Consider the following 108,221-nt stretch of genomic DNA (forward strand, 5'->3'; position numbering starts at 1 on the left):
GGAACAACAGACTGCTGAAGATGTTCATGATCGTCGCTCCACTTGAGTGGATTGAACGATACGGGCAGCATGAGGACGTAAAAAGCGACATTTCCGCAAGCTTGACTTGAACAGGATTCAAGCCTCATGTCCCGCCCACCCCTCCATGCCCTGCAGGGTTTCGTGGCTGCCGCGCGCCTGGGCAACCTGTCACGCGCCGCGGCGTCGATGAACCTGACCGTCAGCGCGCTCAGCCATCAAATGCGGCAGCTCGAAGAGCGCCTCGGACAGCCGCTGCTGGTCCGCCAGGCGCGCGGGGTCGCACTGACCCTGGAGGGCCAGCGCCTGCTCGATCGGGTCGGGCCGCACCTGGATGCAATCAACGAGGTGTTCCAGCGCTACGCCGCGCGCGCCGAACATGTGCTGACGATCAGCGCCGTACCGTCGATGGCCTCCGCATGGCTGGTGCCACGGCTGGGTCATTTCGTCGCCGCACACCCGCAGATCGAGATCAACCTGCAGTCCAGCGAACGCCTTGTCGATTTCGATCGGCAGCTGCAGTTCGACGCGGCCTTGCGCGTAGGCGGCGGGCAATGGGCCGGGCTGGTGGTCGAGCGGCTGTTCGATGAGTGGCTGGTGCCGATGGCCAGCCCGGCGCTGATCGCGCGGATGGGCGGCATCGACCGTGCTCCACTGGCGCAGTGGCCGCTGCTGGGCGATCCGGATGGCGCATGGGCCGCGTGGTTTGCCCTGATCGGGCAGAGCCCCCCTTCGCGGTTCGTGGCGGTGCTCGACGATTCGGAAGCGCATCACCGTGCAGCGCTCGATGGTGTCGGTGTGGCCCTGGGCCGGCTGACGCGCGCGCGCCTGCTGCTGGATTCCGGCCAGCTGGTCGCGTTGTCGGAGCAGCGGCTGAAAACGGCCTGGCCGCACTGGCTGGTGTATCCGCAGCGCTCGGCGCGCCACCGTGGATTCCTCGCCTTCCGTGAGTGGTTGCATGCGCAGGCCAGCGAGCATGCGCGGCACATGGAGACGCAGGGCTGATCCGGCCTGGCGCACGCAGCCACCTGTCGCGTGCTGCGGGCCACTGCTGCGTCATCGCACCAGGGTGACCGCCTGTCCGGAACGTGCGAAAGCGTCCTCGAGCAAGGGCCCTGCCCTGATCGCCTCGACCTCGTCGAACAGGGCCCGCAGGGCGGCAGCGGGGCGCGCCGCAGGTGCGGCCACGGCCTGCTGGATCGCAGTGAAGCGGTCGGCGAGCACGCGGTGTCCCGGATGCTGCAGTGCCCAGGCCTGCAGTGGCTGGCGCACGCCAGCGGCGGCATCCAGGCGCCGCGCGTCAAACAGATCGATGGCCGTCGCCGACGTGTCGGCACGCTCGATCGTGGCGTGCCGCAGTTCCCGGCTCAGGAACAGATCGTAGGCGGCACCGCGGCCAACGGCGATACGCAGCCCATCGCGATCCAGATCTGCCACCTGCCGCGCGGGACTGTCCTCGCGCACCAGGTAGGTTCCTTCGATCTCCACATACGGTGCACTGAAGGCGATGCGGTCGGCACGTGCCGGATCGATGGCGAGAAAAGCCAGGTCCCATGCGTCGTCGGCTGCCGCCGCGACCACCGATGCGGCCGCATCGTGACAGGTGAATCGCGCCTGCACGCCCATCCGCTGCGCCAGCGCGGTGGCCAGCTCCACCGAGGGGCCGCGCGGCGATCGTGCGTCGCCCTGCGCAAGGACCGGATTGCCCAGATTGATGGCGACGCGCAGATGGCCCAGTGGCGCCAGTGCACTTCGGTGATCGGCCAGGGTCATGCAGCGCTCCGCGAAGGGGGGCAGGCCAGCATGCCCGCAACGATGCGCACGGAATGTCAGGGCGGCGCCATCCTGCGACGATGCACCCCATCGCGCATGTCGAGATTCCGGCCAGCGACCTGGCTCGCGCCATCGCCTTCTACCTGCAACTGCATGATGCCGGCCACTGGCGGGCGGCCGAGATCTGCGACAGCGAGGGCAACCGTATTGCGCTGCAGGCGCCGGTGACGTTGTAACCCGGGCACCGTACCGCGCGGTGCTACCGTGATGCGGCGTGCGAGCGCTGCAGCCAATCGGTGATCGCCGGGTCGAGCCGCGCATCGTCCGGCACGCGCAGGCCGAATGCCGACTGCAGGACGTCGCGCACGTCGGCGGCATCGCGCAGCGGACGCTTGAGCGGCGCCTGCCCGGGGCGGTACTCGGTGTAGTTGCCACTGCCGATGGTGCGCCGCCAGTCCGGGCCGGCCAGTGACGCGCGCAGCTGGCCGGGGAAGCCCGAATCCGGGTGCGTGCACACGTACCAGTTGGCCACCACGTTGTCGATCGGCGCTGGCGGCCGCAGGTCGAAGCGGTACAGCGCCCGCCATGCGTCGCCCGCCTGGGCGGACAGCACGAAATCGTCCCCGCCCGGCAGCTGCTGCAGCTGGAAAGACTCATGCGGCGTGGTTTGCGGCGCCGTTTCGTGCAGCCGCAGTGGCACCGTCGGCGTCAGGCCACCGAAGCCGGCATCGACCAGCCAGTCCTCTCCCTCCACGTGCACGCGCAGCAGCAGGTGGGTACGCGCCGTCGGGGCATCGTCCTGTGCTGCCAGCAGCACGCGCGCGCTCAGCGGCTGTGCGTCGAAGCCCACTGTCTGCAGGAGCGCCAGCAGGCCGCCGTTGAGTTCAAAGCAGTAGCCGCCGCGCTGCTGGTCGAGCAGCTTGTGCTGCACGCTGTCGAGATCGATCGGTACCGCGTCGCGCAGCAGGCTGCTGAGGGTTTCAAAGGGGAGCAGGGCGTTGTGGCGCTGCACCAGCAGGGTCAGTCCGGCAAGGTCCAGCGACGGCGGAGCATCCAGTTGCAGGCGCTGCAGATAACGGGGGACGTCGAGCGGGGTCATGGCGAGGGCGGCCGGTTGGAAGAATCACACTGTGCAACCGCAACCGGGGTTGAGGTCAAGCGCGGGCGCTGTGTCACGTCTCCGTCGCCTGGGGCCGGTACAAAGAGCGCAACCGGCACGGTGCGTGCCACGGCTTCGGCAATGTGCCTAAAGTTGCCGCCGGTCAGGCCGATACAGGTGCGTCCTTCCGCCTGGAGTCTGTGATGTCGGCCGTCGTCCCCCTTCGGTCCCTGCGCACCCGTCTCATCGCGATGCGCTCGGCGCTTCCACGCCTGCTGGTCTGGCTGCAGCCGCATCGGCTCAGCGTGGCCAACAAACTCAAGGCCACCCTGCTGGTCTGCGGCGCGGGCCTGGTGGCGATCGCCGCCGTCCATGCCTGGACCGGCCATGCCAGCAGCCAGGCCGCGCGCAGCCAGGCCAGTTACCAGCGTGGCAGCGATCTGGCCGCACGCCTGGCGACGCGGGTGGCGGAGGCGCGTCGCCTGCAGACCCAGTATGCACGCAGTTTCGACGATGCCGACCGCAGCCAGCTGCAGGCGGCCCAGCAGGCACTGCAGGTCGATCTGAAGGCGCTCAGGGCGATGCCGATGGATGCCGGTCGCCGCAAGGCATTGCAGGCGCTCACCGAGGCCGCCGAGGGATTCTCGCAGGGAGTGGCCGCGCTGTTCGAACGTGTGGATGAGATGGGGCGGGGTGATGCCGGCCTGGCTGCACAACTGCAGCAGGCCGCCGATGCCCTGCAGCAGCGGGTGGATGGCCTGGACCGGCCGGCACTGGCGCTGCACCTGCAGAAGATGCGGCGCCAGGAAGCGCTGCTGCTGCTCGATGGCGATTCGACTCATGCCGACCGTGCAAGCGAAGAGAAGCTGCCGTTCGATCTGGCGCTGGCGGGGCTGCCGCCCGACGTGCAGGAGGCGCTCCGCACCGGCATGGACGCCTATCAGTCGGCACTGCTCGGCTATACCGCTGCCCGCGTCGGCCTTGACGTGGAGACGCAATCGCTGATGGAGACGGCTGCCGGCGTGGCGCCCGCGCTCGCCGCCTTCCAGCAGGCACAGGTGAATGCGCTGGCCCTGGCGCAGGCGCGGCAGCAGGCCGGTGCACGCACCATGAGCGTGCTGTTCGCCCTCACCCTGCTGCTGGTGGCCGGCGTGCTGATCACCAGCCTGCTGCTGGTGCTGCGCGCGGTGCGCAGGCCGATCCAGGACACCCTGCGGTTCGCCAGCGACATCGCCGATGACCGGCTCGATACCACGTTGCGCGTGCACAACGCCAACGACGAGATCGGCCAGCTGGCACAGCGCCTGGTGGACATGCAGCAGCGGCTGCGTGCGCGCATCGAGACCGAGCGTGCGATGGCCTGTGGCAACACGCGCGTACGCCAGGCCCTGGACTGCGCGCAGACCGGGCTGATGGTGGTCGATGCCGAAGGCCAGGTGGCCTACGCCAATCCTGCGTTGCGGCACGTGCTGGGCCTGCAGGCCGACGCGCTGGTCGGCACTGACGCGCGGGACCTGCATCCGGCCCTGGCCGGCCTGGTCGACGCGCGCCACCGCCAGGAGCGGGAAATCAGTCATGCCGGTGTGCGCTATCAGTTGATCGCCAATGCCATCGTCGATGACGACCAGTTCCTGGGCGTGGCGCTGGAGTGGCGCAGCCGTGCGCTGGAAACGCTGCTGGAGACCGAGGTGGCGGCACTGGTCGACGCTGCCGCGCAGGGTGACCTGCACGGGCGCATTTCGCTGCAGGGCAAGCACGGTTTCGTGCATACGTTGTCCACCAGCATCAACCGCCTGCTGTCCACCTTTGAAACCAACCTGGGGGACCTGCAGGCACTGCTGGCGGCGTTGGCCCGAGGAGATCTCAGCGTACGCATGGAAGGCCAGCTGCAGGGCGTGTTCGCGCGTATGCGCGACGACGCCAATGCAACCGTCGCGCAGCTGGGCCGCATCGTCACCCGCATCCAGCGCGCCGCTGCCAGCCTGGACAGCGGTGTCGGTGAAATCGTTGCTGGCCATCACGACCTCTCGCAGCGTACCGAGCAGCAGGCGGCCAATCTGGAAGAGACCGCAGCCTCGATGCATGAGCTGACCGACACCGTCGGCCGCAACGCCGACGCCGCCGGACGTGCCGACGCGCTGGTGCAGGGGGCTGCAGCGGTTGCACAGCGGGGTGGGATGGCCGTCGGTCAGGTGGTGGAGACCATGCAGGGCATCAGTGAAGCATCGCGCCGCATCGGGGACATCACCCAGTTGATCGACGGCATCGCGTTCCAGACCAACATCCTTGCGCTCAACGCCGCCGTGGAGGCCGCGCGTGCTGGAGAGCAGGGCCGCAGTTTCGCGGTGGTCGCGGCGGAAGTGCGTCTGCTCGCGCAGCGCAGTGCCGAGGCAGCCAGGCAGATCAAGGCGCTGATCGAGGATTCCGTGGCACGCGTCGGCCAGGGCAGCGTGCAGGCCGCGCAGGCGGGCACCACCATGGACGAGATCGTCGGCAGCGTGCAGCAGCTGGCGGACCTTCTCGCCGGCATCCGCAGCGCCTCGCAGGATCAGCACGCGGGCATCGCCCAGGTGAACCACGCCATCGTGCAGATGGAGGCCAGTACCCAGCGCAACGCCAGCCTGGTGGAAGAAGCCGGCTCGTCGACCGCGCAGATGCAGGCGCAGGTGCGCGCGCTGGCCGAAGCCGTGTCCGCGTTCCGCCTGCAGCCGGACGGTCAGGCCCGCGCGGCGGCGTGATCACGTCCGCCGCCGGGTCCAGCCCGGCGGCGCGGCTCAATACACGTCGCGCCGGTAGCGGCCGCTCTCGAGCAGCGTTTCCACCACCTCGTCACCGAGCGCGCCCCGCAGTACCTGATCCACGCCCTCGGCCATGCCCTGCAGCGAGCCGCAGACATGGATCACGGCGCCACGCTGCATCCATTCCCGCAGTTCATCGCAGGCCGCCCGCAGGCGGTCCTGCACGTAACCGCCTGCTGCGTCGCGCGAGAACGCCAGGTCGACCCGGGCCAGATGGCCCTGCGCCTGCCATGCGCTCACCTCATCGGCGAACAGGAAGTCATGCGCGCGCTGGCGCTCGCCGAACAGCAGCCAGTGGCCGTGCTCGCCTGCGTGTGCCGCCTCGCGTAGCAGGCCGCGCAGGCCGGCGATGCCGGTGCCGTTGCCGATCAGCACCATGGGTGCGCCCGGCACGCGATGGAAGCCGGGGTTGCGGTGCACGCGCGCGGCGATGTGCGCGCCTGCCGGCGCATGCAGCGACAGCCAGCCCGACCCCAGCCCCGGGCGCCCGGTGTCGTCGTGCACCAGGCGCACGACCAGTTCCACCACGCGATCGGCCGGGCAGGAAGCGATCGAATATTCGCGGCCCGGCAGTACGGGCAGGGCCTTCAGCCAGCGTCCGGCATCCTGCACCTGCAGCGCACTGGCCACGTCCGGCAGTTCGCGTTCGCTGGCCAGGCACTGCAGGGTCTGCGTGCCGCCTTCGATCAGCAGCGGTTGCAGCGGGTCCAGTCCATGCGCCAGCAGTACCGCACGGGCATGCGCGGCGCTGTGCCGCGGCGCGATGTGCAGGATGTCGCCGGCCTGCCACTGCACGTCATCCGGCGCGGCCAGCCGGATCCGCCAGATCGGACCACCGACGCTGCCCGGGTTCAGCTGCTGGCGATCCAGCAGCTGCCAGTCGTGCATGCGGGTGGCCGCCGGCAGCACGCTGTCGTCGGCAGCAATGCCGGTCAACAGGCCGAGCTGCTGCTGCCACTGGCGCAATGCCGCGACCGATGCAGCGTCCACGTCGATGCGGTCGAACATCGCGCGGGCACCGTTGCCCAGCAGCCACGCATCGAACTGGCGGCCGAAGGCGCAGTAGTGCGGGTACTGGCGGTCGCCCAGCGCGAGCATGCCGAACTGCAGTGTGGCCAGGTCCAGGGATCGGCCCAGCAGCTGGCGCGAGGCACGTCGTGCCGAATCCGGCGGTTCGCCGTCACCAAAGGTACTGAGCACGAACAGCGCGTGGCTCGCCGCCTGAAGGCGGTGCGCGTCGGTCCTTGCCAGCGGCAATACCTGCACCGCCTGTCCGCTGGCCTGCAGCTGCGCTGCCGCGCGCCATGCCAGCTGCTCGGCCAGGCCGCTCTGGCTGGCATGCACCATCAGCCATGCGGCGCCGTTGGCTGCGGCCGCCGGCAGCGGCTGGCGCAGCGCACGTGCGGCGCGCTGGCTGCGGCGACGGTCGAGATAGAGCAGCCAGCCGGTGATGAAGAACAGGCTCATGCCCAGGCTGCTGAGCATCACGATGATGCGCCCGGGAATCCCGAAGTAGCTGCCCGAGTGCAGCGCGAACACGCTGGTAGCCAGCTGACCGCCAGCGCCCTGGCGCGCGTAGGGACGCGCGTCCAGAATCGCACCGCTGGCAGGGTCGAGCTGCAGCAGATCGTGCGCGCGGTCATGATGGCCGCCGCGCAATGCTGGATCGCCCGCCATGGTCCGCACATTCAGTGCCTGGCCGGGCTTCTCGGGCAGCCGCAGGTCGATGTAACCGGTGCGCACCCCGGCCTGCGCGTACAGCGTCGTTTCCACGCGGCGCAGGTCGAGCACGGCGCCGGCATCGATCACCTGCTTGGCCGGTGGCGCCACGCCGAGCAGGGCATTGGCCGCGCTGCGATACCAGTCGAACGACCACCACAGGCCGGTCAGGGCACTCATCAGGTAGATCAGCAGCACCCAGGTGCCGGCCACCGAATGCAGGCTCCACAGGAAGCCGCGGCCGCTGCGCTTCCATTCCACGGCCAGCCAGCTTCGCCAGTGCCACCAGCGGCGGGGCCAGCGCAGGTAGAGCCCGGACAGCGTGAAGAACAGCAGGGCGATCGCGCAGCTGCCGGTGATCCATTTTCCGCGCTCGCCCGCGGCGAGGTGGCGGTGCAGGTCTTCGACGAAGTCGAAGAAGGCCTGCCCGCGCAGGGCGCTGAAGCGCTCGCCGCTGTATGGGTCGAAGTACACCCAGTGCGCTTTGCCGCCGGCGAAACGGGCCACCGATGGGCGCTGGCCGCTGGCATCCACGCGCAGCCGCTGCAACGGCCGTTTGCTGTCGGCCTGCAGCATCGGCACCAGCTCGCTCAGGGGCAGCGGCTGCTGGCCTTCGGCGTGATGTTCGGCGATGGCGGCGAAGCCGGGGTTGGCGGCGCGCAGCAGTTCATCTTCAAAAGACAGGGCTGCGCCGCTCAGGCCCATGATGGCCAGAACGGTGCCGGCCGTGATGCCCAGCAGCCAGTGCAGTTGGAACAGGACGTTCTTGAACATCGGGGGATGAAAGCCAGGAGGGCTGCCGCCCGCATCCTGCGCAACAGCAAATGAGAATTAGTCGCGTAATTCTCGGGGGCGCCCTGCCTGCGGTCAAGCCGGTGGGGGGGCGCCAGCGACGGGGCCTTCCATGGCCACCGTTGCGCGCACTTGCACCTGCGTCAGAACTTCCAGCCCACCCGCGTGTAATAGAAACCGCCGTTGAATCCGTAGGGCGAATGCACCGGATACTGCGCACCGGCCACGCCCCCCCAGGGGTTGCTGGCCGGCACACGGTCGAACAGGTTCTGCGCGCCCACGCTGACGTACAGGCCCGAATCGAACTTCCAGCCCACTTCCGCATCCACGATCAACGCGCTGCCCCCGTAGATCGGCAGGCCGCCGTCCTCGGCGGAGATCACGCCGCTGTCCAGGTGATCCTCGTACCAGCTGCTGTAATAGTTAAACCGGAGATTGGCGTGGAAGATCTGCCGCTGGTGATTGATGCTGAAGTAGCCTTTGGTCCTGGGCAGCGATTTCTCCAGCTTGTACACGCGCGCTTCGTCGATGAAGTCGGTGTCGTAGCGGTCCACCTTCGTGCGGTTCCAGTTGGCCGCCAGCGAGTAGGTGGTGACCCCGCCGAAGTGGTTGCTCTTGAAGCTGGTCACCAGGTCCACGCCGGTGGTGGTGGTATCGAAGGCGTTGCCGAAGTAGGTTACCTGCGAGATGGACGCGGCTTCCGCATTGCCGCCGGCCACCAGCGCCGCACGCTCCTCCGGAGTGACTGCAAAGCTGGTGCTCAGGGCAATGCGGTCTTCCACCTTGATCTGATAGCCGTCCAGGGTGACCAGCCAGTCACCTTCGGTCCACACCGCACCCAATGACACATTCCTGGACTCTTCCGGAGTAAGCGGCTGCGCGCCCTTGAGCTGGGCAATCGGATTGGTCGGCGGCAGGGTGGCGATGTCTTCCAGTGCGGTACCGCCGAACACGGTGCTGATCTGGCTGATGTTGGCCTGGCCGGGAGTCGGCGCACGGAAGCCAGTGTTGTAAGCGCCGCGCAGAGCGAAGTGCTCGTTGAAGTCGAAGCGCGCGGTGAGCTTGCCGGTGGTGGTGCTGCCGAACGAATCGTAGTCCTCGTAGCGCAGCGCACCGGCCAGCAGCAGCCGCTCGGTGAGCTGTGCTTCCAGGTCGGCGTAGGCGGCCCAGTTGCGACGATCAAAGGTGCCGGCGGTGCGCGTGCTGAATCCGTTGAACCCGTTGGAGCCCAGCGCGAAGCCCTGCTCGGTCAGCGGCCCGATGGCCGTGGATGGGCCGTCACCGGGGCTGATCCTGAAGCTCTCCTCGCGCCATTCGGCACCCATCGCCAGGCGCAGCGGCTGGCTGCTGAAGCTGACCGGGATGTCCCGGCTGACGTCCACGTTGAGGTTCTTTTCGGTCTGGGTATTGCCACCCGGGCGGAAGAACAGCCCGGCCGGCTGGTCGGGACCGAGCGAGGCGTTGACGGTGTTGTAGATGGTGAACTCGATGTCGTTGCGCCCCCAGGAGCCGCTCACGTCCCAGTACCACTCACCCCAGGTGCCTTTGGCGCCGGCGAACACCGAGGCGTCTTCCAGTTTGCCGCCGAAGCGTGGGGTGAAGCCGCCGGGCAGGCTGGACAGGAAGGTAAAGCAGTTGGCGGGCAGGGCAGCCACCGCGCCGCTCACGGTGCCGTACGGCAGCAGGTTGCCGGCGCCATCGCGCAGGGCGATGGTGGGGCAGGCGCCCACGCCGGTCAGGTTGCCCACCAGCAATGTCTGGCCGCCATCGTTGGAGTAGACGCCCGAACGTGCGGTGGGGTCGCGGTAGTAGAACCCGCCATCCACTTCACGCTTGGCGTAATTGCCGAACAGGTAGAACTCCACGTTCTCGGTGTCGTAACCGAGGTTGGCGACCAGCTTGAGGTCGTCGTCCACCTTCGGCGATCCCCAGATCTGCGCAGGATCTTTCACCCCGGGGTAGCCTGCCGCTGCGACCGCGGCGGCATCGTCGCGCTGCACACTGCGCGAGGTGTCGTCGGCGTTGCGCCATTCGGCCGTAAGGGTGGCGAAGCCGTGCTCGGCGAGCGGCAGGCCGATCTGCGCCGAGTACTGGGTGGTGAGCCCGTCGCCCTCGTAGTACTGGCCGGCGAACACCTCGGCGGTGCCGCCTTCGCGCAGCTTCTTCAGGCTGAAGTTGAGCACGCCGGCAATGGCGTCCGAGCCGTATTGTGCCGCTGCGCCGTCGCGCAGCACGTCCACCTGTTCCAGCGCCAGCGAGGGGAACACGGACAGGTCCGGTCCCTGTGCGCCGTCGGACAGTCCGTGGCCGAGGAACGTGATCACCGCCGAGCGGTGGAAACGCTTGCCGTTGACCAGCAGCAGGGTGTTGTCCGGCGGCAGGCCACGCAGGTTGGCCGGACGCACCAGGCTGGCCGCATCGTCGATGGGAATCGTGCTGACGTTGAAGGAAGGCACGAGCACTTTGAGCTGGTCGAGGGCGTCGGTCGCGCCCTGGTTGCGGAACTCTTCACCGCTGATGATGTCGATCGGCACCGCCGACGAGGACACCGTGCGCGGTTTGGTGCGGCTGCCCAGTACCGAAACGGTATCCAGGGTGGTGGCCGCGTCGGGCGTCGTCGATGTGCCGCTGTCCTGCGCCCGAGCAACGGGGCTGGTGGACAGCAGCGCGGTGGCGAGGGCCACCATTACTGCGGATGCCAATGGCGTGATTGCGTCTGGAGCCTGAACACTTCTGCGAATTCCGTGTTTCATGCATGCACCCTGCAGTCGATTTGAGTGGTTTGTCGGTCAGTCGTTCATCCTGTTGGTTCTCCTTGCAGCCAGGGCCCTGGTCGCTAAACGCAGAATTAACAGAACGTAAACCGTACTGCAACGAATCTTTCGTTTTAAGGCGCCAAGACGCGGAATGGATCGCAAAAACAGCCTTATATGGTTGCTCAAGGCATGTACTATGTGCCCAAGGCAACCATCAGGAACGTCCCCGTGTCTGCGCTCACTTCCGATCCCGTCGCACAGGTCCGCGCCTTCAACCGCTTCTACACCCGCAGGATCGCGGTGCTCGAGGAGCGTTTGCTGCACAGCGACTTCACCCTCACCGAGGCGCGGGTGCTGTTCGAACTGGCGGCGGGCCAGGGCATCACGGCTGCGCAGCTGGGCCATCGGCTGGACCTCAACGCGGGCTACCTCAGCCGGCTGCTGAGCGGGCTGCAGGCGCGCGGTCTGGTTCAACGCGAACCGTCGGTGATGGATGCGCGCGCGAACCGGCTGGTGTTGACCGAGGCGGGCCGCGCCGCCTTCGCACAGCTGGATGCAGCGTCCAGCGAAAGCGTCGCTGCCATGCTGGGAGATATCAGCGAAGCAGGATGCCAGCGCCTTCTTGAGGCGATGGCGCACATCCAGGCACTGCTGGGAGGTGCATCGTCGGATTGCGTGCTGCGCGATCCCCGCCCCGGCGACATGGGCTGGGTGATCCAGAAGCACGGCGCGCTGTATGCACGCGAATTCGGATGGAACGCGGAGTTTGAAGCGCTGGTGGCCGACATCGTCACCCGCTACCTGCGCGAACACGACCCGCAGACCGAGCGCTGCTGGATCGCTGAACTGGACGGCACCCCGGTGGGGTCGGTGTTCGTGGTCCGGCACGACGCGCACAATGCCAAGCTGCGGCTGCTGCATGTCGATGCCAGCGCGCGCAGGCGGGGCATCGGGCAGCGACTGGTGGACGAGGCGATGAGCTTCGCGCGCGCGGTGGGCTACAAGCGCATGGTGCTGTGGACCAATGCCGCGCTCATCGACGCCCGCGGCCTGTACGAACGGGCCGGCTTCGAACTGATGACCGAGCAGCACGAGCAGCTGTTCGGCCAGCCACAGGTGTCCCAGCTCTGGGCGCGCTCACTGGTCTGACCGGGATCAGGACGCGTGGATGCCGGCCGCGGCCAGGCTTACAACCGGACCCACGTCTGCACTTCGCCGGCGGCAAACGGCCCCAGCTTCTGCTTCACGATGCGGCCCTGTGCATCCACCAGCACGCTGTAAGGCAGCAGCCCCTGGGCATTGCCCAGCTGCACGCTGGCATCGCGCGGACCGGGCGTCTCCAGCACGATCGGGTAGTCCACCGGCACCCGCTGCAGGAAGCGCTGCACATCTTCGGGTGTATCCAGCGCCAGCCCCAGCACCTGCACGCCGTCAGGTTGCTGCGCCTGCGCGAAGCGCGACAGTTCCGGCATTTCCTCGACGCAGGGCCCGCACCAGCTGGCCCAGACATTGATGAGCAGCGGCCGGCCGGCAAAACGCTGGCGCAGATCGAGCGGCTGTCCCTGCAGGTCCGGCAGCACCAGTGCGGGCAGGGCATCGCCTGCCTGCAGCACGGGCAGCGGTGCTGCAGGTGGCTGCACGTCTGGATCGCCAGCGTCCGCCGCCGGCACCGGCGTCAGCCGATGGCCGGCCCACAGGCCCAGGCCGGCAGCCAGCACCGCGGTCCACAGCAGCGCTGGCCGTTGCCACCTCATCGTGCGGTGCGCAGCAGCGCTTCTTCGACCACGGCCTGGGTAAGCAGGGTCGGCAGCACCGTCGGCGGTGCGCCGGGGCCGTACACCACGTAAAGCGGAACGCCCACGGCCTTGTGCTCATCGAGGAAAGCGGTGATCTGCGGGTCCACGTTGGTGTAGTCGCCGCGCATGTACACCGCGTTGGTGCGCCTGAGCAGCTCCCTGAACTCCGGTCGCGACAGCACGGCGCGCTCGTTCGCCTTGCAGCTCACGCACCAGTCGGCGGTCATGTTGACGAACACCACGCGGTTGTCGGCACGCAGGCGGTCGAGCAGCTGCGGCGAATACTCCACGACGTTCTCGCTGGTGGCCTGTGCCGCACGTGCCGGTGGCTTCAGCTGGGTCACGCCCCACACCGGTACCAGCGCGGCGATTGCCAGCAGCACGCCCAGCAGGCCGGCGGCGCGCTGGCTGCGCCAGCGGCTGCGCTCGAACAACCACAGGCCCAGGGCCAGCAGCAGCAGTCCGCCCAGCGCCAGCGCCATGCCGTCCACGCCACGCTGCTTGCCCAGCACCCACAGCAGCCACAGTGCGGTGGCATACATCGGGAACGCCAGCACGTGCTTGAGCGTTTCCATCCACGGGCCGGGCTTGGGCAGGCGCCGCGCGAGCGCCGGCACGAAGCCGATCAGCAGGAACGGCAGGGCCAGGCCCAGGCCCAGGAACAGGAACACGGCCATCGCCTGTACGGGCGTGGCAACGAAGGCATAGGCGACCGCGCCTCCCATGAACGGACCGACGCACGCGCTGCCGACCACGCAGGCCAGCGCACCGGTGAAGAAATCGCCGGCCGGACCGCTGCGACGGGCGAGTGACTGGCCGAGGTTGCCCAGGCCACCGCCGAGGGTGAACACGCCGGACAGGCTCAGGCCAACCGCAAACATGATGTAGGCCAGTGCCGCGACCACGCCTGGGTGCTGCAGCTGGAAACCGATGCCCACCGCATTGCCAAGCATGCGCAGGCCGACCATCAGCGCGCCGATCACCGCGAAGGCGACCAGTACGCCCAGCGTGTACCACATGGCGTGGCTGCGGGCGCGCTCGGCGCTCTCACCGCTCTGTGCCAGGCCCAGCACTTTCAGCGACAGGATCGGCAGCACGCAGGGCATCAGGTTCAGTACGAGGCCACCGGCCAGTGCCAGCAGCAGCACCCACAGGAACGAACGGTCCGGATCCGGGGTCGTGGCCGGCGGGCGGGTACGCAGCGCGTTGTCGCCCCGCGCATCGGCGGCGAACCCTGCCTGCGCGCCGGCCACATCGGCACGCGCCGGTTCGCTGTTCGGCACGGTCGGCAGCAGGCGCAACGGGGTGCCGTTGGCCGCCTCGCGCGGTGCGGCGCTGCCCGCCGGCAGCGGTCGGATCATTTCGCTGCGTGGCGCAGGCTGGCCGGCGTGGGCGCTGATCTTTCCCGCGGGGATCGACAGCTTCACCCGGCGGGTCATCGGCGGGTAGCAGATGCCATCGGTCTGGCAACCCTGGAAGGTCACCACCAGTGTGCTGTCCACCGCGTCGGTCACCGTGCGGCGTAGCGGCAGCGGCACTTCGACCTGGTTGAAGTACACCGACACATCGCCGAAGTGCTCGTCGCGATGCGACTGCGCGGCGGGCCAGCGCGGCGTATCTGCCAGCACACCGGCACTGCCTTCCAGCTTCAGTGAAGTGCGATCGCGATACAGGTAGTAGCCCGGCGCGGGACTGAAGCGCAGCAGCAGGGTGTTGCCATCGCTGGCGATCGCGTCGAAGCCGAAGGCCTGTTCGGAGGGCAGCGGAAGCGCCTGGCTGTTGCTGCTGCCGGGCAGGCGCAGGCCACCACCGCTGCCGGCCCCGGCAAGCGGAGTGTTGAACGCGCTCACGCCGGTGACCCGCGCGGTTGGCAGGGCGGCTGCGGCGCCACCGCCACCACCGGGCAGTGTCACCTGGACCACGCGCTTCTGCGGCGGGTAGCAGACACCGGCATCGGCGCAGCCCTGGTAGCGCACTTCCAGGCTGAGGGTGCCGGCCGCATCCGTCGGGGCGCCCGGCAGCGAAACCTGCAGGCGTTCGCGGTAGGTCTCGACCTCGCCGAAGAAATCGTCGTGGTGCTTGGTGCCGCTGGGCATCTGCAGCGCACCGGCATTGAAGGCCGGGTCGGCCTTGACGCTGGTGCGGTGGCGATAGAGGTAGTACCCCGGCGCGATCTTGAACTGCAGCTGGATCTGGTTCCGCTCCGGCGCACTGGCGGTCAGCGCGAACGCCTGGTCCACCGGCAGCAGATCTTTCTCGTCCAGGGCGAATGCAGGCAGGGCCAGCGAGAGCAGGGCGCACAGCGCGGCGGCACGGGCAAACAGATTCATCAAGCGGTGTCCTCCCGGGTCTGCGCCCGGATCCAATCCAGATAGGCCGGCAGTCCGGCCCGGGCTTCGACCGCGATGCACTCGGGGAGTTCATACGGATGCAGTTCGACGATCCGTGCCATCGCTGCCTCCACGCGGCTGGCCGTAGTCTTCACCAGCAGCTGCAGCTCGGCATCGGTAGTGACCTCGCCCTGCCAGCGGTAGGTCGACTGCGCCCCTTCCAGGCGCGTCACGCAGGCGGCCAGGCGCTCGCCGACCAGCGCATGCGCGATGCGCTCGGCACTGGCCCGGTCCGGGCAGGTGGTCAACAGCAGCAGGACGGGATCGACGGTCGGCATGACCGTCGAGTATAGGGCCGCCGCCGGATCAAGGTCCGGCGGCGGCGATGGACCGCTGCGTTGCGCGGTCAGTTGGCCAGCTGGCAGGTCGCCGGCTTGGCCGAGGTGAACAACGCCGGCGTCGCCCACTCGGGGTGGTCGATGAACGGGTTGCGGTTGCCCTGGAAGCTGTAGATCACGTCGTTGCGCGCGCGCTCGGCGTCGTCCGGCGGATCGGACAGATGCCAGTCGATCAGGGTCGAGAGCAGGCCCATGTAGGCCGGCGAACTGCTGGTCCTGACGATCCGGCTGCGGTCGTCGGTCAGCTCCAGGTCCGGCTCGGACTGGCCTGTGGCTGCATCCTTGCCGCCCTCGTAGCGGATCGCCATGTACATCACCGCGCGCGCCATGTCGCCCTTGCGATGGCCCCACACCTCGAAGGTGCCGGTGTTGCCGTCCGGCGTGCGCACCCAGTTGGAATTGCCCGGGTAGCCGCCGCTGCCGCCGCCATGGCCGTTGTTGGCCTCGGTGGCGCGCTCGCCACAGTTGGCATCGCACTTGCCGAACGGCTTGTTGCCGCGGTCGGCATTCCACTGCGCATCGGTCAGGTACAGCATGTGGGTGTCGGTGTAGGGCGCGTAGGGCAGGCCCTTGTCGCCGGTGGTGCTGGCAAAGCCCAGCGAGTTCGGCCAGGTGTGCTCGCGGTTGTAGGTCAGGCCGCTGCCCGTGCCAGCGCGATCGCTGACCTTGGCGTAGCTGCGGTTGCGATAGGCATCGAGGATGCGGTTGGGATTGTTCGGATCCTCGTCGGCGATCTCCAGGATGGTCCAGGTGCTGGTGCCCGACCCGCTGTACGGATAGGCGGTGTGGCCCTTGATGGTCGCGTGCAGCGAGCAGCGCAGCTGGCTCGGGCTGGAGGTGTTGACCCTGGAGTAGTAGCCCGCCGGTACGCCGGGATTGCCCGGATCGGGGTTGCCCGTGGCGCTGGCCACGGTGAAGGCGATGCGGCTGTCGGCAGCCGGATGCGCGCCCTGCAGGTCGGTGATGCGCGCGGCGCGGATGTCGAAGCGGCAGGCCTCACCGGCCACCAGCGCGGTGTTGGTGGACAGCTTCACGCTCCTGCCGCTGGCCGGGTGGGTCAGCGGTACGCTGCCGGAGGCGCCGCAGCTCAGCGCGAAGGCGCCGCTGGCCAGGTTCACCGTCTCGCTGAACACCACTTCCAGATCGGCCGCGGCCGGGAACGTGCTGCTGCCCTGGGCGGGGGTGGTGGTGGACACCGATGGCGGCGTATTGGGACCGGGCGTACCCCCACCGCTGAAGGTCTGGCCGTTGTTGCAGCTGCCGAAGGTCTGCGTCGCCGATTCGGCCCAGGTGAAGTGGGCGTACTGGCTGCCGCTGCCCGTCAGCTGCAGTGAGGTGCCAGGGGCCGTGCTGTTGGTCTCGGCCACCGGAATGTTCTGGCTGGTCATGCCTGCGGCAGGACCGCCGGAGGCAGTGATCGTGCCCTCATAGCTGAGGAACTGGACCACCTTGCCGCTGGCGTCGACCAGCGCGATGCCGTCGTTGGGACCGTTCTGGATGCCGTTGGTCGGATAGCTGACCACGGCCAGGGTGGCGCTGCCGCACCCGGCGGCGCTGCCGGCAGGGACGGCCGTGTTGGCGTACACCGAAGCGGCCGACGGCGTGCTGCCGTTGTAGAGATACAGCCGATAGCCGGACAGATCCTCGCCGGCGGTGGCCACGACCTCGATCGCCTCGCCGACGTCACCGGCTGCGGTGCTGTCGTCGTAATGCAGTTCGTTGATGAAGACCTCGGCCTGGGCCGGCGCGGTGGCCAGGGCCAGCACGCAGGCGGTGGCGAGCGGGGACAGCAATCGCATCGACGACTCCTTGTGATTGGGAATGCGCGGCCGAGCCTAAGGCCGATCCAGTGACACTTTGTCGTAAATGAACGTCAGATATCTGACAGTGCGACGTTGGTCACCTAATTCGGGGCCACCCCACCGCACTGCCGCAGCGTCCGGCGCGGAAACTTTTTTCGCGACGCCCCTTGAAAGCCTCCCGGGGGGCTCCATCTCTGCCGTGCTCCCGACCTTGTCGGGTTTCTTCACGTGCGGTTCTGGCACTCGCCTGGTGCGAGTGCTAACATCGCCGGACTTTTTTAGACCAATCAATCACTTAAGAGGTCTCCTATGAGCATCAAGCCGCTGCACGACCGCGTTGTGGTCAAGCCGATCGAAGCCGACGAAATCTCCGCCGGTGGCATCGTCATCCCCGACTCGGCCAAGGAAAAGTCCACCAAGGGTGAAGTCGTGGCCGTCGGCCCCGGCAAGCCGCTGGACAACGGCAGCGTGCGCGCGCCGTCGCTGAAGGTCGGTGACAAGGTCATCTACGGCCAGTACGCCGGCAGCTCGTACAAGAGCGAAGGCGTCGAGTACAAGGTCCTGCGCGAAGACGACGTGCTCGCCGTCATCGGCTGAGCCCCGCCGCGACCTGTTTCAACCTGATCCCCACATCCCAGCCGCCGGGCACGGCCCGGCGCGACCAATGAGGTAATTGCAATGGCTGCCAAGGATATCCGTTTCGGTGAAGACGCCCGTTCGCGCATGGTGCGCGGCGTCAACGTTCTCGCCAATGCCGTCAAGGCCACCCTCGGCCCGAAGGGCCGCAATGTCGTGCTCGAGAAGAGCTTCGGCGCCCCGACCATCACCAAGGACGGCGTCTCCGTCGCCAAGGAAATCGAACTGGCTGACAAGTTCGAGAACATGGGCGCGCAGATGGTGAAGGAAGTTGCTTCGCGCACCAACGACGACGCCGGCGACGGCACCACCACCGCCACCGTGCTGGCCCAGGCCCTGATCCGCGAAGGCGCCAAGGCCGTTGCTGCCGGCATGAACCCGATGGACCTCAAGCGCGGTATCGACAAGGCCGTCGTGGCTGCCGTCACCGAGCTGAAGAACATCTCCAAGCCGACCGCTGACGACAAGGCGATCGCCCAGGTCGGCACCATCTCGGCCAACTCGGACGAGTCGATCGGCCAGATCATCGCTGACGCGATGAAGGAAGTCGGCAAGGAAGGCGTGATCACCGTTGAAGAAGGCTCGGGCCTGGACAACGAGCTGGACGTGGTCAAGGGCATGCAGTTCGACCGCGGCTACCTGTCCCCGTACTTCATCAACAACCAGCAGTCGCAGACCGCTGACCTGGATGACCCGTTCATCCTGCTGCACGACAAGAAGATCTCCAACGTCCGTGACCTGCTGCCGGTGCTGGAAGGCGTCGCCAAGGCCGGCAAGCCGCTGCTGATCGTGGCCGAGGAAGTCGAAGGCGAAGCGCTGGCGACCCTGGTGGTCAACACCATCCGTGGCATCGTCAAGGTTGTGGCCGTGAAGGCCCCGGGCTTCGGCGATCGTCGCAAGGCGATGCTGGAAGACATGGCCGTGCTGACCGGCGGCACCGTGATCTCCGAAGAAGTGGGCCTGTCGCTGGAGAAGGCCACCATCAAGGACCTGGGCCGCGCCAAGAAGGTGCAGGTCTCCAAGGAGAACACCACCATCATCGACGGCGTGGGCGACAAGGCTGCGGTCGAATCGCGCGTTGCGCAGATCAAGACCCAGATCCAGGACACCTCCTCGGATTACGACCGCGAGAAGCTGCAGGAACGCGTGGCCAAGCTGGCCGGCGGCGTTGCCGTGATCAAGGTGGGTGCGTCCACCGAAATCGAAATGAAGGAAAAGAAGGATCGCGTCGACGACGCCCTGCACGCTACCCGTGCAGCCGTTGAAGAAGGCGTGGTTCCGGGCGGCGGCGTTGCACTGGTCCGTGCGGTCACCGCGCTGGCCGGCCTGAAGGGCGCCAACGAAGACCAGAACCACGGCATCCAGATCGCCCTGCGCGCGATGGAAGCCCCGCTGCGCGAGATCGTCGCCAACGCCGGCGAAGAGCCGTCCGTCATCGTCAACAAGGTCAAGGAAGGCAGCGGCAGCTTCGGCTACAACGCCGCCACCGGTGAGTTCGGCGACATGCTGCAGTTCGGCATCCTGGACCCGACCAAGGTGACCCGTTCGGCGCTGCAGAACGCGGCCTCGATCGCTGGCCTGATGATCACCACCGAAGCCATGGTTGCCGAAGCTCCGAAGAAGGACGAGCCGGCCCTGGGCGGCGCCGGTGGCATGGGCGGCATGGGTGGCATGGGCGGCATGGACTTCTAAGGTCTGCGTTGTTCCCGATGAAGTGAAAAACCCCGCCGCAAGGCGGGGTTTTTTTGTGGGCGTTGGCTTGTCTCATAAGCCCCTGTTCGCAGAGACCTGGTGGTCGTATGATGCAGTAGGCTCCCGGGGCTAGCAGCTTGGCCCCTACTCGGGGGATTTCGGAGTGCTGACGGCATGAAAGCTTTCAAAAGCGAAAACGCCAAGCAATTGTTGAGTGACCCCAAGCGATCGGCGCAGTTGCGCGATTTGTTGGTTAAGGGGGCTGAACTGGATGATTTTTTGTCCGGCTCCAGACTTGTACATGAGGGTGCAGGTGTTCGGGCGTCGCGCGAAGTGCAGAAGTCGTTGACTCATGCTTTGCAGGCCAACCGGGCGAATATCGCAGAGATCCAGCGGCAACTGCAGCAGTTGCAGGCGGAATTAGAGAAGTTGAGATCAAGGGCCGAGGCACGGACATCAAAAGCATCCTCCTCATCTCAGTCAGCGTCTCGTCGTGAGCCAGATGTGTCAGAACTTGATCGCATCGGTGAGCGCCTTCAGGCGGTCCGGAACGTCTTGAACAAGTAGATCGTCGCATTTCAGGAAACACGACGGGGCACTCAAGGATGAATGTAGCGCTACCCGCGTTGATCGTTTTCTTTCTTCTTGTCCCTGGGTTCATTGCTAGATCCCAAGTCCAGAAGATCGAGAGTGAAGTTCTCGATTACTCCCCTTTCGGTGCAGTTGTCGCCCAAGCGCTGGTTTGGGCTTTCCTGCTTCACGCCCTCTGGCTCACAGGCATGCATTTGTGGACAAGCCGGGAGTTTGCACCCGAGCATCTACTCGGAATGATGTCAGCCAGCTCGAGCCTGCAGTCTGATTCTGTACGTTCCGTCGCTGGTCAATGGAAGGAAATCGCTCTTTACTTTGGATCCATGGTTGCGTTTGCCTACATTGGACCAATGGTTGTCAGGACAATCATCGTGAGGTGCAAGCTGGATCGAGAAGGACGCTGGTGTTCCTCTCTCTGTAGATTCAATCGTGCGCCTTGGTACTATCTCCTTACTGGAGCGGATCTTCGCGATGATCAGAAGGCTGATGCCATCATGATCAGTGCGGTGGTGAGTGTTGGCGGAACTGCCCACCTGTACGTGGGTTACCTGGAAAAATGGCACGTCGATAGGGACGGAAAGCTCGATCGTCTGGTGATAAGTAAAACGATGCGACGCGCGTTCTCTTCGGACAAGCCTGCTGAAGGTGAAGCCGATGCGATGGGAAGGTTCTATCGTGTAGACGGGGATTTTTTCGTCCTGCGTTATGACCAGATATCCACACTGAACGTGTCTTACCGCGAGCTCCCGGCCCCGGCAGAACTCGATCTGCTGACTCTCTCCACTCAGATTGAAGAGATTGAAAGGATGGTTGGCGAAGACGACTCGGCAGTTGTACGCAACTAGCGCACGAATGCCTTCGTAGCCCCGTATTCCCATTCCCACGGCACCCCCGTCTCGCCCAGCACGAAGCGCACCAGTGCCGGAAAGGTCGCTTCGGCGCGCACATCGTTGCCCAGGATCACTACGCAGCGTTGGCCTTGTTCGACGCACACCAGCGTGTTGCCCACCGCATCGTCATGTCCGCCCTTGTAGAAGCCTGCGCCCTGTGGACCGGTGAATGTCACCACGCCCAGTCCCGCAGCCAGGTTTCTGCGCCGCTGCGCCACCGGCAGTTCCGGCTGCAGCGTCGGGAACTGGCTGGCGGTGGTGATCGGCAGCTGCGGCCGCACCAGCTCCCGGCGCATCGATGCCGACAGCCCCTGGCCACTGACATAGCCGGCCGCGAAATTGCCCATGTCGGCGATGGTCGTGTCCATCGAACCGGCGGCACGCACGCGGCTGCGTTCATCGTGCGGTTCCGTCGTGCCTTCGGCGGTCCAGCCGTCGGCCAGATTCGTGGCGAAATCCTCGCGCCACATCATGCTGGTGCGGGGCATGCCGAAGCGGTCGAATACGCGCTGCTGCATGAGCGTACCCACGTCCTGGCCCAGCCCGCGCTCCAGCACGAACTGCAGCAGGATCAGGCCTTCGCCGGAATAGCCATAGCGGCTGCCCGGATCGAAGTGGAATTTCAGTTTTCCGTCCGGCTCCAGGAATGCAAAGTTGGCAAAGCCGCTGGTATGGTTGAGCAGCAGGCGCGGGGTCAGCCGGCGCCAACGTTCGTCGCCGGCCAGCACGGTGTAATCGGCGTACTTCTTCGGCTCGGCCGGATAGTCCGGTAGCGGTCTGTCCAGCGCGCTGGCGATGCTGGCATCCAGATCGATCACCTTGTCCTGTGCAAGCTGCGCGATCAGGTGGCCGAAGGCCATCTTGGTCAGCGATGCCGCATACATCACCGTGTCGGTCTGCAGCGGTTCGCCGGCAGCGTTGCGCTCGCCATAGGCGGCGACGTGCACGACCTTGCCACCGTCGACGACGGCCACTGCCATCCCGCGGGCGTGGGCGACCTGCATCAGGCGCTTGGCTTCGGCATCGATCCGGGCCGGGGAGGGCACGGGAGGGGGAGCGGCCATTACGGCGGCGGGGAACAGCGTCAGCAACAGCAGGACGGCACGGCGCATGCGTGGAACTCCTGGCGGGACGTGGCGCGATGCTACCGCAGCTTCGGCTGCTTACAGCCCCCAGCGCGGGGAGCGCGCCCGGCCGGGCTCGGCGGCAGGCCCTGTAGGTGTTGCGTTCCATCCCGTCATGAATATGATTAGGCACCTAAACATGTTGTAAATCACCGTGCTTGAGGCAAAACATGGCGCCCTTCTGGATGAGGCCCGGCGACGTGGCCAAGCCAATGTCGCCCTGCTGCATCTGTGCTTCCAGCTGCTGTCGCTGTCCTCGGCGATCGATCGCGACTGCGCCAGCCGGCTGGCACCGCACGGGCTCAGTGAAGGTCGCTTCATCGTGCTGTTCCTGCTGCACGGTGCCGGCGGCACACTGTCGCCGCATGCGCTGGCCGAACGTGCAGGCGTGACCCGCGCCACCATCAGCGGCCTGCTCGATGGCCTGCAGCGCGAAGGGTTGCTGCAGCGGCGCAGCGATGCCGCCGATGGCCGTCGCCTCCAGATCGTGCTGACCGTGCAGGGCAAGCGCTTGGCCGAAGACCTCTTCAATCAGCACACGCAGTGGATCGCGGGCCTGTTCAACGGCCTGGACACTGCCGAGCAGGTGCAGCTCTCACAGCTGCTGGCCAAGGTGTGGCAGCACACCGGCGGCGGACGGAAGGACCCGCAGTGAGCGCAGCGATCAGCCCGGCGCGAAAGCATCAACTGGATACCGGGACAGCCGCCAGCACGCATCTGGCGGAATGTCTGGCCGTGGATTTCGCGGTGTTGCTGCAGACCGTTGCGGTGCTGCCGGAGACTGCCATTCAATGCATGCGCGATGCCGCCAGCAAAGGCATTACCCAGCGCATGGTTCTGGCGGCAACGCTGTTGCGTGAGGCCAGGCAGGGTGATCCTGCACAATGGCAGTCGCATGCATCCGACACCGTGCGCGGCTGGGCCTGCTACCTGATCGGTGGCGATGCCACCGCCTCCCTGCCGGTGAAGCTGGAGAAGATGCGCCCGTTGGCAGATGATCCGCATTTCGGCGTGCGCGAATGGGCGTGGCTGGCGCTGCGCACCGACATCGTTGCCGGGCCACTGCTGGCGCTTGAATGCCTGCAGCCGTGGACGCAGGAACCGTCCGCCCATCTGCGCCGGTTTGCCTGTGAAGCACTGCGTCCCCGTGGCGTCTGGGCGGCGCACATCGCTCTTTTCAAGCAGCATCCCGAACACGCGCATTCGCTGCTGGAGGCACTGGCTGATGATCCCGAACGCTATGTGCAGGATTCCGTCGGCAACTGGCTCAACGATGCCGGGAAGACCCAGCCGCAGTGGCTGCGTGACCTGTGCACACGCTGGCAACGCGAGCGCGACAGCCCTGCCAACGCCTACATCCGCAGGCGCGCACTGCGTTCACTGTGATCCGGCGGGTGCCGGCCCATGACCGGGCCATCGGGCCCGGTCACATTGCGCGGACGCGGCTAGTGGGGCTGCAGGCGTTCGGCCGCATGCGTGGCCAGCCCCAGGGATGCCAGCATCAACCCTTCCATCACCCGGTCGCTCACGTGATGTTCGGGCGCGGCATTCTGGCGGCAGCGTTCGGCGGCCAGCAGCACCTCCTGCACGATGCGCAGGCCGGCCAGTGCGCCATCGGCATCGGCCAGCATCATGCGCCGGCCGTTCGCTGGATGGCGTTCGGGCCAGGGTTGGCCATCGGCGGCCGCACCGCTGCCGATGCGTTGCAGGTGGGCGACCAGACTGTTGGGATCGATCGGCGCCTGATCGGCATTGGCCGGATCGGGGTGGGCACCCGGGAAGGGAACGTGTGGTGTTTTCATGGCGTGTGCTCCGTACAGGACAGACGACACCGCCACCGGAAGAGGTGGCGGACGGTACGTGGCGGCAAAGACCGGGTCACTGATCCGGCGGGCGCAAGCGCCCCCCCGCACCGCCCGCCATGGAACGCGGACGGATTGCCAGCCGGCGCCGCCCAAGGCGACGCCGGCTGACAAACGCGAACTTCAGTGACACACGGGCTTTGCCGACCCGGCCACCCTTTTCCGGTGGCAAACCATCTTGAGCACATGTCCGCGTGGGATGCCAAGGCAGTACGCGACACGTCATGGAGACGGAGGAGGTATCGCATATGCCGTTGCCCGTATAACCGCGCATTGAGCGCCTGCAGGCCCCTTCCGGGCCGAAGGGTGGGAAGCCTGGAAGGAAGATCTCAACGCGGTGGCACCATCGGTCCAGTCGCGACACGATCGATCCGTACACCGGCACATGCGCCGGTCATCCGGACGCGGTAAACAGTGCATTGCCCACGTCTACCCACAGGGAAGTCGATCATGCAGAGCACGCTCCAGGTCACGCTGTTCGGCCCTCCCGGCGACACCCCGGCGTTGCAGTTGCCGGATGTGGACGGGCCCTCGGTGGCGATACCGGAATCGACACTGCGGCGGCTGGTCTCCGATCTCTACACGGCGCGGTCCCTGCTCAACCCCGAGCAGTTGGAGGAGGCGAGGCGGGAGCTGGATCAGGTGCTGGAGCGCTGGGCCGATATCCACGAGGGCCTGCTGCTGGACGTGGAAGTGCATGGCAGCCGCTAGATCGTCGTGCTGCTGAACCGCTTCCCCAGTTGCGGATGAAACATTTTGTGCTGCGCAGAAGCTGTGCTATCAATACATCCCATGAACGCAGCCGCTACCCGCTTTTACTGGTATTACTTTCCGAAGCCACTGGCGGAGGAAGGACTGCGCTCACCCTGAAGAAAGCTTCAGACGCATTCCCGAAAGCCGCCAGCGAACCTGGCGGCTTTTTTCATGCCGCCTCGCTGGGGACCCCCTACGTACCGGAGACCTCCCCCATGCCCCCCCATACCGACGACCTGCGTATCCGCACCATCGAACCGCTCACACCGCCTGCCCAGCTGCTGGCGATGCTGCCGTGTGACGATGAAGCCTCCGACACCGTCAGTGCTTCGCGCGCGGCCCTGCACCAGATCCTGCATGGCCGCGACGATCGCCTGGCGGTCGTGGTCGGCCCGTGCTCGATCCACGATCCGAATGCGGCCATCGAGTACGCACAGCGCCTGAAGCCGCTGCGCGACGCGCTGGCCGGCGAGCTGGAGATCGTCATGCGCGTGTACTTCGAGAAGCCGCGCACCACGGTGGGCTGGAAGGGCCTGATCAACGATCCGGACCTGGACGGCAGCTTCCGGATCGACAAGGGCCTGCGCATTGCCCGCGGCCTGCTGCGCGACATCAACAAGCTGGGCCTGCCGGCCGGCGTTGAATTCCTCGACGTGATCTCGCCGCAGTACATCGCCGACCTGGTGGCATGGGGAGCGATCGGCGCACGCACCACCGAAAGCCAGGTGCACCGCGAACTGGCCTCCGGCCTGTCGTGCCCGGTGGGCTTCAAGAACGGCACCGATGGCAACGTCAAGATCGCGGCCGATGCGGTCGGCGCGGCCTCCAACCCGCATCACTTCCTGTCGGTGACCAAGCAGGGCGGCACCGCCATCGTTTCGACCACCGGCAACCCGGATTGCCATGTGATCCTGCGCGGCGGCAAGCAGCCGAACTACGACGCGGCCAGCGTGGCCGACGCCTGCCAGGCACTGGCCAAGGCCAGGCTGCCGACGCGGCTGATGATCGATGCCAGCCATGCCAACAGCCTGAAAAACCCGGAAAACCAGCCGAAGGTGATCGAAGACATCGCCGTTCAGCTGGAGGACGGCGAACAGCGCATCGTGGGCGTGATGATCGAGAGCCATCTGGTGGGAGGCCGGCAGGAACTGGTGGAAGGCCAGCCGCTGGTCTACGGACAGAGCATCACCGATGGCTGCATCGACTGGGACACCACCGTGACGGTGCTGGAGCGACTGGCTGCGGCCGTGCGCGCCCGTCGCGAAGTGACGGTGTCAGAAGCCGCCTGAGCGCGGCATGTGTGTGGATGGCGGCCTGCGCCTGCGGGGGTGCGGCCGCGATCAGGGCCGGTCGGAGTTGGAGACCGGCCCGTCCGCACCGGCGATGCGCCTGGCGCTGCGCATGAGCGACAGCGCCAGGTCCATCGCCGGGGTGGTGCAGGGCACGAAGGGGAGCGCCGGGCCACGCCCGGCGAACACGCCATCGTTCAATGCACTTCGTCGTGATACACGAACTTCGGCATTTCCCAGCGGTAATGGATCGCCAGCAGGCGCAGGGCGAAGCCGCCCGCCAGGCAGCACAGGATGGCCGTGGCATCGGACACGTTCCAGTGCAGCAGCAGCAGATAGGCGGCGCCGGTCAGCAGCGCGATGATCGCGTACAGCTCCTTCTGGAAGATCAGGGGCACTTCGTTGCACAGAATGTCGCGCAGCACGCCGCCGAACGCGCCGGTCAGCATGCCGGCGATCAGCACGATCGGCGTGGCATGACCGGCCTCGCGTGCGATCGAGCAACCGATCAGGGTGAAGGCGATCAGGCCCAGGCCGTCGAGCACCAGGAAGGTGCGGCGGAAGTGGTGCATCCAGCGTGCGACCCAGGTGGCGATCAGCGCCGCGCACACGGTGAAGCCGAGGTACTCGGGATGTTTGACCCAGCCCAGCGGATAGTGGCCAAGCAGGATGTCGCGCAGTGAACCACCGCCAAGCGCGGTAACGCAGGCGATCATGACCACGCCGAACAGATCCATGCGGCGGCGTCCCGCGGACAGTGCGCCGGTCATGGCTTCGGCGGAAATGGCGATCAGGTAGATGATGGACAGCAACATGGAACAGGCTCCGGACGCGGTGGGGCCGGCCATGCGCGGACGCCGCCATTGCCTGCGCAATGAAGGGATGACGATGACCGGTGCCGCTCCCGCTGTCCTTTTGCCTGAGAGTTCAGCGGCGTAGGCCGCGTGCCCCTTCGGCGGATCGTACCGGGCATGCCCGGTGACCTCTCTCCAGCTCGGCGAGTCGAATGCATGGTTGGTGGGATTCCAGCCCACCGGCCTGAGCGATCATGGGAGCCTGCGCCTTCGGCGGGCGCCAGCGCGGCGCCTCTCTCCTGCATTCGCGGGCAGTATATCCGCTGCGGTGCAGCACGGCATAATCCCGGCATGGCCCCGTCCCACCGCCCGTGGTTCCTGTACCTGCTCGAATGCCGCGATGGCAGCTACTACGCTGGCATCAGCACCGACGTGGACGCGCGTTTCGCCGCCCATCGCGCCGGTACGGGGGCGCGCTACACCCGGGCCCGCCCGCCGCTGCGCATCCTGGCCGTGCGCGAGTACCCGGACCGCTCCGCCGCCTCGCGCGCCGAATGGCAGCTCAAACAGCTGCCGCGCGAGCGCAAGCTGGCGTGGTTGCAGGCATTGGATTCCGCATCTTTGTAGCGCCGTGCCCAGGCACGGCGCATCGCAGTCAGTCGCGACGCGACGTGGGGTCAGATCCCTTTCCGCAGGAAGGGGATCCGACCCCGTTGCAGACCTGCGCTACCGTTTCGGCCGGCGGTCATCCTGGTCATCGCCGAAGATGATGCGTGCGCTGCGCTGGTAGCTCCAATACGCCACCGCCCAGTTCAGCAGCACCACGATGCGGTTGCGGAAGCCGATCAGGAAGAACACGTGCGCGGCCAGCCAGAACCACCAGGCCAGCACGCCCGACAGCTGCAGGCGCCCCAGGTGCACGATGGCGGCCATGCGGCCGATGGTGGCCAGGTTGCCGTAGTCCGCGTACTTGAAGGGCCCGGGCTCCGGCCTGCCGTGCAGGCGTGCACGGATGACCTCGGCCACGTACTTGCCCATCTGCTTGGCCGCGGGCGCCACGCCGGGCACGGGCTTGCCGTTGGCCTGGTTCACCGCGGCCAGATCGCCGGCCACGAACAGTTCCGGATGCCCGGGCAGGGTCAGGTCCGGCTGCACCTGCACGCGCCCGGCACGGTCCAGCGGCACGTCCAGCGTGCGCGCCAGTGGCGAGGCGGCCACGCCGGCCGCCCACACCACGGTGCGCGCCGGCACGAACTGGTCACCCAGCGTGAAGCCCTGGCTGTCGATGTTGCTCACCGGCGTTCCGGTCAGCACTTCCACACCCAGCTTTTCCAGCTGCCGGCGCGCCTTCAGCGAGAGCACTTCCGGGAACGAGGACAGCACGCGTGGACCGGCTTCCACCAGGCGCACCTTGGCGCTGGCCGGATCGATGTGGCGGAATTCATTGCGCAGCGTATGGCGTGCAATCTCGGCCAGGGTGCCCGCCAGTTCGACGCCGGTCGGGCCGCCGCCGACGACGGCAAAGCTGAGCCACGCCGCCTTCCTGGCCGGGTCCGGTTCGGCTTCGGCGCGCTCGAACGCCAGCAGCAGCTTGCGGCGCAGGGCAATGGCATCGTCGAGGGTCTTCAGGCCGGGCGCATCATCGGCCCACTGGTCGTTGCCGAAGTAGGCGTGAGTGGCGCCGGTAGCCAGCAGCAGGCTGTCGTAGTCCAGCGTGCTGCCGTCGGCCAGCCGCACCTGGCGGACCTGCCTGTCGATGGCCACGACCTCACCGAGCCGCACTTCCACGTTGCGCTGGTGGCCGAGGATGTGGCGCAGCGGTGCGGCGATGTCCGGCGCTGACAGGCCTGCAGTGGCGACCTGGTACAGCAGCGGCTGGAACAGGTGATGGTTGCGGCGGTCGACCAGGGTGATGCGGATGCGTTCGCGTGCCAGCGCACGGGTGGCCCAGAGGCCGGCAAAACCGCCGCCGACAACGACCAGGTGGGGAACGCGCTCACGACTCATCGACTCACTCCAGGGGGCATGGGGAACCGTCCGGCATCTTCGCACGGCGGCGGCCTGTCACGTCAGCGTGCGCGCGGATCGGCGATACTCGGATTCAGGCAACCGCCAGCGAGAGGCCCATGAGCGAACCGGAAAAGCGCATCGCCCTGTTGATCGACGCCGACAACGCGCCCGCATCGAAGATCGACGAAGTGCTGGCGGAGGTGGCCCGCTACGGCGTGGCCAATGTCCGCCGTGCCTACGGCAACTGGAAGAGCCCACGGCTGAAAGGCTGGGAGGCGGTGCTGCACGAGTACGCGATCCGGCCCATCCAGCAGTTCGCCTACAGCAAGGGCAAGAACGCCTCGGACATGGCCATGGTGATCGATGCGATGGACCTGCTGTACGCGCGCAACCTCGACGGCTTCGCCATCGTCTCCAGCGATGCTGATTTCACTCCAATGGTGATGCGTCTGTTGACCGACGGGGTGAAGGTGTATGGCTTCGGCGAAAAGAAGACGCCGGAACCCTTCGTCAATGCCTGTTCCAAATTCACCTATCTGGAAGCACTGGGCCAGGCCCATGCCAGCGTGCCGGAAGTGGAACAGGGCACGGCAGAGCCGGGTGCCATCGAGCCGGCCACCGGTGAAACGGGCAGCGGCGAGGAAGTGCGCCCGCGCAAGAGCGGCGCGGAAATGCGCAGCGATACACGTCTGGTGAAGATGCTGCGCCGCGCCGTGTCCGCAGCGGAAGGCGAGGACGGCTGGTCGCACCTGGGGCCGGTGGGCAGCCAGATCGCCAACCAGGCCTCGTTCGATCCGCGCAACTATGGCTATGGAAAGCTGAGTGATCTGCTGGCGGCGATCGGTCTGTTCGAACTGAAGAAGGATGGCAAGTCGTCCTACGTGCGCGCGCTGCCGAAGAAGAACCGGTAGCGCCGGGCCATGCCCGGCCGACGCCCCCGCGCATCATTCCGCACGCCCACATGTACACCGATCAGGCGTATCGTTGCCGCTCGCATTGCCCGCAAGGAATACCCGCATGTTGAAGATCTGGGGCCGTCGCAATTCCAGCAACGTCCGCAAGGTGCTGTGGTGTGCCGAAGAGATCGGCCTGCCCTACGAGTCCATCGAAGTGGGCGGCAGCCACGGTGGCACACAGACGCCGGAATACCTGGCGATGAACCCCAACAGCCTGGTGCCGGTGATCGAGGACCAGGGCCTGCCGCTGTGGGAGTCCAACGCCATCGTGCGCTACCTGAGCGCGCGCTACGCGCTGGGGACTCTGTACGCCGAGGATCCGATGGAACGTGCCCAGGCCGAGAAATGGATGGACTGGAGCACTTCGCGGATGGCGCCGCTGTACAGCGATCTGATCTGGGGCATCATGCGCACCGCGCCGGCAGACCGCGACGAATCGCGGATCAATGCCGCCATCGTCCGCGCCGCCGATTACCTGGCGATGGCCGACGCGACGCTGGCCACGCAGCCGTGGCTGTCGGGCGCGACATTCGCGATGGGCGACATCCCGTTGGGTTCACTGGTGTACGCCTGGTATGAACTGCCGATCCAGCGTCCGGACCTGCCCCACCTGGCCGAGTGGTACGCCCGGCTGCGTGAGCGACCCGCTTACCAGCGCGGCGTGATGTCACCGCTGACGTAAGCGGGAATCGCGCGCGGTAACGATGGCGCCGGGCCATGCCCGGCGGATTCTGCTTGCATTCAATACAGATCCGTCGGATCCACATCCAGCGACCAGCGCACCTTGCGGGCTTCCGGCAAGGCATACAGCTGCGGTACCAGCTGCGCCAGCACGCCGTGCAGAGGCGGGCGCTGTGCCGATGACAGCAGCAGCTGCGTGCGCTGGTAGCCGGCCCGGCGCGGCATCGGTGCCGGCATCGGTCCGTACGCCTCCACCAGCGCCTGTTCGCCCAGCAATCGCCGTGCAGCCAGCAGGAACGCGTTGGCGTGCTCCACCTGCTGCGCTTCGGCACGCATCAGTGCCAGATGCGCGAATGGCGGGAAGCCGGCGGCCTGCCGCTGGTTCAGTTCGGCCTGCGCGAACGGGTGGTAGCCGCCGTTGACCAGCGTCTCCAGCAGGGGATGACCCGGATGGTGGGTCTGCAGCCACACCTCGCCCGGATCGCGGGCGCGCCCGGCGCGGCCGGCGACCTGGATCAACTGCTGCGCGAGTTTCTCGCTGGCGCGGAAATCGGCCGAGAACAGGCCCTCGTCGATGCCGACCACCACCACCAGCGTGAGTCTGGGCAGATCGTGGCCCTTGGCCAGGATCTGCGTGCCGACCAGGATGCCGGCCTGGTCCCCCAGCTTGGCCAGCTGCTGTTCCAGCGCATCGCGGCGGGCGGTGGTGCCGCGGTCGATGCGCACCACCGGGTACTCGGCGAAGGCGGCGGTGAGGTGCTCCTCCAGCCGCTCGGTGCCGATTCCCTGTGGCTGCAGGGCCAGGCTGCCGCAGGCGGGGCAGGCCAGTGGCGCCGGTTGCCGCGCACCGCAGTGATGGCACTGCAGGCGACGGCCGCCGCCATGCACGGTCATCGGCGCATCACAGCGCTGGCACGGCGCCGTCCAGCCGCAGTCATGGCACAGCAGTACCGGTGCGTAACCACGCCGGTTCTTGAACACCAGCACCTGCTGGCCGCGCTGCAGGTGCTCGCCGATGCCGGCCAGCACTTCGGCCGAGAGACCGTCCTGCAGGGGACGCTTGCGCACATCGAGGATGCGCACGCGTGGCGGCCGCGCGTCGCCGGCGCGCTGCTTCAGGCGCAGGTGCAGGTAACGACCGGCATAGGCGTTGTGCAGGGTTTCCAGCGACGGTGTCGCGCTGCCCAGCAGCACCGGAACCCCCAGCGCCTTGGCACGCACCAGGGCGAAATCGCGCGCGTGGTAGCGGATGCCGTCCTGCTGCTTGTAGCTGCCGTCATGTTCCTCGTCCACGATCAGCAGGCCGGCCTGCGGCAGCGGCGTGAACACCGCCGAGCGGGTGCCGACGATCACCCGCGCTTCGCCGCGCGAGGCGGCTGCCCAGACGCGCGCGCGCTCGTTGTCATTCAATCCCGAATGCAGCGCATGCACGGCGATGCCCAGGCGGCCGCGGAAACGCGCCAGGGTCTGCGGCGTCAGTCCGATTTCGGGCACCAGCACCAGCGCCTGCCGGCCTTGGGCCAGGCAGTGGATGATCGCCTGCAGGTAGACCTCGGTCTTGCCGCTGCCGGTCACCCCATCGAGCAGGAAGGGCTGGAACCCCTCCGCGGCGTTGATTGCGGCAACGGCTTCGGCCTGGTCCGGATTGAGGGTCGGGCCGGGCAGCGGTTGCGCGTGCTGTGGCGCTATGCTCAGTGCAACGCGCTCGGCCAGTGCGCGCTTGCCGAGACTGCGCGCCGCGCTGCGCCAGTCCTCCATGCGCGCCCCCAGCACGTCCTCGTCCACGACGGCGTCGGCCAGCAGTTCCGCCAACTGCCGCGGGCGGCTGCCTGCGCGCAGCGTGCCGCGCTGCGCGTGGCCTGCGGCGGTCAGCTGCCAGCCCCAATGATGGGTGTCGGGCAGGGCTTCGCCGTGCCGCAGCGGCCCCGGCAGGGCCGTGCTCAGCACTTCGCCCAGCGGCGCGTGGGTGTATCGGGCCAGCCATTGCAGGCTCTGCCACAGTTCGCCCTGCAGCAGGGGCGCGGGGTCGCACCACGCGAGCGCCTGACGCAGGCCCTGGCCGTCGTCGGCCTGGCCGTGGCCGGCCACCACGCCGATGAGTTCGCGGTTGCCGAACGGCACCTTCACCCGGCAGCCGACCGCCACGTCCGGGGCATCGCCCTGCGGCGACAGATAGTCGAACAGGCGGGGCAGGGGGACGGGCAGGGCGACCTGCAGGGTCGGAATCGGGTCGAGCATCGGGGCAGTGTAACGGGCCGTGTGCACCCGCATGCCGCCCGGAAGGCCCACACGGGGGACGTCGCCGAATCATAAATGTCACCTAAATATCGGTGTCCATTGGAGATTCAGTCTTATCCACACGTTCTGTGGATAACACTGTGCGTTACCGGTCAACGGCTGCGCAGGACGCCGATGGCGACGGCCTCGCCCTTGGGTTGGTCAAAAAATCGCCATACTTTAAAATGCATTAAAATCAATATTTTATGTGTGAAACATTGCTGAAACAGAGTGAATTCAGCGAGATGTCGCGGTTTTGCCGGGCGCCAGCGTGGTGCTGTGCACAACCTGCAGCATGAAGTGCCCACGGACGCAAGTCCTGCCGGGCGCCGATGGCCTGCCGCTATCATGCCGGCAGACCTCTGGAGTGACCGATGACCGCTGTGCCCGCCCCTGTTTCCTCGACCGCGGCCGGTGCGCTGTCGGCGTTTCTGCGTGGCGTAGAGCGCCGCGCCCTGGTGGTGGCGGAGCTGCAATGCGGCGACCCGGCCCGGGCCGAGCAGACCCTGGTGGCGGTGATGCGCGCCTTCTCGGCCGTTGCCAGCGATCTGCCGATGGCACAGTGGCCGACCCGCTTCTGGACCCTGCTGGGGCAGCGGCAGGCACTGCGCGAGCCGGCCCCGGGTCAGTGGCCGCCGGCACTCGCCGCACTGGGCGGCATGGCACCGCTGCCACGGCTGGCCCTGCTGCTGCGGGTGGGCGGCAGCCTGGATGAGAACATCGCCACGCGGGTACTCGATCGTGATGAGGCCGGCTACCAGCAGCTGCTGGCCGATGCCTGCCCGCGTGATGCCCAGGGTCAGCCGGATGCCGTTGCCTGGCGCGGCCTGGCCGAACAGGTGCAGCAGCGCATCCGCGACCTGCCGGCGCAGCGGCTGCAGCAGCTGCAGCAGCCGGCAGCTGCCACCAGCAGCAATCCGCAGGCGCCGACGTCCAGCTGGAGGGCACCGCAGCGCGATGAACGGAGCGCTGCCAGCCCCCGGCGCCGGCGCCCCGATGCCCGACCGCGCTGGCGCGGGCCGGCGATCCTGCTGCTGACGGTGGCAGTACTGCTGGCAGCCGCTCTGGGCTGGCGCCATTGGAGCGGTCGGTCGCTGGTGAGCGATGCGCCGCTGCCGGAGGGGGTGGTTGCCGAGGCCGGCCCGGTCACGGTCGAGGCGCTGCCGCCGAGCACGGTCGCTGCCACGCCGCAGGCGGACAGCGCCCCGGCCAGCGATGACGCAGCAATGCTGGCCGACCGCGATTATCCGTTGCTGGCCGAGGCCGATCTGTATGCCTGGACGGCCGCCGGTGGTCCGCTGCCGGTGGACGAGTCGCAGACCAAGCCGAGCCGGCCAGAGCCGGCCAGCGCAGTGCTGGAAACCGCCGCCGCCGATGAATAAGTCCGTGATCACCAGCCTGCTGCTGGCCATCCCGTTGTCGCTGTCCGCAACGCCCCAGACCCTGAATGTTCCACTGCCACCCGCGCCGGCGGCCACGCCCGCGGTCCCGCCATCGGCGGCACCCACCGCGTTCGTCCAGCTCGACGCGCAGCAGCAGCGGCAGCGCCGCGCCGACTACGCCGCTTGGCGCGCGCTGCCGGAAAGCGAGCGCGAACGCATCCGTCAGGCGGCCACGCGGTTCGCCGCACTGCCGGCCGCACAGCAGGAGCGCCTGCGCTCGCAATTCCAGGCACAGGACCAGGCGTTCCGCGATGGCTGGCGGCTGGGGCCGCAACTGGGCGTGGAGTTTCCCAAGCTGCATGGGCTGTTCGGCTTCCTGCCACCGCAGCAGCGCGACAGTGCACTGGCCGTGCTGCACCAGCTCAGCCCGGCACAGCTGGCGCAGTTGGCGCTGGTGGCCCAGCGCACGCCGCCGCAGGAACGCGATGCGGTGCGCAGCGCGTTCCTCGCCGTACCTGCTGCGGAACGAGACGCCTGGCTCAAGCGCCAGGCCGGCCAGTAAGCGCGCGGTCAAACCCAGCGTTCACGCCATGTCATGGGAATGAACGCACCGCGCGCGTAAGATGACGGCCCGCAACCCGGTGCCTGTGCCCTTCGCGCGCAACCGCAGTTCGCGTTCTGCATCCCATGTCCAACGCAACCTCCACGCCGCGCTTCAGCAAGGAAGTCGGCGCCACCGGTCTGCTCGCCCTGCCGCTCGTGCTCGGGCATGTCTCCACCGGCCTGATCTCCTTCGTCGACAACGTGATTGCCGGTCATCACGCCACCTCAACCCTGGCGGCCGTGACCATCGGCACGGCCCTGCTCTGGCTGCCGATGCTGATTCCGATCGGCACGCTGATCTCGCTGACCGCCTCGGTATCACAGCTGCACGGCGCCGGCCGCGAGCGCGAGATCGGTCCGCTGTTCCGGCAGGCGTTGTGGCTGGCGCTGGGCCTGGGCCTGATCATGTTCACCTTCCTCACGGTGGTGCCGCCGCTGCTGCCCGCCTTCGGCATCGCGCCGGACATCGTGCCCGGCGCAACAGCGTTCCTGCATGCGGTGCGCTGGGGCGGGCCGGCGCTGACGCTGTACTTCTGCATGCGCTATCTCAGCGAGGGCATGCACTGGACGCTGCCGACCATGTTGATCGGCTTCGGCGGCCTGGTGGTGCTGGCGCCGATGGGCTACGTGCTGGCCAACGGCAAGCTGGGCTTCCCGGAGCTGGGTGCCGAGGGCCTGGGTATCGCCTCGGCGGTGATGATGTGGTTGCAGGCAAGCGCATTCGCCCTCTATCTGTGGCGTACCCGGCGATTCGCCCATCTGCAGCTGTTCTCGCACTTCGAGTGGCCGCGCTGGAAGGCGATCTGGGACCTGCTGCGCACCGGTCTGCCGATCGGCATCACCGTGCTGATGGAAGGTGGGTTGTTCATCGTCACCGCACTGCTGATCGGCCGCCTCGGCGCCAACGAGGCGGCAGCCCACCAGATCGCGATCAACGTGGCGCAGCTGTGCTTCATGATCCCGATGGGCGTGGCCGAGGCCACCACGGTGCGCGTGGGTCATGCAGTGGGACGGGGTGATGGCTTCGGTGTGCGTCGTGCAGCCTGGGCCGGCTACGCGATCATCATGGGTACACAGACGTTGTCCGCGCTGGTGCTGCTGTTCGGCCACGATGCCATCGTCGGGGTGTACACCAACGATCTGGCGGTGGCCGGCCTGGCCTCCACGCTGCTGCTGTACGCGGCCACCTTCCAGTTCCCGGACGGCATCCAGGTGCTGTCGGCCGGTGCTCTGCGCGGCCTGAAGGACACCCGCGTGCCGATGTTCATCGCCATGTTCGCCTACTGGGGCCTGGGCATGCCGCTCGGCGCCGGGCTCGGCCTGGGGCTGGGCATGGGCCCGCAGGGCATGTGGATCGGCCTGATCGTCGGCCTCACTGCCGCCGCCATCCTGATGGGCTGGCGCCTGCGTCGCAGCAGCCAGCGCATCGGCCAGTCCGCGCTGTCCTGACCCTCCGCCCGTCACCCCGTGACGGGCGATCCCCTGACTTGTGTCCGATGCCGCCTCACACGGCACCGGCTATGCTGTTACCACGGCAAGAAGCCATCCGGAGCGCTCCATGAATCAACCCGTGCCCCCGCTGCCCCAGGCGCGTCGCAATCCCGTCGCCAGTTTCTTCATCGGGCTGTGGGACGTCATGAATTTCACCCGCCGGTTGATCCTCAACCTGGTGTTCTTCGGCCTGCTGTTCCTGCTGCTGGTGGTGTTCGTCATCGCTGCCGGCATGGGCGCCGGCGCCAGCAAATCGCTGCAGGACCGCACGACCCTGGTGATCGCGCCGGAAGGGCGCCTGGTCGAGCAGTTCAGTGCCGATCCGGTCAGCCGCGCGCTGGCCAAGGCCGTGGGCGACAACAGCGCCGAAGAGGTCCAGCTGCGTGACCTGGTCCGGGTGATCGAATCGGCGCGCGACGACAAGAAGATCGAACGCGTGGTGCTGGAACTGGACAAGCTGCAGCCCTCCGGTTTCGCTTCGCTGCGTGAAGTCGCCGCCGCGCTGCAGAGCCTGCGCGCGTCCGGCAAGCAGCTGGTGGCCTACAGCGAAAGCATGGGCCAGTCGCAGTACCTGCTGGCTGCGCAGGCCGACGAGGTCTACCTGGATCCGATGGGATCGGTGGTGCTCGAGGGTCTGGGTCGCTACCGCCAGTACTTCCGCTCCGGCCTGCAGGACAAGCTGGGCGTGGACGTGCACCTGTTCAAGGTGGGCGAGTACAAGTCCGCGGCCGAGCCCTATGTGCTCGATGCCGCTTCGCCGGCAGCCAAGGAAGCCGACCTGTACTGGATGAACGACGTGTGGCAGCGCTATCTGGGCGACATCGCCAAGGCGCGCCGGCTGGATCCGGCGCAACTGGCCGCCGGTATCGATACGCTGCCCGAAGGCGTGGCGGCTGCCGGTGGCGATCTGGCCAAGTTCGCCCTGCAGCAGAAGCTGGTGACCGCGCTGAAGACCCGCGAGGAGTTCGAAGACCTGATGATCGAACGCGGCGTGGCCGATGAAGACGCTGAGGGCGGCTTCCGCAATGTCGATTTCGGTCGCTACATGGCCCTGCTCGACGCCCGCCGCAGTCCGGTGGATGCACGCCCGCAGGTGGCCGTGGTGGTTGCCGCGGGCGAGATCAGTGGCGGTGACCTGCCGGCCGGCCGCATCGGTGGTGAGTCCACGTCGGCGCTGCTGCGCGCTGCGCGCGACGACGAGCAGGTCAAGGCCGTGGTGCTGCGCGTGAATTCGCCGGGTGGCGAAGTGTTCGCCTCCGAGCAGATCCGCCGTGAAGTGGTGGCCCTGCAGGCCGCCGGCAAGCCGGTGGTGGTGTCGATGGGTGACCTGGCCGCGTCCGGTGGTTACTGGATCAGCATGAATGCCGATCGCATCTACGCCGATCCCTCGACCATCACCGGTTCGATCGGCATCTTCGGCATGATCCCGAACTTCAGCCGCGCGCTGGACAAGATCGGCGTGCATACCGATGGTGTCGGTACCACGCGCTTCGCCGGTGCGTTCGACGTCACCCGGCCGATGGATCCGGCGGTGGGCCAGGTCATCCAGACGGTCATCAACAAGGGCTACGCCGACTTCACCGGACGTGTCGCCGAAGCACGCAAGAAGCCGGTCGAGGCCATCGATGAGGTGGCCCGTGGCCGTGTCTGGAGTGGCGCGCAGGCGAAGGAACGTGGCTTGGTCGATGCCTTCGGTGGCCTGAAAGACGCCGTGGCCGATGCCGCCAGCCGCGCCAAGCTGGGCGGCGAAGACAAGTTCCGCGTGCGTTACATCGAAAAGGCCGCGACCCCGTTCGCGCAGTTCGTCAGTGGGTTTGCCGGCAGCCGTACCGGTGCCTGGATGCTGTCCGATTCGGGCGTGGCGCGGATGATGCTGGCGCGCACGATGCCGGAAGTGGATACCCAGCTGCGCTTCGTCGAGAACGCCGCGCGCGAGAAGGGTAACGGCGCTCCGGTAAAGACCCTGGCGTACTGCTTCTGCGGGTTCTGAGCACAGCCAGCCACGCGTAGCGTGGATCGACGGAAAACGCCCGGCCCTTGGCCGGGCGTTTTCGTTTGGCGGCGCTCCGCTGACAGCGCCATCGCGGCGATCAGCGCGCTGCGTCGGCTTCCGCGCTGCGCTCGCGCTCGGCGCCATCATCGACGGTCTTCTGCACGGCGCGCGCGCGATCGATCGGTTGCTGCGCTGCACGGGCCAGGGCTTGGGGTTCCGGCGGCCGTTCCGGGTCCGGTGCCGGTGGGCGTTGGCAGCCGGCCAGCAATACAGTCGCCGACAGCAGTACGGACAGGATCAGGATGCGCATGGTGGCTCTCCACGACGGGCGTGCGGCCAGTGTGGCACCGCCGGCAGGGGCGTGCCGTGAGCGCGTATCCTTTCTGCATCGGAACACAGCGGGCGCAGCCCGGGAGGACACATGACCCAGCAACGGTGGCGACTGGACGGGCAGACCGCACTGATCACCGGCGCCAGCGCCGGCATCGGCCTGGCCATCGCGCGTGAACTGGCCGGCTTCGGTGCCGACCTGATGATTGTCGGGCGCGACATCGACGCGCTGGAAACCGCGCGCGACGAGCTGGCCGACGCCTATCCCGACCAGCAGGTGCGCGCGCTTGCCGCCGACGTCTCCGACGACGAGGATCGCCGGCAGATCCTGGACTGGGTCGAGGACCATGCCGATGGCCTGCACGTGCTGGTCAACAATGCGGGTGGCAACATCACCCGCGCCGCCATCGACTATACCGAGGACGAGTGGCGCGGCATCTTCGAGACCAATCTGTTCTCGGCGTTTGAACTGTCGCGCTATGCGCATCCGCTGCTGGCACGTCACGCCTCGTCGGCCATCGTCAACGTCGGCAGCGTCTCCGGCCTGACCCATGTGCGCAGTGGCGTGGTGTACGGCATGAGCAAGGCGGCGATGCACCAGATGACCCGCAACCTGGCCGTGGAATGGGCCGAGGATGGCATCCGCGTGAACGCGGTGGCGCCGTGGTACATCCGCACGCGCCGCACCTCCGGGCCGTTGTCCGACCCTGACTACTACGAGGAAGTCATCGATCGCACGCCGATGCGCCGCATCGGTGAGCCGGAGGAAGTCGCCGCGGCCGTGGGCTTCCTGTGCCTGCCGGCGGCGAGTTATGTCACCGGCGAATGCATCGCCGTGGACGGCGGTTTCCTGCGCTACGGGTTCTGACCGTCACCGCGTTGGGCCCGCGCTACGCCGGCAGGTCCTCACCCCGGTACCGGGCAGTCGCTGGCCTCGAGCACGGCCTGCAGACGCTCGCGCTCGCTGCGCGCGGCGTCGAGGTTCTCCGGCGCGGCGAAGCGCTCGCGCCCCCGGGCGTCGCGCAGGCGCTGCTGCCAGCTGCCGCAGCGCTGGATCTCGGGAACCTCCTCGCAGCGGTCGCGTACCACTTCGCAGCTGGCGGCATTGGCCGGGGTGACACCGCCAAGACCCTGTACGTCGAGCAGCACGCAGTGCGGCGGCGCCGCCTCGTACTCGTGCAGGTAGCGGCTTCCTTCCTCGCTGCTGCACTGGAAGATCGGCGGCAGCGGTGCCCGTGGCGCGCTGTCGCTGCCGCTTGCCGGGTCCGTCCGCGGCGGCAGCGCTGCGCTGTCCAGAATGGTGTCGCCGCCACCAGCGGGTTCGACCATGCCCGCTTCCATGATGGTGCGCGCCTGGTCGACCCGGCGCGGCGTGTCCGCCGCTGCCGGCGACGGCACTGCCGACGGGACGAGCTCCGTCTGCTCGCCGGCGGGCGGCTCCACGCGCGGTGCCGGCGTCGCTGCTGGCGCCGGTACCCGCTGGATCTGCTGCGTGCTGCCTTCGGGGCAGGGCGTGCGCTGCAGGGTGGGAACGTCACTGCTGCCGAATGCGCAGCGGTAGATCACCATGTCCTCGGCGAGCGCGTTTGCGGGCAGCAGCGCCAGAACCAGCCAGAGTGCTTTTCTCATGCGTGCAGCCTACACGGGCAGGGGCTCAACGCCCGCAGTCGCGCGACAGGCGCGCATCGATACCGCGCTGTTCGTTGCTGATCGCGGTGCGCTCGCTCTGCAGCGCGCTGTTGTAGCGGCGGTCCAGCTCCCAGCGGCGATCGCGCAGGCGCGAACAGACTTCCTGCGGCGGCAGCGCATGGCAGGTGTCGCGGACCAGGATGTTGCCTGCCGGCACCTGCACGCCGACGCCGACCGCAGGTGGCCGGTAGATCGGCGGACCTCCGGCCGATGCGCCCGTGGCCGGGCGGGGCCCGGGATGGCCTGGTCCGAAATGGCCGCGCGGCGACCAGACCGTGGTCCACAGCGGGACCCAGCGTGGATTGCCTTCGTTGCTGTCGCTGGTGTAACGCTCGCCGTCGGCGGTAACGCATTCGTACATCGGTTGCGGAGGCTGGACGTAGACGTGCCGGACCTCGCGCTCGATCACGGCCGGCGGCGTGCTGGTTGCGGGCGCGGCGTCGCTGCGCACCACCTGCGGCGCCGGATCACGCGGCCGCTGCAGGTCGCGCACTTCCTGGCGGCCGCTGCTGCACGGCGTGTCCTGCAGTGCCACGGCGCCATTGCTGCCGACACAGCGGTAGACACGCACATCGTCGCCGGCGGTGGCGGTCAATGGCAGCAGCAGGCTCAGGCAGAGGGCGGCGCGCAGCGGGCTCATGGAGGCAGCGTGCGGGATCCGGCGGAGCGGCGCAATCCGCGCGTCCACAGGGCGGCTCAGGATCGCAGGACGTTGCCGCTGAGCGCATCGCGGATCGGCGTCGGCTGGGCCAGGCCGCCGGTCGGGCCGTCCAGGATGCCGTCCAGCAGGCGCAGCAGGCGCGGATCCAGTTCCTCGCGGCTGCGTGCCGGTGGCTCGCCGGCCAGGTTGGCGCTGGTGGAGACCAGCGGCCCGCCCCACGCGTGGCACAGTGCCGCCACCAGCGGGTGGGCGCTGATGCGCACCGCGATGCCGCTGTGTTCGCCGGTGATCCAGCCTGGCGCGCGTGATCCGGCAGGAAGAATCCAGGTGTTGGCGCCGGGCCAGCTGGCCAGCACTGCACGCTGACGCTCGTCGGGCAACGCCTGCAGGCGTACCCAGCCTTCCAGCTGCGCCAGCTCGGCGGCCACCAGGATCATGCCTTTCTCGATCGGCCGCTGCTTCAGCCGCAGCACCGTGTGCACCGCCGCTTCGTGCGACGGGTCGCATCCCAGGCCCCAGACCGCTTCGGTGGGATAGGCGATCACGCCGCCGGAGCGCAGCAGGGTGACGGCAGAATCCAGGGTGAGTTCTTTCATGGTGGCGACGGGCCCGGCATGGGCCTTCATTATCCTCCCACCGCGTGCAGATGGGGTGGACCGGCGCCATCGAGGCGGCGGCGGACCGGGTACTGCACTGCCTGCGCCCGACCCATGGCCGGGCGCTGTCCCGCATCAGGCTTTCTTGACGACCTTCTTGGCCGCTTTCTTCGCCGGTGCCTTCTTGGCGGCGGCCTTCTTTGCCGGCGCCTTTTTCGCGGCCGCCTTCTTGGCCGGTGCCTTCTTCGGCGCGGCTTCCTTCTTCACCGCTGCCTTCTTCGCCGGTGCCTTCTTGGCAGCGGCCTTTTTCGCGCCGAAGCCCTTGCGCACCGGCTTGCCGGTTTCTTCCATCAGCTGCTGCACTTCGGCCAGCGTCAGCGAGGCGGGCTCGCGGTCCTTGGGAATCTTGCCGTTCATCCTGCCGTCGCTGATGTACGGGCCGAAGCGGCCATTCAGCACCTGGATGTCACTGCCTTCGAATTCCTTGATGATCCGGTTGCGCGCGATCTCTTCCTTCTCTTCGATCAGGAAGACGGCGCGGGCCAGGTCGATGGTGTACGGGTCGTCTTCCTTCTTCAGCGAGGCATAGGTGCTGCCACGCTTGGCGAACGGGCCGAAGCGACCAATGCCGACGCTGACCGGTTCGCCCTTGTCCTCACCCAGCGCGCGCGGCATCAGGAACAGCTCCAGCGCGTCTTCCAGGGTGATGGTGTGCATCGACTGGCCCGGGCGCAGCGAAGCGAACTTCGGCTTCTCCTCGGCATCTTCGGCGGTGCTGCCGATGGCGGCGTACGGCCCGAAGCGACCCAGGCGCACGCTGACCGGCTTGCCGGTCTTCGGGTCGGTGCCAAGCTCGCGCGCACCACTGGCTTCGGCACGATCGACCGATTCCTTCTTGTCCTCGACCAGCTCCTTGAACGGCTCCCAGAAGCGTGACATCAGCGGGATCCACTCTTCCTCGCCGCGCGAGACGGCGTCCAGCTCGTCTTCAAGCCTGGCGGTGAAGTCGTAGTCCACGTACTGGGTGAAGTGGCTGGACAGGAACTTGGACACTGCACGACCGACGTCGGACGGACGGAAGCTGCGACCTTCCATCTCCACGTACTTGCGGAACAGCAGGGTCTGGATGATCGAGGCGTAGGTCGAGGGACGACCGATCCCGTACTCTTCCAGCGCCTTGACCAGTGCCGCCTCGGTGAAGCGGGGCGGCGGCTGGGTGAAGTGCTGCTCGGCCAGGATGCGTTCCAGCGGCACGCGGTCGCCGGGCTTCATCGCCGGCAGCTTGCGGCCTTCGTCCTCGTCTTCGGCGCTCTTGCTGTCCTTGCCTTCCTCGTACACGGCCAGGAAGCCGGGCACGACCACGGTGGTGCCACTGGCACGGAAGACGTGTTCGCTGCCGGCCGACAGGTCGACGCTGACGGTGTTGAGCGTGGCCGGAATCATCTGGCACGCTACCGCGCGCTTCCAGATCAGTTCGTACAGCCTGCGCTCGTCGTCGGTCAGGAACCGCGACACCTGCGCCGGCGTGCGCAGCGCCGAGGTCGGTCGCACCGCTTCGTGCGCTTCCTGGGCGTTCTTGGACTTGGTCTGGTAGGTGTTGGGCTGGTCCGGCAGCGAACCGATGCCGTAATCGCGGGCGATCACGTCGCGGATTTCCGCCAGCGCATCCTGAGACAGGTTGACCGAGTCGGTACGCATGTAGGAGATCAGGCCGACCGTGCCTTCATCGCCGATTGCCACGCCTTCGTACAGCTTCTGCGCCACCTGCATGGTCTTGCGGGTGGTGAAGCCGAGCTTGCGCGAGGCTTCCTGCTGCAGGGTGGAGGTGGTGAACGGCGGCGCCGGGCGGCGCTTGCGCTCCTTGCTGGCCACGTCGGTGACGTGCAGCGAGCCCTGCGCCGCCTGTTGGATGCGCAGGCGGGCGGCCTCGGCGGTATCGCCGTCGGTGATGGTGAACTGTTCGAACTTCTGTCCGTCCAGCTTCACCAGCTTGGCATTGAAGTGTTGCGACGGGTGCGCGCATTCGGCGGCGATGGACCAGTATTCGCGCGCGATGAAGGCTTCGATCTCTTCCTCGCGCTCGACGATCATGCGCAGTGCCGGGCTCTGCACGCGGCCGGCGGACAGGCCGCGCTGTACCTTGCGCCACAGCACCGGCGACAGGTTGAAACCGACCAGGTAATCCAGCGCACGGCGTGCCTGCTGGGCGTCCACCAGATCGCTGGCGATGGCCCGCGGCTGGTTGATCGCTTCCTTGATGGCGCGCGGGGTGATCTCGGTGAAGACCACGCGCTGCATCGGCTTGTCCTTGACCAGCCCGCGCTCCTTCAGGATCTCGGCGATGTGCCAGCTGATCGCCTCGCCTTCGCGGTCCGGGTCGGTCGCCAGCAGGATGTCATCGGCGCCCTTGGCCGCCTTGGCGATCGCATCGACGTGCTTTTCGTTCTTGTCGATCACGTCGTAGTGCATGGCGAACCCGTTGTCCGGATCGACCGCGCCTTCCTTCGGGATCAGATCGCGCACGTGCCCATACGAGGCCAGGACGGTGTAGTCCTTGCCGAGGTATTTGTTGATCGTCTTGGCCTTGGCCGGCGATTCGACGATGAGCAGGTGCTTGGGCATGGCAGCAGTGTCTGTGGGGCGAGCCGCAGGGGAGGGGCCGCTAGGGTGGAGCAAACGGCCGCATTAGTGAAGCGGCCACGGGCAAATCCATAAACTGAACGCCCGGTTGGGTGCCGGGCGTTCAGGTTTCCTTATTAGAGGAATCACGCCCGGACGCTCCATGTCAAGCGCCCAGGCGTGAGGATGGCCGGTCAGGAGGCCATCTTGGCGATGAATCCGATGGCCGCCACCATCAGGACCAGGCCGGCCAGGGCCAGCAGGGCGGTGATGACCAGGACGGCGATGGTGACCACGCCCAGCTCGCGGCGTTGCAGCTGCGGCTGGTCGGTGAAGGCCCAGCGGTCCACCACCAGGGTGTCGCACATCATGTCGTGCAGGCCCTGCTTGCGCTCGGTGAACGCGGCCATCAGGTAGCCGATGCACAGGATCAGGCCGCTCAGCACGGCGGCCCAGTAGCGTCCGAAGGCACGTCCCACGGTCAGCCGGTCACCGTTGCTGCGCACGACCTTGATGCCGACGGCCATCTTGCCCAGGGTGGCACCGCCGCGCGAGGCGTGGAACCAGGTGTAGTACACCATGGAGATCACCAGGTTGAGCAGGCCGCTGACCAGCTGGCCCATGATCTCGATGGCCGACTCGCCGCTGCCGGCGGCCCCCATGCCCGCACCCAGTGCCAGGGCGGAAATGACGCCGATGATCGTGCCGGGGATGAGCAGCACGAAGTAGTCGATCACATAGGCAGCCACGCGCTTCCAGAAGCCTGCGTACACCACTTCGCCGCCCATCACCGGCTGTGCGTGGCCGGCCATGGCTGCGGTGCCCGGCGCGCTGTAGGGCGAACTGCTGAGCGCGCCGGTGCCGGGCAGCGGCGCCGTGCCGTTGTCGATGGCCTGGTAGTCGCTGCGCAGGTCGAAGCCGCCACTGTCAGCGGCCGTGGTGGCGCTGGCCAGGGTCTGCAGGCCGAGCTCGTCGACCACCTGCCGCAGCGCGGCCCATTGCGCCATGCCCTCACGCCAGACCAGCGTATCCAGTGTCAGCTGGCCGCGCTGGAAGCGCTGGCGGATGTCCTCGACCGGCAGCGGTCCCTGGCGTTGCTGTCCTTCGGCGAAATACCACTCAGTCATTGTGTGTCCCTCCTGGGTCGTCCTTGCTTGGGGTGTAGTGCCGATGGCTCAGCCGCGGCACTGCTGCGGCAGATACTTGTCGTTGCTTTCGCCGCTGCATTCCCAGCGGCCGCTGTCGCGGTCGTATTCCAGCCACAGCAGATCGCCATCGATGGTCTTGCCGGGCGCGGCCAGCGTGGCTTCGATACCGCAATGACCGTTGTTGAAGCGGCCGATGTGGACCGCTGACAGGCCTGCGGCGGAGAAGTCCCCCGGCGCCGGGAAACCGGCATCGTTGGCACCCGGGCAGCGTCCTTCCTCGTCGGCGAAATGCTGCACCTGGTCCTTCAGTGGTTGCAGTGCGGTCAGCGACGTGGCGACCTTGGAGCGCAGGGTGTAGTCGTTGTAGGCAGGCAGCGCGATGGCCGCCAGGATCGCCACGATGGGTACCACCACCAGCAGCAGTGCCCCGCCGATGATGGCGGTCAGGGCGCAGCCGGACAGGCCCTTCTTCGGTGGCGGCAACGCGGCCGCGGGCGCACTGTGGGCATAGGGGGTTGCCGCCGGCAGTACCGGAGGCTGCGGGGCAGGGGGCTGCAGCCCGGGGTCGTCGCGGGCGGCATCGACGGCCGGCACGATCAGGCCGAGCTCATCCACCACGCTGCGCAATGGCTGCCATTGCGGCAGCCCATCGCGCCACACCAGGGTGTCCAGGCTGATCTGATTGTTGCGGAACAGCTCGACAAGCTGTTCTGCCGGCAGCGGGCCTTGCTGCCGGTTGCCTTCTGCATGGAACCACTCGCTCACGGGGCACGCTCCTGAATGCGCTATGCCCCAAGTGTAAGGTCAGTGCAGGGGTTCTGGCTCGTCCATGAACATCTGCGTTTCCATCCAGGCGTAAGCCGCCTCGGCGCCCGGCTGGTTGAACAGCACCATCAGCACGACCCATTTGAGATCGTCCAGGTCCAGTTCGTCCTGGTCCAGCGCCATTGCCCGGTCCAGCACCAGCTCGCGCTGGTCGGCATCGAGGATGCCGTGCTGCTCCAGGTACAGCAGGAAACCGCGGCATTCCACGTCCAGCTTGTCCAGCTCGGGCCCGTGATAGATGCGCACCGGGCCATCGACCCGCGCCTGGGCCACACTCGGACGCTGTGCCGCCAGGGCATCGAGCCAGTCGAATGCCTTGTTGATCTCGGTAGGGCTGAATCCGGCCTGGATCAGGCCGTTCTGGAGCGAATCGCGGTCACGGATCAGGTCCGCATCTTCGCTGAAATAGTGTTCAAACAGGTACAGCAGTACATCCAGGATGCTCTCTTTCATTGCCCCTCGGCCTGCGTCGCGCGACGCTGTGGAGGTGAAGAAACTAGGGAGTTCGACAGTAGCGGCCGTGTACGCAGACCACGATTCCCGCAAGTTCCATGGCCAGCAGCATGGAGGACACCTGCGGCGCCGTCAATCCACAGCGCGTGATCAGTGAATCCATACTGATTGGGTCAAGGTCCAGGGCCTGCCACAACCGCTGGTAGTCAGGGTCGCCGACCCAGCGTGCCGGCAGGTCGGCTGGCACTGCCTGTTCAGTGGGGGTGGCCAGCCGCGATTGCAAGGCCGGCAGCTGCTGGCGCAGGGCCGGGGCCAGCAGCTCCAGCACGTCCTCGGGCCGTTCCACCAGGGCGGCTCCCTCGCGGATCAGGCGGTGGCAGCCGGCTGCCCGCGGATTGAGCACCGAGCCGGGCACGGCGCATACCTCGCGACCGGCCTCGGCGGCCAGGCGCGCCGTGATCAGGGCGCCGGACCGGTGCGCCGCCTCGATCACCACGGTGGCCAGGGCCAGCCCGGCCACCAGCCGGTTGCGCGCCGGAAAGTGGCCGGGACGGGCAGCCGTACCGGGCAGGTACTCGCTGAGCACGGCACCCTCGGCGCCGATCCGGGCCTGCAGTGGCGCATGGTGGTCCGGATAGGCACGGTCGGGGCCCGTTCCGATGACGGCAACGGTACTGCCGCCGGCGTCCAGCACCGCAAGGTGGGCGGCCGCATCGATACCGGCCGCCAGCCCACTGGCGACCGCCAGTCCGGCTTCGGCGAAGCTGCCGGCAAAACGCGCCGCCAGTGCCCGACCGGCCGGTGTGGGTGAGCGGCTGCCAACCACCGCCACCGCCGGGCGCCAGGCCAGGCCGGGGTCGCCGGCCACGAACAGCGCCAGCGGCGGGTTGGGGACCTCCGGCAGCAGGGGCGGGAAGGCCGGGTCGGTAACGGCCAGCAGGTGATGGTGGTCGTCCTGCAGCCAGTGCAGGGCGGCTTTCGACCGCTGCGCATCGGGGCGTTCCAGTGCCGCGCACTGTTCCGGGGTGCAGCCATGGGCGCGCCAGCCGGCCACGCCCAGCGCAAGGGCCGCTTCGGCGCTGCCCGCGCCCTGCAGCAGTGCCCGCCGCGGCGCCAGCGCGCCTCCCGCCATCACCAGGCGCACCAGCGCCTCATCTGCCTGCTTGGTCATCCCCCCACTATCGACCGCAGACAACAAAGGCGCCCTAGGGCGCCTTCGCGTACGGCTGTCAGGGATGTTCCCGGCAACCCTACTTCGTGTCCGGATGCAGCGCGCTGTAGCCCACTCGTACAGGCTTCACGCCCTGCATCACCAGCGCATAGCTCACGTTGTCGAAGGTGCGGAACACCATCGCATGCGCGGCGTACTCGTCGGGCAGCGAGACCCGGCCGGCGCCGGTACTGAGCGAATCATCCATGCGCGAGGACCCCGGGTACTTCATCCGGTGCGCGACGTGGCGGCCCGGCCGCCACAGCGAGAACACGGTGCCGTTGTCCACGCCCTGCGCGCGGCCCGCCGAAATGGCGATCACATCGCGTGGCCCGCCAACGCTGAACATGTCGGTCACCGCGAGCACACGCACGTCCACGCCCTCGACGCCCGCCGCCGGCACATGCGGGACGAACTGCAGGTCGTAGGGCCTTGCCTCGACCGGCACCAGCCGGTCGCCGGCGCGGACTTCACGCCCGCCGCTGTTCTTGTCCAGCACCAGGGTGGACGCCTCGACCTTGCCGCCGGCAACCTGGGTGATGGTGCCCGTCCCGACCTGCATCAGCTCGTAGCCCAGCATCTGGTGCGCACGTCGCGTCGGCGCGTTGTAGGCCCGCCACAGGTTGCCGCTGCCGGGGGTGACCTCGCCATTGGCGGTCAGGTCCTCGGTGGGCTTGGGCACGCCATAGCGCACGGTCGGGCGGACCACGGCCCAGCGCTGCCCGACCTGGGCATCGGCCAGGCGCACGTACACGGCTTCGCCACTGCTGGCGCGCAGGCGGTCTTCTTCCAGGCCCGCCACGTAGGGCAGGTGGTCGATGCGGTCGACCACGCTCAGCTGCTTCAGGAACGGCTCGACCTGGGCCAGCGGAATGGCATCGATCGGGGCCTCCTGGCGGGGCCCGGGCTGGGCCGTCACACGGTCCAGGTAGGCCAGGCTCAGCACGTCACCCGGATAGATCAGGTGCGGATTGGCGATCTGCGGGTTGGCCTGCCAGATCTCCGGCCACAGCCAGGGCTTCTGCAGGAAACGCGCGGCGATATCCCACAGCGTGTCCCCTTTTCGGACCACATAGGTATCCGGGTGCCCGCCATTCACTTCCACGGCGGTAGCATAGGCAGCCACGGTCAGCATCGCCGCGGCGACGACCGTACGAAAACGAAGCAACATAGGTGTGAAGCCCTGATTCCCCAACAGGTCCGCGCACTATAGTCCAGAAACCGGGGCGCAAGGCAAGCGTTGCAGCTAGAATCTGCGACGTATGCCGGCGTGCCGGCCCCCTATCCGGAAACTGCCATGGCCCTCCTCCCGATTCTTGAGTTCCCCGATCCGCGCCTGCGTACCAAGGCCGCGTTGATCGACGCCGCCGAAGTGACCACGCCGGCCTTCCAGGAACTGGTCGACAACATGTTCCAGACCATGTACGACGCGCCGGGCATCGGCCTGGCCGCTACCCAGGTGGACGTGCACAAGCGCTTCATGGTCATCGATGTCAGCGAAGAGAAGAACCAGCCGCTGGTGTTCATCAACCCGGAGATCGTCGCCAAGGACGGGGGCCGGGTGTACCAGGAAGGGTGCCTGTCGGTGCCGGGCATCTTCGCCGACGTGACCCGTGCCGACACCATCACCGTGAAGTTCCTTGACCGCAATGGCCAGGAACAGCAGATGGAGGCCGGTGAAGTGCTGGCCACCTGCATCCAGCACGAGATGGATCACCTGGACGGCAAGCTGTTCATCGATTACCTGTCGCCGCTCAAGCGCGAGATGGTCCGCAAGAAGCTGGCCAAGCAGCGCAAGCACGTGGCGTGATCGCCGCTCCGGGCCGCCCGCAGGGGTGGCCCGTGCCCGCGCGCAGCGCGCGGGCTGTACGGCGCCGGCCGACGGCGCCGTTTTCTTTCCTGCACGAATCCATCCTGCAAGTGGGGTAGCCATGAGGATTGTCTTTGCCGGTACGCCGGAATTCGCGGTGTCATCGCTGCGCGCAGCGGCGCGCCACCACGAGGTCGTGGCCGTCTACACCCAGCCTGACCGTCCGTCAGGCCGTGGTCGCGGCCTGGCCCCCTCGCCGGTGAAGCTCGAGGCGGTGGCCCGCGGCATTCCGGTGTACCAGCCCGAATCGCTGAAGGACGAAGCGGCCCAGCAGCAGCTGCGTGACCTGAAGCCGGACCTGATGGTGGTGGTGGCTTACGGCCTGATCCTGCCCAAGGCCGTGCTGGCCATCCCGACCTACGGGTGCTGGAACGTGCACGCTTCGCTGCTGCCGCGCTGGCGCGGTGCGGCGCCGATCCAGCGCGCGATCCAGGCCGGTGACGAGACCACGGGCGTGTGCCTGATGCAGATGGAAGCCGGACTGGATACCGGCCCGGTGCTGCTGCACCAGGCGCTGCCGATCGCGGCCACCGATACCGGTGGCCAGCTGCACGACAAGCTGGCCGAGCTGGGTGCGCAGGTGTTGTCCGATGGCCTGGGACTGCTGCGCGCCGGCATCAAGCCGATCGCGCGGCCGCAGCCGGAGCAGGGCGTGACCTACGCACACAAGCTGGACAAGGCCGAGGCGAAGCTGGACTGGACGCAGGATGCAGCGGTGCTGGCGCGGACCGTACGCGCGTTCAACCCGTGGCCTGTCGCCGAAGCAACGCTGGCCGGCGAGCGCGTGCGCATCCATGGCGCCGTGGCGCAGGCGATGGAGCACGGCCAGGCACCGGGAACGGTACTTGCTGCCGGCCGCGAAGGCATCGACATTGCCTGCGGCCAGGGCGCGCTGCGCCTGCGCGTGCTGCAGCGCGAAGGTGGCAAGGCGATCACTGCCGCCGATTACCTCAACGCCCGTCGCGACCTGCGCGTGGGAGCGTAAGCGGTGACGAAACAGAATGACTTCTCCATCGCCAGGGCGGCGCCGGGTGCAGCCACCCGCATGCTGGCCGCACGCGTGCTGGCCCAGGTGTTCACCCGTGGCCGTTCGCTGAAGGCGGAACTGGCGTGGGCCCTGCCGAAGCTGGCCGACAGCCGTGATCGGGCGTTGCTGGAAGCGCTGTGTTTTGCCGTGCTGCGCCGTCGCAGTACCTATGACGCGGCATTGCAGGCGTGGATGCAGAAGCCGCTCTCGGCGCGCGATGCAGACCTGCGTACGCTGCTGATGGTCGGCTTCGCCCAGCTGGACGTGCTGGAACTGCCGGCGCACGCGGCCCTGTCGGCCACCGTCGACGCAGCGCGTGCGCTGGGCCGTGAGCGCCAGGCGGGCCTGGTCAATGCCATCCTGCGCCGCGCCCAGCGTGAGGGATTCCCGGAACAGCCGGCCCGCGATGCATTTCCGGCCTGGCTGGTCGAGGCCATCGAGCGCGACTGGCCGGCGCAGGCCGAGGCGATCTTCAGCGCCAGCCTGCAGCCTGCGCCGCTGTGGCTGCGCGCCAACCGCCAGCACGGTGGCCGCGAGAAAGTCCTGGCCGTGCTGGCCGAAGCCGGTATCGTCGCCGAGCCGAGTCCGCTCAGTGCGGACGCGTTGCGGCTGGCGACGCCGGTCGCTGTCAACCAGCTGCCCGGCTTCGCCGAGGGCGCGCTCTCGGTGCAAGATCTGTCCGCGCAGTGCGCGGCCGATGCGCTGGCGCCGGCCGCCGGGGCGCGGGTACTGGATGCCTGCGCCGCACCGGGCGGCAAGTCGGCGCACCTGCTGGAGCGTGATCCCAGCCTGCGCCTGCTGGCGCTGGACATCGACGCCCGTCGCCTGGCGCGTGCCCGTGACACGTACGCGCGCACGGGTGTCGGTGAGGGCGCACAGACCCTGGCGGCAGACGCCAGCGATCCTGGCGCGTGGTGGGATGGCACGCCGTTCGATGCGATCCTGCTCGATGCGCCCTGTTCGGCCACGGGCGTGATCCGCCGCCAGCCGGATGTGATGTTCCACCGCCGCGCCGAGGACATCGATGCGCTGGTCGGCGTTCAGGCCCGGCTGCTGGAGGCATGCTGGTCGATGCTGCGCCCCGGTGGCGTCCTGCTGTATGCCACGTGCTCGATCCTGCGTGCGGAGAACATCGAGCAGATCCGCGCGTTCCTGAAGTGGCACCCGGATGCGGTGGCGCAGCCGTTGGACGAGGCGTTCGGGCTGGATTGCGAAGGCATTGCACGCCAACGACTGCCCGGTGACAGCGATGCTGACGGATTCTTCTACGCGCGTCTGCTAAAAGCAGTGTGAATCCGCTGCCGTTCAAGTCCTCATGCTGAAAACCCGCGCGTCGCGAGAGACGTGGTTGTTCGTGGTGATGGCCCTGCTGGTGCTGGGGGCTGGACTCGGCCTGCGCGATCCCTGGCCGTCGGATGAGCCGCGCTTCGCGCTCGTCGCCAAGCAGATGGTGGACAGCGGTCACTGGTTGTTCCCGCATCGCGGCCTGGAGCTGTACTCGGACAAGCCGCCGATGCTGATGTGGTGGCAGGCCACGCTCTATCACCTGATCGGCGATTGGCGGCTGGCGTTCCTGCTGCCCTCGCTGATCGCCGCGCTGGGCACGTTGTGGTGCGTGGTCGATCTCGGCGATCGGCTGTGGACGCGACGCGTCGGCCTGTACGCAGGCTGGGCACTGCTGTTCGCACTGCAGTTCACCTTCCAGGCGAAGAAGGCACAGATCGATCCGCTGGTGGTGCTGTTCATCACCCTGGCCAACTACGGGCTGCTGCGCCACCTGCTGCTGGGCCCGGCATGGCGCTGGTGGTGGCTGGGCTGGTTCTTCGCCGGGATCGGCGTCATCACCAAGGGCGTGGGTGTGATCGCCCTGCTGATGCTCGTTCCGGCCGTGATCGGCTCGGCGCTGCGGTGGAACGGTGTGCGCCTGCATGCGCGCGACCTGCGCTTCTGGCTGGCGCCGCTGGCGTTCCTGCTGGCCGTGGCGCTGTGGCTGCTGCCGATGGTGCTGGCGGCGCTGGCGACCGGGCTGGACGAGTACCGCGCCTACATGGACGACATCCTGTTCCAGCAGACCGCAGGGCGTTATGCCCAGTCCTGGGACCATCACCAGCCGTGGTGGTACTTCCTGGCGATCATGCCGTCGATGTGGATTCCCGCGTTCCTGGCACTGCCGTGGGCGATTCCGGCCTGGCGCCGCCGGCTGCAGCGACGCGACGCGCGCTACCTGCTTCTGCTGGGGTGGTGGTTGCTGATCGTGCTGTTCTTCTCGATTCCCGAGGGCAAGCGCGATGTGTACATTCTCCCTGCGCTGCCGATGTTCTGCCTGGCCCTGGCGCCGCTGCTGCCCGGCCTTCTGCGCCGTCGCGACGTGCAGGCACTGCTGGGGCTGTTCACGCTGGCCCTGGCGCTCGGCACGCTGCTGGCAGGCGCACTGGCATTGCTGGGCGAGCCGGGATTTGAGTCGAGGCTGGAGCACGAACGTGGTCTGGCACCGGGCGTGATGGATGCGTTGGCCTGGGCGGCGCTGGCGATGGGCGCCTGCGGTGTGGCCAGCCTGTTGCTGTCTGGCCGTGGCCGGCGTCATCTGGCCATGGTGTCGACCCTGGCCACGGTGTGGGTGCTGTACAGCCTGGTGGGCTACCCGCTGTTGAACGATTCGGGTTCGGCGCGGGGCCTGATGCGCCATGTGGGGGAGCGCATCGGCCCGCAGGCCGAGTTGGGCCTGGTGGCCTGGAAGGAACAGAACCTGCTGATGGCCGATCGACCGGCGGCCACGTTCGGCTTCAACACCCCCTGGGATGAACAGCTGCAGGCGGCGACGCGCTGGCAGCGACTGGTGCCGGCGCGGCGCTGGCTGCTGGTGCAGGAGGACGCCCTGTTGCCGTGCGTGGACCGCGACCGGGCCGAACCGGCGGGCGTGGCCAATCGTCGCCGCTGGTGGCTGGTGCCGGCGGAGGCGGTGGTCGCGCCCTGCCAGGCCAGCGATCGCGAGCGCGAACGTGAACGGCGTTTGCAGGAACGGGGATAACGACCTGTGTCCACGCTTGTCCAGACTGCCCAACAGGCGACAAAGGCAGTAAAACAGCACACTGGGAGTGGCCGTTGTGGCCGCCCCCGTTCTTCCCGCACACCCGCAGCGAAACTTCCGACGTGCCAGCTCCACCGGACAACCTGAACCCCGCGGCCGGCGACCTGCCGGGTGCCCCCGTCGGCGGTCGGCAGCGCACGGCGCACTGGCTGGCGCAGATCGGTCTGTTCTGCCTTCCGGCGCTGGTGCTTACCGTGCCGATCAACCTGCTTCCGTATGGACTGTTGCTGCTGGCCAGCACGCTGCTGGCGCCGGAACTGCTGTGGCGCGCCCGGCACATGGGCGGGCAGCCGGTGAAGGTGCTGACCTGGCTGATGCTCGCGGTGCTGGCGCTGGGCCTGCTGTCGGTGCTGCTGTTCGAGCAGGGGCTGCGCGATGTCGACAACCGCTCGCGCTTCGTGGTGATCCCCTGGATCGCCCTGTGGGTCTGCGCGTTGCGCCCGGACCTGCGCTGGCTCTGGCGTGGCGCGCTGGCCGGGCTGCTGGTCACCTTCGCGATGTCGCTGTGGCAGGTACTGCAGGGGGCTCCGCGTGCGGAGCTGTTCACCAATGCCATCGTGCTGGCCGACATCGTGATGGTGCTGATGGTGCTGCTGGTGTTCTGCCGACCTTCGCGACGCTGGTCGCTGGTGATCGTCGGCATGGCGGCCGGCTGTGGAACCATCGTGTTGACCGGCAGCCGTGGCGTGTTCGCGGCGTTGCTGGCTCTGCTGGTGGTGCTGGCGCTGAGCCTGCGCTGGCGGACCGGCACCGCCCGCCTGTCGGTGCTGGCAGGCATGCTGGCGATTGGCGCCACCCTGCTGCTGTCGGTGCCCGAGCTGCGTCACCAGGTGCGGCTGAGCGAGCTGCACAGCGACATGCAGCGCATGGAGCAGGGCGACAGCGACTCTTCCGCCGGTGCCCGCGTGGAGCGTCTGCAGGTTGCCTGGGATACCTTCCTGGACCACCCGCTGGTCGGTGTCGGAATCGGCCACTTCGATGACGCGATGCAGCGTGTGCCGGTCTGCCGCGAGAACCCGGACGAACAGCGCTGCCACCTTGGCCATGCCCATAACGACGTAGCCGAATGGGCCGCCACCCAGGGCATGCCCGGCCTGCTGCTGCTGCTGGCGGTGTATGGCGTTCCGCTGTGGGTGTTCGTGCGCCTGCATCGGCGCAGCGGGCGCAGTACGTTCCGCGGGCCTGCCGCGGCCGGGATCATGATCGTGACCACGTACGTGCTGTGCGGGCTGACCCAGTCGATGTTCGCGCACCAGATGACGGCCAGCTTCTACGTCACCATCGTCGGCCTGCTGGCCGGGTTGTCGATCCTGGAAGGTGCCCGCCACCGCGGGGCCAACGCGGGTTGACGCCCCGCCGCCGGGCATGGCCCGGCGCTACCCCTGCACCGCCATGCCCGGCGCACGCAGGTGCACGGGAGCGGTAGCGCCGGGCCATGCCCGGCGGATCAGGGCTGCGGCGGGTCGGCCACCGCCTGACCGTTGCCGAGCATCCACAGCATGATGGTCTTCTGCCGCACGTAGTTGGCACGCACGTAGGCATAGACCAGGCCGTGCCAACCATCGCGGAAACCGCCGCGGAAAATGAATCCCCGCCAGAAGCGCCAGGCCGGTGCCAGCACCAGCTTGCCCAGGGTGGCGCGCTTGCCGCGTGCGAACTCGTGCTCGGCCATCATCCGCGCGTACTTCTCGGTCTTGGCCAGTTGCTGCTGCAGCGAGCGGTAGGGGTAGTGGATGAGGTCACCGCGCAGGGTGCCGACGCTGCCATCGACGCTGGCGGCCTCGTGGATCTCACGGGTGCCGCGCCAGCCGCCGCGGCGGCGGTCGAACAGGCGCATCACCCGGTCCGGATAGGCGTTGCCGTGGCGCAGGAAGCGGCCGAAATACTCTGAAAGGCGGGCAAAGCGGTAGCCCGCGTGGCCGCTGAATCCCCCCTCGCGGGCCTGTTCGATGGAGGCGCGCAGTTCCGGGCTGATGCGCTCGTCGGCATCCAGGCACACCACCCAGTCATGTGCTGCCTGCTCGACGCAGAACGCCTTCTGGCTGCGGAAGCCATCGAACGGCCGCTGCAGCACGCGGGCACCGGCGGCCTCGGCGATGGCCACGGTGGCGTCGCTGGAATACGAGTCCACCACGATGATCTCGTCGCAGAAGGCCAGCGAGGCCAGGCAGTCGCCGATGCGGCCGGCCTCGTTGAACGCGATAATGCACGCCGAGATGCGAGGCCGTTCGATGGGAGCGGTCGTGGAGGACATGATGGCCGGGTACCTGTTGTTTGCGACGGAGCGCTATGCGCTGCCTATTCTCGCCCCGTTGGCGCAGGCCTTGCACGCGTCCGGGCAGGAGGTGGCTGCCTGGTTCGAAGGTGGCGCCGCCGGCAGCCAGTTGCCGGGCGTGCCCGTGATCGGCCTGAAGCAGGCCCTGGCGATGCGCCCGCGCGCGGTGTACAGCGCGGCCAACTGGGTGCCGACGTTCCTGTCCGGTGCCAAGGTGCAGCTGTTCCATGGCTTCAACGTGGAGAAGCGCGACAGCGCACGTGGCCATTTCCGGGTACGCGGGATGTTCGACCTGTACTGCACCCAGGGCCCGGCCACCACCGCGCCGTTCCGCGACATCGCCGCCCTGCAGGGCCACTTCGCGGTGGCCGAGACCGGCTGGCCGAAGCTGGACCCGCTGTTCCGCGACGATGGTGGCGAAAGCGCCGCGCTGCGCGCAGCGGCGGGCGGTCGTCCGGTGATCCTGTTCGGCTCGACCTTCACCGAGCGGCTCAGCGCCGCCCCGCACCTGCATGCGCAGATCGCCGCCGACATCGCGGCCGGGGAGCGCTACTGGCTGCTGACCCTGCACCCGAAGTGCCCGCCGGAGCTGTTCGAGCGTTACCGTGCGCTGGCCGGCGCCAATGCCCGCTTCATCGAACCGGAGCAGGTCATGGCCGCACAGCGCGCCGCTGATGTGCTGGTGTCCGATACGTCTTCGATCGTTTCGGAGTTCATCGTCCAGCACAAGCCGGTGGTGACCTTCCGCAACCGCGTCCCGAAACCGCACATGATCGATTTCGACGTGCCGGCGCAGCTGCCCGTCATGCTGCAGCGCGCGCTGCACCCGGATGCCGTCCTGCAGGCGGAGATCGTGCGCTATGCCGACGCGATCCATCCGTACCGTGACGGCCGCTCCAGTGAGCGGGTGATTGCCGCAACCGAGGATTTCCTGTCCGGCGAGATGGGCGCGCTGCGCCGCAAACCCTTCGGCAGCTGGATGCGTGACCTGCAGATCCGCAGGGATCTGGGCTACTGGGGGCCATCACAGCGGTGATCGGGGGATGTAGAGCCGAGCCCACGCTCGGCTGTGGCAAGCCGAGCATGGGCTCGGCTCTACAGTAGATCCACGCCAGGCGTGGAAGGGCGGCAACGGGTCACCAGCGCAGCTTGCGGCGCGGCAGCGCGGCGGCCAGCTGCGCCATCAGCGCCCGTGCCTGTGCGTGCGGCAGGTAATGCAGCGCCAGGGCCACATCACCATGCGCGCCTGCGGTGTCCAACTGCAGGCTGGCCGTGCCCAGCAGCCTGTCCAGCGGTGAGCGCTGCAGGCGCAGGCCCTGCAGCTTGTCCAGTTCCGCCCAGCGCCACCAGCGCCTCCACCATCCGCCGCGCACCGCGACGTAGCGATCATCCAGATGCCAGCCCATGCGGCCCATCTGCCGATGGGCGACCCAAAGCGCGACCGGCAGCCAGCCCAGCACCAGCAGGCCGGGTGTTCCCCAGCGCCAGTACATCGCGGCGGCCAGCAACGGCACCAGCAGTACGCTGCCCAGGCACAACCGCCACCAGCCGCGCTGCGGCACCGGCTGCCAGTGCGCGGGCGGCCACTGCAGCTGAGGCAGCAGGCGCTGCACCAGATGATCGCAGTCGGCGGCCGGTGCCAGCGGCGCGAGTTCGCGCAGCGCCCGATCTTCCTCGCGGGTGGGGCCGCCGGCAGCGCTGTCAATCTGCAGCTGGCGCCGCCCGAACCAGCGTTGCAGGGTGCCTTCACGCAGGGTCCAGGCCTGGATGCGCCGGCGCGCCACGCTGCTGCGCGTGCGGCTGAGCAGGCCTGCCGCGACCGTCAGCCGGTGTTCCTGCTCGGTCAGGGTGAAGCCGGCATAGCGCAGCAGGGCCAGCACCACCGACAGCAGGCGCATCAGCAGCCAGCCTGCGACCAGCACCAGCGCGGCCAGGATCAGCAGGCCGGCAAGGCCCTCGTGCAGCTGGCTGGCGTAGCCGAACGCCTCGCGTCCTCCGCTGGAGATCACGCCGTCCAGCGAACGGCGCGGGATCACCTGCAGCAGCGCACCGATGGCGGCGGCGAACAGCACCCAGCCGCGGTTGGACAGCAGGCCAAGCCGGATCACTTCGGCAGTGGACATGCGCAGCAGCACTTCATCGGTCGGGTCGGCGGTGGCAGCCGGTGCGTTGCCAGGCGCCTTTCCGCGCTGCTTCACCAGCTGCTCCAGTGCCAATGCCTGGTCCAACCGCAGCACCCGCATCTCTGCCTCCGGGCGCACGCCGCCGGCCGACTCCAGGCGCAGCTCGGCCACGCCGAACAGCCGGTGCAACGGGTTCTGCCGCACTTCCACGTTGTGGATGCGGGCGAAGGGAATTTCCCGGCGGTTGCGCGCAAGCAGCCCGCTGCGCACGGTGATCGCATCACTGCCGATGCGGTAGCGGTAGCTCAGGTACTGGAGCACCGAGACCACCACCAGCGCGGCGATGGCCAGCAGCGGCATCAGCTGCGCCCACAGCGGGTCGCGGTCGCCGCGCTGGCCGAACACCAGCAGCGCGACCAGCGGCAGGAAGTAGTGCCGCAGCTGCATCAGCAGCACGAACAGCCATGACCAGGGGTGCAGGCGCTGTTCGTCGCCGCCGCGTGGCAGTGGGGGCGGCAGGGGCGGTGGCTGGCTCACAGGGCGTCGGCGTCCTGGTCGAGCTGGTGGGCCAGGGTGTCGCGCAGGCGTTCGGCGTCGGCATCATCCAGGCCGCTGACAGTCACGGCACTGAGGCGGGTGCCTGCGGTGTGCACGATCAGCGTCGCCAGGCCGGCACGCCGCTCCAGCGGACCACGGCGCAGATCAAGGTGCTGCACGCGCGAGACCGGTACCTGCGTTTCGGTCTGCCACATCAGGTCCCTGCGCAGGCCCAGGCCCTGTGCGTCCAGGCGCCAGCGTGTGCGGGTCAGGCGGCGATGGCCCAGCCACGCGCCGAACAGGGCGCCGACCAGCAGGCCCGACGCTGCACCCCACAGCCCGGCAGGCAGATCGAAGAACCACCACGCGGCTGCCAGCGGTGCGCCTGGCACGAACAGTCCACCGAATGCGCCTTCCAGCGCAGCCAGGCGTGCGGCGCGGGCCGGCAGCGGCTGCCAGTCGTTGATGGGCACAGCAGGAAGAGGCTGGTCGGTCACACGGGCTCCGTCGGGCTGCAGGGCAGGCGGGGCGGCCGCAGCCGCACCGCGCAGACGGTAGCAGGTCGGGCGCGCTACTGCGCCGCCTGGATCAGTGCATCGACATCGAGCAGATGGCCGGCACGGTCGGCCTTGGTGCGCAGGTAGTGTTCGTTCTCGGCCGTGATCTCGCCAGTGACCGGAATGCAGTCCAGCACTTCGATGCCGGCATTGCGCAGGCGCTGTGCCTTGGTCGGATTGTTGCTGAGCAGGGCCACGCGGCTGATGCCCAGGCCGCGCAGCATCGCCACGGCGCTGCCATAGCGTCGCTCATCGGCGCCGAAGCCCAGTTGTGCATCGGCGTCGATCGTGTCCAGCCCGTCGTGCTGGTAGCCATAGGCGCGCATCTTTGCAGCGATGCCCGTTCCCCGGCCTTCCTGGTCCAGATACAGCAGCACGCCGCCGCCCAGTTCCTTCAGTTTGCGCAGACCGCGTCGCAGCTGGTCCCCGCAGTCGCACTTGAGCGAACCGAACAGGTCGCCGGTCAGGCACGAGGAGTGCACGCGTACCGGCACCACGGCAGACAGGTCCGGGTCGCCGACGATGATCGCCACCTGGTCGCGTTGTGCAACGCCGCCGCGGAACACCGCGAAGGTGGTCATGCCGACATCGCGCAGCGGTACCGGCGAACGGGCGACCAGCTCATAGTCGTGGGCGGCGTGCGCCGCACCTTCGGCCAGGTCGCACAGGGCGACGTCGGCGGCGCCGTCGAAGGTCGCATCACCCGCATCCAGGCGCACCGCGACCATGGCCGGCAGCAGCAGGCCCAGGCGGGCCAGTTCAACCGCGCCGGCATCGAAGGCATCGCCTGCGGTCCAGTGAGCCGGCATCGGCCCGGGCTCGCGCAGGTAGCCCAGCGTCGGCAGGGCGTCGAAGGCGATACCAGCCAGCGGCAGGCGCACACCGTCAGGTGCCTCCACCCCCAGCACGCGGGCGCGGGTCGCCGTCAGGAACAGGTAATGACGCTCGCGCGCTGCGCTGGCAAAGGCGGCAAAGCTGCTGGCGGTGGCGCTGTCCAGCGCGATCACGGCCAGGCGTTGGCCCTGGCCGTCGTGAAGCAGGACCGGGCGACCGGCGCGCAGTTCCGCGACCGCGCGCTCGCAGCGGATCGCGGCCGGGTCGCCGAACAGGGAGGAGGCAGCAGGCATGGCAGGACCGGGGGAGGCGGACATCGCAGTCTCTATGGGGGCGCCGGCGTCGTATTCAACGTGCTGCGGCCGCCGGTCGCAGGGCGGCACGGTGGGACTCAGTGCGGGTGTTCCTCGGTCGCGTAGGGATCATCCTCGCCGCTGCCCGGTGGCCGCAGCGTATAGCGCTTGTAGGTCCACTGGTACTGCGCCGGATCGCGGCGGGCGATGCGTTCGATCCCGGCGTTGAGGGCGGTGGCCGCAGTCTGCGGGTCCGGGTCGGCCACTGCGGGGTCGGCCGGCTCGACGTGCAGGGCGAATTCCATGTCCGGCCCAATGCGCTCGCACCAGCCATACAGGACGATGGCGCCGGTGCGTTCGGCCAGGCGGTTGACCAGGGTCATGGTCAGCGCCGGCACACCGAAGAACGGAACGAACACGCCGTCACCGGCCTTCGGCTGCTGGTCCGGCAGGATGCCGGTGGCGCCACCATCCTTGAGTACCTTGAACAACTGGCGCACTGCCGGGCCCTCGGCGCGCACCTGCTGCACGTTCTGGCCACCCCGCACCAACTGCAGGAATGCGTCGCTGGCTTCATCCTCCGGCGGCTTGTAGACGATGGCGATCTGCCCGCGCGAGGCCAGCCACTGGTTCAGCAGCTCCCAGTTGCCGAAGTGCGGCGCGGCCACGATCACGCCCCTGCCGCTGGCCAGCGCCGCGTCATACAGCGCTTCACCGTGACGCTGCTTCAGGTGCAGGCGCAGGTTCTCGGCCGGCGGGCGGCTCCACAGGCGCAGGGTCTCGATGGCCTGCAGGGCGGTGGAGCGCAGCAGATCGCGATGCAGGCGCTCGCGCGCAACGGGGTCCAGATCCGGATAGGCCAGCTCCAGGTTGCGGCGGGTGACGCGACTCTCACGGGCGTTGAGACGGATCCAAGCCCAAGCCAGGGCCTGCGCGACGCCGCGCAGCAGCGGCCAGGGCAGGCGCGTGAACAGGGTGGTGGCGCGATAGGCCAGCCGGGCTTTGCGTTGCGGGTTCATCCACGCAAGTTTAGCCAAGGGCGCTGCTATCGTGGCCGGCCCCCTGACCGGAAACCCACAGATGCTCGTCCTGATCCAACGCGTCAGCCAGGCCGCCGTCCACGTCGATGGCGAGGCCGTCGGCCAGATCGGCCCAGGCCTGCTGGCCCTGGTGGGGATGGAGCCGGGCGACACCGAGCCGCAGCTGCAGCGCATGGCCGAGCGCCTGCTGGGCTACCGGGTGTTTGCCGATGAAGCCGGGAAGATGAACCGCTCGCTGCGCGATACCGGCGGCGGCCTGCTGCTGGTCAGCCAGTTCACCCTGGCGGCCGACACCCGGTCGGGCATGCGCCCCAGCTTCACCACTGCGGCGCCGCCGGCCGAGGCTGAACGCGGGTTCAATCGATTTGTCGACATCTGCCGTGAAAATCACGCGCCAGGGGTGGAAACGGGCCGCTTTGGTGCCCATATGATCGTCAGCCTGGTCAATGATGGTCCCGTGACCTTCCTTCTCAGGCCCTGAAGCCGCCGGGACCACCGCCCGGCAGGCGGGGCCCCGGGCTGGTATAATGCTACGTTCCCTATTTCCTACCCAGCCGGTGGCGCGAGCACTACATGGCCAACGAACGTCCTGCCCAATCCGAAATCAAGCAACTGATCAGCAAGGGCCTGGAACAGGGCTACCTGACCTACGCCGAAGTCAATGACCATCTGCCGGACGACATGGTCGACCCGGAACAGATCGAAGACATCATCGGCATGATCAACGGCATGGGCATTGATGTCCATGAAGTTGCCCCGGATGTGGAGACTCTCCTCCTCAACGACGGCAACACCGGCAACCGCGAAGTCGACGACACCGCGGCCGAAGAAGCCGCTGCCGCGCTGAGCGCGCTCGACACCGAAGGTGGCCGTACCACCGACCCGGTGCGCATGTACATGCGCGAAATGGGTACCGTCGAGCTGCTGACCCGCGAAGGCGAAATCGCCATCGCCAAGCGCATCGAAGAAGGCCTGGGCCAGGTGCAGGCCGCACTGGGCCAGTTCCCGGTGTCGGTCGAATCGCTGCTGTCCGATTACGAAGCCCACAAGGAAGGCAAGAAGCGCCTGGCCGAAGTGATCGTCGGCTTCAACGACCTGACCGACGAAGAGCCGGCTCCGCCGGCGGCCGCCGCCGATGACAGCGACGATGCCGACGCCGAAGCCGACGAGGACGAGGACGAGGACGATGATGTCGACGGCGCCGATGAGGAAGCCGCACCGACCGGTCCGGACCCGGAGGAAGTCGCCGCGCGCATGCAGGCGCTGAGCGATGCCTTCAATGCCTTCAAGAAGGCCGCCGGCAAGGGCGACAAGAAGAATCTGCCGCGCCTGCGCGAAGAGATGTCGGCCGTGTTCGTCACCCTGAAGCTGCCGCTGCCGCTGACCGACGTGCTGACCAAGCAGCTGCGCGACACCATGGCCGAGATCAAGAGCCATGAGCGCCGCGTGCTGAACCTGGCCACCGTCACCGCGCGAATGCCGCGCAAGGATTTCATCCGCTCCTGGGAAGGCAACCAGACCAACCTGGAGTGGGTGGAAGACGCACTGAAGCGCAAGCAGAAGTGGTCGTCGGCGCTGCGTGAGGTGAAGGACCAGATCATTGCCGAACAGCAGGCCACGATCGACATCGAGAAGCTGACCCAGCTGGACCTGGAAGAGCTGAAGGAAATCAGCCGTGCCATGGCCTACGGTGAAGCCAAGGCGCGCAAGGCCAAGAAGGAGATGGTCGAGGCCAACCTGCGCCTGGTGATCTCGATCGCCAAGAAGTACACCAACCGTGGCCTGCAGTTCCTCGACCTGATCCAGGAAGGCAACATCGGCCTGATGAAGGCCGTGGACAAGTTCGAGTACCGCCGCGGCTACAAGTTCTCCACGTATGCGACCTGGTGGATCCGCCAGGCCATCACCCGCTCGATCGCCGACCAGGCGCGCACCATCCGTATTCCGGTGCACATGATCGAGACGATCAACAAGTTGAACCGCATTTCCCGCCAGATGCTCCAGCAGTACGGCCGCGAGGCCACGCCGGAGGAGCTGGCCAAGGAAATGGACATGCCGGAAGACAAGATCCGCAAGGTGATGAAGATCGCCAAGGAGCCGATCTCGATGGAAACCCCGATCGGCGACGACGAGGATTCCCATCTGGGCGACTTCATCGAGGACACCAATGTGGAGTCCCCGATCGAGAACACCACCAACATCAATCTGTCTGAAACCGTGCGTGACGTGCTGGCCGGCCTCACCCCGAGGGAAGCCAAGGTGCTGCGCATGCGCTTCGGCATCGACATGAACACCGACCACACGCTGGAAGAGGTCGGCAAGCAGTTCGACGTGACCCGCGAGCGCATTCGCCAGATCGAAGCAAAGGCGCTGCGCAAGCTGCGTCACCCGAGCCGCTCGGAACAGCTGCGCAGCTTCCTGGATATCGATTGATTCCAGCGGTTGTGTCGTGAACTGGAAAACCCCGCTTCGGCGGGGTTTTCCTTTTTTTTCGTAAATTAATTCGTAATTTAATTCGGATGGTGAAACCGCGCGACCCTATGGCAATCAATGGATTGTGTTGACCGGAGCCTTGCGCATCGCCTCACCATGTGGCAAGAATACGTAAATTAACTCGTAACGATATTGGTGCATGGCCCGTCCCCGCACTCACCTGGTCAACGACCTGCTGGAGCGCCTGCCCCCCGGGCAGGTGGTGCCGGCGGCCGATCTTCTGGCGGGCCTTGGGATCACTCGCCCGACCCTGGGGCGGCTGGTCGCCGACGCGGGAGGCGCGGTGGTGCGGCTGGGCCGCACCCGGGCCACTGCCTACGCCCAGCGCCAGGACACCCCCGCCGGCAGCGAATGGCCTCTCTTCCGCATGCGCGAAGATGGTCGTCTGGAAGAGCTGGGGCAGGTCGTGGCACTGCGCGGCGACACCTTCTACGTTCAGACGCAAGGGGATCGTCCGAATCTTGTCCGCCCGCCCGAGGGCGACATCATGGGTCACTTCCCGGGCCTGCCCTGGTATCTGGATGACCTGAGGCCACAGGGATTCCTGGGAAGAACGTTCGCCCACCGACGCGGACGTGAGCTTGGCCTCCCTGAGGACATCAACCGCTGGCAGCTTGGCGACACCCTTCAGGCGCTGGTGCGCGCAGGTGGTACCGATGTCGGCAATCTGCTGCTGGGCGGGGACGCGGTTTCGTCTGCTCTTGCGACGATGGACACACCGCCGGACCGCGTGCGCAGCGAGGATCGGCAGCAGCGCTATCCCGAATGGGCAACTGCTGCGCTGGAAGGCGAAGATGTCGGCTCCTCGCCCGGCGGCGAACAGCCCAAGTTCACCGCGACGGTCGAGCACGATGGCGGCCGCTATGCCGCGCTGGTGAAGTTCGCCCTGCCGGGCGCGGGGGAGGCTGCCGAGCGGTGGGCAGACCTGTTGGTCTGCGAGCATCTGGCGCTTGAGGTTCTGCGCGAGGCGGGTGTATCTGCAGCAGAATCGTCGCTCATCCAGACCGACAGCCACACCTTCCTGGAGGTGAAGCGGTTTGACCGCTCGCCGGGCACACTGGGACGGCGTGGATTCGTGTCGCTGTTGGCCCTGTCCTCGGCGTATGTGGGTGACGTAACCATGGATTGGGGGCAGGCGGGTGAGCAGTTGCTGGCGCAGCGGTGGATCCATCAGGAGACCGCAACCGCCCTGTCGCGGCTGCACGCCTTTGGGCAATTGATTGGCAATACCGATATGCATCAGGGCAACGTCGGCTTCCATCTGCTGGATCGCGGGGCGTTGCCGCTTGCCCCTGCCTACGACATGCTGCCGATGTCCCTGGCCCCCTCGCGAACCGGCGTTCTGCGGGCGACAACGCCGCTTCCCCCGGTCGCACCACGGCGCGCAGGCCAATTGGATCACCTGCACTGGGCGGCTCCGCTGGCGGTAGATTTCTGGGAGCGGGTAGCAGCGTCGGGCCTGCTGCGGTCCAAGGTGCTGCTGGAGGTGGCCGGACAGAATGCAGCTCGGGTCCGGGCCATGGGGAACCGTTTCGGCTGAGGCACGCTTCTGCGGCCGGTCGGTGGCGAGAGAAGGCCTGACTCAACTACACTTTCCCGTTGCACGGGCCTATAGCTCAACGGTTAGAGCAGAGGACTCATAATCCTTTGGTTCCAGGTTCGAATCCTGGTGGGCCCACCACATTGACGTCCAGTGAAGTCCGGGGATGTCCGATAGTGTTAAATCAAGCTTTTTTACGGCGCTTGACCGTCCATCGGCGTCCGTTCCCATCCACCTGCATCCGCAAATGAGTGAGTCAGGCTGTGAGTCGAGGATATGTAGTTGCCGACCCTGACTCACCAGCAGATGACTCACATGCTCACCGACACTAAAGTTCGCACACTGAAGCCCAAGGCAGCGGCCTACCGGATCGCTGACTCGAATGGGCTATGCATCGACGTGCGTCCGACGGGGTCGAAGGCTTGGCCCTACCGCTATAGGTAAGCCGGTAGGGCCAGCATCGTCGCCCTCGACGAGTACCCCTCAATGTCGCTGAAAGCTGCTCGCGCCGAACGTGACCGTCTACGTGCGCTGCTGCGCGGCGGAGCCAACCCTGCTCAGGTGGCAAGGGTCGATAACGCAGTGCAAGGAGAGTGCGCCGCAAACACCTTCGGTGCCATTGGAATGGAGTTGCTCGCCAAGCGGACGAAGGAAGGTCTTTCCCCTGGATCCGTTGGATGAGCCCTGCATTGCCTTGGCCTTGGCCCAGAACGGCAACAGCCCCCAAGACAACCGATCGACCTCCCGGCCCTCGCAGCTATACAGAATCACTGAGGCGCGCTGCGTCGGCGCCCAGTGTAGCTGGGCTGAATCTCGGCGAGGCCGGGGCCGAGGAACTGGCGCGAATCAAGGCAGCGCTGTGGCCACGCAGAACTTCGGCCGAGACCAAGCTGGAGGCCGAAGTACATGCAAGTTGAATCAGCGCATGGCAGTCATCCCGGCAAAAGGGGTGATCTTCGCGAGGACCAAGAACTGGGATTACTGTGAGCGGACACCACATTGGGTGACGGCCTCGATGTATCGAGCCTGTCGGCGCTTCAGGAATTTGCTGTAGAACCTGATATCGCTTCCCCCTCCAGTTCGAGGGGCGACCTCAACAAACTCCGCCGGGACGCCGCCATTGGAGTTCGACACGGAGTAGCCATCGGAACGGGGCTCAAGCACATACTGCCATCGTGATCCTCCAATGCTCACCTCTCCCCATGCGTCACGGACACAAGTGGCAGCGGCTAAGGGATCCTGATTGGACGAAAAAGTGGCTACAGGTCCGGTACTGCGCATGTCGCCAACAGAGGTGCAGGCTGCCAGCAGCATAAGGGTGATTCCGGCTGCTGCGATCCTGAGGTGTTGAGTCGTTCCGTGCATGCGGCAGCTCCATAGGAAGTGACGAACTGTGACGCAATAGCGAGAGGGCTTCAACAGTGTAGTAGTCAGTTCAGCCAGTTGCCGGCCGTGGCCTGGATCAACGTGAAGGACCCGGTGAGAGCGCAGGGCAGCAACCGCCCCCGCCCCTGGAGCGGCCAGGAAACCTATCTCCCGGCCGGCTCGAACCTGAGGTCCTGGTAGTCGTAACTGAAGTCCGCAAGCGGTGACGCCGCTTTCATCGTGATGTTCGCCACGTGTCCTTCCGCGTTCAACGCAAAGGTCACGAACGCGGGTTCGAGCGCCGTGTCATCCCAGTCGACGCGGAACGTGTCGTACTGCCAATGCCGCAGCGTACCCACCATGTTGGGGGTGCGGGTGAAATCCATGCGGAGCGTTCCCCCCTGTTCGGCGACGGTCGCTTCGCCATACCACGCATCCGCGTAGCGACCCACGTAGCCGCGTGCCGGCAGCGATGGACGCGAAGCGGTGCGTGCGATCGGCGCCATGTCTTTGAGTGCCTTCAATCCGCCGGTCAGGCGATCCTGGTACCAGCTCGAAAAAGCGCCCACCCAATCGCGCCGCTCAAAGCCCAGATAATGATCCATCAGCTCGTAACCGAGGCCACGGAGCACGTCCACGTCCTCGGCGTTCATCTGCAGGGCGATACCGAGTTTCCGGTCGGGTACCAGCACGACGAACGTGATCACACCGAACACCGCGCCGCCGTGCTGTATCACCTTCACACCGCGATAGTCCTGCACGTACCACCCGTAGCTGTAGCCGGAAAACTGCGGGGTGATGTCGCTGATCGGAGCCGGATAGGGGCTGATGGGGGTCGGCACCTGCGGTGTCCACATCGCGCGTGCGGAGGCCTCGCTGTACAGGCGCGTGCCACCATCGGGCAGCGCGCCCTGACCCAACTGCACCAGCATCCAGCGGGCAAAATCCTTTGCGCTCCACGACAGGCCGCCGGCGGGAGCGCCCACCTGGCCCAGACCTTCCCGCTCAGGCAGCATCTGCTGTTTTCCCAGGCCGCGCAGCCGTGCGTCCAGGCGTGCATGCGGTTGTACCCGATTGGCAGTGGCGAACCGGTTGGCCTCGTCGCTGACGGCGGTTGTCATGCCCAACGGCTTGAAGATCCGGTTGGCCACGAAGGTTTCCCAGGACTGCCCGCTGACCTGGCTTATCAGTTCACCGGCCACGATGTACAGGATGTTGTCGTACGCATACCCACTGCGGAAACTGGTGGCGGGCTTGAGATGGCGCAGTGCTCTCACGATCTCCATGCGCGTGCGGGACGTGCGCGGAATGAACAGGAGGTCGCCTGCGCCCAGTCCCAGGCCACTGCGGTGCAGCAGCAGGTCCGCCACGGTCATTTCGCGGGTGACCCACGGGTCGTACATGCGGAAGTCGGGCAGGTGGTCGATCACCTTGTCGTCCCATCCCAGCTTGCCCTCATCCACCAGAATCGCCAGCGCGGCGGCGGTAACGGCCTTGCCGGTCGAGCCGGTGGGAAAGATCGTATCGCCATCGACCGGCTCGCTGCCTCCCAGGCGGCGTACGCCATATCCCCGGGCCTGCACGATCTGCCCGTCCTTGACGATGGAGATCGCCATGCCCGGTACCTCGCGGGATTTCATCGCCTGCAGAACACGGGCATCAAAGTCCGCCGGCAGCGAGGACTGTGCGTGGGCCAGTGCCGCCACGCAGAAAAGCGCGCAGGAGATCATTGTCTTCCATGTTCTGGACGTGCGGGTCATGCGCGATCTCCGATCAGGAATGGGCGGTAGGCGCCGTGCGGCGCGCAGCACGTTGCAACAGGCGCCAGCTGCCAACGGTCAGCAGCGGCAGGATGTAGAGGCACAGGAACATATAGGCCAGTCCCCGGTAGCCCTGCGCGATCAGCGCCACGAGGCCCACGCGATCAGCGATGAAAATGGAGCCGACCAGCAGAACGCCGGCGATCATCGACCGTGCGGGCTTGCCCAGTCCCGCACCATCACCTCCTGCGAACGTACGGGCGATGCGTTCGTTGCAGGCATGCACGACGGCCGTTCCGCTTTCCAGCAGAGCGCTGAAGATCATCAGCTGGAACAGCACATGGAATACCGGCAGGTTCAACTGGCGCAGGATGAAGTCCGAAGGCAGCGCGACGGTTCCGATCTGCGGATACCACGCCAGCATGCACAGGAAGAAGAACAGCCCCGGGAGCATCGCCAGCGGGCCGGACAGCACGCCGGCCACCACGGCATCGCGACGGCTGAGGAAGTGCCTGGCCAGCGGCAGTATGATCACCGCGCCGACGATGTTGTAACCCGCGTAGGTCAAGCCGCCCTGGAGCCAGCCGGTGGTCGGTTGCGGCTCCGACAGCGTGGTGAACGCCGCATCGCCGAAGCGGGCCAGCACCAGCACCAGGAAGGCGGCATAGGTGCCATACAGCAGTACGGAGACCCATTTGAACAGGGCCTCCACGGTATCGTTGCCGAAGGTGACGAAGAATCCGATGGTCACCATCAGCAGCAGCGTGCCGGCCAGTGTCGGCCAACCCAGCAACGCCGAAAAGATTTCCCCTGCCGCTGCTCCGAACACCGCCAGGATGAGCACCATGAAGATGCCGTACGCCAGCTCGAACAGGAAAGCGAACGGCCCCAGCAGCATTTCAAAGAAGCTGCGGTAGTCGAAACTGCGGGTGGCGTGCGCCAGCGCGAAGGTCAGTGCGCAGACGAGGCTCCAGCAGGCCATCGCTACCAGGATCGCCAGCATGCCGCCCTGGGGGCCGCTGGGAATGAAGTATTCCGCCAACTCGCGGCCCGTCGCGTATCCGCCGCCGATCACCGCGGCCTTGAAGGCAAGACCGGGAAGTATCCAACGTTGGAATCGCGTCGCGGCGTTGGTCATCGGCTCATTCTGCCTGCTTGGCCAGGCAGGCGCTTACCAGGGCATCGAATGATTCCCCACCCCGCACGGGATCGGCCACGGGCATGCCGAGGCGGTCGGAAAGCGCATTGATGGCGCGGTACGCGGCGTCCGCCTCCAGTTTCGCGGTATTGAGGCTGATGCCGGCGCAACGGATGTCCGGGTTGGTGCGCGATCCCAGGGTCAGGGCCAGCTCGACCGTGTCTTCCAGCGAGGGGAGCGCATAGTGGGGATAGCCCAGCACATGGTCGCGTCCATGCTCGTGGCAGACCACCACCACGTCCGGCTGGCTGCCATGCAGCAGGGCCAGTGATACGCCGGCGTAGGCGGGATGTGAGAGCGATCCCTGGCCTTCGATCACGTCCCAATGGCAGGGGTCCGCATCGGGAGACAGCATTTCAGCTGCGCCGGCGGCGAAATCCGCGATGACCGCGTCCATCGGAATGCCGGCGCCGGCGATCAGGATGCCCGTCTGACCACTGGCGCGGAAATCCGCATCAACCCCGCGGGCCTGGAACGCGCGGGCCAGCGTGAGCGCCGTGTATTTCTTGCCGAGCGCGCAATCGGTGCCGACAGTGAGCAGGCGTTTGCCCGTGCGACGGATGCCGCTGGCGATGGGCAGGTTGCGTGGTGGCTCACGGACATCGATCAGCCTACGGCCGAGCGCGCGTGCCGCGTTGCGAAGGGTATCGATGTCCGACAGCCGCATGTGCATGCCGCCGATCAGGTCCAGGCCGGCTTCCAGTGCCTGCAACAGCAACGGAATCCACGCGTTGGGGATATGTCCGCCGGGGTTGGCGACGCCGATCACCATCGCCCGGGCGCCCGCCATGCGGGCATGCTCGGGGGTGAGAAAGGGCAGGCCGGCGCTGACGCCGACATCCTCGCACGCGAACTCACCCACGCAGCGCTCGCGTGCCCAGTCGCGAAGGCCGTAGGCGGTCTTCGCATAGTTCGGCTCCCGGGTGTCGCCGAGGAACAACAGGTAGGGCTGCGGAAGCGCTGCGGCTTCGTGCAAGCTCGAAACGGCGGTCTGCATGCGCGGGTCCCGAAGGGGGTGGGAGGATGAACGGCGGCAGTGAAGCGATGCAGGCCAGGCTCAGAACCGGAAGTCCAGCTCCATGCCGTACGTCCGCGGTTGTACGGGGACTGCGGCCACGTGCGAGTTGACCCGCGACAGCGCACCGGCGACGCGTGCCAGCGTCAGCCAGCCGTCCTCCCCGGTCACGTTGTTGACGTAAGCACGCAGTTCCCAGCTGCCACGGCCGATGCCGGCATACAGGTCGAGGGAATGGTTACTGCCGAGCTTCAGCGGCGAGGTGATGACGTCCGGCATCACCTGGGTATCTGGATCACCGGGGGCAGTGAAGCGCTGCCGTTCGGTGGTGCCATTGAAGCGTTCACCGGTCCAGCGGAACGCGCCGCCGATCTGGCCGTTGTAGCCGTTGGCGGTGGAAAACGCGTATTCGGCGGTCGCCGTCCAGGACAGTCGCGGGGAATACGGCATGCGATCGTCGGCCAGGCCGGTCCACTGGATGAAATCAAACCCATCCTGCGGAATCACGGTAGGGTCAAAATCGTTCTTCAGCCGTGAGTTGGTGTAGGCACCGTTGAGCCCGAGCGTCAATGCATCGGTGACACTGAACTGCGAAGAAAGCTCAACGCCTTCGCTGGTGGCCTGGCCGCCATTGACCAGGCCGCTGATGCCGTTGAACGAAGAGGAAACCTGGATGTCGTCCCAGTCGATGCGGAAGACGGAAAGATCGAACGTGACGCGGCGATCGGCGAACTGCGATTTGATGCCGACCTCATAGCTGTCGAGCATCGACGAATCCACCTGCGGCGGAATGCCGACCATCGCCACGTTGGGGCCACCGGGCTGGTACCCGGTGGCGACGCGGGCATACAGCATGATGTCGTCGGAGAGCTTGAACTGCGGGCTCACGCTCCAGGTGAACACATTCTCGCTGGAGGTTCCGGTGGTTACACCGATCGGCGCGAGGATGCCTTCCGATACCCGCTGGCTGTACCACTGGTCATTGCGCGCCTGGCGGACGCCGAGGTCCAGCTTGAAGCGATCGCTGATGCGCCAGGAGCCATTGGCGAACACCGCGTATTCCTTGTAGGTGCTGGGCAGGCCAATGACCGCCAGGGTGCCGAACTGCGCATCGTAGGGCGGCGGCAGCGGCGTGCCATCCCGCTCGGCGAGATTGGCCACCTGATCCTGCTTGCTGTCTTCCTTGGTGTAGAAGCCACCGACCATCCATTCGAATGTTCCACCATCCTTGGACAGCAGGCGGAACTCCTGGGTGATCTTGTCCATGTCGTAACCGTAGCGCAGGCTGGAACTTCCCGGCGCGGGCAGGCCCAGCAACAGGTCGGCCACTTCACCGAACTGTGTCGTCGCGTCGATCTGGTCCATGGTCTTGGTCTGCGACCAGCCGGTTGCGGATACGAGATTGCCCCAGCCCAGGTCCCAGTCCATGCTCAGCGACACCAGCGTCAGGTCCTTGGAGAAGGGACGCGGCTGCCAGACGGTGTCCTTCTGTTCGCCGAACAGCGGCGTCAGTGTTTCCGGATCGAGCGCCACACCGGCGCGATCATCACTGCGGATACGCTGGTGCAGCACCGACAGTCCGAGATCGAATGCATCACCATCCCAGGCCAGCGCAGTACGGGCACCGATCTGGTCGCCGGTGTTGATGTCCTTGCGGCCGTCGATGACGTTGTCGGTGAAGCCGGCAAGACCGTTGCGGGCGAAGCTCATGCGCAGGCCGAGCCGCTCGTCCTTCAGCGGCAGGCTGGCGCCCAGGCGCGCGTTCCAGGCTTGGCCGCCGCCCTGCACGGAGCGCAGGCCGAAACCCACACGGGTTTCTTCACCCACTACTTCCGGCGCGCGGGTCACGTACTTCAGCAGGCCACCAATGGCGCCTGCGCCGTACAGGGTGCCCTGCGGACCGCGCAGTACTTCGACGCGGCTGATGTCGTAGGGCATCAGGTCGAGCATCAGCGCACTGGCGCCCTGGTAGATGCCGCTGGAGCCGACGGGCACGTCGTCGATGTAGGTGGCCACCGTCGCGCCGGACGACAGCGCGGAGATGCCGCGCAGGGACACGCGGGTCAGGCCAGGGGTGCCGTCGTTCTGCACCTGCAGGCCGGGAATATAGGCGGCATAGTCTGACAGCGAGACCGCGCCGGTGTTTTCCAACTGGCGTTCACCGATCACGCTGATCGAGGCGCCCACTTCACGCACATTCTCTTCGCGCTTGTTGGCAGTGACCACCACGGTATCGAGCTGCTGGGCATCGGTGCGCTGGGCACCTGCGTTCGCCGCGTTCGTGCCGTCCTGTGCGAGTGCCGAAGCACTGCAACAGGCCAGCGCGCCAGCGATCGAAAGGGAAAGGTGGGTGCGGTACCACGGCCGTGCGGACTGGAACTGGGTCATGCCTGCTCTCCCGGGCAAGGTTGAATCAGTGATGGTCTGGCGTCGACATGTCGCCCTTCGCACGCGATCTGTCCTGATCCGGGATAATGATCCTAATCAGAGAATTGTCAATACATTCAGAAAAATCATGTGTGAAGCGGTCAGCGCGTGGCTGGCGTCCAGCCCGGCCCTCGGACCACCTGGCCCGGCGTGGCGCCGGTATGCTCGCCTTCGCGCAGCACCTGTACGCCGTTGACGAAGACATCGCTGACGCCGGTCGCGTACTGCTGGGGTTTTTCGTAGGTCGCGTGATCGGTGATGGTGCCGGGATCGAAGATCACGATGTCGGCATGACAGCCCGCGCGCAGGCAACCCCGATCAGTCAGCTTCCAGTTGCTGGCCGGCAGGCCGGTAAGTCGGTGGATGCCCTCTTCCAGCGGCATCAGCTTGCGGTCGCGGACGTAGTGGCCGAGGAAACGCGCCACGTTGCCGTAGGCGCGCGGATGCGTGCTGGATTTCAGGAAAACACCTTCCGGCGCGGCGGACTCGGCATCCGAACCCAGGCTCACCCACGGCTGCTTCAACCCCAGCTCGATGTTGTCCTCGCTCATCAGGAAGTAGGCGGTGCCGATGCGGTGGTCGTCCTCGACGATCAGGTCCATCGCTGTTTCTTCAACGGATGTCCCGCGTTCACGCGCGATCGCTGCCAGTGACTTTCCGGCCAGGGGCTTCAGTGCTTCGCTCTTGAATTCGATCGGAACCAATCGTTCATCCGATGCGGCGAGCATGCGCAGGTTCTCCCAGGGCACGTTCGGATCGCGCATTTCGGCGATCAGCCGCGCGCGCGTGGCGGGATCCTTGAGCCGCCGGATCATCGCGTCGTGGCCACCGGCCTGCAGCCACGGTGGCATGCTCGCCGCAAGCCATGTCCCGCCTGCGGTGTAGACGTACATGTCCGCACTCAGCTTGAGTCCTTCCTTGCGCGCTGCCTCGATGCGATCGATCGCCTGCTGCATCTTCGGCCAGTTCTTCTCGCCGGCTGCCTTCAGGTGGTAGATCTCGGCATGCTGGCCGGTTGCACGTGCGATGGCCACGACCTCATCGATGCCTTCGAGCAGGCGATCGGCTTCGCTGCGCATATGGGAGATGTATCCGCCACCGGATTCGGCAGCGGCCTTGGCCAGCGCGATCAGTTCGTCGGTTTCGGCGAACCTGCCCGGCGGGTAGATCAACGAACTGCCTACGCCCAGCGCTCCTTCGCGCATCGCCTGGCGAACCACGTCCTGCATGCGGGAAAGCTGCTCGGGGGTTGGCTTGACGTCGTCCTCGCCGAGCTCATGGATGCGGACCGTCGCAGTGCCGATGAACGACGCGACATTGGGTGTGACGCCCCGCTGCTGCAGATGTTCCAGGTAGCCACCGAGGGTGGTCCAGGGGATGTCGTATCGGATATCGGCCTGCTGCTTGAGGGCATCGGCCTTCATGCGTTCGTTGACCGGTCCCATCGACCAGCCTTCGCCGAAGATCTCCAGCGTCACCCCCTGCTTGGTATCACTGACACCGCGTCCATCAACGATGAGCGACTCCGTCGCCCAGCTCAGCACGTTGATGAAACCCGGGGCGACTGCCTTGCCGCCGGCGTCGATCTCCTTCCCGGCGAGCGCCGCCTTGCCGGCGGGCAACAGCTCCACGATGCGACCATCCCGCACTGCCACGTCCACGCGCTGGGGCGAACTGCCGCTGCCGTCGTAGACCACGCCGTTGCGGATTACCAGGTCGTAGCGCGGGAGCGCATCGGCGCTGCGGGCCGTGGTACAGGCGGCGAGGGCGAGGGTGAAGGCGAGCAGGGTCGGCGTGAATCGCGGCATGGTGCTTTCTCCATCATGATGACAACGAACGTATCGGCCGATCCAGCCGCCACAGGATCAGCGCGGCAACCGCGGCCAGCCCGGCAAGCAGCAGGAAGAAGCCGGCGTGGCTGGTCCTCGACCACAGCGTGCCCACCAGTCCCGCCAGCAGGCTGCCGCTGAAGACGGCGAGGAACCAGGAGGCAACGGTGGTCGCGCCCAGGCGCGGTGGCGCGAGCCGGGCGAACAGCCCCAGCCCGGTCGGCAGGATGTACAGCTCACCCAGCGTCAGGATCATGAAGAAGGCCACCAGCCAGAGTCCGTTGACCAGCATCTGGCCGGCACCCGCAGCGAGCCCGGCAAGCAGCACGTAGGCGACGGCGACGATCAAGGCACCGATGGCCATGCGACGGGCCGGGGAGGATTCACGGCCCTGGTCTGCACGACGTCGCCACTGGGCCAGCAGTACGGGGGTGATCGCGATCACCAGCAGCGGATTGAGCGACTGGAACCACGTCATCGGTACCAGGAAGCCTCCGACCACACGGTCAACGCGGCTGTCGATCCACAACGGCAGCGTGTTGCCGATCTGCTCGTAGGCGCCACGGAAAATCGTCGCGGCCAGTCCAACGCCCAGCAGCAACCACCAGATCCGCGGGTCGCTGCGGGTGGGCCCGGCATCGGTGATCACCCGCGTGCGGCGGGGGGGCTCCGGTGGCAGGTAACGGCGACCGGCCACGTAGATCAGCAGCCCGATGAACATGCCGATGCCGGCGGCGCCGAAGCCATAATGCCAACCGTACAGTTCGCCCAGGGTGCCGCACACCAGCGGGGCCAGCAGGCCACCGATGTTGAGGCCGACATAATAGATGTTGTAGGCCCGCCCACGGCGGGGATCGTCGCTGGCGTACAGGTCGTTGATCTGGCTGGGTAGACTGGGCAGGAACAGGCCATTACCCAGCGCGATCGTCGCCAGCGCGGGGTAGAACATTGAATCGAACGCCATCAGGAAATGGCCGAAGGCCATGATGCTGCCGCCCAGGATGACCGCGTTGCGCTTGCCGAGATGACGATCAGCGATGATCCCGCCGATGATCGGCGTGAAGTACGCCATCGCCGTGTACAGGCCGTAGACGAAAGATGCTTTTTCCTGTGCGAAGAGCAGCTGCTTGGTCATGTAATAGACCAGCATCGTGCGCATGCCATAGTAGGAGAACAGCTCCCACATGTTGGTCAGGAACAGGATCGTCAGTCCGCGCGGCTGGCCGAACCAGGTCTTGCCATGGAGATCGGCCGGCATGCTCATGGGTGGGTCCGCGGCCCCCATACCTCGTCGCCGCAATCGATGAAACCATCCACGTAACGTACCGAAGGCGTGCGATCCTTCACCAGGAAGGTGGGGCCGTCCAGATCGACGATGTCGCAGAACTGCCCGAGCACGAAGGCCGGTGCCGCCGCGAGGCTGGTCCCGCACATGTTCCCGACCATCACCTGCTTGCCCAGCTCACGCGCGCGACGGGCCATCATCAGGCCTTCGGTCAGCCCGCCACATTTGTCGAGTTTGATGTTGATGACGTTGAAACGATGGTGCAACGCTTCCAGTTCGGCCAGGTCAAGGATGCTTTCATCGGCGGCGAAGGGCAGTGGGCGTTCGATGCCGTCCAGGTCGGATTCGTGCCCGCGCCGACAGGGCTGTTCCAGCAGCGAGATGTGCGCCTGGACCAGTGCCGGCAGCAGCAACGGCAGCGTGGCCGCGGTGTAGCCCTGGTTGGCGTCCACCCCGATCCACGGCGTCGGACAGCGTGCGCGTACGGCGCGCACGCGAGCTGTGTCCAGTTCGGGGTCGCCTGTCAGTTTGAGTTTCAGCGCGCGTGCCTGCGCATAGGCGGCTGCGCGCTCGGCCATGACCTCCGGTGTATCAGCGCCCACCGTGAAGGTCGTCAACAGCGGGCGCACACCATCCAGGCCGGCCAGCTGCCATACCGGCAGCCCGCTGCGCTGTGCCTCCAGTTCCCACAGCGCGGCATCCAATGCATTGCGCGCGCCACCTGCGGGCAGCAGCTGGCGCAGCACATCGCGGTCGATGCCGGCTTCGATGCGTGGACGCAGTGCTTCCAGCGTGGCTTTCATCGTGTCCGGCTGGTCGTCGTTGTAGTAGACGCCGGCAGCCTCGCCGCGGCCGATGAAGTCCGCGTCGTACAGGGTCGCCACGGTGGCGGGCATTGCCTCGAAGACATGTCCGGCGATGCGGAACGGTGCCGACATCGGCAACGGTTCGTTGTGCAGCTCAAGTCGAAGGGCCACCACTGCCTCGTGCAGAAGGAAGGAGGTGGGCGGCCGGCGGAGGCCCCGCCGGCCGGTGGCATCAGTAGTTCGCGCCGAATCCGATGACATGCTGCGCGAAGCCGAGCCACAGCAGGAACAGGCAGGCCAGTGCCAGCAGCACGGCCCACAGCTTGGCCAACCATCTGCGCTGACTGCGCAGGACATGCCAGGCATTCCAGACCGCGAACGCTGCGCCGACGGGCAGGGCAACGGTGGCGAACAGGCGCATCGCATTGATCATGACGTCGCTTCTTGGCGAGGTCATTTCCAGGGCGCTCAGCATGCTCGCCACGAGCGCCAGCGCGGCGCTCGTGGCCAGCAGCGAGAGCAGCGCACCGATCCGCACCAGGCGATGGGCGCGTGCGTCCACGCCGCTCAGCCGGTAGGGCACGCCATAATAACGACGGACCAGTGCCGACACCGGCCAGGCGACCACGGTCAGCAGCACGACGATCAGGCTGGCGATCAGCAGCGGCAGGTAGGCGGCGTGCCAGCTCGACAGGCGCTGGAAAACCATGATCGGTGCGTACGGTTCCAGGGTGAAGCGCGTGACCTTTCCTTCCACCACGTCTGCCGCCAGGCGATCGGTGCTGGTGGTGTCCTGCCAGACGTATGGTGCGATCTCGCGCCACTTCTTCGGCGCGCCACCGTAGCCGATCGCCGCGCTCACGGTAAGGGAGCCATCGTCGTTGGCGATGACCTTTACTGGTCCCAGAAGATTGGAAAGCGACACGAAGCTGCTGTCCGCACGGCGGCTGCTTACGTACGTGCCTGCCATCTGTGAAGCGTGCAGGAGGGCCTCCTCCTTCGACACGCCCTGTGGTGCGGCCGGCTTGCCGGGCAGGTAACGGTCGGCGAAACCGCGCGACAGCGCAGTGCGGATGTGTCCGGTTGCCCCGTCGCGCCCGGCGCTGTTCATCGACACGAACAGGCCGATGCCATCGTCCAGGAACAGCTGCAGGTCACTATGGAACCACTGGGTATCGCCACCATGCGAAATGGCACGGTGGCCATTGACCGAGGTCTCGTAGAAACCCAGCATCATCCGGTTCAGCGGTCCGATCGACGCCTGACCGGTGGAGTGCATCTGCTGTGCAGTGGCGGCATCGAGGATGCGCGCATCACCAAAAGCACCGTCCTGCAGGTGGGCGATCATGAAACGGCCCATGTCCGATCCCGTGGCGGCCAGGCTGCCGGCGGGCGCCAGGCTGATGAATTCATACTCCTTGGCCTCGCCGGACGATGCGCGCTCATATCCCTTGGACATGCCGGACAGCAGCGTTGCCGGCAATGGCTGGCGGAAACTGGAGTGTTTCATGCCCAGCGGTTTGAAGATCTGCGCGTCGATGTAGTCGTAGAACGGCTGGCCCGAGGCGCGCTCGACGATGTAGCCGGCCAGTGCCGTGGCGTAGTTCGAATAGGCCGGTGTGGTGCCCGGTGCGTAGATGCGCTCGGGTGTCCAGTTCTTGAGTGCATCACCGAGCGGTACCACCTCGTCCAGGCGGGAGGTGATCAGCCCGCGGATCTGCTCTTCCATTCCGGTGGTATGGGTCATCACGTGCCGCAGCGTGATGGGCTTGCCGTCACGCTGCGGTATCTTGAAATCAAGATAGGTGTTGATGTCGGCGTCCAGGTCCAGCTTGCCCTGGCTGACCAGTTGCATCACCGCCGTCCAGGTGAACAGCTTGGAGACAGAGCCGGGGCGGAACAGCGTGTTTTCCGGATCAACGGGTGCGCGCTTCTCCAGGTCGGCGTATCCGTAGCCTTTCTGCACCAGGATCCGCCCATCCTTCACCACCACCACGACGGCGCCGGCGATGTCGCCGTTGGCCAGTGCATAGGGCATGATGCCGTCCAGCCAGGCCTCGGCGTCTTCGCGGGTCAGTACCGGCGCGCCTGCAGACGGCGCGGAAGGCGTGTTCTCTGCGGCCGGCAGCAAGGAGGGCGCGGTGGGTACGGGCGCCGTTGTCGGCGGCACCGATACGGGCGGAGCGATGGCCTGCTGGGCCTGCAGCGGCAGAGCAGCGACCATGGTCAGCACCGCGCTGCACAGGAGGACAGGGATCTTACGCATCGAACGGTCTCCGAACTGAAGCGACTGGACGGCCTCCTGTGCGTCTGGCACGTCGCACGGTGGCGGATATATCCTGATTTGGCGATAATGATCCTAATCAGAGAATTGTCAACCCGTGCCGAAAGTCCCGGGCCAGGGTGCCTGGGCAGGGAACTGCTCTTTCCAAAGGACATCCCCGAGGGTGATCATGACCCGGGCTGGGAGGTTCCAGCAGAAGTACTGGTGTTCCAGGAGATACCGCAAGAATGACGTCACAACACCCCACCATTGGCGGACTGCTGCGGTCGCTGCGCGCTCGCAAGGGTTGGACGCTCAAGCAGATGAGCGAACACTCCGGCATTCCGCTGTCCACCTTGTCCAAGGTCGAGCACGATCGCCTGACCCTCAGCTATGACAAGCTCCTGCAGCTCGCGCAGCGGCTGCAATTGCGGATGTCCGAGCTGTTCGCCGAGGATGCCGATGCCGTAGAGCCCTCGGTGACCGCGCGCCGCAGCATCGGCCGCATTGAGGACGCGATCCGGGTCACCACGCCAAACTATGACTATTTCTATCTCTGCCCGGAGCTGCGCCGCAAGCGCATGATCCCGGTACTGACCCGTGTGCGGGCGAAAACCATCGAGGAATTCGGTGCCCTGGTACACCACTCCGGCGAGGAGTACATCCACGTACTCGAAGGCCGCATGGAAGTGCATACCGAATTCTACGATCCGGTCGTACTCGAGGCCGGGCAGTCGGTCTACATCGATTCCAACATGGGCCACGCCTACATCGCGGCCGAGGGCTGTGACGAGGTGGTGCTGCTTGGGGTCTGCTCCAGCAGCGACGAGCATCTCATGGAGTCGCTGCTGACGCTGCATGGCGACGAAAATGCGGTGCGCCCCGGCAAGGTGGAACGCCTCCCGCCACCGACGAAGATGGTGCCCAAGGCGCGTCGCCGGAAATCCCCGGCGTCATCGAAGGCCTGAAGCGAAGGCCGCCGGGCGTGCGTCATCGTGCGCGGCGGCCGGATCCCGTCATGGCCGATCCTGCAGCGCGAAGCGGACCGTCGCCTCGACGTGGATCGGATATCCAGAACTGTTTCAGTTCGTTTGCGGGTGGACCCACCCCATCCTCAGCGCAACCGCACCTCCGTCTGCTTCCCTTCTTCGAATGGCCCTTGATCCAGAAGACAGTCGATGAAGGCGCCCAGCAGGGCGGGTCGATGCTGCCGGCTCGGGTAGTAGAGGAACAGCCCGGGGCGCGAGATCGACCAGTCCGACAGGACCCGGACCAGCCGCCCCTGGGCCAGGAGTTCGCCTACGCCGTCCTGCTCGAAGTGATAGGCAATGCCGAGCCCACCCAGCGCAGCAGCAATGCCGACGTCAGCGTGATTGGTGATGACGGGGCCATCGACGGCTAGATCGAGCCGATGCCCCTGCTTCTCGAACTCCCAGCGATAGTGCCTGCCATCCATCTCGAGTCGCCAGTTGATGCACGCGTGCTCGTGCAGCTCGGCCGGAGAGGTGGGGGTGCCTCGACGTGAGAGGTAGTCGGGGGATGCCACCGCCATCATCTTCATGTCGGGAGTAAGACGGACGGCCACCATGTCCTTTTCGAGCTGGCCGCCGACGCGGATGCCTGCATCAAAGCGGCCCCGGACGATATCGGCCAGCGCATCGTCGACCACGATGTCGAGCGCGACATCAGGATGCGCGCGATGGAAGCGCGCAAGCCGTGGGGCGATGACCGTCCTTGCCGCGATGCCCAGCGTGTTGATGCGAAGCGTGCCGCTCATCCGCCCCGTCGCCTCACCGGCATCCGCCACTGCAGCAGCCATCTCCCGGAACAGCGGGGCGATGCGCCTGTAGAGCAGTTCGCCCGTTGCCGAGGGTGCGACGCTGCGCGTGGTGCGATTCAGAAGGCGGGCGCCGATGCGACCTTCGAGCTGGCGGATCGTCTGGCTCAGCGCCGAAGGCGACAGGCCAAGATGCTCTGCGGCTCGCGCAAAACTCTGACGCTCCACGACGGCAACAAAGGCCCTGAGTTCAGCAAAGTCGGATCCGCGCATTATGTACTCGTTTCTAAAGAGCCCATCCGGATTCTAGGATATTCAATAAATTAGCCTGGGTGCGCATCCTACGGGCCATCCACCCGAGGAGACAGAAACGTGAGCGCCTTGACCCTTCCCGAGCCCATTGCGGCGTACTTCGCGGCAGAGCAGAACCCGGACGCCTTGACGCAGTGCTTCACGGCACACGCGGTGATGAAGGACGACGGACATACCTACGTGGGCATCGACGCCATCAAGGCGTTCATGGCCGAGGCAACGGCCCGGTACCACGCGACGAGTGTGCCGTTTGCCATCGAGCGGCAGGACGACATCCACAGGGTGCAGGCCGACGTCACCGGTGACTTTCCCGGCAGCCCGACGGTTCTGACGTACCGCTTTCGACTGGAGCGCGGCCGGATCGCATCGCTGGAGATCACGGCATGAACTTCGACCTTCAACTGAAGGACCTGAGGGCAGTGGTCACAGGAGGAACGCTGGGACTGGGGGCTGCCGTTGTGAAAACCCTGGCGGAGGCCGGAGCGCGCGTGACGACGTCCGCGCGTACCGTTCCCACCCAGACGCGCGAGGGCGTCACCTACGTCGCTGCCGACCTGTCGACCGCGGAAGGCACGGATCACCTTGCGCAGGCCGTCCTCCGGCAGTGGGGAGGTGTGGACATCGTGATCAATGTGCTCGGAGGCTCGAACACGCCCGGTGGTGGCTTCGCTGCCATTAGCGATGCGCACTGGTTCGCCGAGCTGAACCTGAATCTCATGTCCGCGGTGCGCCTGGACCGTGCACTGCTGCCTGCGATGCTGCACCAGGGGTCGGGCGTGGTGATCCATGTCAGCTCGATCCAGCGCGTGCTGCCGCTGCCGGAGTCCACCACTGCGTACGCTGCGGCAAAGGGCGCTCTCACCACGTACAGCAAGTCGCTTGCCAGAGAGGTGACACCCAAGGGAGTGCGCGTACTGAGCGTTGCGCCGGGCTGGATCGAGACCGAGGCGTCCGTGGCGTTCGCGGCGAGGATGGCCGCAGAGGCCGGAACGGATTACGAAGGTGGCAGGAAGATCGTGATGGATTGGCTGGGCGGGATTCCGGTGGGTCGACCTGCCAAGCCACAGGAGGTGGCCGACCTGATCGCTTTCCTGGCCTCCCCGCGCTCTGCGTCGATCGCAGGGACGGAGTATCGGATCGATGGGGGTACGGTCCCCACCGTGTGATGAACGGGCTTGGCGTCGGCCACCCTTATTGGATCGCTGATGCGCTCCGGCTGACCGGCCCGGGTGCTGTCGGCAGCCGCTCGAAGGCAACGATCCGGCGCGAGAGCCATGGCCAGAACATCCGCCTGCGCAACAGCAGGCCGCGCACCTCATCCAGGCTTGCATGGAGCAGGCCGATGCGGTGCGCCAGCTCCTCCAGCGTACTGTCGGGCAGGCGCGCGAAGCCCTCCTGCTCGATATGCCAGTTGTCGGCGTACTCGATCAGCTGCACGCAGCGCATCTCCAGATGGATACGTGCGTGGATCACATCCCAGTCGATCAGCTCGTGCGTTGGAATCTGACGCAGCGAGTTGAGCATGTCCATGCCGCAGGTGCGGTGGTAGCGATACAGCTGTGTGTCGCCGGATCGATCCGTGGCCAGCTTCGCCGCCTGCAGGAACTGGAAGAGGGTGATGCCGCACAGTGTCAGCGAGGTGGTGATGCGGCGCTGGGTCTGCGCGCGGGACATCTGCCAGGGCACATAGATGGCAGCGAAGCCGATCACCACTGCCACCAGCACCTGTGACCAGTCCGCCCATTCGCCGACCGGCAGGCAGGGACGGCCGATGATCCAGGGGCAGAAGGTATCCACCGTGTCGCTCATGCAGGACCTTGCGCGTTGCCGATCTGGAGCACCACGTAATCACAGGCTCGCCGATGCAGGCAAGGCAGGGGGCCGCAACCGGCGCGGTGTCGGGCGCCGGCGCAGATCGCGAAGGCGGGGGAGCGGTGAAAAACGACACGCTGCCACCCCCGTCAGCCTCAGATGGACGAGCGTGCCCTCATCCGCGACGCCGGCGACCATCGATGCTGTAGCGGCCGGCGCCGGTGCAGGCCAGCAGAATGAAGCCACCGGCGATGCCCATGTTCTTCAGGAACATGATCTGCTGGGTGGGATCGTTGAACTGGTGATGGAAGATGAAGGCGGTCACCAGGCTGAAGGCGGCCAGGACCGCGGCGACCAGACGGGTCTGGAAGCCCAGCAGGATGCACAGGCCGGTAATGATCTCGAACGCGATGGTTGGCCACAGCAGGATGCCGGGCACGCCCATTGTCTCCATGTAGCTCTGCGTGCCGGCCAGGTTGCCGAGTTTGCCAAGGCCGGAGACCAGGAACAGCAGCATCAGCAGTACGCGTGCAACGACGATGGCAAGGGGAGGCGATGAGTGGTTCACGTCGATATCCTCAGGCGGAGACAGGCAGGGTGGCCGTGCGCGAGGGCACAGGAGATGGGCCGATCGGACTCCAGAGCCGGTGAAGCCCGCGTTGAGAGCATTCCGCGCAGAGGGCTGCGGGGTGGGGTCATACGGCGCGTTTCACGCTACCCTGCGCGGGTCCGGAGACGAAGGAGGCACAGGATGGCAGACGATGGCGGCATGACGATTCCAGCGAAGATCCTGTACATCGCAAGCGCCGTGGCTGTGCTGGTGAGCCTGCTGGCGTGGTCGGTGGAGTGGAGCGGGCTGGCCTACGTCTGTCCCTATTGCCGTGTGCAGCGCACGGTCATCGGCGTGCTGGGGGTGCTGACCCTGTTCGCGCGGCCCGGCGGCATCGTCGTGCCCTGGCTCTCCTTCTCCGCGGGAGGCTTCGCGTTCGTGGTGGCGGCGATGCAGCACTTCAACGGCTGGAAGCGCATTTCCTCAGGCAGCTTCAGCTTCAACGCGCAGTGGTACATCGACCCGTGGTTGCTGTCGGGATGCGCGATGCTGATCCTGGTCGCGCAGTTGATGCTGGTGCAGGCGGCCTGCCGGCGCAGCGCGCGCTGAAGCCACCGCCGGCGTCTGCCGGCGGCGGCCTACATTGCATTCCGTGCCTGCGCTAGGCTGGATTCATCAGTGCGAAGAGCGTGTCGTAGGTGCCATCGCGCATACCAGGGCTGCTCGCGTTCCAGCAGCCATGCCATGGATCGCTCGACGATGGGCGGCTCGACGGTGTTCAGCGCAGCGAACATCCACGGCGCTGGCCTCCCGCCGCCGTATCGCTGCAGAGCGTCTGACGGACAGCGCGTTGCAGGCCCTCGATGTGGAACGGCTTGGCGACGAAGGGGGCGCGCCGGTGGCGTGCAGGTACCAGCTGGTCGTACACCGCGGAGACGAACAGGTAGGGAATCTTCAGTTCGGCCAGGCGGTCGGCTACCGGAAACACCACGCCATCGCGCAGTTCCACATCCAGTACCGCGCCATCGAACCGTTGACGGTCCAGCAGGCCGAGGGCATCAAACACGCTGTAGGCATGGGTGACGTGGTCGCCACTGTCCTCAAGTGCCTGTTCCATGAGTGCCGCCAGATCGAACTGGTCCTCCACCAGAAGCAGATTGCAGGGAGGCTGGCCGGTCGTGCGAGGCATGAGGTAGGTCTATAGAGCCGTGGGAACGACAGTGTCCGCCGCAGGCCATCAAGGCGATGCGGAGATGATGTGGTGTCGACGCGAAGCCGCGCGTGCCGTGCAGGCAGCGTGCACGGATGGGCCGGCAACGTTGACGATGCCTTGGCGATCACTGTGGATACTGCCGCCGTCCCCGCACGAGGAGTCGCCCAATGAACGCTTCCGGATCCCTGTCTGCGCCCCAGGTGCTGCGCGTGGAAAGCATGCCGCTCGCCTGCGGTGGCATGGCAGTCGTCGTCGAACTTGACAGGGTGCCCTCCCGCGCCTGGATGAAGTCGCTGAAGCGGGCACTGCTGTTGGCAGACGGCCTCGACGGCGCACAGGCCAAGTTCGATGGCCGCTTCGTCTACGTGGTGGGCGTGGAGGTCACGCAGCGTCGAGCCGAGCATCGGGTCATGCAGGTGCTGTCCGCTGCGGAGGGTCGGCCGGCCGCTGCCGCGCGCACGTACACGATGCCGCCTGCGGCTCCCTCATCCGTGCTGCAGGCCTGAGCGCGCATCGGCGGCAACGGGCAGGGCGAGGGGCTGGAGCACCACTGCAACGAAGCGAAACCGCGATTGCTGTTGCCCGGGTTCCGGTTCTGGTCGGCCCTGGAATGTTTCCCGTGTTGGGCCGCCGTATACCTCGTGCCATCTCCTCGAGTGCAGAGTCGACCCCACACTTGAACGCAGCCTCCACGCCGAAGTCACTGGACCTTCGGCGGCGAAGACTAAGGTAGAGCCTATTGCAACCGTCGGTGCCCCCATGCCTCTGCGTGCGATTGCCTATGCGAGCGAAGCCGTTGCCTCATTGAGCGCGGAGCGCCTGCGCGGTCTCGTCGACGACGCGGTGGCATTCAATGAAGCAGCGGACATCACCGGCGTGCTTCTGTTCGATGGCCATCGCTTCCTGCAGTATCTGGAGGGGCCACAGCAGGGCGTGGACGCCGCGTGGCGGCGCATCCTCGACAGCGGCAGCCATCACAGTGTGGTCGAGCTCAACCGCGGTCGCATCGGTCGCCGCCAGTTCTCGCACTGGCGGATGGGCTGGCTGCAGGTGGAGCACACGGAACTCGGGAGGGTGGCGCTGTCCGACTGGACCGGGTTCGTGCGCAGCACGGCCATCAGCGGAATCCCGACCAGCGCGCTGGACAGGCTGCAGCTGTTGACGGCGCCTCTGCTGCGAACCGGTCAGGGCGGACCGATGATGCAGGCCGCGCCTTCTGGCGGGGACGGGTCATGAGCGTTGGGGTGGGGCAGCACGCTGCTGGAACGCGGATACGCATCGGTTGCGCAGGATGGTCCCTGTCGGCGGCGGATCGCTCCAGCTTCGGTGGAGGTGACAATCTGCTGCAGCGCTACGCCACGCGCCTTTCCCTGGTCGAGATCAACTCCTCGTTCTATCGCCCGCACCTGCCCCAGACCTATCGGCGCTGGGCCGCTTCCGTTCCGGACGATTTCCGCTTCACGGTGAAGATGCCGCGTTCCATCTCGCACGAGCAGCGGCTGCGCGGTGCCGGCCCGCTGCTCGACCCGTTCCTGGCTACGGTGGAAGAACTCGGCAGCCGGTTGGGTGCGCTGCTGTTGCAGTTGCCTCCCAGCCTGGCGTACGAGCCGCAGCACGTCGAACCGTTTCTGCACGATCTGCGTCGGCGCACGCGCAGGCAGGTGGCGTGCGAGCCTCGACATCCCTCCTGGTTCAGTGCCGAGGTGGATGCGCTGCTGGCGCTCCATGACATCGCGCGCGTGGCGGCGGACCCGGCGCGGGTCGCGCAGGCGGGAGAGCCGGGCGGGGCCCGCGGCTGGAGCTATTGGCGATGGCACGGCCAGCCGGATATCTATCGCAGCGCTTATGACGAGACCACACTGGCACGGCTGGCCGGGCTGCTCAGGGACCGCGCGCGTGCCGGCCATTGCGCCTGGATGATCCTGGACAACACGGCGCAGGGCCATGCGGTCAGCAATGCACTGCGGTTGCAGGCACTGCTCGGAGAACACGGCCATGCCTGAAGGCCCTTCCATCGTGCTGCTGCGCGAGGCCGCCGAGAGGTTCACCGGCCAGATACTGCGACATGTCGGGGGCAACAGCCGGATTGACCTGTCCGTGCTTGCAGGGCAGCGCGTGCGATCCGTGCGCAGTTGGGGGAAGCACTTCCTGCTGGAGTTCGGCACGCATACCCTGCGGATCCATCTGATGCTGTTCGGCAGCTGGCGCATCGATGAGCGCAAGCCTTCGCCTCCGCGCGTATCGCTGAGGTTCGATGCCGGCGAACTGAACCTCTATGCCTGTTCGGTCAAACTCATCGACGGCCCGTTGGAAGAAGCCTACGACTGGCGCACCGATGTGATGAGCGATGCGTGGGACCCCCGGCTCGCGCGCCGCCGCCTGAAAGCGATGCCTGACGCCCTGGTGTGCGACGCACTGCTGGACCAGAACGTTTTTGCCGGCGTTGGCAACATCATCAAGAACGAGGTGCTGTTCCGGATCGGCGTACACCCGGCCACGCGTGTGGGTGACCTGCCGCCGCGCAGGCTGGGTTCACTGATCCGCGAAGCCAGGACCTACAGCTACGAGTTCCTGGAATGGAAGCGTCGCCACGAGCTCAAGAAGCACTGGCAGGTGCATGCCAAACGCAGCTGTCCGCGATGTGGCAGCCCCGTCAGCAAGCAGTATCTGGGCAGAACCCGGCGACGCAGCTTCTTCTGTCCCCGCGATCAGGTCCTGTTCGACGGCGCCAGGCCGGCCGGTGGCCGCCAGCGATGATCAACAGGGCGGAGGCAGGGGTGCCTGCTTCTGGCGATGGCGGGCCAACAGCTGGCCAAGCAGAGCCGTCGCCAACAGAAGCAGATTGGTCACTACGAAGACGCTGCTGCCCAGCATCAGGCTGTAGAGGGTGAACAGCGCCGAGGCCACCATCTGGCCGGCGAACAACCATCGTGACAGTGTCTCGGGATGTGGCGAACGCCACTGCTTGACCATCTGCCTGAGCAAGGTGGCGACCAGCACAAGGGTCGCCATCCAGCCGATGATATCCGGATGCATCGGGATCTCCTGTTGCCGCCGCCGTTCCTGGCGGCGTATGGCAGTGGAACTCAGGCGGCCTGTGCTGCCTTGGCGTTGCCACCCCCCTTGGCCAGCAGGGTCAACTTCTCGTCGGTCGACTTTTCTTCGGCCAGTGTTTCCAGCAGCAGGGGGAGCGCGTCCTTGTAGCCCAGCTGCTTGGCCAGTGCGGCGATGGTGCCGTACGACGCAATCTCGTAGTGCTCGACTTTCTGGGCGCCACCGATCAGTGCGGCATCACGCACCGGTCCCTTGTCGATGCTGTCGATGACGTCCTTGCCTTCCTCCACCAGCCCTTCCATCGCTGCACACTTGATGCGCTTGAGACGGATGCCCAGCGTCTCGACCACCTGGTCGATCCGCTCGATCTGGCCCTGGGTTTCCTCCAGATGGGTTTCGAAGGCGGCGGCGAGATCCGGATTCTCGGCCGCACGGGCAAGGCGGGGCAGGGCTTTGGTCAGCTGCTTCTCGGCGCTGTAGATGTCCGAAAGTTCGTGGATGAACAGGTCTTCGGCAGTCTTGATGGCCATGTGCGGCTCCAGTCGGGAAGGAATGATGACCCTAGCGGGCCCGGCGTTGATGCCCGGCGTACATGCGGTGAGCGCGATATCGCTGTCCACCGGCATGGTCCATGCAGGGCCCTCACATGTGCACGCGCGATGCACATGGCGTGCACGTGCCGACGCTGGCGTATGCATCAGGCTGCCAGCGTCCGCATCGACAGGAGAAGACACGATGAACACGCCAGGAAAACCGACGCCGAGCTGGCGCCAGGGGAAAGTGCTGCTGGGAGTGCTGGCCGCCGTGCTGGTGATTACCGGGATCATCCTTTTCGTGCCCTGGTAGCGGCGGTCAGGCCGCGTTGAGCGACGTGATGCATGCATCAAACGACGCTCACCCCGGGGCCACATTCCTTTGTCCAAGGTAGTGATGCAGGCAACGCACACCGTTGTCGGTTCCCAACGAATCTGAACTTCAGGAGCAGAACATGAGCACCCAGTCCACCATCGAACATCGTCTCAACGACCTGATCGAGATCGCACGCGACGGCAAGTCGTTCTACGAAGAGGCGGCCACGAAGGTGAAGGATGCCGAGCTGGCGGCACTGTTCACCCGCATTGCCGGCGTCAAGGGCCGCATCGTGTCGGCACTCAGTGGCGCGGTTGCGGCCACCGGTGGCAAGCCCGCAGAGCACGGCACCCTGGTCGGCTCGATGCAGCAGTTCTACGGCAAGGTGCGCGCAGCGTTCGGCGACACCAACTATGGCTACGTGGCCGAGCTGGAAGAATCGGAAGACCGCCTGCTGGCAGCTTTCAAGGACGCGCTGAAGGATGAGGGGCTGCCGCCGGCGGTACGCCAGGAAGTGACCCAGCTGCTGCCGGAAGTGCAGGAATGCCACAACGTGATGCGTGCGCGGAAGCACGCGATGAAGGCAGCCTGATCGCGCGGGCTCCATTCTCCGGAGAAAAAAAGGGGCGGCCCCAGGCCGCCCCAATGCTCTTCAGCAGGTAAGTTGAACGTGGATCAGAAGCGCACGGACCAGCGCGCCGTGGCGCCATGGTCACGGCTCTCGCTGCCGAACTGGCCGCTGTAGCCCAGCTCCAGCGACTGCCGCGGGGTCAGCCACGCGGACAGCCCCAGCTCGGCCACGACAGCGCTGTCGGCGATCGGCGCTCCGCTGACGGCGAACGCGCCGCCACCGTTGGCGAAGGCGAGGTTGGCCACCTGGCTGCGGTCGCCGGAGGCCCGGCGATAACCCACCGCGCCACGCAGGTGCAGCCAGCTGTCCTGCTGGAAGGATGCCTTCAGACCCTTGTCGAAGCGCAGCCCAGCGGTCGCCACGGTAGTACGGGTGTCTTTCACTTCGCCCTGCAGTGCGGCGGCGCCGCCCCGCTCGTTGATGCGCTTCAGGTCCACTTCGACGCGGGCAACCTGCAGGTAGGGCTCCAGGCCGCCTTCATCAGAGCCGAAACGGTAGCCGGCTTCGAGGAAAGCCTGGCGGGTACGCGCGTCATAACGGCCGGTGAGCGTGTCGCTGAATCCTGCGAACGCCAGCTCGCGGGTGCTCTCTGCCTCGTGCTTGCTCCAGGCCACGCCACCGCGCAGACCGAAGCCGCCCCAGCTGTGGCTGGCGTAGGCACCGACGTGGGTGTTGTCGATCTTCGACTTGGCACGGCGGTCGCGTTGCTTGACGTCGGTACGGCCGGTGCCGGCCAGCACGCCGGCCTGCCAGCCATCGAACTCGCGGTCGATACCGACCAGCAGGCCGTTGCTGTTGGCGTCGGTGCGCGCGGTTTCGACATCGCCATCGAGCTTGCCGTTGCCGCCGATCGCCTGTACCCACGCACCGGTCGCGTCGCCGGTGCTGCCCGGCGACGCATTGCCCGCACGCCGCGACAAGGCTGCATCACGCACGTAGCGGCTGCTCTCGACCAGCACCAGCGGCGTGGCGGCATGCAGCTCGCCGCTCAGGCCGTCCAGCGCGGGGCCGACCTGGGCGGGGAACAGCTGGGTCAGCGGGCGGGGCAGCCCCTGGTTGATCGCCAGGCCATCGGCTACGCCAGCGACGGCGCGCTGGTTGCGCGTGGTGGCCGCGGTGGCCAGCAGCGCACCCCGGGCCACGTCGATGCGCGCACCATTGGCGCTGTAGGCCAGGCTGAACTGCAGGAACGGCGAGAATGCACTGAAGTCGGTACGGGCGAACTGACCGTTGATGCCACCGTCGGCGCGCAGGATGTTGAACTGCTCACCCAGGTAGTACACGCCCGGTTCGGGCAGCGCGACCAGTGTGCCGTCCAGCGTGGCGGTGCCGGTGACGTGCAGCTGGTCGCTGCGGCCTCCCGGCGCCAGTTCAGACGCGAACACACCGGTAGTGCCCTGCACATAGTCACCGTTGACGGTCAGCGTGCCGATCGAATTGCCCGGCGCGATGATGCCGTCGACCCGGGTGGTGCCCAGGGTGCCGACACCCTTCAGCAGGCCATTGGCGCCTACGGTGGTATTACCGCCGGTCTGCGTACCGTTGAAGGAGATCACGCCGCCATCGACCACCAGGTTGCTGTGGTCCAGCACGCCGCCGGCGCTGACCGTGCTGACGCCGCCGGTGGTGTTCAGGGCGGTGGAGACCAGCGAGCCATTGAGCAGGAACTGGCCGCCCTTCACCTCCACTGCCGAGGTGAGCGTGTTGGCGCCATTCAATTCCAGGACGCCCTCGTTCACCACCGCACCGTTGAAGCTGTTGTCGCCGCTCAGGCGCAGCCAGCCGATGCCGGACTTGGTCAGCTTGCCGGGGCCACCGATGTCGTTGGTCCAGTCATCCCAGGCCTCGCCTTCCCAGACCTTCAGTCCACCGGCCTTCTGGTTCATCACCACATCGGTGTCCACGCGCAGCGAGCCGAAGCCTTCGATGGCCTTGCGCAGGTCGACCATGCCCCAGCCGTAGATCTCATCGATGCCCGGATCGCCCAGATCGCGGGCGGTGGTCAGCAGCACGTCGCGGACCTGTGCGCTGTCCAGGTAGGGGAAGCGCTCAAACAGCAGCCCGAGAGCGCCGGTGATGTGCGGGGCCGCCATCGAGGTGCCCGTCTTCAGGCCGTAGGTGTACTCGGTGTTCTCGCTGTCGATGATCAGCCGCAGGTACTCGCTGGTTTCCTCGATGCGTCCCTGGATCTCACCGGAGACGATGGTGCTGGCGATGTCGGTGCCCGGGGCGGAGATGCACCAGTTGGCGGCGGCACCGCAGATGCTGGAGCTGTCGTCGAGCACATAGTCGGTTTCGCCATCGTCGGCGACCGGCTGGCGCACGTTGGCCACGGCCAGCCAGTAGGGTTCGATCTCCGGCTTCCAGCGGGGCAGGGCCGCAGTGATGCCCGCGACGGCTCCGCTGCCGTTGCCGGCCGACCACACCTGGATCAGGGTCGACCCGGGGGCAGCGTCGCTGCCTGCGTAGATGCTGCCGTAGACGTCGTAATCCGCGCCAATCGCGGCGTACTGGCGGTCGAGCGCCGCGGCACTCATGTTGCGGGTCGAGATGCCCCAACTGTGGTTGATGGCGCGCACGCCCTGCGCCTGGATCTGCGCATACATGTCCAGTACGGCGTCGTCGTCCGGGTCGGTGCGGTACACCGCGCGGGGGCGATAGAAACCATCCGGATCCAGGCGCCACTCATAGTAGGTGTCACCGAACACGCGCGCTGCCGTCAGGTCGGCACCGAAGGCCACGCCATGCATGCCGGTGCCGTCGCGGTTGGCGCCGATGGTGCCCAGCACGTGGGTGCCATGATCGGCGTAGCTGAAGCCGTAGGGCAGGCCGGCCGCGATCAGGCGACCGGCGAGCGCCGCCGGCACCCCGGCACCGAGGCCGTAATAGTTGTAGCCGGGTTGTTCGCCGCGGGTCTGCGAGCAGGCCCCTTCGCCGGCGACGATCCCCGCCGTCGCGCAGTCCGGGCCGATGGTGATGCTGGTGGTGTTGCGGCCGGCGAATTCCGGGTGGGCCAGCGCCGAGCCGGAATCGAACAGCGCCAGGCGTACACCCTGGCCGGTCAGGCCGCGGGCATAGGCATGGTCGGCCCCCATCGCGGCCAGGCCCCAGTCGGCATTGAACTCGTCGCTGTGCCAACTGGCGGCGTCGCCCGCTTTGCCCAAGACCGGGGTGGACGTGGCCTGCGCCGAAGCACCAACGGTTGCGTCCGTCTGTGCATGGCCCGGCTGGGCCCACGCCGCCTGCAGCTGGCGCTGCTGCTGCCAGGCATCGAGTGAATCGGAGGCCATCGCCGGCAGGGCGGCTGCCAGTAGCAGGGAGCTGGCCACCGCGAGTGCCAGCGGGCGTTGCAAGGGGGAACGGGAGCGGGACGAACGGCCATGCAGCGGGTGATTCATCAGGCAAACTTCCTTGATTGACGGTCTACCCAGCCGCTAACTGTCCTGGATGCGTTTCACCCCCAGCGATGTGACGGGAATTTTGTTAACGCGTTAATGTTTCGTGACGAAAGCCACACTTTTCGCACCCTGCCGCATCAGTCTGTACACGCACCCCTGGAGATTGACGGCGTGCTGGCCGCCGCACAGTTTTCGTTTTCGCCCCTCATTGAACAGGAACGCCATGGCTGTCAGACGCATCGTCGCCAACATCGCCACACCCGATCCGACGCGCGCCGCCGCGTTCTACGGCGGCATCCTCGGCATGCCGGTGGTGATGGATCATGGCTGGATCGTCACCTGCGCCGGGCAGCACACTGCGCCTGCGCAGCTCAGCTTCGCCAGCGAGGGCGGGTCGGGAACGCCGGTACCGGACCTGTCGATCGAGGTGGACGATCTGGATGACGTCCTGCAACGGATCCGCAGCGCCGGCATTGATGTCGTTTATGGTCCTGTCGAGGAGCCATGGGGCGTGCGTCGGTTCTTCGTCAGGGACCCGTTCGGGCGCCTGCTGAACCTGCTCAGCCACAGCTGAGGCGCGTTGCTCAGTCCTGCTGACCCGGTTCGTCGCGATCCCGTGGACCGTGGTCGGATTGCTGGCGCTGCTGCTGTGCGCGGGCGTGGCGTGCATGGCCGCCTTCGCGACCGATCGCGGCCATGTGCTGGCGATCGCGGCTGATGGCTTCGCCTCCCTTGCGGCCGGCAATGCGCGCCTCGGCGGAACTGAATTCATGGGCGTTGCCGGAGGCATGGGCGGCGCGCCCACCCTTGGCGGCGATCGCGCGCTGCGTGCGCTGGTCCATCGACGCGAACCCGCGGTTGCTGCTGGCCATAGGGGATCTCTCTCGGCGTGGCGGAGTCTCATGCTTGCCGACGGCAGGCTAACGGTGCGTCCGCGGATGGCGCGTGGCCTTCACGCTGTGCCTGCCTGCTGTTGACGCTGCACTTGCGCAGCGCCGCTATCGCCCTGGACACAGGCCACGCCTAGAATCGGTTCATCCCGGTAGCTCCCGGGCGCTGTTGAGTGAATGGACTCAATGAAGATTCTGTTGACCGGAAGTTCCGGGCGGATCGGACGCGCGATCTTCGGCGCGTTGGCGGCCACCCATGAAGTCATCGGGCTGGACCGCAGCCCGTTCGCCACTACACGCATCATTGCCGACGTCACCAACACGAAGGCACTGGAGCGTGCCGTGCGCGGCGTGGATGCGGTGATTCACACCGCTGCGCTGCATGCACCGCATGTCGGGCTGGTGCCGGACACGGTGTTCCAGCAGATCAACGTGGAGGCGACCGCGCAGCTGCTGCGGCTGGCGCGTGACGCCGGCGTCGGACGCTTCGTGTTGACCAGCACCACCGCCCTGTATGGCCATGCCGTGGTGGCAGGCGGTTGTCGCTGGATCGACGAAGACACTGAACCCCTGCCCAGGACCATCTACCACCGCACCAAGCTGCAGGCCGAGGCGCTGGCCGAAGCCGCGGCATCGGAGGCGTTCGCCGTGCGCGTGCTGCGCATGGGCCGCTGCTTCCCCGAGCCTCCCGAGCGCATGGCGATGTTCCGCCTGCACCGGGGCCTGGATGCACGCGATGTGGCCAGCGCGCATGCCGCGCTGCTGCACAACGGGGGCGCACCGTTCCAGCGCTACATCGCCTGCGCGCCGACCCCCTTCCGGCGCGAGGACTGCCTGGAACTGGCCACCCAGCCACGCCGGGTGCTGGCGCGGCGCGCACCGCAGCTGCTGGCCGAGTTCGAGCGCCGCGGCTGGCCACTGCCGCTGAGTATCGACCGCGTGTACGACGGCAGCCGTGCGGTTGCGGTGCTGGGCTGGCAGCCGCGCTACGGTCCGGACGATGTACTGCAGCAGTACGCGGCAGGCAGCATCGAAGTGCTGCCACGCACGCAGTGGTTGAAGGACCGGGTGGTCGAGTAGGTTCGCCGCACGTATGAGCCATCCCAAACTGAGTGCATTCAGCTTGACGCAGGGCAACGGCTCAACCCCGCCGCGGAACGGCCGCTAACCCGGTGCGCCCTTGCGGTGCCGGGCATCGCCCGGCTCAGACAGGTCGCCGCGCGAGGGATCGCGCACCAGCGCGGCGCCAACGCGGTGCCGGATGTCCTGACCTGCCTTGCGGACCCTCCCATGCCGTCTTCCCGCTCCGCCGCTGCCCGTCGTCCGGGCAGCATCGCCCATAAGCTGATGCTGGGCACCGCTGCCATCGCGCTGTTGTGCTTCGGCCTGACCGCCTTTCTGATCTACCGCCAGGCCAGTGCCAGCCTGATCAACGCATCGCGGCAGACCATGGCCAGCGAGGCGCAGGCCGAAGCACGCCAGGTCGCGGCCGATCTGGGCACCGCCTTCGCCAGTAACGATGCCATGGTCGAGGCCGTCCTGGCCCAGCGCTCGCGGGGCGACCAGCCTGATCGTGCCAGCCTGGCGGCCGTGCTCGGCGAACAGCTGCGCGCGCACCCGGAGTGGCTGGGCAAGAGCACCATGTGGGAGGCCGATGCCTTCGATGGCAAGGACGCGGAGTTCGTCAACAGTGAGGCACATGACGCCACGGGTCGCTACATGAGCTACTGGGCCTGGCAGGATGGCAAACCGCAGCAGTCGGTGATGACCGACTACACCGACACCGCCAGCGGGTCCGGTGACTGGTACATGGGGCCGAGCCGCGACAAGCTGCCCAAAGTGAGCGAGCCCTATGCCTATGAGATCGCCGGCCAGCAGGTGCTGATGAGCACCCTGAGCACGCCCATCGTGGAGAACGGCACGTTCCTCGGCGTGTTCACCGTCGATTTCTCGCTGGCGGCGCTGCAGAAGCATCTGGCGACGCTTGCGCCGATGGGAGCAGGCCGCGTTGAACTGCTTTCGCCCAAGGGCGTAGTCCTGGCTTCGGCCGACGCCGCCGAGATCGGCAAGCCGCGCACCGATGCCTTCACCCGCGACATGCTGGCCGGAATCGCGGCCGACAGGACCGTCGAAGCGTTCGAGCCGGATGCCGCCGGCAATGTGCGCCTGTACGTGCCACTGCGGGTTGGCGATGCCCCGCAGCGCTTCGCGCTGGGTGTGGTGGTGCCGCATGCCGTTATCGTGGCCGAGGCTCGCCAGCTGCTGTGGCTGACGCTGCTGGTCGGCGTGCTGGCCGCGCTGACATTGAGCGCCGGTGTCTACCTGCTGCTGCGTCACCTGGCGATCCGGCCGCTGGCGCAGGCGGTACGCATTGCAGGTGACGTGGCGGCGGGCAAGCTGGACACCGCGCTGCCGGCGCGCGGCAACGATGAGGTCGGGCGCCTGCTCGAGGCGATGCAGGGCATGCGGGGACAGCTGCAGGCGGTGATGGCGGCGCAGGCAGAGATGGCACGCCGCCATGATGCGGGCGAGCTCAGTTACCGGATGGACGCGGCGGCCTTCCCGGGGGAGTACGGTCGCATGGTGGCCGACAGCAATCAGCTGGTGGCGTCCAGCAATGCGGTCACCCAGCGGCTGGTGGACGTGATGCAGCGCTACGCGGTGGGCGATCTGAGCGTGGACATGGAGCCGCTGCCGGGCGAGAAGGCGGTGTTCACCGCCGCCATGGCCACCACCAAGAGCAACCTGGCGGCGATCAACGAGCAGATCCAGCAGCTGGCCGCCGCTGCTGCCGCCGGCGACTTTGCCGTGCGTGGTGACAGTGAGCGGTTCGAGCACGATTTCCGCCGCATGGTGACCACGCTGAACGCGATGATGCAGGCCAGCGACCACAACCTCGCGGCGCTTTCCACGCTGCTGCGCGCCATCGCCGCCGGCGATCTCAGTGCACGCATGCAGGGCGACTTCCATGGTGTGTTCGCGGTGATGCGCGACGATGCCAACAGCACCGCGCAACAGCTGACCCATATCGTCGGCCAGATCCAGCAGTCAGCGGCGAGCATCCGCCTGGCGGCCGGCGAGATCGCCGCGGGCAACAGCGATCTGTCGCGTCGCACAGAACTGCAGGCGGCCAACCTGGAAGAAACGGCAGCGTCGATGGAGGAGTTGACCTCCACCGTGCGCCAGAATGCCGATCATGCCCTGCAGGCGAACACGTTGGCCGCATCGGCGGCGGACGTGGCCAGCGAAGGCGGAAAGGTGGTCGGCCAGGTGGTACAGACCATGCAGCAGATCGAAACCTCATCGCAGCGCATCGCCGAGATCATCTCGGTGATCGACGGCATCGCCTTCCAGACCAACATCCTGGCCCTGAACGCCGCCGTTGAGGCCGCGCGTGCGGGCGAGCAGGGACGCGGCTTCGCCGTGGTGGCCAGCGAAGTGCGCGCGCTGGCCCAGCGCTCGGCCGCAGCGGCGAAGGAAATCAAGGGACTGATCGACGCATCGGTGGCCCAGGTCGGCAGCGGTGCGCAGCTGGTGCACCGCGCAGGCAACACCATGCAGGAGATCGTCGGCCAGGTCGGGCGGGTCAACGAGATCATGGCCGAGATCTCGGCCGCCTCGCGCGAGCAGTCGGCCGGCATCGAGCAGGTCAACCAGACCGTGGTGCAGATGGATGAAACCACCCAGCAGAATGCGGCGCTGGTGGAAGAGGCCAGTGCTGCCGCGCGCGCGATGGAAGAGCAGGCCGAGCAGCTTGCGGTGGCGGTGTCCCGCTTCCGGCTGCAGTCGGCCACGGGCACGACGGCCACGCTGCGCGCGGCCTGACGCCGGAAACGAAGACGCCCGGCGGGGGCCGGGCGTCGGTTGCATCCTTGCCGCGCGTCCGTGCGCAGGTCTGAGTGGCTCAGAACATTCCTTCAAACGGGTTCCAGCCGGTCCGGCCTTCCACCTTTTCCAGGTAATAGCTGTAGTTGGTGCTGGAGGCGACCAGGACATTGAAGGCGATGAACACCGCGCGGCCGACGATGTCGGGCAGGAACATCGTGATGGCCGCCAGGCCGATGGCGATGCCGATCACCACCAGCGCCTTGCGCCACATGCCCAGGATCAGCAGGTAGATGGGGCCGAAGAACAGGGCAAAGATGTTCAGGTTGATCTTCAGGCGGTCGCCGAAGGACAGGGCCCGCCAGGCCTGCTTGAAGCCGGGCTCCTTGGGCGCGCCGTGCTGGCGGTAGAAGTTGAAGCGGAATTGCCACTTGGGGCTGAAGTGGGTGAGGTCGACGGTATTCATGGGAGGAACTTCCCTGTGAGAAAACGTTTTCATGCTACCGGAAATGCCTATTCAGGATCCAGCGCTGCGTGCCTGGAACGTGACGCATGCCCTTTGCAGGCGCAGGCCTCACCGGCTTGCACGTCACCCATCCGCCTTGTTTTTAGGATAGGGTGCGCAGTTCCGCTGCCGCCCGGTTGGACCCGCGCGGCAGCGGGGATGTCCACGGAGGTTGCATGACCACACCCGCTACACCGGAAAACGCACCGGGACCGGTGCTTCTGCCCACACCCGAAGTGGTGCAGGCCCAACAACTGCTCGCCCGCCAGCAACTGGCGGTGGCGATGGACCGTGCGCGCACCGCTGCCCTGCAGGACGCGGCCGGCGTCGTCCTGCAGGACGAGTAACGCGCGCTGCTGAAGTACGATCGATCGCGTTGGCCCCGTCGCCAGCGCGATCGCCGAGGGATGTGCCGCCGCCCGTTTTGCTCGATCCAATTGTGGTCGATCCGGCAGGCCGTCGGCAGCCTCGCCTGCTGTTTGCTGAATGGGGAGAAATCCCGGCGTAGGCCTTCGCACCCGGCTTACATGTAGCGGCCTAGACTGGGCCGCATTTTCGATTCCGCCCCGTTGGAGATCGTGTGGGTTCCGGTAGTGACAGACAGCGACTGCGCAGCCTCAGGCCGACGCAGCCAGGACAAGTGCGGGCGCCGGGAAGGCGCGCCGGGAACCTTCGTGCATGCAGCCTGGCCGGGACGGCCGGCCATGCCGACTGCGCGGAGTAGGCGCCGATGGGGGTGCAGACCATCCATGCGGAGGCGGAATCGCCCGGGCCTGACGCCGGCTGGGCGCTGCTGCCTGCCGAAGTGCCCTTGCCGATGCCCGAGCAGACCCTGCGCGAAGGGCAGCTCAGGGTGCGCCGGCACCGCACCTCGCCACGCCTGATCGGCCTGCGTCGGCTGTACATCCTGGGCGGCACGCTGGTGATGACCGCAGCGGCCACCCGGATGATGTGGCGGGTGTTGTCGGTCAACGGCATCAGCGTGCTCGAAGCCTGCCTGCTGGTGCTGTTCGTGGGCCTGTTCGCCTGGATCGCGCTGTCGTTCGCCAGCGCGGTGGCAGGCTTCCTCACCGCCGTGTTCGACCGTGGCTATCGCCTGGGCATTGATCCGGACAAGCCGCTGCCCACCGTGCACAGCCGCACGGCGCTGCTGATGCCGACCTACAACGAGGATCCGCGCCGGCTGCTGGCCGGCCTGCGTGCGATCTACGAATCGGTGGCGGCCACCGGCCAGCTGGAGCGTTTCGACTTCTTCGTGCTCAGTGACACCCGCCGTGACGATATCGCGCGGGCCGAAGAGCAGGTCTTCGCCGAGCTCCGCGAGCAGGTGCCCGACGGCCGCGTGCGGCTGTTCTACCGCCGTCGTGGCGACAACAGCGGCCGCAAGGCGGGCAACATCGCCGACTGGGTGCGCCGCTTCGGCGGGGCCTACCCGCAGATGCTGATCCTGGACGCCGACAGCCTGATGACCGGCGACAGCATCGTGCGCCTGGTGGCCGGCATGGAACACAACGCTGACGTCGGCCTGATCCAGACCCTGCCGTCGGTGATCGGCGGACGCACCCTGTTCGCCCGCATGCAGCAGTTCGGCGGCCGCGTCTACGGGCCGGTGATCGCCCGGGGCGTGGCCTGGTGGCACGGCGCTGAAAGCAACTACTGGGGCCACAACGCCATCATCCGCACCCGTGCCTTCGCCGACCATGCCGGCCTGCCATCGCTGCCTGGGCGCAAGCCGTTCGGCGGCCACGTGCTCAGCCACGACTTCGTCGAAGCCGCGCTGATGCGGCGTGGCGGCTGGGCCGCGCACATGGTGCCGTACCTGGGGGGCAGCTATGAGGAAGGCCCGCCGACCCTGACCGACCTGCTGGTGCGCGACCGCCGCTGGTGCCAGGGCAACCTGCAGCACGGCAAGGTGGTCGGCAGCCGCGGCCTGCACTGGATCAGCCGCATGCACATGCTGATCGGCATCGGCCATTACTTCACTGCGCCCATGTGGGCGATGCTGATGCTGATCGGCATCGCCATCCCGCTGTTCCAGGAAGGCATCGACTTCAATGCCGTGCTGCACCTGGCGCCCGGCGTGTACTGGCGCGCGCAGGACGAGCAGCAGGTGGTGCGCCTGTTCGCCGCCACCATGGCGGTACTGCTGATGCCCAAGGTGCTGGGCTACCTGGCGATGCTGCTGGACCCGGTGGATCGTCGTGGCTGCGGCGGTGCGTTCCGTGCCTTCGTGTCGATGCTGGTGGAGACCGTGCTGGCGGCACTGATGGCGCCGGTGGTCATGTATGTGCAGTCCCGCGGCGTGGCCGAAGTGCTGTCCGGACGCGACTCGGGGTGGGACGCCCAGCAGCGCGACGACGGTGGCATTTCCTGGATGGCGCTGGTGCGCGGTTACGGCGGCCTGGGCCTGTTCGGCGCCTTCATGGGCGTGCTGGCCTGGCTGGTCTCGCCGTCGCTGGCGGCATGGATGGCGCCGGTGGTGATCGGCATGGTGCTGGCCATCCCGGTGGTCGCACTGACCTCGTCGCGCGGTCCCGGTGCGTTCCTGCACCGGCTGGGCCTGCTCGACATCCCCGAGGAGAACATTCCGCCGCCGGTGCTGGTACGCGCCGCGCAGCTGCGCCGGGAAGCGGCCGAACAGCCACCGCTGTACTGATCGCCCCACACCGGCGGCATAATGCGGCTCGCATCTGAAGGAGCCGCAACATGCTGCAAACGGTGGAACAGGAAACCGGCGCCTCGCCGCAGTGGTCGGTGATCTGGCTGCACGGCCTCGGCGCCGATGGCCATGACTTCGCTCCGATCGTTCCGGAGCTGGTGCGTCCGCACTGGCCGGCGCTGCGCTTCGTGTTCCCGCACGCCCCGGTGCGGCCGATCACGATCAACAACGGCGTGCCGATGCGCGGCTGGTACGACATCGTCGGCATGGATTTCCGTTCCCGCGCCGACATGGCCGGCGTGCGCGAATCGGTGGCCCAGGTAGAGGCCCTGATCGCCCGCGAGATCGAGCGGGGCATCACGCCGGAGCAGATCTTCCTGGCCGGCTTCTCGCAGGGGGGCGCGATCATTCTTACCGCCGCGCTGTCGCGCACGGCGCCGCTGGCCGGGCTGATCGCGCTGTCCACCTACCTGCCCGACGCGGACAGCGCCGAGCGCGTGGCTACCGCAGTGGACGTGCCGGTGTTCATGGCCCACGGCAGCGGCGACCCGGTAATTCCGCAGGCGGTAGCCGCACACAGCGCGCAGGCGCTGCGCGCGTTGGGCCTGCAGGTGCAGTGGCACAGCTACCCGATGGCGCACCAGGTCTGTGCCGAGGAGATCGATGCCCTGGGTGACTGGCTGCAGGAACGCCTGGGCGTCGCCTGACCCATGTCACCGGCCAGCACGCCTCCCTGGATGCCGGAACTGTGCCGCCTGCGGCGGCTGGCGGCGATGCTCGGCCTGGCCGAGCTGGTGGTGGTGCTGCTGGCCCTGGCGCCCGATGGCAGCCGTCACTGGACGGTGGGCGAGCTGCTTTCGGCCAGCGGTTTCGCACTCTGGCTGGCGCTGGCGGTGACCGCCAGCCTGTGCATGCTGCGGCAGGCGCTGTCGAGGCTGCCACCGCTGCTGGGCGCCGCTGCGGCGATCGCACTGGCGGCGCTGATCGCCGTGGTCTGCGCGGGCATCATCCACGCGCTGTATGCCGTGCTGGGCGACAGCTTCGCCCGTGGCATCAGCTTCTGGCGCTTCACCCTTGGCAGTGCGGCCACCAGCGCACTGATCAGCGCGCTGGCCCTGCGCTACTTCTACGTGAGCGACCGCTGGGCCGCGCAGGTGCAGGCCAACGCACGTGCACAGGCCGATGCACTGCAGGCCCGGATCCGTCCGCATTTCCTGTTCAACAGCATGAATCTGATCGCCAGCCTGCTGCATCGTGATCCGGCGGTGGCCGAACGCGCCGTGCTGGACCTGTCCGATCTGTTCCGCGCGGCGCTGGGGGCGGGCGATGGAGACTCCACCCTGCAGGCCGAATGCGAGCTGGCCGAGCGTTACCTGTCGATCGAGTCGCTGCGCCTGGGAGAGCGCCTGCAGGTGCATTGGCAGCGTGACGAGCCGCTGCCGTGGGAGCAGCCGCTGCCGCGGCTGGTGTTGCAGCCACTGGTGGAAAACGCGGTGCTGCATGGCATTTCGCGGTTGCCGGAAGGTGGCACCGTCGAGCTGCACGTGGCGCGCGAAGGCAACGAGCTGCACATCCGCGTACGCAATCCCGCTCCCGATCCACAGATGCCGGGGCTGGCCCTGGCACGCGGCGCCGGGCATGCCCAGCACAGCATCGGCCATCGCCTGGCGTGGCGCTTCGGCAGTGCCGCACGGATGACGGCCGGCTGGAGCGAGGGCTACTATGCCTGCCAGGTGACGGTGCCGATCCAGTGAGGGAACGATCGTGAGGGTAGTCATCGCCGATGACGAACCGCTAGCGCGCGAGCGCCTGCGCAGCCTGCTGGCCGCGCAGGAGGGGGTGGACGTGGTGGCCGAGGCCGGTAACGGCGAGCAGGCCCTGCACGCCTGCGCGGAACTGCAGCCGGACCTGGTGCTGCTGGACATTGCGATGCCCGGACTGGATGGGCTGGAAGCGGCCCGTCACCTGGCCAGCTTCGAGCCACGCCCGGCGGTGGTGTTCTGTACGGCCTACGACGCGCATGCCTTGTCGGCATTCGAAGCGGCGGCCATCGACTACCTGATGAAGCCGGTGCGTGCCGAGCGGCTGGCAGCGGCCATCGCGCGCGCACGGACCTTTCTGGCCGGGCGCGGGGGGCAGCCACAGCACGACGCGGGGCAACAGGCACGCAGCATGCTGTGCGCCCGGCTGCGGGGCAGCCTGCGGCTGATTCCACTGGATGACATCCATTACCTGCAGGCCGAGGAAAAGTACGTGGTGGTGCACCACGCGCGTGGTGAGGACCTGATCGAGGAGTCGCTGAAGTCGCTGGAGGAGGAATTCGCCAGCCGCTTCGTGCGCATCCACCGCAACTGTCTGGTGGCGCGGCACGAACTGGTGGAACTGCGTCGTGGCGTGGGCGGGCAGGTGCAGGCGGTGCTCCGGCATGGCAAGCAGCCGCTGGAGGTCAGCCGCCGCTGTGTGGCGACCCTGAAGCAGGAACTGCGGCATCTGTGAGTGTCCGACTCACCCTCGCGAATTTCCCGGTGACGGACGGCAAAAGCGTTGGTGATATCGGATGGGAGAGAGGGGTCTGACCCCGAGAGCCGCTGGCTGTTGCTTCTGCTTCTTTCTTTTGATCTTCCGTGGCTGGCGCACACGGAAACTGTCAGAGGCCGGGCGGGGTGGGTTGCGCAGGGGCGTGAGCCGCATGGGCGCGGCGACCGAGCTTACATGGACGTACTTGCAGCGGCCCCTGCGCAGCCCATCCCGCCCGGCCAAGCACGGCTGTTGCTTCAGCCTTGTCCCCAGCCAGCCATGAGGGGCTCCGCCGTTGGCCGTATCCGCGCCGAAGGCGCGATAATGACCGGATGGAAACCGTCCGCATCGCCACCCGCAAGAGCCCGCTCGCCCTCTGGCAGAGCGAACACGTCGCCGACCGCCTCCGCCAGGCCCATCCCGGCCTGCACGTGGAGCTGGTCCCGATGAGCACGCGCGGCGATGAAGTGCTCGACCGCTCGCTGGCCGCCATCGGTGGCAAGGGCCTGTTCCTGAAGGAACTGGAGCTGGCCATCCTGCGCGGCGACGCCGACTGCGCCGTGCATTCGCTGAAGGATGTGCCGATGGAACTGGATGCGCCGTTCGTGCTGCCGGCCATGCTGCCCCGTCATGACCCGGCCGACGGCTTCGTCTCCAACCTCTATGCCTCGCTTGATGCGTTGCCCATCGGCGCGCGCGTCGGCACGTCCTCGCTGCGCCGCCAGGCCCAGCTGCGTGCGCTGCGCCCGGACCTGGAACTGCTGGACCTGCGTGGCAACGTCAATACGCGCCTGGCCAAGCTCGACAACGGGGGCTACGACGCCATCGTGCTGGCCGTCGCCGGGCTGGAGCGCCTGGGACTGGGCGATCGGATCGTGCTGCGCCTGCAGCCGCCGCACTGGCTGCCGGCGCCGGCGCAGGGCGCCGTGGCCGTGGAGTGCGACGGCAGCAATGCGCCGCTGATGGCCTTGTTCGCTGCGCTCGATGACGCCGCGACACGCGCCTGCGTGGAAGCGGAGCGGGCAATGAACCGCGCGCTGCATGGCAGCTGCCATGTGCCGGTGGCGGCGATCGCGCAGTGGCAGGGGCAGGACCTGCACCTGCAGGGGCTGGTTGGCAGCGCCAGCGATGGCCGTGCGGTGCGCGCCGAAGGCGTGGGCCCGGCCAGCGACCCGGACGCGCTGGGCCAGCGCGTGGCGCAGAGGCTGCTCGATGGCGGGGCGGGTGAGCTGCTGAACGCCTGACCCGGCCGATTCCCTCGGCCAGGCGCTGCGGAACAGAAACGAAAACGGGCGCTAGGCGCCCGTTTCGCTTATTTGAACTTGTAGACCACGTTCATGGTGGTCAGCGTATCGGTCTTGCGCTTGTCCACCGCGACGTCGCTGTTGTAGCGGGCCTGCCAGCCGGCCTTCAAGGCCAGGTGTTCATTCATGCTCACCGACAGGCCGAAATCGTTCTGGCCGAAGGTGTTGTACGACCCCGATTCGACCAGCAGCGTGTTGACCAGATCGGTGTTCTCGGTAAGCGAGTACTTCATGTCGAACAGGCCACGACCGATCAGCCCGGTACGGGTGCGATCATCCTCGGTGCTGTGGGTGCGGCGCACACCGGGGCCGACCTGGGCATCGAAATAGAAGCGCTCGGTACTCCACAGACGGGTGCCGTAACCCAGACCGAACGAGCTCTGGCGGTCGTAGGTGGCGAAGTCATCGCGCTCGGTACGCACCGTGGCGGTCAGCTGGCGGTGCTCGCCCAGCTGCAGCGCGCTGCCGGCGCTGCCGGTGTAGCGGTTGGCGGTGGTGTTGTTGCGGCGGGTGGTGGTGCCGTCGTCGTTGGTCTCGGTCACCTTGGAGCTGGAACGCAGGCCGAACAGGTCCATGCTGTGCACCCAGTCACCGTCGGTGTAGCGCAGGCGCAGGCGGCCGTTGAAGCTCTCGGTGCTGCTGTTGCCGCGTGCCGAGGCGAAGCCGAGCTCGCCGCCGCTGCCGCTCCAGGGCGAGGACATCGCCGCCAGTTCGGATGCATCCTGCGCGTACGCCAGCGGGGCGCAGAGCAGCAGGGGAATCAGCAGGGACACGCGCAGGGACATCGAGGCTTCTCCGAAGCGGTTAACAACCCGTGATGATACTGGAAGCGTGATGGCCGTCCGCCCCATGGCGCTGGCCGCTTCAGCAGGCGTTGTCACCGCTCCCCATTCAGGGCAGCTCGATGCGGAGGGAGGGGTCGTTGAAGCGCGAATAGCGCAGGCGCAGCTGGAACACCTTGCCGTTGCTGCTGCCGCTGCGCACGATCTGGCGTGGCAGGCCCTGCCCATCCACCCAGTACTCCAGGCGCTCGCCGGGGCCGGCGCCACGCAGCCGGTAGCGCCGGGTCTGGACCCCGTCCAGCGTCTGGCTGCCCAGATCCTCGGCCTGCAGCGCCGCGGGCGCGACGTCGGCCGGCAGCGGCGTCCGCCATTGCTCGAGCAGACCGGGCGGCGTCGGCACCTGGCGGATGGCCCCGTCGGCCTGCAGGAACATCGTGTCACCGATGATGGTCTGTGCACCGGCCGCCGTCTGTACCCGGAACCGGTCCGGGGCCACGAAGTCCATCGCACTGCGGACCGGCTGTGGCGTACCCAGCACTTCCAGTTCCGCGTGGAAGCTGCGCAGGGCGGCGAACCGTTGGCTGGCGGCCAGTACCGCCTGCGCCGGGTCGGCCTGCGGAACGACCGCGTCGCCGCCGGACGGCGCTGGGGGGCGCCCACAGGCAGCCAGCAGCAGGCAGGCCAGCAGGGGCAGGGCGGGCAACCGGCGCATGGGAGGGCTTTCGCAGAGGGCGGGGCGCCCACGATAGCCCAAACCCCCCACACAAGACCCGCGACTCGGACATAATCGGGGGCATGGACCGATACGAACGCATCACCGCCCTGCATCGTCTGCTCAAGTCCGCGCGCTATCCGGTGACGGTGGCGACCCTGCAGGACAAGCTCGGTTGTTCCCGTGCCACCGTCTACCGCGACCTGGCGTTCCTGCGCGACGCGCTGATGGCGCCGATCGAGGGCGATGGCGAGGCCGGCTTCCGCTATCACGCCGACGAAAGCGACCGCTTCGAACTGCCCGGCCTCTGGCTCAGCTCGGAGGAGCTGCATGCCCTGCTGGCATCGCAGCACCTGCTGGCCCGTACCGGCGGAGGCGTGCTGTCTTCGGTGCTGGCACCGCTGCAGCAGCGCATCGAAAGCCTGCTGGCCGCGCAGGCGGGGGTCTCCAGCTGGCCGGTGGACCGGGTGCGGGTCATTCCGCATCGCGGCCGCAAATTCGACGAAGGCAGCTTCCGCAGCGTGGCTTCGGCCGTGCTCGAGCGGCGCCAGCTGGGCTTCGAGTACCGCGCCCGTTCCACCGACGAACCGACCAAGCGCACTGTTTCGCCGCAGCGCCTGACCCACTACCGCGACAACTGGTACCTCGATGCGTGGGACCACGACCGCGAGGCCCTCCGCAGCTTCGCGGTGGACCGGATCCACAAGGCGCGGGTGATCGACCACACGGCCCGTGACGTGGCCGACAGCGAACTGGACGAGCAGCTGGGTGCCAGCTACGGCATTTTCTCCGGTGCGCCGAAGGGCTGGGCCACCATCCTGTTCAGCGCCAAGGCTGCGCGCTGGGTCGCCGATGAGCACTGGCATTCCAAGCAGCAGGGCCGTTTCCTGGCCGATGGCCGCTATGAACTGAAAGTGCCTTACAGCGTGTCACGCGAACTGCTGATGGATGTGCTGCATTACGGCTCGGATGCCGAGATCGTCGAACCGACGATGCTGCGCGAGCAGGCCAAGGCGCTGCTCGAGCTGGCCCTGAGCAACTACGATAGATCCTGACCTCCCCCCGAGAATCATTCCGCCCATGAAGAAGACCCTGTTGCTGCCCCTGCTCGCCGCTGCGCTGGCCCTGACCGCCTGCGGCAAGTCCGGCGAGCCTTCGCAGAAGCTGGTGGTGGCCGCCACGGCCGTGCCGCACGCCGAAATCCTCGAGGTGGTCAAGCCGATCCTCAAACAGGAAGGCGTGGAACTGGACGTGCGCGTGTTCAACGACTACGTGCAGCCCAACGACCAGCTGGTGCAGAAGCAGGTGGACGTGAACTACTTCCAGACCGAGCCGTACCTGGACGCCTACAACCGCGACCGCAAGACCGATCTGGTGACGGTGATCGGCGTGCACATCGAGCCGTTCGGCGCATACTCGCGCAAGATCAAGTCGCTGGCCGAACTGCGCGAAGGCGCGGATGTGGTCATCCCGAACGATCCGAGCAACAACAGCCGGGCGCTGATCCTGCTGCACAAGGCCGGCGTGATCGAGCTGAAGGATCCGACCAATGCGCTGGCAACCCAGCGCGACATCGTCTCCAATCCGAAGCAGCTGAAGTTCCGCGAGCTGGATTCGGCGATGCTGCCCCGCGTACTGGATCAGGTGGACCTGGCCCTGATCAACACCAACTATGCATTGGATGCGGGTCTGAACCCGACCCGGGATGCGCTGGCGATCGAAAGCAAGGACTCGCCGTACGTGAACTTCCTGGTGGCCCGGCCCGACAACAAGGATGATGCGCGCGTGCAGAAGCTGGCCAAGGCGCTCACCAGCGCACAGGTGAAGACGTTCATCGAGACCAAGTACAAGGGTGCCGTGCTGCCGGCGTTCTGATGTTGGGGTAGCGCCGGGGCCAGCCCCCCCGCGTGGGGGGTTTTTGGGCGGGCCGAGGACCCCCCCGCCGCCCCCAAAACACCAGGGAGGCCCCG

Annotated in this window: 97 protein-coding genes, 1 tRNA gene, 2 pseudogenes and 2 riboswitches (1 of these 102 only partly in view); of the genes and pseudogenes, 51 read left to right on the forward strand and 49 right to left on the reverse strand. The window is 67.1% G+C overall.

Features of this window, described 5'->3' with window-relative positions:
* A protein-coding gene (locus tag ACVOJ1_RS11695) for a hypothetical protein (protein WP_197571077.1) crosses the window boundary here: on the reverse strand, positions 1 to 28 show its 5' portion. Its footprint begins 155 nt before the window's first position; the window shows 28 of its 183 coding nt (coding positions 1-28); its start codon is at positions 26 to 28; its stop codon lies beyond the left edge, outside the window.
* Between the two features lie 98 nt (positions 29 to 126).
* Here ACVOJ1_RS11695 and ACVOJ1_RS11700 point away from each other — a divergent pair, with 98 nt between their 5' ends.
* The gene (locus tag ACVOJ1_RS11700) at positions 127 to 1,023 is read left to right on the forward strand and encodes a LysR substrate-binding domain-containing protein (protein ID WP_065174425.1); all 897 of its coding nucleotides are present in this window, start codon (positions 127 to 129) and stop codon (positions 1,021 to 1,023) included.
* Positions 1,024 to 1,074: 51 nt separating this feature from the next.
* Here ACVOJ1_RS11700 and ACVOJ1_RS11705 read toward each other — a convergent pair whose 3' ends face one another.
* Positions 1,075 to 1,791, reverse strand: coding sequence for a transporter substrate-binding domain-containing protein (locus ACVOJ1_RS11705; protein WP_346480461.1), 717 nt, complete (start codon positions 1,789 to 1,791; stop codon positions 1,075 to 1,077).
* Positions 1,792 to 1,871: 80 nt separating this feature from the next.
* On the opposite strand from ACVOJ1_RS11705, the gene ACVOJ1_RS11710 reads away from it, so the two are divergent.
* The gene (locus tag ACVOJ1_RS11710) at positions 1,872 to 2,027 is read left to right on the forward strand and encodes a VOC family protein (RefSeq protein ID WP_283219213.1); all 156 of its coding nucleotides are present in this window, start codon (positions 1,872 to 1,874) and stop codon (positions 2,025 to 2,027) included.
* A gap of 23 nt (positions 2,028 to 2,050) precedes the next feature.
* On the opposite strand, the gene ACVOJ1_RS11715 is transcribed toward ACVOJ1_RS11710, so the two are convergent.
* A complete protein-coding gene (locus ACVOJ1_RS11715) occupies positions 2,051 to 2,890 on the reverse strand; it encodes an arylamine N-acetyltransferase family protein (protein WP_283219212.1) in 840 nt (279 codons plus the stop codon).
* 203 nt (positions 2,891 to 3,093) lie between these two features.
* Here ACVOJ1_RS11715 and ACVOJ1_RS11720 point away from each other — a divergent pair, with 203 nt between their 5' ends.
* Entirely contained in the window at positions 3,094 to 5,628 is a 2,535-nt protein-coding gene (locus tag ACVOJ1_RS11720) for a methyl-accepting chemotaxis protein (protein ID WP_346480462.1), read from the forward strand.
* Between the two features lie 36 nt (positions 5,629 to 5,664).
* On the opposite strand, the gene ACVOJ1_RS11725 is transcribed toward ACVOJ1_RS11720, so the two are convergent.
* Together ACVOJ1_RS11725 and ACVOJ1_RS11730 are read right to left on the reverse strand one after the other, a co-directional pair.
* Complete coding sequence (locus ACVOJ1_RS11725; RefSeq protein ID WP_346480463.1) at positions 5,665 to 8,181, reverse strand: PepSY domain-containing protein; 2,517 nt, start codon at positions 8,179 to 8,181, stop codon at positions 5,665 to 5,667.
* Positions 8,182 to 8,342: 161 nt separating this feature from the next.
* Entirely contained in the window at positions 8,343 to 10,886 is a 2,544-nt protein-coding gene (locus ACVOJ1_RS11730; protein ID WP_111186272.1) for a TonB-dependent receptor plug domain-containing protein, read from the reverse strand.
* 297 nt (positions 10,887 to 11,183) lie between these two features.
* On the opposite strand from ACVOJ1_RS11730, the gene ACVOJ1_RS11735 reads away from it, so the two are divergent.
* Positions 11,184 to 12,104, forward strand: coding sequence for a bifunctional helix-turn-helix transcriptional regulator/GNAT family N-acetyltransferase (locus ACVOJ1_RS11735; protein ID WP_065181626.1), 921 nt, complete (start codon positions 11,184 to 11,186; stop codon positions 12,102 to 12,104).
* Positions 12,105 to 12,142: 38 nt separating this feature from the next.
* Here the strand turns inward: ACVOJ1_RS11735 and ACVOJ1_RS11740 are convergent, their stop codons facing one another.
* From ACVOJ1_RS11740 to ACVOJ1_RS11755, 4 genes are all read right to left on the reverse strand, one after another.
* A complete protein-coding gene (locus tag ACVOJ1_RS11740) occupies positions 12,143 to 12,709 on the reverse strand; it encodes a TlpA family protein disulfide reductase (protein ID WP_322522622.1) in 567 nt (188 codons plus the stop codon).
* Positions 12,706 to 15,084, reverse strand: a complete 2,379-nt coding sequence (locus tag ACVOJ1_RS11745; protein WP_346480464.1) for a protein-disulfide reductase DsbD family protein — start codon at positions 15,082 to 15,084, stop codon at positions 12,706 to 12,708. Before ACVOJ1_RS11745 ends, ACVOJ1_RS11740 begins: the two co-directional genes overlap by 4 nt.
* On the reverse strand, positions 15,081 to 15,419 hold the full coding sequence (gene cutA / locus ACVOJ1_RS11750; RefSeq protein WP_053515713.1) for a divalent-cation tolerance protein CutA: 339 nt from the start codon (positions 15,417 to 15,419) through the stop codon (positions 15,081 to 15,083). The genes ACVOJ1_RS11745 and cutA overlap by 4 nt, the downstream gene beginning before the upstream one ends.
* A 68-nt stretch (positions 15,420 to 15,487) precedes the next feature.
* On the reverse strand, positions 15,488 to 17,278 hold the full coding sequence (locus tag ACVOJ1_RS11755; protein WP_065174432.1) for an endonuclease: 1,791 nt from the start codon (positions 17,276 to 17,278) through the stop codon (positions 15,488 to 15,490).
* A gap of 312 nt (positions 17,279 to 17,590) precedes the next feature.
* Here ACVOJ1_RS11755 and ACVOJ1_RS11760 point away from each other — a divergent pair, with 312 nt between their 5' ends.
* The 4 genes from ACVOJ1_RS11760 (at position 17,591) to ACVOJ1_RS11775 (ending at position 21,045) form a co-directional block, all read left to right on the forward strand.
* A complete protein-coding gene (locus ACVOJ1_RS11760; RefSeq protein WP_006396661.1) occupies positions 17,591 to 17,878 on the forward strand; it encodes a co-chaperone GroES in 288 nt (95 codons plus the stop codon).
* Positions 17,879 to 17,959: 81 nt separating this feature from the next.
* Positions 17,960 to 19,609: a chaperonin GroEL gene (groL, locus tag ACVOJ1_RS11765; protein ID WP_053515717.1), complete on the forward strand. Its 1,650-nt coding sequence runs from the start codon at positions 17,960 to 17,962 to the stop codon at positions 19,607 to 19,609.
* Positions 19,610 to 19,783: 174 nt separating this feature from the next.
* Complete coding sequence (locus ACVOJ1_RS11770; RefSeq protein ID WP_346480465.1) at positions 19,784 to 20,176, forward strand: hypothetical protein; 393 nt, start codon at positions 19,784 to 19,786, stop codon at positions 20,174 to 20,176.
* Positions 20,177 to 20,214: 38 nt separating this feature from the next.
* Positions 20,215 to 21,045: a hypothetical protein gene (locus ACVOJ1_RS11775; RefSeq protein ID WP_346480466.1), complete on the forward strand. Its 831-nt coding sequence runs from the start codon at positions 20,215 to 20,217 to the stop codon at positions 21,043 to 21,045.
* Here the strand turns inward: ACVOJ1_RS11775 and ACVOJ1_RS11780 are convergent.
* Positions 21,042 to 22,202 (reverse strand): serine hydrolase domain-containing protein, encoded by a 1,161-nt coding sequence (locus tag ACVOJ1_RS11780; RefSeq protein WP_346480467.1) that lies wholly within the window; start codon positions 22,200 to 22,202, stop codon positions 21,042 to 21,044. The two genes, ACVOJ1_RS11775 and ACVOJ1_RS11780, sit on opposite strands and share 4 nt — an antisense overlap.
* A gap of 166 nt (positions 22,203 to 22,368) precedes the next feature.
* Between ACVOJ1_RS11780 and ACVOJ1_RS11785 the strand changes: the two genes are divergently transcribed.
* Positions 22,369 to 22,869: a MarR family winged helix-turn-helix transcriptional regulator gene (locus ACVOJ1_RS11785; protein ID WP_346480468.1), complete on the forward strand. Its 501-nt coding sequence runs from the start codon at positions 22,369 to 22,371 to the stop codon at positions 22,867 to 22,869.
* Positions 22,866 to 23,600: a DNA alkylation repair protein gene (locus ACVOJ1_RS11790; RefSeq protein ID WP_263175978.1), complete on the forward strand. Its 735-nt coding sequence runs from the start codon at positions 22,866 to 22,868 to the stop codon at positions 23,598 to 23,600. Before ACVOJ1_RS11785 ends, ACVOJ1_RS11790 begins: the two co-directional genes overlap by 4 nt.
* Positions 23,601 to 23,659: 59 nt before the next feature.
* Here the strand turns inward: ACVOJ1_RS11790 and ACVOJ1_RS11795 are convergent, their stop codons facing one another.
* Positions 23,660 to 24,016 (reverse strand): hypothetical protein, encoded by a 357-nt coding sequence (locus tag ACVOJ1_RS11795; protein ID WP_197572442.1) that lies wholly within the window; start codon positions 24,014 to 24,016, stop codon positions 23,660 to 23,662.
* A 510-nt stretch (positions 24,017 to 24,526) separates the two neighbouring features.
* Between ACVOJ1_RS11795 and ACVOJ1_RS11800 the strand changes: the two genes are divergently transcribed.
* Positions 24,527 to 24,787 carry a hypothetical protein gene (locus tag ACVOJ1_RS11800; protein ID WP_053515725.1) on the forward strand — a complete coding sequence of 87 codons (261 nt, stop codon included), beginning with the start codon at positions 24,527 to 24,529 and terminating at the stop codon, positions 24,785 to 24,787.
* Positions 24,788 to 25,044: 257 nt separating this feature from the next.
* Positions 25,045 to 26,118, forward strand: a complete 1,074-nt coding sequence (locus tag ACVOJ1_RS11805) for a 3-deoxy-7-phosphoheptulonate synthase (RefSeq protein ID WP_053515727.1) — start codon at positions 25,045 to 25,047, stop codon at positions 26,116 to 26,118.
* A 197-nt stretch (positions 26,119 to 26,315) separates the two neighbouring features.
* On the opposite strand, the gene ACVOJ1_RS11810 is transcribed toward ACVOJ1_RS11805, so the two are convergent.
* The gene (locus ACVOJ1_RS11810) at positions 26,316 to 26,933 is read right to left on the reverse strand and encodes a trimeric intracellular cation channel family protein (protein WP_053515730.1); all 618 of its coding nucleotides are present in this window, start codon (positions 26,931 to 26,933) and stop codon (positions 26,316 to 26,318) included.
* A gap of 82 nt (positions 26,934 to 27,015) precedes the next feature.
* Positions 27,016 to 27,121: riboswitch (glycine riboswitch) on the reverse strand.
* Positions 27,122 to 27,134: 13 nt separating this feature from the next.
* Positions 27,135 to 27,224, reverse strand: a riboswitch (glycine riboswitch).
* Positions 27,225 to 27,263: 39 nt separating this feature from the next.
* Here ACVOJ1_RS11810 and ACVOJ1_RS11815 point away from each other — a divergent pair.
* On the forward strand, positions 27,264 to 27,539 hold the full coding sequence (locus ACVOJ1_RS11815; RefSeq protein WP_053515731.1) for a GIY-YIG nuclease family protein: 276 nt from the start codon (positions 27,264 to 27,266) through the stop codon (positions 27,537 to 27,539).
* A 99-nt stretch (positions 27,540 to 27,638) separates the two neighbouring features.
* Here the strand turns inward: ACVOJ1_RS11815 and ACVOJ1_RS11820 are convergent, their stop codons facing one another.
* A complete protein-coding gene (locus ACVOJ1_RS11820) occupies positions 27,639 to 28,919 on the reverse strand; it encodes an NAD(P)/FAD-dependent oxidoreductase (protein WP_065181581.1) in 1,281 nt (426 codons plus the stop codon).
* Between the two features lie 119 nt (positions 28,920 to 29,038).
* Between ACVOJ1_RS11820 and ACVOJ1_RS11825 the strand changes: the two genes are divergently transcribed.
* Both ACVOJ1_RS11825 and ACVOJ1_RS11830 read left to right on the forward strand, forming a co-directional pair.
* Positions 29,039 to 29,833 (forward strand): NYN domain-containing protein, encoded by a 795-nt coding sequence (locus ACVOJ1_RS11825; protein ID WP_346480469.1) that lies wholly within the window; start codon positions 29,039 to 29,041, stop codon positions 29,831 to 29,833.
* A 106-nt stretch (positions 29,834 to 29,939) separates the two neighbouring features.
* Positions 29,940 to 30,560: a glutathione S-transferase family protein gene (locus ACVOJ1_RS11830; RefSeq protein WP_065174440.1), complete on the forward strand. Its 621-nt coding sequence runs from the start codon at positions 29,940 to 29,942 to the stop codon at positions 30,558 to 30,560.
* Positions 30,561 to 30,619: 59 nt separating this feature from the next.
* Here the strand turns inward: ACVOJ1_RS11830 and ACVOJ1_RS11835 are convergent, their stop codons facing one another.
* Positions 30,620 to 32,797 (reverse strand): primosomal protein N', encoded by a 2,178-nt coding sequence (locus ACVOJ1_RS11835; protein ID WP_346480470.1) that lies wholly within the window; start codon positions 32,795 to 32,797, stop codon positions 30,620 to 30,622.
* 413 nt (positions 32,798 to 33,210) lie between these two features.
* Here ACVOJ1_RS11835 and ACVOJ1_RS11840 point away from each other — a divergent pair, with 413 nt between their 5' ends.
* The 4 genes from ACVOJ1_RS11840 (at position 33,211) to sppA (ending at position 38,302) form a co-directional block, all read left to right on the forward strand.
* Positions 33,211 to 34,218, forward strand: coding sequence for a hypothetical protein (locus tag ACVOJ1_RS11840; RefSeq protein ID WP_128987728.1), 1,008 nt, complete (start codon positions 33,211 to 33,213; stop codon positions 34,216 to 34,218).
* Entirely contained in the window at positions 34,211 to 34,780 is a 570-nt protein-coding gene (locus ACVOJ1_RS11845) for a DUF3106 domain-containing protein (RefSeq protein ID WP_053515743.1), read from the forward strand. Before ACVOJ1_RS11840 ends, ACVOJ1_RS11845 begins: the two co-directional genes overlap by 8 nt.
* Positions 34,781 to 34,905: 125 nt before the next feature.
* Positions 34,906 to 36,270 (forward strand): MATE family efflux transporter, encoded by a 1,365-nt coding sequence (locus ACVOJ1_RS11850; protein WP_053515745.1) that lies wholly within the window; start codon positions 34,906 to 34,908, stop codon positions 36,268 to 36,270.
* A gap of 109 nt (positions 36,271 to 36,379) precedes the next feature.
* Positions 36,380 to 38,302 carry a signal peptide peptidase SppA gene (sppA, locus tag ACVOJ1_RS11855; protein WP_065174443.1) on the forward strand — a complete coding sequence of 641 codons (1,923 nt, stop codon included), beginning with the start codon at positions 36,380 to 36,382 and terminating at the stop codon, positions 38,300 to 38,302.
* A 100-nt stretch (positions 38,303 to 38,402) separates the two neighbouring features.
* Here the strand turns inward: sppA and ACVOJ1_RS11860 are convergent, their stop codons facing one another.
* Positions 38,403 to 38,615: a hypothetical protein gene (locus tag ACVOJ1_RS11860; RefSeq protein ID WP_053515748.1), complete on the reverse strand. Its 213-nt coding sequence runs from the start codon at positions 38,613 to 38,615 to the stop codon at positions 38,403 to 38,405.
* Between the two features lie 111 nt (positions 38,616 to 38,726).
* On the opposite strand from ACVOJ1_RS11860, the gene ACVOJ1_RS11865 reads away from it, so the two are divergent.
* Positions 38,727 to 39,503 (forward strand): SDR family oxidoreductase, encoded by a 777-nt coding sequence (locus tag ACVOJ1_RS11865; RefSeq protein ID WP_065181584.1) that lies wholly within the window; start codon positions 38,727 to 38,729, stop codon positions 39,501 to 39,503.
* Between the two features lie 38 nt (positions 39,504 to 39,541).
* On the opposite strand, the gene ACVOJ1_RS11870 is transcribed toward ACVOJ1_RS11865, so the two are convergent.
* From ACVOJ1_RS11870 to ACVOJ1_RS11910, 9 genes are all read right to left on the reverse strand, one after another.
* Positions 39,542 to 40,264 (reverse strand): hypothetical protein, encoded by a 723-nt coding sequence (locus ACVOJ1_RS11870; RefSeq protein WP_346480471.1) that lies wholly within the window; start codon positions 40,262 to 40,264, stop codon positions 39,542 to 39,544.
* 25 nt (positions 40,265 to 40,289) lie between these two features.
* Entirely contained in the window at positions 40,290 to 40,964 is a 675-nt protein-coding gene (locus ACVOJ1_RS11875) for a DUF4124 domain-containing protein (protein ID WP_128987731.1), read from the reverse strand.
* Positions 40,965 to 41,020: 56 nt separating this feature from the next.
* On the reverse strand, positions 41,021 to 41,611 hold the full coding sequence (gene tsaC / locus ACVOJ1_RS11880; protein WP_080375246.1) for an L-threonylcarbamoyladenylate synthase type 1 TsaC: 591 nt from the start codon (positions 41,609 to 41,611) through the stop codon (positions 41,021 to 41,023).
* A 105-nt stretch (positions 41,612 to 41,716) separates the two neighbouring features.
* Positions 41,717 to 44,203, reverse strand: coding sequence for a DNA topoisomerase I (locus tag ACVOJ1_RS11885; RefSeq protein ID WP_111186261.1), 2,487 nt, complete (start codon positions 44,201 to 44,203; stop codon positions 41,717 to 41,719).
* 191 nt (positions 44,204 to 44,394) lie between these two features.
* Positions 44,395 to 45,327 carry an RDD family protein gene (locus ACVOJ1_RS11890; RefSeq protein WP_053517104.1) on the reverse strand — a complete coding sequence of 311 codons (933 nt, stop codon included), beginning with the start codon at positions 45,325 to 45,327 and terminating at the stop codon, positions 44,395 to 44,397.
* A gap of 48 nt (positions 45,328 to 45,375) precedes the next feature.
* Positions 45,376 to 46,113, reverse strand: a complete 738-nt coding sequence (locus tag ACVOJ1_RS11895; RefSeq protein WP_053517106.1) for a pilin — start codon at positions 46,111 to 46,113, stop codon at positions 45,376 to 45,378.
* A 39-nt stretch (positions 46,114 to 46,152) separates the two neighbouring features.
* Positions 46,153 to 46,626: a DUF494 family protein gene (locus ACVOJ1_RS11900; protein WP_053517108.1), complete on the reverse strand. Its 474-nt coding sequence runs from the start codon at positions 46,624 to 46,626 to the stop codon at positions 46,153 to 46,155.
* A gap of 43 nt (positions 46,627 to 46,669) precedes the next feature.
* Complete coding sequence (gene dprA, locus ACVOJ1_RS11905; RefSeq protein ID WP_164151334.1) at positions 46,670 to 47,797, reverse strand: DNA-processing protein DprA; 1,128 nt, start codon at positions 47,795 to 47,797, stop codon at positions 46,670 to 46,672.
* 79 nt (positions 47,798 to 47,876) lie between these two features.
* The gene (locus tag ACVOJ1_RS11910; protein WP_053517112.1) at positions 47,877 to 49,007 is read right to left on the reverse strand and encodes a LysM peptidoglycan-binding domain-containing protein; all 1,131 of its coding nucleotides are present in this window, start codon (positions 49,005 to 49,007) and stop codon (positions 47,877 to 47,879) included.
* Positions 49,008 to 49,133: 126 nt separating this feature from the next.
* On the opposite strand from ACVOJ1_RS11910, the gene def reads away from it, so the two are divergent.
* From def to ACVOJ1_RS11935, 5 genes are all read left to right on the forward strand, one after another.
* A complete protein-coding gene (gene def, locus ACVOJ1_RS11915; RefSeq protein ID WP_053517114.1) occupies positions 49,134 to 49,646 on the forward strand; it encodes a peptide deformylase in 513 nt (170 codons plus the stop codon).
* 121 nt (positions 49,647 to 49,767) lie between these two features.
* Positions 49,768 to 50,691, forward strand: a complete 924-nt coding sequence (fmt, locus tag ACVOJ1_RS11920; protein ID WP_065174450.1) for a methionyl-tRNA formyltransferase — start codon at positions 49,768 to 49,770, stop codon at positions 50,689 to 50,691.
* 3 nt (positions 50,692 to 50,694) lie between these two features.
* Positions 50,695 to 52,026: a 16S rRNA (cytosine(967)-C(5))-methyltransferase RsmB gene (gene rsmB, locus ACVOJ1_RS11925; protein ID WP_346475313.1), complete on the forward strand. Its 1,332-nt coding sequence runs from the start codon at positions 50,695 to 50,697 to the stop codon at positions 52,024 to 52,026.
* A gap of 22 nt (positions 52,027 to 52,048) precedes the next feature.
* Positions 52,049 to 53,761: a glycosyltransferase family 39 protein gene (locus ACVOJ1_RS11930; protein ID WP_346480472.1), complete on the forward strand. Its 1,713-nt coding sequence runs from the start codon at positions 52,049 to 52,051 to the stop codon at positions 53,759 to 53,761.
* A gap of 143 nt (positions 53,762 to 53,904) precedes the next feature.
* Positions 53,905 to 55,170 (forward strand): O-antigen ligase family protein, encoded by a 1,266-nt coding sequence (locus ACVOJ1_RS11935; protein ID WP_053517197.1) that lies wholly within the window; start codon positions 53,905 to 53,907, stop codon positions 55,168 to 55,170.
* A 98-nt stretch (positions 55,171 to 55,268) separates the two neighbouring features.
* Here ACVOJ1_RS11935 and ACVOJ1_RS11940 read toward each other — a convergent pair whose 3' ends face one another.
* Positions 55,269 to 56,075, reverse strand: coding sequence for a glycosyltransferase family 2 protein (locus ACVOJ1_RS11940; RefSeq protein ID WP_053517120.1), 807 nt, complete (start codon positions 56,073 to 56,075; stop codon positions 55,269 to 55,271).
* Here ACVOJ1_RS11940 and ACVOJ1_RS11945 point away from each other — a divergent pair.
* Positions 56,074 to 57,132 (forward strand): CDP-glycerol glycerophosphotransferase family protein, encoded by a 1,059-nt coding sequence (locus ACVOJ1_RS11945; protein WP_346480487.1) that lies wholly within the window; start codon positions 56,074 to 56,076, stop codon positions 57,130 to 57,132. The two genes, ACVOJ1_RS11940 and ACVOJ1_RS11945, sit on opposite strands and share 2 nt — an antisense overlap.
* Before the next feature lie 100 nt (positions 57,133 to 57,232).
* Here ACVOJ1_RS11945 and ACVOJ1_RS11950 read toward each other — a convergent pair whose 3' ends face one another.
* From ACVOJ1_RS11950 to ACVOJ1_RS11965, 4 genes are all read right to left on the reverse strand, one after another.
* A complete protein-coding gene (locus ACVOJ1_RS11950) occupies positions 57,233 to 58,756 on the reverse strand; it encodes a PH domain-containing protein (protein ID WP_277381113.1) in 1,524 nt (507 codons plus the stop codon).
* Positions 58,753 to 59,253: a PH domain-containing protein gene (locus ACVOJ1_RS11955; RefSeq protein ID WP_053517123.1), complete on the reverse strand. Its 501-nt coding sequence runs from the start codon at positions 59,251 to 59,253 to the stop codon at positions 58,753 to 58,755. The genes ACVOJ1_RS11950 and ACVOJ1_RS11955 overlap by 4 nt, the downstream gene beginning before the upstream one ends.
* 74 nt (positions 59,254 to 59,327) lie before the next feature.
* On the reverse strand, positions 59,328 to 60,464 hold the full coding sequence (gene ribA, locus ACVOJ1_RS11960) for a GTP cyclohydrolase II RibA (protein ID WP_279941955.1): 1,137 nt from the start codon (positions 60,462 to 60,464) through the stop codon (positions 59,328 to 59,330).
* Between the two features lie 74 nt (positions 60,465 to 60,538).
* Positions 60,539 to 61,459, reverse strand: coding sequence for a lauroyl acyltransferase (locus ACVOJ1_RS11965; protein ID WP_065174456.1), 921 nt, complete (start codon positions 61,457 to 61,459; stop codon positions 60,539 to 60,541).
* Between the two features lie 61 nt (positions 61,460 to 61,520).
* On the opposite strand from ACVOJ1_RS11965, the gene dtd reads away from it, so the two are divergent.
* The 5 genes and pseudogenes from dtd to ACVOJ1_RS11990 all read left to right on the forward strand — a co-directional run bounded on the left by dtd (position 61,521) and on the right by ACVOJ1_RS11990 (position 66,194).
* Positions 61,521 to 61,961 (forward strand): D-aminoacyl-tRNA deacylase, encoded by a 441-nt coding sequence (gene dtd / locus ACVOJ1_RS11970; protein WP_053517128.1) that lies wholly within the window; start codon positions 61,521 to 61,523, stop codon positions 61,959 to 61,961.
* 92 nt (positions 61,962 to 62,053) lie between these two features.
* Complete coding sequence (gene rpoD, locus ACVOJ1_RS11975) at positions 62,054 to 63,913, forward strand: RNA polymerase sigma factor RpoD (RefSeq protein ID WP_346480473.1); 1,860 nt, start codon at positions 62,054 to 62,056, stop codon at positions 63,911 to 63,913.
* A gap of 199 nt (positions 63,914 to 64,112) precedes the next feature.
* A complete protein-coding gene (yjjJ, locus tag ACVOJ1_RS11980; RefSeq protein WP_253119235.1) occupies positions 64,113 to 65,513 on the forward strand; it encodes a type II toxin-antitoxin system HipA family toxin YjjJ in 1,401 nt (466 codons plus the stop codon).
* 65 nt (positions 65,514 to 65,578) lie between these two features.
* Positions 65,579 to 65,654: transfer RNA gene (locus ACVOJ1_RS11985), tRNA-Ile, on the forward strand.
* A 174-nt stretch (positions 65,655 to 65,828) separates the two neighbouring features.
* Positions 65,829 to 66,194: pseudogene (locus ACVOJ1_RS11990) on the forward strand (Arm DNA-binding domain-containing protein).
* A gap of 848 nt (positions 66,195 to 67,042) precedes the next feature.
* Here the strand turns inward: ACVOJ1_RS11990 and ACVOJ1_RS11995 are convergent.
* The 8 genes from ACVOJ1_RS11995 to ACVOJ1_RS12030 form a co-directional block, all read right to left on the reverse strand.
* Positions 67,043 to 68,638, reverse strand: a complete 1,596-nt coding sequence (locus tag ACVOJ1_RS11995) for a serine hydrolase (protein ID WP_263175950.1) — start codon at positions 68,636 to 68,638, stop codon at positions 67,043 to 67,045.
* Between the two features lie 13 nt (positions 68,639 to 68,651).
* Positions 68,652 to 69,776 (reverse strand): YkvI family membrane protein, encoded by a 1,125-nt coding sequence (locus tag ACVOJ1_RS12000; RefSeq protein ID WP_263175948.1) that lies wholly within the window; start codon positions 69,774 to 69,776, stop codon positions 68,652 to 68,654.
* 4 nt (positions 69,777 to 69,780) lie between these two features.
* Positions 69,781 to 70,833: an N-acetyltransferase DgcN family protein gene (locus ACVOJ1_RS12005; protein WP_180876539.1), complete on the reverse strand. Its 1,053-nt coding sequence runs from the start codon at positions 70,831 to 70,833 to the stop codon at positions 69,781 to 69,783.
* 60 nt (positions 70,834 to 70,893) lie between these two features.
* Positions 70,894 to 73,239: a TonB-dependent receptor gene (locus ACVOJ1_RS12010; protein WP_346480474.1), complete on the reverse strand. Its 2,346-nt coding sequence runs from the start codon at positions 73,237 to 73,239 to the stop codon at positions 70,894 to 70,896.
* A gap of 140 nt (positions 73,240 to 73,379) precedes the next feature.
* Positions 73,380 to 75,086, reverse strand: coding sequence for an N-acyl-D-amino-acid deacylase family protein (locus ACVOJ1_RS12015; RefSeq protein ID WP_346480475.1), 1,707 nt, complete (start codon positions 75,084 to 75,086; stop codon positions 73,380 to 73,382).
* A 13-nt stretch (positions 75,087 to 75,099) separates the two neighbouring features.
* Positions 75,100 to 76,371, reverse strand: a complete 1,272-nt coding sequence (locus tag ACVOJ1_RS12020; RefSeq protein WP_346480476.1) for a peptide MFS transporter — start codon at positions 76,369 to 76,371, stop codon at positions 75,100 to 75,102.
* Complete coding sequence (locus ACVOJ1_RS12025; RefSeq protein ID WP_263175942.1) at positions 76,368 to 77,369, reverse strand: dipeptide epimerase; 1,002 nt, start codon at positions 77,367 to 77,369, stop codon at positions 76,368 to 76,370. Before ACVOJ1_RS12025 ends, ACVOJ1_RS12020 begins: the two co-directional genes overlap by 4 nt.
* Before the next feature lie 61 nt (positions 77,370 to 77,430).
* Entirely contained in the window at positions 77,431 to 79,464 is a 2,034-nt protein-coding gene (locus ACVOJ1_RS12030) for a serine hydrolase domain-containing protein (protein ID WP_346480477.1), read from the reverse strand.
* Between the two features lie 245 nt (positions 79,465 to 79,709).
* On the opposite strand from ACVOJ1_RS12030, the gene ACVOJ1_RS12035 reads away from it, so the two are divergent.
* Complete coding sequence (locus ACVOJ1_RS12035) at positions 79,710 to 80,429, forward strand: helix-turn-helix domain-containing protein (RefSeq protein WP_164151289.1); 720 nt, start codon at positions 79,710 to 79,712, stop codon at positions 80,427 to 80,429.
* 146 nt (positions 80,430 to 80,575) lie between these two features.
* On the opposite strand, the gene ACVOJ1_RS12040 is transcribed toward ACVOJ1_RS12035, so the two are convergent.
* A complete protein-coding gene (locus tag ACVOJ1_RS12040; RefSeq protein WP_346480478.1) occupies positions 80,576 to 81,511 on the reverse strand; it encodes a LysR family transcriptional regulator in 936 nt (311 codons plus the stop codon).
* A gap of 99 nt (positions 81,512 to 81,610) precedes the next feature.
* Here ACVOJ1_RS12040 and ACVOJ1_RS12045 point away from each other — a divergent pair, with 99 nt between their 5' ends.
* Both ACVOJ1_RS12045 and ACVOJ1_RS12050 read left to right on the forward strand, forming a co-directional pair.
* Positions 81,611 to 81,937 (forward strand): nuclear transport factor 2 family protein, encoded by a 327-nt coding sequence (locus ACVOJ1_RS12045; RefSeq protein ID WP_065174462.1) that lies wholly within the window; start codon positions 81,611 to 81,613, stop codon positions 81,935 to 81,937.
* Positions 81,934 to 82,716 carry an SDR family oxidoreductase gene (locus tag ACVOJ1_RS12050; protein ID WP_263175937.1) on the forward strand — a complete coding sequence of 261 codons (783 nt, stop codon included), beginning with the start codon at positions 81,934 to 81,936 and terminating at the stop codon, positions 82,714 to 82,716. Before ACVOJ1_RS12045 ends, ACVOJ1_RS12050 begins: the two co-directional genes overlap by 4 nt.
* Positions 82,717 to 82,741: 25 nt before the next feature.
* Here the strand turns inward: ACVOJ1_RS12050 and ACVOJ1_RS12055 are convergent, their stop codons facing one another.
* Positions 82,742 to 83,359 (reverse strand): hypothetical protein, encoded by a 618-nt coding sequence (locus ACVOJ1_RS12055; protein ID WP_197600686.1) that lies wholly within the window; start codon positions 83,357 to 83,359, stop codon positions 82,742 to 82,744.
* A gap of 178 nt (positions 83,360 to 83,537) precedes the next feature.
* Positions 83,538 to 83,930: a DoxX family protein gene (locus tag ACVOJ1_RS12060; RefSeq protein ID WP_346480479.1), complete on the reverse strand. Its 393-nt coding sequence runs from the start codon at positions 83,928 to 83,930 to the stop codon at positions 83,538 to 83,540.
* A 183-nt stretch (positions 83,931 to 84,113) separates the two neighbouring features.
* Between ACVOJ1_RS12060 and ACVOJ1_RS12065 the strand changes: the two genes are divergently transcribed.
* Positions 84,114 to 84,521 (forward strand): hypothetical protein, encoded by a 408-nt coding sequence (locus tag ACVOJ1_RS12065; protein ID WP_346480480.1) that lies wholly within the window; start codon positions 84,114 to 84,116, stop codon positions 84,519 to 84,521.
* Positions 84,522 to 84,616: 95 nt separating this feature from the next.
* Here ACVOJ1_RS12065 and ACVOJ1_RS12070 read toward each other — a convergent pair.
* Together ACVOJ1_RS12070 and ACVOJ1_RS12075 are read right to left on the reverse strand one after the other, a co-directional pair.
* Positions 84,617 to 84,721, reverse strand: a pseudogene (locus tag ACVOJ1_RS12070) (glutathione S-transferase family protein); the annotation flags it as partial.
* The gene (locus ACVOJ1_RS12075; protein WP_262218948.1) at positions 84,691 to 85,101 is read right to left on the reverse strand and encodes a response regulator; all 411 of its coding nucleotides are present in this window, start codon (positions 85,099 to 85,101) and stop codon (positions 84,691 to 84,693) included. The pseudogene ACVOJ1_RS12070 and the gene ACVOJ1_RS12075, both read right to left, overlap by 31 nt.
* A gap of 191 nt (positions 85,102 to 85,292) precedes the next feature.
* On the opposite strand from ACVOJ1_RS12075, the gene ACVOJ1_RS12080 reads away from it, so the two are divergent.
* The 4 genes from ACVOJ1_RS12080 to ACVOJ1_RS12095 all read left to right on the forward strand — a co-directional run bounded on the left by ACVOJ1_RS12080 (position 85,293) and on the right by ACVOJ1_RS12095 (position 87,882).
* Positions 85,293 to 85,631, forward strand: a complete 339-nt coding sequence (locus ACVOJ1_RS12080; protein ID WP_227255307.1) for a hypothetical protein — start codon at positions 85,293 to 85,295, stop codon at positions 85,629 to 85,631.
* A 253-nt stretch (positions 85,632 to 85,884) separates the two neighbouring features.
* Positions 85,885 to 86,361 (forward strand): BLUF domain-containing protein, encoded by a 477-nt coding sequence (locus ACVOJ1_RS12085; protein WP_197600681.1) that lies wholly within the window; start codon positions 85,885 to 85,887, stop codon positions 86,359 to 86,361.
* The gene (locus tag ACVOJ1_RS12090; RefSeq protein ID WP_346480481.1) at positions 86,358 to 87,128 is read left to right on the forward strand and encodes a DUF72 domain-containing protein; all 771 of its coding nucleotides are present in this window, start codon (positions 86,358 to 86,360) and stop codon (positions 87,126 to 87,128) included. Before ACVOJ1_RS12085 ends, ACVOJ1_RS12090 begins: the two co-directional genes overlap by 4 nt.
* A complete protein-coding gene (locus ACVOJ1_RS12095) occupies positions 87,121 to 87,882 on the forward strand; it encodes a DNA-formamidopyrimidine glycosylase family protein (RefSeq protein ID WP_346480482.1) in 762 nt (253 codons plus the stop codon). The genes ACVOJ1_RS12090 and ACVOJ1_RS12095 overlap by 8 nt, the downstream gene beginning before the upstream one ends.
* Here the strand turns inward: ACVOJ1_RS12095 and ACVOJ1_RS12100 are convergent, their stop codons facing one another.
* Complete coding sequence (locus tag ACVOJ1_RS12100) at positions 87,883 to 88,161, reverse strand: hypothetical protein (protein WP_346480483.1); 279 nt, start codon at positions 88,159 to 88,161, stop codon at positions 87,883 to 87,885.
* Positions 88,162 to 88,211: 50 nt separating this feature from the next.
* Positions 88,212 to 88,709 carry a YciE/YciF ferroxidase family protein gene (locus ACVOJ1_RS12105; RefSeq protein ID WP_065174478.1) on the reverse strand — a complete coding sequence of 166 codons (498 nt, stop codon included), beginning with the start codon at positions 88,707 to 88,709 and terminating at the stop codon, positions 88,212 to 88,214.
* 458 nt (positions 88,710 to 89,167) lie between these two features.
* On the opposite strand from ACVOJ1_RS12105, the gene ACVOJ1_RS12110 reads away from it, so the two are divergent.
* Positions 89,168 to 89,620, forward strand: coding sequence for a PA2169 family four-helix-bundle protein (locus tag ACVOJ1_RS12110; RefSeq protein WP_053517176.1), 453 nt, complete (start codon positions 89,168 to 89,170; stop codon positions 89,618 to 89,620).
* An 83-nt stretch (positions 89,621 to 89,703) separates the two neighbouring features.
* Here the strand turns inward: ACVOJ1_RS12110 and ACVOJ1_RS12115 are convergent, their stop codons facing one another.
* Positions 89,704 to 93,057, reverse strand: a complete 3,354-nt coding sequence (locus ACVOJ1_RS12115) for an autotransporter domain-containing protein (RefSeq protein ID WP_346480484.1) — start codon at positions 93,055 to 93,057, stop codon at positions 89,704 to 89,706.
* Positions 93,058 to 93,280: 223 nt separating this feature from the next.
* Between ACVOJ1_RS12115 and ACVOJ1_RS12120 the strand changes: the two genes are divergently transcribed.
* Positions 93,281 to 93,631: a VOC family protein gene (locus tag ACVOJ1_RS12120; protein WP_197600677.1), complete on the forward strand. Its 351-nt coding sequence runs from the start codon at positions 93,281 to 93,283 to the stop codon at positions 93,629 to 93,631.
* A 10-nt stretch (positions 93,632 to 93,641) separates the two neighbouring features.
* Here ACVOJ1_RS12120 and ACVOJ1_RS12125 read toward each other — a convergent pair whose 3' ends face one another.
* Positions 93,642 to 93,929, reverse strand: coding sequence for a KGG domain-containing protein (locus ACVOJ1_RS12125; protein ID WP_197600676.1), 288 nt, complete (start codon positions 93,927 to 93,929; stop codon positions 93,642 to 93,644).
* 204 nt (positions 93,930 to 94,133) lie between these two features.
* Between ACVOJ1_RS12125 and ACVOJ1_RS12130 the strand changes: the two genes are divergently transcribed.
* Together ACVOJ1_RS12130 and ACVOJ1_RS12135 are read left to right on the forward strand one after the other, a co-directional pair.
* Positions 94,134 to 95,027: an NAD-dependent epimerase/dehydratase family protein gene (locus ACVOJ1_RS12130; RefSeq protein WP_053517184.1), complete on the forward strand. Its 894-nt coding sequence runs from the start codon at positions 94,134 to 94,136 to the stop codon at positions 95,025 to 95,027.
* Between the two features lie 210 nt (positions 95,028 to 95,237).
* Positions 95,238 to 97,772, forward strand: a complete 2,535-nt coding sequence (locus ACVOJ1_RS12135) for a methyl-accepting chemotaxis protein (protein WP_277381103.1) — start codon at positions 95,238 to 95,240, stop codon at positions 97,770 to 97,772.
* A gap of 79 nt (positions 97,773 to 97,851) precedes the next feature.
* Here ACVOJ1_RS12135 and ACVOJ1_RS12140 read toward each other — a convergent pair whose 3' ends face one another.
* Entirely contained in the window at positions 97,852 to 98,238 is a 387-nt protein-coding gene (locus tag ACVOJ1_RS12140) for a DUF2628 domain-containing protein (protein ID WP_263175922.1), read from the reverse strand.
* A 215-nt stretch (positions 98,239 to 98,453) separates the two neighbouring features.
* Here ACVOJ1_RS12140 and ACVOJ1_RS12145 point away from each other — a divergent pair, with 215 nt between their 5' ends.
* From ACVOJ1_RS12145 to hemC, 6 genes are all read left to right on the forward strand, one after another.
* Complete coding sequence (locus tag ACVOJ1_RS12145; RefSeq protein ID WP_164972337.1) at positions 98,454 to 98,624, forward strand: hypothetical protein; 171 nt, start codon at positions 98,454 to 98,456, stop codon at positions 98,622 to 98,624.
* A 383-nt stretch (positions 98,625 to 99,007) separates the two neighbouring features.
* The gene (gene mdoH, locus ACVOJ1_RS12150; RefSeq protein ID WP_053517189.1) at positions 99,008 to 100,933 is read left to right on the forward strand and encodes a glucans biosynthesis glucosyltransferase MdoH; all 1,926 of its coding nucleotides are present in this window, start codon (positions 99,008 to 99,010) and stop codon (positions 100,931 to 100,933) included.
* Between the two features lie 50 nt (positions 100,934 to 100,983).
* Entirely contained in the window at positions 100,984 to 101,643 is a 660-nt protein-coding gene (locus ACVOJ1_RS12155; RefSeq protein ID WP_065174484.1) for an alpha/beta hydrolase, read from the forward strand.
* A 3-nt stretch (positions 101,644 to 101,646) separates the two neighbouring features.
* Positions 101,647 to 102,690 carry a sensor histidine kinase gene (locus tag ACVOJ1_RS12160; protein ID WP_053517194.1) on the forward strand — a complete coding sequence of 348 codons (1,044 nt, stop codon included), beginning with the start codon at positions 101,647 to 101,649 and terminating at the stop codon, positions 102,688 to 102,690.
* A gap of 10 nt (positions 102,691 to 102,700) precedes the next feature.
* Entirely contained in the window at positions 102,701 to 103,432 is a 732-nt protein-coding gene (locus ACVOJ1_RS12165; protein ID WP_053517196.1) for a LytR/AlgR family response regulator transcription factor, read from the forward strand.
* A 353-nt stretch (positions 103,433 to 103,785) separates the two neighbouring features.
* On the forward strand, positions 103,786 to 104,697 hold the full coding sequence (gene hemC, locus ACVOJ1_RS12170; RefSeq protein WP_053520328.1) for a hydroxymethylbilane synthase: 912 nt from the start codon (positions 103,786 to 103,788) through the stop codon (positions 104,695 to 104,697).
* A gap of 68 nt (positions 104,698 to 104,765) precedes the next feature.
* Here hemC and ACVOJ1_RS12175 read toward each other — a convergent pair whose 3' ends face one another.
* Positions 104,766 to 105,542 carry a DUF481 domain-containing protein gene (locus ACVOJ1_RS12175; protein WP_065175204.1) on the reverse strand — a complete coding sequence of 259 codons (777 nt, stop codon included), beginning with the start codon at positions 105,540 to 105,542 and terminating at the stop codon, positions 104,766 to 104,768.
* A 106-nt stretch (positions 105,543 to 105,648) separates the two neighbouring features.
* Positions 105,649 to 106,251 (reverse strand): LolA family protein, encoded by a 603-nt coding sequence (locus ACVOJ1_RS12180; RefSeq protein ID WP_065175203.1) that lies wholly within the window; start codon positions 106,249 to 106,251, stop codon positions 105,649 to 105,651.
* A gap of 83 nt (positions 106,252 to 106,334) precedes the next feature.
* Between ACVOJ1_RS12180 and ACVOJ1_RS12185 the strand changes: the two genes are divergently transcribed.
* Together ACVOJ1_RS12185 and ACVOJ1_RS12190 are read left to right on the forward strand one after the other, a co-directional pair.
* Positions 106,335 to 107,306, forward strand: a complete 972-nt coding sequence (locus ACVOJ1_RS12185; protein WP_053520325.1) for a helix-turn-helix transcriptional regulator — start codon at positions 106,335 to 106,337, stop codon at positions 107,304 to 107,306.
* A gap of 25 nt (positions 107,307 to 107,331) precedes the next feature.
* The gene (locus tag ACVOJ1_RS12190) at positions 107,332 to 108,126 is read left to right on the forward strand and encodes a MetQ/NlpA family ABC transporter substrate-binding protein (RefSeq protein WP_053520324.1); all 795 of its coding nucleotides are present in this window, start codon (positions 107,332 to 107,334) and stop codon (positions 108,124 to 108,126) included.
* Positions 108,127 to 108,221: the final 95 nt, after the last annotated feature.

The organism is Stenotrophomonas sp. STEN225, assembly GCF_056756445.1.

What these genes read in the sequence shown, in the direction of transcription:
- ACVOJ1_RS11700 (WP_065174425.1), top strand. Translation starts at nt 127, where the DNA reads ATGTCCCGCCCACCCCTCCATGCCCTGCAGGGTTTCGTGGCTGCCGCG.
- ACVOJ1_RS11705 (WP_346480461.1), bottom strand. Translation starts at nt 1,791, where the DNA reads ATGACCCTGGCCGATCACCGAAGTGCACTGGCGCCACTGGGCCATCTG.
- ACVOJ1_RS11710 (WP_283219213.1), top strand. Translation starts at nt 1,872, where the DNA reads ATGCACCCCATCGCGCATGTCGAGATTCCGGCCAGCGACCTGGCTCGC.
- ACVOJ1_RS11715 (WP_283219212.1), bottom strand. Translation starts at nt 2,890, where the DNA reads ATGACCCCGCTCGACGTCCCCCGTTATCTGCAGCGCCTGCAACTGGAT.
- ACVOJ1_RS11720 (WP_346480462.1), top strand. Translation starts at nt 3,094, where the DNA reads ATGTCGGCCGTCGTCCCCCTTCGGTCCCTGCGCACCCGTCTCATCGCG.
- ACVOJ1_RS11725 (WP_346480463.1), bottom strand. Translation starts at nt 8,181, where the DNA reads ATGTTCAAGAACGTCCTGTTCCAACTGCACTGGCTGCTGGGCATCACG.
- ACVOJ1_RS11730 (WP_111186272.1), bottom strand. Translation starts at nt 10,886, where the DNA reads ATGGTGGCCCTCGCCACCGCGCTGCTGTCCACCAGCCCCGTTGCTCGG.
- ACVOJ1_RS11740 (WP_322522622.1), bottom strand. Translation starts at nt 12,709, where the DNA reads ATGAGGTGGCAACGGCCAGCGCTGCTGTGGACCGCGGTGCTGGCTGCC.
- cutA (WP_053515713.1), bottom strand. Translation starts at nt 15,419, where the DNA reads ATGCCGACCGTCGATCCCGTCCTGCTGCTGTTGACCACCTGCCCGGAC.
- ACVOJ1_RS11755 (WP_065174432.1), bottom strand. Translation starts at nt 17,278, where the DNA reads ATGCGATTGCTGTCCCCGCTCGCCACCGCCTGCGTGCTGGCCCTGGCC.
- ACVOJ1_RS11760 (WP_006396661.1), top strand. Translation starts at nt 17,591, where the DNA reads ATGAGCATCAAGCCGCTGCACGACCGCGTTGTGGTCAAGCCGATCGAA.
- groL (WP_053515717.1), top strand. Translation starts at nt 17,960, where the DNA reads ATGGCTGCCAAGGATATCCGTTTCGGTGAAGACGCCCGTTCGCGCATG.
- ACVOJ1_RS11770 (WP_346480465.1), top strand. Translation starts at nt 19,784, where the DNA reads ATGAAAGCTTTCAAAAGCGAAAACGCCAAGCAATTGTTGAGTGACCCC.
- ACVOJ1_RS11775 (WP_346480466.1), top strand. Translation starts at nt 20,215, where the DNA reads ATGAATGTAGCGCTACCCGCGTTGATCGTTTTCTTTCTTCTTGTCCCT.
- ACVOJ1_RS11780 (WP_346480467.1), bottom strand. Translation starts at nt 22,202, where the DNA reads ATGCGCCGTGCCGTCCTGCTGTTGCTGACGCTGTTCCCCGCCGCCGTA.
- ACVOJ1_RS11795 (WP_197572442.1), bottom strand. Translation starts at nt 24,016, where the DNA reads ATGAAAACACCACACGTTCCCTTCCCGGGTGCCCACCCCGATCCGGCC.
- ACVOJ1_RS11800 (WP_053515725.1), top strand. Translation starts at nt 24,527, where the DNA reads ATGCAGAGCACGCTCCAGGTCACGCTGTTCGGCCCTCCCGGCGACACC.
- ACVOJ1_RS11805 (WP_053515727.1), top strand. Translation starts at nt 25,045, where the DNA reads ATGCCCCCCCATACCGACGACCTGCGTATCCGCACCATCGAACCGCTC.
- ACVOJ1_RS11810 (WP_053515730.1), bottom strand. Translation starts at nt 26,933, where the DNA reads ATGTTGCTGTCCATCATCTACCTGATCGCCATTTCCGCCGAAGCCATG.
- ACVOJ1_RS11815 (WP_053515731.1), top strand. Translation starts at nt 27,264, where the DNA reads ATGGCCCCGTCCCACCGCCCGTGGTTCCTGTACCTGCTCGAATGCCGC.
- ACVOJ1_RS11820 (WP_065181581.1), bottom strand. Translation starts at nt 28,919, where the DNA reads ATGAGTCGTGAGCGCGTTCCCCACCTGGTCGTTGTCGGCGGCGGTTTT.
- ACVOJ1_RS11825 (WP_346480469.1), top strand. Translation starts at nt 29,039, where the DNA reads ATGAGCGAACCGGAAAAGCGCATCGCCCTGTTGATCGACGCCGACAAC.
- ACVOJ1_RS11830 (WP_065174440.1), top strand. Translation starts at nt 29,940, where the DNA reads ATGTTGAAGATCTGGGGCCGTCGCAATTCCAGCAACGTCCGCAAGGTG.
- ACVOJ1_RS11835 (WP_346480470.1), bottom strand. Translation starts at nt 32,797, where the DNA reads ATGCTCGACCCGATTCCGACCCTGCAGGTCGCCCTGCCCGTCCCCCTG.
- ACVOJ1_RS11840 (WP_128987728.1), top strand. Translation starts at nt 33,211, where the DNA reads ATGACCGCTGTGCCCGCCCCTGTTTCCTCGACCGCGGCCGGTGCGCTG.
- ACVOJ1_RS11845 (WP_053515743.1), top strand. Translation starts at nt 34,211, where the DNA reads ATGAATAAGTCCGTGATCACCAGCCTGCTGCTGGCCATCCCGTTGTCG.
- ACVOJ1_RS11850 (WP_053515745.1), top strand. Translation starts at nt 34,906, where the DNA reads ATGTCCAACGCAACCTCCACGCCGCGCTTCAGCAAGGAAGTCGGCGCC.
- sppA (WP_065174443.1), top strand. Translation starts at nt 36,380, where the DNA reads ATGAATCAACCCGTGCCCCCGCTGCCCCAGGCGCGTCGCAATCCCGTC.
- ACVOJ1_RS11860 (WP_053515748.1), bottom strand. Translation starts at nt 38,615, where the DNA reads ATGCGCATCCTGATCCTGTCCGTACTGCTGTCGGCGACTGTATTGCTG.
- ACVOJ1_RS11865 (WP_065181584.1), top strand. Translation starts at nt 38,727, where the DNA reads ATGACCCAGCAACGGTGGCGACTGGACGGGCAGACCGCACTGATCACC.
- ACVOJ1_RS11870 (WP_346480471.1), bottom strand. Translation starts at nt 40,264, where the DNA reads ATGAGAAAAGCACTCTGGCTGGTTCTGGCGCTGCTGCCCGCAAACGCG.
- ACVOJ1_RS11875 (WP_128987731.1), bottom strand. Translation starts at nt 40,964, where the DNA reads ATGAGCCCGCTGCGCGCCGCCCTCTGCCTGAGCCTGCTGCTGCCATTG.
- tsaC (WP_080375246.1), bottom strand. Translation starts at nt 41,611, where the DNA reads ATGAAGGCCCATGCCGGGCCCGTCGCCACCATGAAAGAACTCACCCTG.
- ACVOJ1_RS11885 (WP_111186261.1), bottom strand. Translation starts at nt 44,203, where the DNA reads ATGCCCAAGCACCTGCTCATCGTCGAATCGCCGGCCAAGGCCAAGACG.
- ACVOJ1_RS11890 (WP_053517104.1), bottom strand. Translation starts at nt 45,327, where the DNA reads ATGACTGAGTGGTATTTCGCCGAAGGACAGCAACGCCAGGGACCGCTG.
- ACVOJ1_RS11900 (WP_053517108.1), bottom strand. Translation starts at nt 46,626, where the DNA reads ATGAAAGAGAGCATCCTGGATGTACTGCTGTACCTGTTTGAACACTAT.
- dprA (WP_164151334.1), bottom strand. Translation starts at nt 47,797, where the DNA reads ATGACCAAGCAGGCAGATGAGGCGCTGGTGCGCCTGGTGATGGCGGGA.
- ACVOJ1_RS11910 (WP_053517112.1), bottom strand. Translation starts at nt 49,007, where the DNA reads ATGTTGCTTCGTTTTCGTACGGTCGTCGCCGCGGCGATGCTGACCGTG.
- def (WP_053517114.1), top strand. Translation starts at nt 49,134, where the DNA reads ATGGCCCTCCTCCCGATTCTTGAGTTCCCCGATCCGCGCCTGCGTACC.
- fmt (WP_065174450.1), top strand. Translation starts at nt 49,768, where the DNA reads ATGAGGATTGTCTTTGCCGGTACGCCGGAATTCGCGGTGTCATCGCTG.
- ACVOJ1_RS11930 (WP_346480472.1), top strand. Translation starts at nt 52,049, where the DNA reads ATGCTGAAAACCCGCGCGTCGCGAGAGACGTGGTTGTTCGTGGTGATG.
- ACVOJ1_RS11945 (WP_346480487.1), top strand. Translation starts at nt 56,074, where the DNA reads ATGATGGCCGGGTACCTGTTGTTTGCGACGGAGCGCTATGCGCTGCCT.
- ACVOJ1_RS11940 (WP_053517120.1), bottom strand. Translation starts at nt 56,075, where the DNA reads ATGTCCTCCACGACCGCTCCCATCGAACGGCCTCGCATCTCGGCGTGC.
- ribA (WP_279941955.1), bottom strand. Translation starts at nt 60,464, where the DNA reads ATGTCCGCCTCCCCCGGTCCTGCCATGCCTGCTGCCTCCTCCCTGTTC.
- ACVOJ1_RS11965 (WP_065174456.1), bottom strand. Translation starts at nt 61,459, where the DNA reads ATGAACCCGCAACGCAAAGCCCGGCTGGCCTATCGCGCCACCACCCTG.
- dtd (WP_053517128.1), top strand. Translation starts at nt 61,521, where the DNA reads ATGCTCGTCCTGATCCAACGCGTCAGCCAGGCCGCCGTCCACGTCGAT.
- rpoD (WP_346480473.1), top strand. Translation starts at nt 62,054, where the DNA reads ATGGCCAACGAACGTCCTGCCCAATCCGAAATCAAGCAACTGATCAGC.
- yjjJ (WP_253119235.1), top strand. Translation starts at nt 64,113, where the DNA reads ATGGCCCGTCCCCGCACTCACCTGGTCAACGACCTGCTGGAGCGCCTG.
- ACVOJ1_RS11995 (WP_263175950.1), bottom strand. Translation starts at nt 68,638, where the DNA reads ATGACCCGCACGTCCAGAACATGGAAGACAATGATCTCCTGCGCGCTT.
- ACVOJ1_RS12000 (WP_263175948.1), bottom strand. Translation starts at nt 69,776, where the DNA reads ATGACCAACGCCGCGACGCGATTCCAACGTTGGATACTTCCCGGTCTT.
- ACVOJ1_RS12005 (WP_180876539.1), bottom strand. Translation starts at nt 70,833, where the DNA reads ATGCAGACCGCCGTTTCGAGCTTGCACGAAGCCGCAGCGCTTCCGCAG.
- ACVOJ1_RS12010 (WP_346480474.1), bottom strand. Translation starts at nt 73,239, where the DNA reads ATGACCCAGTTCCAGTCCGCACGGCCGTGGTACCGCACCCACCTTTCC.
- ACVOJ1_RS12015 (WP_346480475.1), bottom strand. Translation starts at nt 75,086, where the DNA reads ATGCCGCGATTCACGCCGACCCTGCTCGCCTTCACCCTCGCCCTCGCC.
- ACVOJ1_RS12020 (WP_346480476.1), bottom strand. Translation starts at nt 76,371, where the DNA reads ATGAGCATGCCGGCCGATCTCCATGGCAAGACCTGGTTCGGCCAGCCG.
- ACVOJ1_RS12030 (WP_346480477.1), bottom strand. Translation starts at nt 79,464, where the DNA reads ATGCGTAAGATCCCTGTCCTCCTGTGCAGCGCGGTGCTGACCATGGTC.
- ACVOJ1_RS12035 (WP_164151289.1), top strand. Translation starts at nt 79,710, where the DNA reads ATGACGTCACAACACCCCACCATTGGCGGACTGCTGCGGTCGCTGCGC.
- ACVOJ1_RS12040 (WP_346480478.1), bottom strand. Translation starts at nt 81,511, where the DNA reads ATGCGCGGATCCGACTTTGCTGAACTCAGGGCCTTTGTTGCCGTCGTG.
- ACVOJ1_RS12050 (WP_263175937.1), top strand. Translation starts at nt 81,934, where the DNA reads ATGAACTTCGACCTTCAACTGAAGGACCTGAGGGCAGTGGTCACAGGA.
- ACVOJ1_RS12055 (WP_197600686.1), bottom strand. Translation starts at nt 83,359, where the DNA reads ATGAGCGACACGGTGGATACCTTCTGCCCCTGGATCATCGGCCGTCCC.
- ACVOJ1_RS12065 (WP_346480480.1), top strand. Translation starts at nt 84,114, where the DNA reads ATGGCAGACGATGGCGGCATGACGATTCCAGCGAAGATCCTGTACATC.
- ACVOJ1_RS12075 (WP_262218948.1), bottom strand. Translation starts at nt 85,101, where the DNA reads ATGCCTCGCACGACCGGCCAGCCTCCCTGCAATCTGCTTCTGGTGGAG.
- ACVOJ1_RS12080 (WP_227255307.1), top strand. Translation starts at nt 85,293, where the DNA reads ATGAACGCTTCCGGATCCCTGTCTGCGCCCCAGGTGCTGCGCGTGGAA.
- ACVOJ1_RS12085 (WP_197600681.1), top strand. Translation starts at nt 85,885, where the DNA reads ATGCCTCTGCGTGCGATTGCCTATGCGAGCGAAGCCGTTGCCTCATTG.
- ACVOJ1_RS12090 (WP_346480481.1), top strand. Translation starts at nt 86,358, where the DNA reads ATGAGCGTTGGGGTGGGGCAGCACGCTGCTGGAACGCGGATACGCATC.
- ACVOJ1_RS12095 (WP_346480482.1), top strand. Translation starts at nt 87,121, where the DNA reads ATGCCTGAAGGCCCTTCCATCGTGCTGCTGCGCGAGGCCGCCGAGAGG.
- ACVOJ1_RS12100 (WP_346480483.1), bottom strand. Translation starts at nt 88,161, where the DNA reads ATGCATCCGGATATCATCGGCTGGATGGCGACCCTTGTGCTGGTCGCC.
- ACVOJ1_RS12105 (WP_065174478.1), bottom strand. Translation starts at nt 88,709, where the DNA reads ATGGCCATCAAGACTGCCGAAGACCTGTTCATCCACGAACTTTCGGAC.
- ACVOJ1_RS12110 (WP_053517176.1), top strand. Translation starts at nt 89,168, where the DNA reads ATGAGCACCCAGTCCACCATCGAACATCGTCTCAACGACCTGATCGAG.
- ACVOJ1_RS12115 (WP_346480484.1), bottom strand. Translation starts at nt 93,057, where the DNA reads ATGAATCACCCGCTGCATGGCCGTTCGTCCCGCTCCCGTTCCCCCTTG.
- ACVOJ1_RS12120 (WP_197600677.1), top strand. Translation starts at nt 93,281, where the DNA reads ATGGCTGTCAGACGCATCGTCGCCAACATCGCCACACCCGATCCGACG.
- ACVOJ1_RS12125 (WP_197600676.1), bottom strand. Translation starts at nt 93,929, where the DNA reads ATGGCCAGCAGCAACCGCGGGTTCGCGTCGATGGACCAGCGCACGCAG.
- ACVOJ1_RS12130 (WP_053517184.1), top strand. Translation starts at nt 94,134, where the DNA reads ATGAAGATTCTGTTGACCGGAAGTTCCGGGCGGATCGGACGCGCGATC.
- ACVOJ1_RS12135 (WP_277381103.1), top strand. Translation starts at nt 95,238, where the DNA reads ATGCCGTCTTCCCGCTCCGCCGCTGCCCGTCGTCCGGGCAGCATCGCC.
- ACVOJ1_RS12140 (WP_263175922.1), bottom strand. Translation starts at nt 98,238, where the DNA reads ATGAATACCGTCGACCTCACCCACTTCAGCCCCAAGTGGCAATTCCGC.
- ACVOJ1_RS12145 (WP_164972337.1), top strand. Translation starts at nt 98,454, where the DNA reads ATGACCACACCCGCTACACCGGAAAACGCACCGGGACCGGTGCTTCTG.
- mdoH (WP_053517189.1), top strand. Translation starts at nt 99,008, where the DNA reads ATGGGGGTGCAGACCATCCATGCGGAGGCGGAATCGCCCGGGCCTGAC.
- ACVOJ1_RS12155 (WP_065174484.1), top strand. Translation starts at nt 100,984, where the DNA reads ATGCTGCAAACGGTGGAACAGGAAACCGGCGCCTCGCCGCAGTGGTCG.
- ACVOJ1_RS12160 (WP_053517194.1), top strand. Translation starts at nt 101,647, where the DNA reads ATGTCACCGGCCAGCACGCCTCCCTGGATGCCGGAACTGTGCCGCCTG.
- hemC (WP_053520328.1), top strand. Translation starts at nt 103,786, where the DNA reads ATGGAAACCGTCCGCATCGCCACCCGCAAGAGCCCGCTCGCCCTCTGG.
- ACVOJ1_RS12175 (WP_065175204.1), bottom strand. Translation starts at nt 105,542, where the DNA reads ATGTCCCTGCGCGTGTCCCTGCTGATTCCCCTGCTGCTCTGCGCCCCG.
- ACVOJ1_RS12180 (WP_065175203.1), bottom strand. Translation starts at nt 106,251, where the DNA reads ATGCGCCGGTTGCCCGCCCTGCCCCTGCTGGCCTGCCTGCTGCTGGCT.
- ACVOJ1_RS12185 (WP_053520325.1), top strand. Translation starts at nt 106,335, where the DNA reads ATGGACCGATACGAACGCATCACCGCCCTGCATCGTCTGCTCAAGTCC.
- ACVOJ1_RS12190 (WP_053520324.1), top strand. Translation starts at nt 107,332, where the DNA reads ATGAAGAAGACCCTGTTGCTGCCCCTGCTCGCCGCTGCGCTGGCCCTG.